A 108,519-nucleotide genomic window follows, 5' to 3' on the forward strand; every position below is an offset into this window, starting at 1 on the left:
CGACGCCACTAACGTTCCCGACCACGACCTGGATCAACGAACCCCTGAAAGCAGGAACGAACTCAATGACCACCTAAAGAAACTGACTCATAAAGGTTGACATCTTCCGAGCCGGCGGAACAGAAGATATTGAATCGGCCGGTCGTCGTCGAATCCGTGGATTCGGCGCCGCCCAACTCATTGTCACCGTGCTGCTGACTAACTTCAACATACGCAAAATTGCGGCGTTCATGAGTGACAAAATCAAGGAAGACGCCAAGCGAAACGCTCTCGGTGAGCCCGCTGTCGCCATCATTCGACGTCGCGACCGCGAGTGGCGAAACCCGTACACCGACACCTATCCGCCCGGCGTCGTGCGACCGGACAAAGGAAAGAGCGGAGCGCTGACCGATGAGACTGGCGGGCCACCTCGCCGCCAGTAACAGCGCACTCAGCGAGAACAATACCGCCCGATAGGGCAAGCCTCCCGCAGTTCAGAACAATCCAACGAGCCACGAAACGGAAAGAACCTTCAGCTTGTCGGCTTTGCCCGCCGAATCGCCATCACAACCGCGCGCACATACCGCTTCAACCAGAAATCGCTCCTGAGAATCCTCAGGAGCGATTTCTTTTTGTTCCAACCGGGCCGTTTCGCGAACAGTTTCGCGAACGGCCCTTTTGTCGGGCTGACAGGATTCGAACCTGCGACCCCTTGACCCCCAGTCAAGTGCGCTACCAAGCTGCGCCACAGCCCGCCGCTTCCACAACGCGATTTCAACGATCAAAACCTGCGGAAGACAACTGTAAGAGCTTACCGCTTTCTGAGAGCGCCCAAGAACACATGGGGCGACGGCTGGGAAGCACGTGGTGCCGTCGCGGTTTGTCGGCTTGCCGGTTTTTATTTCGTAGACGTACCGCTGGCTGGTTCTCAAATCGGCATCCAGTTCGCGCTGGGTGCGGCCTTGGAGTAGGCGGCCTTGCTACGAAAATGTATTCATGACGGATGCGGGTTCACCTCGTGCACAACCAAGCTGCTCGCTAGGCTGAACGGCATCATGCACATTCGAGAGATCGGGCTGTCGCCCCTCAAAGGTGGTCGCCACCAGCCACGTGAGACCGTTTCGCTCGCGGTCGACGGTCCCATCGGTGACCGCGAATTCGCCGTCGTCGATCGAAACACCGGCACCATTCTAAAGACGGTTGAGCATCCGCTTCTGGTGAGGTGCGAGGCTCGCTGGGCTGACGGCGTGCTAGCCATCGCGTTCGAGAGTCGCCGAGTTGCGGCGGAACCCGAAATGACGCACGAGTATCTCGACCTGGACTACTGGGGTCGATTCACCGCCATGCAGGTGATCGAGGGGCCGTGGGCCACTGAATTCTCCCGGCTGCTGGGGCGCAGCGTCACCCTCGCGCGGAGCACTGTCACGGGATCCGTGGTGTACGGCGACTCCGTCACGATCACCACGTCGAGTTCCCTGGCCCGGTTGGCCGGCGAATCGCAAACAGCGGTCGATACGCGCCGATTCCGCGGCACTTTCACGATTGACACCGGCGACGCCGACGCGCACGTCGAAGACTCCTGGGCTGGCCACGAACTCGAGCTCGGGGGAGCCCTGCTCCTCGTGAAAGGCGGCATTCCCCGGTGCGCGGTCATCGACATCGACCCCGACACCGGCGCTCGCGGCACCCACCTGTTGAAAACACTCGCCAACTACCGGCTGCAGGCGAGCGACATCATGTTTGGCGTTTATGCCGAGGTAATCCGTCCGGGAACCGTGTCGGTCGGCGACCACGTGCGGGTCGTGCCACCCCACTGAGCAGACCCGCTGGTCAGGTCCTTGCGACGCCGGGAGACTGCCGGCCCCAGCCTCCGGTTGACTTCCGGAGGCTGGTCGGGGAGGGCGTGGCTCAGCGTTGGATTTCTGCGTCGGGACGCAGCCGGATTAGCCGCTGCGGGCCATCCTCTTTCAGCTCGGCCAGGTCGCTGCGCGACGAGAGAAAATCGGTGAAGGAACGAAAACCGAGCGGCTTCTCGTTGAAAGACGGGTCCATGCGGCGCATCTGGTTCTTGACGGTGCCCGTGTTGAGCCATTCGTCGTCGTCGCCCTTGGCGTGACCGATCTGCAGCGCACGCACGAGGAGCTCGGTGGCCAGGGTCTGCGGGTCGATGTCTTCGGCTTCGGGCTCGTCGAATTGTGCGTCATCGGTGTGCGAGAACATGGGATTCGTGGTGAACTTGCGGGCCTCGGTGGGGGCCGGGTCGGGTGCAATTTCGGCGGGTTCGGGCGCCCGCCTGCTGGACTTAGGCCTCTCCACAGCTGTCGCGGTGGCTTTGCCGATTCCGGGCAGCGAGTCGTAGTCTTCAAACTCGTCGCACGCCGCCGCCAGCGAGGTGCTCGTCGAGCCCGCGACGCCGATGCCCACCACGAAGCGACCCAGCCGCTTCGACTTCTGGGCGAGCGCGATGTAGTCGGAATCGCCGGCGATGATGATCACATGGGTCAGATCGGGCAGCCGAAAGAGGTCTTCAACCACATCCACGGCCAAACGGATGTCCGCACCGTTCTTGGTTCCGCGGGTGGTCGTGGTGAACAGCTGGGTCAGGTCCACCGCTCGGGACATGAGCTGGCGCTGGTAGCTTGCATTGACCGGAACCGACCAGTCGGCGTAGGCACGATTGACGACTAAAGTTCCGAAAGACGCCGCAAAGTCGATGATGGCGTTGAAGTCAACGGTCGCGGCCGCGAGCCGTGCGGCGATCTCGGGGTCGGCATCCGCTGAAGACTTGTTGAAATCGCGGATGCCGTCGCGCTGAAAGGCATTGCGCCCGTGCAACTGCTGATAGCGCGAGATGACGATGTTGTCGAAGTCGATATAAAGGCCGACGCGGGCGTCGTTCGGTTCAGTGATGGTGAGCTCCTTAGCCACAGGCGGAAGACTCAGTTGCGATCCGGTAGGTATAGTCTGCGCTGCGCTGCGGGTAGAGGGCAACTCGGTGCGCGGTCAAGCAGTCGCGAGATACTGGAGGGATGGACGACAAAGATACCCTCGCTGATTTTTTGCGCTCAGCCAGAGCTCGGCTAACGCCCGCCGATGTCGGGCTTCCTATTAACCCGCTTGCGGCGGCCCGGCGAGTGCCCGGACTGCGCCGTGATGAAGTGGCTGAGCTCGCCGGCGTGAGCGTTGACTACTACGCGCGCATGGAACAGGGCCGGGTGACGCAGGCATCCGATGCGGTTGTCAATGCGCTCGGCGAGGTACTGCACCTGAATGAGGCGGAGCGCACCTATCTGTTCTCGCTGTTGTCGGCGTCGACCGGTGGACGCACACAGCAACGGCGGCGCTCCAACACGATTCGGCCGTCAGTGCGCACCATCATGGACTCGTTCCCCGCGCAGCCGGCGTTCGTGCTCGGCGTTGGCATGGACGTGCTGGCCATGAACGACCTCGCCAAGCTGTTGCTGAAGGACTTCACGCAGGGCGTGGGACTCGGGCGCAGCATGGCAAGATGGACATTCCTCGACCCGGCGGCACGCACCCTGTACCTGGACTGGGACATTGTGGCCCGCGACGTGGCGGCCATGCTCCGCCACGACGCGCGATCTCACCCGAACGACCGGGCACTCAACGAGCTGATCGGCGAGTTGACCGTCAAGAGCGACGAATTTCGCGCCTGGTGGAGTCAACACCGGGTGTGGGAGTGCACGTTCGGAGTCAAGCGTTTCATACACCCGATCGTTGGTCGGGTCGACGTGGACTACGAAACCTTCCCGGTTCCGGGCGAACCCGACCAACAACTCTTCGTATACAGCACGCAACCCAGGTCCGCCTCGAACGACGCCCTGCGCATTTTGGCCTCGTGGCGCACCGATCAAACGGATGCCGCCGCGCTCAAGTCCCTTCGCTGACGCTTTTAGAACCCTCCGGGCGTTCGCGGCAGGTACGGTGCCTCGAGACGGGTGCGCTCCTTGGCGCTAAGTCCTTTAATGACGGATGCCCCGGGCCGCGTTGAAATCTGTGGCCCGGGGCGGTTCGTGCCTGGGTTTTCTATCGACCTGCGAGGCTTATGCCGCGCCCGTCGGGGCGCCTACGCGTCGACGCGGGTCTCGTCCGCAAACGTGGCAACGTCGATAACGAAACGGTAGCGCACGTCGCTGCGGATAACGCGCTCGTATGCTTCGTTCACCTGATCGACCGAGATGATCTCAATGTCGGCGCCGATTCCGTGGGCGGCACAGAAGTCGAGCATTTCCTGGGTCTGGCGGATGCCACCGATCTTGGAGGCGGCGATGGAGCGACGCTGGGCGGCGAGCCAAACCATCTTCACGCTGTCAGGCTCGGTGGGGATTCCGACGTGCACGAGCGTGCCGTTGAGGGCGAGCAGCTTGAGGTAGCCCTCCAGGTCGAGGTTTGCGGCCACGGTGTTCACGATGAGGTCGAAGTGGTTCTCGAGCTCGGTGAAGGTGGTCGGGTCGCTCGTGGCGTAGTAGTGGTCTGCGCCGAAACGCAGGCCGTCTTCCTTCTTGCTCAGGGTCTGGCTGAGCACGGTGACCTCGGCGCCGAGCGCGTGGGCGATCTTCACACCCATGTGTCCGAGGCCGCCCATGCCGAGGATGGCAACCTTCTTGCCGGGGCCGGCCTTCCAGTTCGTGAGGGGGGAGAAGAGCGTGATGCCGGCGCAGAGCAGGGGAGCGGCCTCGGAGAGCTCGATGCCGTCTGGGATGCCGAGCACGTAGTTCTCGTCGACGACGATCGCGGTGCTGTAACCGCCGTTGGTGGGAGTGCCGTCGTGATTGCGGTCGTTGTACGTGCCGACCTCGCCCTTCAGGCAGTACTGCTCTTCGCCGGCGAGGCAGTTGGCACACTCGCGGCAGGAGTCAACGAAGCAGCCAACGCCGACGCGGTCGCCCACCTGGTATCGGGTGACGCCGCTGCCGATGGCTGAGACGATGCCGGCGATCTCGTGGCCGGGAACCATCGGGAACAGTCCGGTATCCCACTCGTCGCGTGCCTGGTGGATATCGGAGTGGCAGATGCCGGCGAACTTGATGTCGATCGCGACGTCGTGAGCGCCGGGGGTGCGCAACTCGATGGTGGTGCGAGCGAGGGGCTGGTTGGCCGCGGGGGCGGCGAGGGCAGGAACGGTGGTCGTCATAAAAAACGTCTTTCGGTACCGGTGGTGGAATGCGGGGGAACCCCGTGCCGTGGCACGTGTCGGCGGTGACATCCGCTCGTGCAACATTACGCCGCTCCACCGACACCGTCGAGGCCGCAGCATGGCACTGTCTGACCTACCCAGGGCATCCGCTTTCGCGACGCCTTCACAGTGCATCGGCCGGGAATATCTCGCCATCGACGGGTTCGGCGGTGGAATCAATGCTGGCCACCCCGAGAAGGTCCCGGCAAAACTGACCGAACACCTCTGGAACCTGCACACCAAGCGCGACCAGTTCCGCCTACAGATCAGCGCCGACTGACCGCCGTCAAATTGACTTGAGCGACCGCGAGCACGTCGCGGCACGTGTTTGAGAAGCCCGCTTGACGAGCGAGTCCAATCGGCTGATCGCGTTGACATTCGTTCGTCCCACGACCTAAAATGGAATCGATTCCATGGAATCGATTCCACGAACACGATGAGGTGAACAGATGGCCGAGGTCACAATCAAAGACGTGGCAGCGCTCGCCGGCGTTTCTGCGGCGACGACGTCCCGCGTGCTCTCCGGCAACCCGGCCACCTCCTCGCAGGCGCGCGTCAAGGTCGCCGCGGCAGTCAAGGAGCTGGACTATCGGCCCAATGCCCAGGCCAGGGCCCTGCGGTCGACCCGCAGTGACTCGATCGGCCTGCTGGTGCCGGACGTGCGTAACCCGTTCTTCGCCGACCTCGCCCACACCGTCGAACAAGCGGCGCTCTCGCAGGGCTACGTCACGCTGCTCGGCAACGCCAATGAGAAGAAGGTGCAGCAGGACAGGTACCTCGACACCCTGATTTCTCGGCGCGTGGATGGCATCATCGTGGCGCCACTCGGTGACGGCGGTGGCAGCATCCACGCCTTGATCGAGCGCGAGATTCCCACCGTGTTCGTGGACCGCACGGTTGACGGTATCGACGTTCCGAGCGTGACCACCGACAGCAAAGTCGGCATTCGCCAGACCGTCAAACACCTCGCCGCCCTCGGTCATACCCGGATTGGCTACATCTCCGGCCCCCAGGCAACCTCAACGGGCCGCGACCGATTCGCCGCCTTCACGGCCGCCGTGGCCGACGCCGGTCTCAGCCAGGACTCCGATTTGGTCTACTTCGGTGACTTCCAAGCGGGGAGTGGCTCGGCTGGTGTGCACGCCCTGCTGCAACTGGATGACCCGCCCACGGCCCTGCTCGCCGCCGACAGCCTGATGGCCGTCGGTGCGATCGCGATTCTGCACAAGCTGGGACTGGGCATCGGCACAGACATCGCGCTGGTCGCCTTCGACGATATCGAGTGGTTCGCCCTGCTCAACCCGGCCCTCAGCGTCATCTCCCACAGCGTCGAGGACATGGGCCGAATCGCTGTCGGCCTGCTCCTTCAGGTCATCGCCGGGGAAAGCCCGCAATCGGTGGTTCTGCCCAGTGAACTCGTCATCCGGGCGTCGTCGATGTCGCCCATCCTGCCTGCAGCCAGCCGAAGGAAGAACTGACATGACACAACAACCGCTGCTCACCCTGCAAAACGTGGGGAAGGTCTTCGGCCCGGTCACGGTCATCGACGATGTCACGGTCAGCGTCTACCCGGGCCAGGTGCAGGTGCTGCTCGGGGAGAACGGTGCCGGCAAGTCCACCCTGATTAAGATGATGGCCGGGGTTTACCAGCCAGATTCCGGCCACATCGTGGTGGATGGTACAACGGTCACCCTGCCGAACACCCGAGCGGCCGAGGCGCTGGGCATCGCCACGATCCATCAGGAACTGAACCTGGTTGCCACCATGAGTATTGCCGAGAACGTCATGCTCGGGCGGATGCCGACCCGGCACGGTCTCGTGGACCGTCGCGCCATGCGACGGCAGGCCCGTGCCGCGCTCGACCTGATCGGACTCGATATCGACGTGGACACCCTGGTGGGGGACTTGGGCATCGCCCGGCAGCAACTGGTCGAAATCGCCAAGGCCTTGAGCGTCGACGCCCGTATCCTCATCCTGGACGAACCCACCGCGGCGCTGACCCGACACGAAACCGAAAGCCTGTTTGCCGTCATGGCCGATCTGCGACGGCAGGGCGTGGGCATGCTGTTCATCAGCCATCACCTCGACGAGATCGCCGAGGTGGGCGACACCGTCACGGTGCTACGCGACGGGGAATACATCGCGGAGGTTCCCGCTTCGACACCCGAAGACGAGCTCGTGAAGCTGATGGTCGGCCGCGGCATCGACGACCAGTTTCCCCGGGACTCCGCAGACCTGAGCCAGGCCGCAGAAATCCTCACCGTGGAGAAGCTCACGTCAACAGGGCGGTTTAGCGACATCAGCTTCACCGTCAAAGCCGGCGAGGTGCTCGGAATCGCGGGTCTGGTCGGTGCCGGTCGCACCGAACTGATCCGGGCGATCGCGGGCGCCGACCGGTACACCTCCGGCACAGTCACCGTTCGCGGACAAAGCCTGCCCAACGGAAATATCAAGGCTGCCATCGCTGCTGGTATCGGGCATGTTCCGGAGGACCGCAAGGCGCAGGGACTGGTGCTCGACGCCTCCGTCAATAACAACCTGGGCTACGCAACCCTCGCCTCCACCGCGAAACTGGGGCTGGTGGACTTCGCCGGCCAGCGCCGTCGGGCCGCCGCCGTTGCGAAAAAACTGCGCATCCGCATGCACACCATCGATCAACCGATCGGTGCCCTCTCCGGCGGCAACCAGCAGAAAGCCGTGTTCGGCCGCTGGATCATCGCTGCCTCCACGGTCTTGCTGCTCGATGAACCCACCCGCGGTGTTGACGTGGGTGCCAAGGTCGAAATCTACGAATTGATGAACACAATCACGGCGGCCGGGGGAGCGATCCTCATGGTCTCCAGCGAACTGCCCGAGGTGCTCGGCATGAGCGACCGCATTCTGGTGATGCGTGACGGCCGACTCGCCGGTGAGCTCACGGCCGCGGAGGCCACTCAAGACGCAGTCATGACACTCGCCGCCCGCGATGTCGACGAGAAGCACGAACAGAGATAGGGAAGAACCTCATGTCCACCACCACCCTGCCGACGCCGCGCCGCGGCCTCGACTACAAGAAGTTCCTCGCCAACAACGGTGCCCTGGTCGGCCTCGTCGCGCTCTGCCTCGCCCTGTTCATCGCCACCCCCGACTTTCTGACCGGGCCGAACCTGCTGAACATCGGCATCCAGGTCTCCACCGTGGCCGTGTTGGCCTTCGGTATGACCTTCGTAATCGTTGCCGGGGGGATCGACCTGTCGGTCGGCAGCGTGGCTGCACTGTCGGCCATGTCCTCGGGCTGGATGTTCGCCAGCGCCGGGCTTCCGGGGTGGCTCGCCCTAGTGGGAGGCCTGCTCGTCGGAGCCCTGGCCGGTGCCATCAACGGTATGGCGAACGCCTACGGAAAGCTTCCCTCCTTCATCGCCACCCTCGCCATGCTCAGCGTGGCCCGGGGACTGACCCTGGTCATCTCCGACGGCCGCCCGATCAAGACCGCGCCCGAGGTTTCCTTTCTCGGCGGTAATCTGGGACCGGTTCCGATGCCGATCGTCATTCTCGTCATCGCCGCCCTGGTCGCCTCGTTCATCCTCAACCGCACCGTGATCGGCCGTTCGATGTATGCCGTCGGCGGCAACGCCGAAGCGGCGCGGCTATCGGGACTGCCGGTCAAGCGCATCCTGGTCACCGTCTTCACGCTGGCCGGCCTGTTCGCGGCCCTCGCCGGGCTGCTGCTCGCCGGCCGGCTTGACTCCGCGCAGCCTCAGGCAGCTGCCGGCTACGAACTCGACGCCATTGCGGCCGTCGTGATCGGCGGCGCCTCCCTGGCCGGCGGACTCGGCAGGATCTCCGGCACCCTGGTTGGAGCCCTGGTTTTGGTCGTCATTCGCAACGGCTTGAACCTGCTCAATGTCACGTCGTTCTGGCAACAGGTCGTCATCGGCCTCGTGATCGCCCTGGCCGTGGGCATCGACGTGCTGCGCCGCAAAACGCGCAGCAGCTGACTCGACGCTGCCAGCATCCACCAATCTTTCACCGCTCCCCGTTCGTTCCATCCCCACCCAAAGGAAAAACAATGAAGTCATCCTCGTTCCTCAAAATCGCGGCACTGACCGCGACAGCGGCCTTGATCCTCGCGGGCACCACCGCCTGTGGCCGAGGCGGCGCTGAGGCGTCCGGCGATAAAATCGTGCTCGCGATTTCCACCCTGAACAACCCGTTCTTCGTGGAACTGCGCGACGGAGCAGAAGCTGCCGCCGCCGAGGCCGGAGTGGAACTGAGCATCGTCGATGCCCAGAACGACTCCGCCACCCAGGCCAATCAGCTCGCCACCGCTGCGTCCAGCGGTGCCCAGGCCGTCATCATCAACCCGGTCGACTCGGATGCCGCGGCCTCAGCCGTTGGCGATTTGATCACGGCCGGTATTCCGGTTATCGGCGTTGACCGCACCGTCACCGGAGTCGACCTCGCCTCACTCGTCGCCAGCGACAACGTAGCCGGCGGGCGCCAGGCGGCCGACGAACTCGCCAAGGCCATGGGCGAAGCGGGCACCGTCATTCACCTGCAGGGTGTGGCCGGAACGTCGGCCAGCCGCGAGCGCGGTGCCGGCTTCGAGGAAGGCATGTTGGCCTACCCCGGCATCACCGTGGTCGCCACGCAGACCGCCAACTTCGACCGCGCCGCCGCGCTCGATGTGACGACCAACCTGTTGCAGTCCAACCCGGGTGTCACTGGTCTCTTCGCGGAGAACGACGAGATGGCGCTCGGCGCCATTCAGGCGCTCGGCGCCAAGGCCGGCACCGAGGTCTTCGTCGTCGGCTTTGACGGCACCGCTGATGGACTCGCCGCAATTGAAGCGGGCACCCTGGTGGCTACCATTGCCCAGCAGCCGGCCGAACTCGGCAAGCTCGCCATCGAATTCGCCGTCAAGGCCATCAAGGGCGAAACGATCGAGACGACCGTGCCGGTCGAGGTCGTCTCCGTCACCAAGACGAATGTCGGCGATTTCACCAAGTGATTCATCTGGCCAGTAGTGCGCTCGTTCCACCGATCGGCATCGTCGAGCGCGGTTCGGTTGTTGTCGTCGGTTCCATCAACGTCGACCAGCTGATCCGTGTGCACCGCCACCCGCAGCCGGGGGAGACCCTCATCGGAACGTCGATGGAGTTTCTGCCGGGCGGTAAGGGGGCCAACCAGGCGGTGGCCGCGGCCCAACTCGGTGCGAGCGTACTTCTGGTCGGCGCCGTGGGCCGGGATGCACAGGCCCACGTCGCCACCGCGATTCTGACTCGCGCCGGTGTCGACCAGTCGGCCGTGCGTACGGTCGACGCCCCCACCGGGCTGGCGTTGGTCAGCGTGGCCGACGATGGCGAGAACACCATCGTGGTCGTCCCCGGTGCCAATGCCCTGATGGGTGCAGAGGTCGTTCAGGCCTGCGCCGACATCATCGCGGCCGCAGCCGTCGTGGTGCTCCAGGGCGAGATCCCCGCGGCGGGAATCGCCTTGGCGGCGCGGCTGGCAACGGGACGCGTGGTGTTGAATCTGGCGCCCGTGATCGAATTGGATCCCGCCGCTATCCGGCGCGCCGACCCGCTGGTCGTCAACGAGCACGAGGCTGCCCTCGTGCTCGCTCAACTGGCTCCGCAGCGCTCCGTTCCGGCCGAGGACGCCGACTTGGTTGCCCGACTGCTGGAGTGGGGCGTCGCATCCGTTGTACTGACCCGTGGTGCCAGCGGGGCGATCTGCGGCGACCGCGAGGGCACCCATTCCGTGGCTTCGCCGACGGTCGTCGCCGTGGACAGCTCGGGAGCCGGTGATGCCTTCGTCGGCGCGCTGAGCGCGCAGCTGGCCGCCGGGACGAGTCTGCTTGAGGCCGTTCGCCTGGCCGTGCGGGTGGGCGCGTTCGCGGTGCAGAGCCGGGGAACCCAGCCCTCCTATCCGACCCTGGCCGACGAGCTGCCGACGGTGAAAGCCCAGGTTCACGCATGAAGAAGCGGGGAATTTTGAACGCCGAGCTGTCGGGAGCACTCGCCCGGCTGGGTCACACGGATATCATTCTGCTCGCGGACTGCGGCATGCCGATTCCGCCCGGGGTTCCCGTGATCGACCTCGCTCTGGTGCACGGTATCCCGCGGTTCGAACAGGTTCTCGACGCCCTGCTCGACGAGATGGTGTTTCAGGGCTGCGTGGCGGCGGAGGAGGCCAAGACCGCCCCCGCGGGGGCCTGGCTGGCCGAACGCTTCAAAGACATCGAGTACATCAACCACGCGGAGTTGAAGTCCTTCTCCGCGACGGCCAAGCTCTTCATACGCACGGGCGAGGCGACGCCGTTCGCCAACGCGGCGCTGGTGTGCGGAGTGTCGTTTTAAGCAAGTCAGCCGCTGGCGCGTTCCCAGGCAGTCACGCCGTTTAACTACAAAAACGTCGTCGCACGGTTCTGCCACGCCGATCAGGAGAAGTGGTCGCGCCTCGTGGTACGTGTTCGAGAAGCCGGCACCGGTTCGAACCAGTGCCAGGGGATCAAACACGTGCCACGAGGCAGCCGGCGGCGGCCGGCGCCACAGCGGCCGGACTCTCACTCGGCCTATTACCCGCGTTGATACCGGACACGATCATCGACATCACGGTCACCGCGCCGGTGACAATCCAGGCGACCTTCTTGAACTGGCCGTAGCCGGCGAGTGTGAGGCCGTGCTTGTCGCGCTGGGCACCGACCAGCACGAGGATGAGGTCGACGAGCCACCAGATTCCCAACCCGCCGAAGGTCACCAGCTTCAAGAGGCCGGTACCGATCTTGCCGAGGTAGAAACGGTCAACGGCGAAGATGCCGAGCAGCCAAGAAAACAGCCAGGTGGCCACGAACGATTTCTGCGAGATCGGCGGGTTGGGCATGGTGACCGCCTGAATCGGGGGAGCGGGAAGCAGAAATTGTTCCTGCTGGGTGGTCGGTACGCCGGTCGGAGCGGGGCGCTGGCTGGTAGTCATTCTGACGCCCTTACTCGGGGCAGCTCTCGCGGGCCTGGGCGCTGTGCTCGGGATCGCAGAACCTGGCTTTTTTGCGACCAGAAGTGCAGATCTATGAGGAGATCAGAGTGTGGATGGCCAAAGCGGATGCCCTCGACCGGCAGTCCCGCGGCGAGCCGATCCCCGAGGAGATCCAGCGGTTGTTGGGGGAGCTGATCGCGTCCGCGACGTCGTCGGGTGAGGTGCTGGACATCTACGAGGCGGCCGGCATGCCGAAGCCGTCGCTGAGCGATCTGACGCCAGAGTTCGTCGCTAAGACGCAGCAGGCGCGCAACCCGCATCTGGCGATTGAAGCGTTGCGCAAGCTGCTGACCGAGGAGGCCGTGGCATCCACTCGCAACAATATGGTGCGGCAGCGGGCGTTCTCGGAGCGCATCACCGAGCTGATGAACAAGTACACCAACCAGCAGCTGACCTCGGCCGAGGTTATTGCCGCGCTCGTGGAGATGTCGCGGGAGGTCGCGGCCGAGTCGCAGCGCGGTTTGCACTTCAAGCCGGCGCTGACCAGTGATGAACTGGCGTTCTATGACGCGGTGGCGCAGAACGAGTCCGCCGTGGATCTGCAGGGCGAGGGCAAGCTGGCCGACATCGCGCGCGGGCTCGTGCAGGTGATGCGCCGCGACGTGCGCACCGACTGGACCGTGCGCGACGATGTGCGTGCCAAGCTGCGCTCGTCGATCAAGCGGCTGCTCGTGGTGAACGGCTACCCGCCCGACCAGCAGCCCGCCGCCATCAAGCTCGTGATGGAGCAAATGGAGTCGATGGCACTGCGGTTTGCCGCGGACCGGACATGACGAAGGTTGGCCTGAGGCCATGCTGAAGGCGTGGTCGGCCGCATGATGACGCCGTTCACGGCCGCTCCGGGGAAGTGTTGCCGCGGGAAACCGCGGCTTGGGGTCCCATCGCCCTGGCCACAAATGTCGAATGCCTCGCGGGGCTTGTCGTCGCTCGAATAACTCGGTGACGGGGCAGCCATTAAATTCTCAGTCGAAATCTACACAAATATGTTACGTTTCTTTCGGATAGGGAGAAGTGATGAGCAACGCGGTGGCATTGAGTCAACAGACATACGTCTGCAACGATCTGGCTGGTGTCGCCCGCGTGCACGATTTTCTTGCGGCACATGAAGCGGCCGATCGAGAGGCCCCACTTCCGCATTACTTCCTCGCCGGCGCCGCAACGGGTGACCAAGTGGAAATTCCAGAGGAGATCCATAGGGTTCTCCTGCAAGTAATTGAATCCATGCAGCGAGGGCTCGCTGTCAGTATCTTGCCGCAGTCGAAGACGCTCACCACTCAGCAGGCAGCGGACCTCCTCGGTATCAGCAGGCCAACGCTGGTGAAACTCCTTGACGAGCAGAAGCTTCCCTTTGAACGAGTCGGTACCCATCGGCGCGTGCTCCTTGTCGATGTGATGGCTTTTCGGGATCGACGGCGCCAAGAACAATACGACGCTCTCGAGGCGATGCGGTCGACTCTTGATGACGAGACAACTGTTGACGAGATCCTAACGAAGGCGCGCCAGACTCGCCGAGCTCTCGGTGCCCAGCGGCGGGCCAGGGCGGGGGCGCTGGCAGGCTAGGCGAGTGTTTACTGCCCTGTTGGACACAGCTGCGTGGCTCGACGTATTAGCGAGCGTGGTGTGCGCAAGCTCATCGAACGAGGGCGCATCCCCGCGAGCAGGAAGCCGGGGAGCAAGGCGTGGGTCATTTAAGACTCGTCGGCGACTCGACACACGCCGTCGCGCCGCCCGCTCGCGCCGCGTTCGCAGGATGCCTTTATTCATTTCTTTCGCACCAACTCCCTTGAAGGGCTCGACTCGAGGACCAGGGAACGCACAGCGCATCCGCTTTCTGCGTGGCAGCGATGCGCCAGCTGCGGTGCTCGCGGATTGGTTCAATGGCCAGCCGCCTGCCGGTTTGAATGCGGGGTCCAATCTCATTGCCCATGCGGTGGCCGGCAATGATGCCAGGGTGCGGCAGATGCTCCAACGCAGACATGCCGCGTACCTCCGCGAACGAGTCGACCTGGCCCAGCGGGTCAGTGATGAACGCGCTATTCGCGGCCTGAGCCGAGCCGACCTCGCCGCGGCCGCCGACGTGGACCTGACTGTTCTGTCAGCCATCGAGCGCGGCAGACTTGTCACGAGCATCGCTGCGATTCGCCGAGTGCTGCGCGCCCTGCACATCGAACCCTCGGCTATCCCCGCACCAGGTGTTCGATGACGCGCGGTCGAGGCCGCAGGCATCCACTTCATTGCCGCAGAAGCTGACGGGACGACCACCTCGCGCTTAACGCGGCGGTCGTCCCGCAGGCTCAGATCTCGTCGTAGCGCAAAGCGATCGAGGGCAATCTAGGCCTAACGCGACTCCGCGGGCTCGGGCTCGGCCTCGTGCTGGCGTTCTCTGAAGATGGCGAGCTGGCGGCGCCGAAAGTCGGTTCCGGCGCGGGTCGTCGTGTCCCGGTCGAGTTGCGCGGGGAGTTCCGTGGCGGTCATGGGGGCAGTGATCTCATGAGTCATGGCAATCCAATCTTCTGGAGGCGAGGGCGCCGCGGCCGCGAGTGCGACGGGGCGAGGGAATCGATCAGGCCGTCAGGAGCGGGGAGTCTGAGGAAACTGGTCGAGAGTAGGGCGAGGCAGAGAGCCGGTCGCCCTTCCGAGATCCGCTACGGGGATTTTTTCGGAGGATTCACGAGGAACGCTATTGGACTCTCGCGATGATGTCAACGAAAAATCCCGAAGGTACGTCGCGCGGTGACAGGGTGACGAGACGTACGATCAGTGGATGCCGCCGTGCTCGCCACTTCCGCAACGTCACGGCCTCGAGGCCGCGTGGGTCTGCACCCCGGAACGGGCGCAGCATCCGCTTTGGGACACGATGGGCGCCTGGCTGGATGAGCGTTTGTCGGAGTTCGTGGACGTAGCCGGCTTTCTGGCTCAGGGGCGATTGGTCTATGAGTCGGGCACCGCGGTAGCCGGTCTCGACCCATACCGGCCGCACACCTTTGTTTGGTTTCACCGCGATCTGGCCGCCGAGACTTTTGTTCCGGGGCCCATCCACCTGATCTATCGCGACGATCGCCTCGTCGTGATCGACAAGCCCGCCTTCCTCTCGACCATTCCCCGCGGGCGCCACGTCGTGCAGAGCGTGGTGGTGCGGCTGCGCGCCGAACTCGGGCTTCCGGAGCTCTCGCCGCTGCATCGGCTGGATCGCGTGACGTCGGGGCTGGTGGTGCTGGCAACCGAGCGGCGGTGGCGCGGGGCGTACCAGTCGATGTTCCAACGCCAGGAGGTGTCAAAGACCTACCGGGCGCTGGCACCGCTGCTGCCGAGCCTCGACTTGCCCGTGACGGTGCGCAACCACCTCACGACCCGCCGTGGTCAGTGGCAGGCCGAGGTGCTGCCCGACGCGCCGGCCAACGCTGAGTCGTTGATCGAACTCGACTCGGTGATCGACGGCCTGGGCGTCTACAGACTGACGCCGCGCACCGGCCGCACCCACCAATTGCGCATGCACATGCTCGGCCTCGGGATTCCGATCAATGAGGACCCGATCTATCCGGTCGTGCGAGAGATCGCGATCGACGATTTCACCCGCCCCCTGCAGTTGCTGGCAAACGCGGTGCGCTTCACCGACCCGATCGACGGTCGCCCGCGGCAGTTTGCCAGCGTGCGCACGCTCCCGTTGCGCAGTGAGGTCGGCTGAGCCTGGGTGTCGCGCATCGCGACACGCGGTTGAGAAGCTGACAGGTGTTCAAACCAGGGCGAACTTCTCAAACACATGCCGCGAGCCTTGATGGTGCGCGTCCAAAGCTCGCCAAACGGATGCCTAGGCTAGACCCATGGCCACAGTCATTCTCGTGCGGCACGGCCGCACCACCGCAAACACCGCCGGAATACTCGCCGGGCGGGCCGCCGGCGTGCGACTCGACCAGATCGGGCAGGACCAGGCGGCGCTGACCGGAAAACGCCTCGCGGTGGTGCCCCTGGTCGCCGTGGTCTCCAGCCCCCTGGAACGCTGCCAGCAGACCGCGCAGCTCATTCTCGACCACCAGAGTGGTTCCCCGGTCATGCCGATTGACGACGATCTCACCGAGTGTGATTACGGCCAGTGGCAGGGCCGGACCATCAGCGACCTGGCCACAGAAGCCCTCTGGTCGGTGGTGCAGACGCAACCCTCAGCCGTGGTCTTTCCCGGCGGCGAGTCGATGGCGGCGATGCAGGCGCGATCAGTGGCCGCGATTCGACGCCACGACGCCGCCTTCGAGGCGCAGCACGGGCCCGGTGCCGTGTGGGTCGCGGTCAGCCACGGCGACGTTATCAAGTCCATTTTGGCTGACGCGCTCGGCATGCACCTGGACCTGTTCCAACGTATCAACGTCGGGCCCGCGTCGGTATCGATCGTGCAATACGGCCCCAAAAGCCCGAGCGTGCACGCGACCAACACCGACGGCGGCGATCTGTCCTGGCTGGCTGGCAGCATCCCCCCAACGGATGCGCCGGTCGGCGGTGGGGCCGGTCATCAGCCAGCGCGCACCTCGACCGCGTAAAATATTCACATGCCCACAATCGTCCATGAGTTCGACTGGCCCGACCGGGTAGTCGTCGGTACCGTCGGCCTGCCTGGGTCGCGCACATTTTACTTGCAGGTGCGCAGCGGCACCCGCATCGTGAGCATCGCGCTGGAGAAACAGCAGTCGGCGCTGCTCGGCGAAAAGATCGACGAGATTCTCGACCAGTTGATCACCTTAGAGGGCAATCCCTTCAGCATTCCGACCACGACCCCCATCGAGCTCGTCGACAACGACCCGCTCGAACAGCCCGTCGCCGAGGAATTTCGCACCGGGGCGATGAGCCTGGGCTGGGACCCTTCGACGGTGCAGGTCGTGATCGAGGCCTACCCGATCACCGACGATGATGAGGAATTGCTCGATCCGGCAGACGTGGCTGAAATGATGCTGGTGCGCATCCCCGTCGGCACGGCGCGAGCATTCGCGAAACGCACGCGCGAGGTCGTCGGCGCCGGCAGGCCCATGTGCCCCCTCTGCGGTTACCCTGTCGACGCCGATGGGCACACCTGCACCCTGCCCGAAGCCTGATGCCGATTCCCGACCTGATCAACGGTGAGCTGAAGCTCACCGGCCGCATCACGACGGCCTCGAATGCAACGTTCCTGGGGAGCATCGACGGCGCGGTGGTCGTCTACAAACCGGTTGCGGGGGAGCATCCGCTGTGGGATTTTCCGGGCGGCCACCTGGCCAATCGCGAGGTGGCGGCCTACTTGGTGTCGCAGGGCTTCGGCTGGAACGTCGTGCCGCACACCTGGCTGCGCGAGGGCCCGATGGGCGAAGGCATGGTGCAGCTGTGGCAGGAGTCTGACCCCGCGCAGGCCGCCGTCGACCTCGTGGCCTCCGATGCCGTGCCGGATACCGGGTGGCGACACGTTCTCGATGGGCGAGACGAGCACGAACGGATGGTCACCCTCATCCACGAAGACAGCGCGGCGCTACGCCGCATGGCCGTGTTCGACATCGTCGTGAACAATGCCGATCGCAAGGGCGACCACATTCTCGCCATGCCCGATGGTCACCGGCACGGCGTCGACCATGGGCTCACCTTTCATATCGAGCACAAGCTGCGCACCGTGCTGTGGGGCTGGCTCGGCGATGCGCTCACCGACGAGGAACTCGAGGGCATAGACCGGGTGCAGGCCGACCTGAATGGTGCGCTGGGCGCGACCCTTGCTGGCCTTCTGAGCGCCGAAGAAGTTGCTGCGCTCGCGGAACGCTGCGGTCGGTTGCGGTCAGAGGGGGAGTTCCCCGCCCCGAGCGGCGACATGCCCGCCGTGCCCTGGCCCCTGTTCTGAGCCATCTGTGCCACCCTTGATGCATGGATCTTGAGGTATCGCCGGCGCTAACCATTCCCGAGCGCGAACTCGGCTGGCGGTTTTCGCGTTCGTCCGGGCCCGGCGGCCAGCACGTCAACACCTCAGACAGCCGGGTCGAGCTGTCCTGGAACGTCGCCGACTCGACGGTGCTTTCCGATGATGAGCGGATGCTGCTGCTCACCCGCCTGAGTCACCGTCTCGTTTCCGGGGTGGTCACCATCGCCGCGAGCGAGCAGCGCTCCCAGCTGCGCAATCGCGAGATCGCGCTGCGCAAACTCGCCGATCTGGTGATCGCCGGGCTGGCGGCTGAGCCGCCCGCCCGCCGCGCAACCAAACCCACGAAGGGCTCGGGGCGGCGGCACCTCGCCGCCAAACAGCAGCGCTCAGCCACGAAGCAGAACCGCCAGCGTCCCGCGGCTGATTAGGGGCGGCTCACCGGTATCCGTTCGCCGAGAAGGCAACGGACTCCCGGGACGGTGCGACTTGACCGGTCGGCATCCGCTCGCCGCGGCAGCTACCGCACGAGCAGCATCTGCCGAAAATACGCCGCGAGCTCGTCGGTCGCCGTCAGCGGCAGCACGTTCGCGACGTACTGGTCGGGTCGCACGACCACGATGGCACCGTCGCGGCTGATTCCGCGCAGGGAGAAGATGTCGTGCTTAGGGTCGGTGGCGTAGAGCTTTTCGTAGTCGATCAACCCGAACGGGCCGGTTTTGGGCAGAAACACGTCGTCGACCCGGCTGATATCGACCTCGGCGTGGGCCTGCTGGTAGACCACCTTGACGTCGAAGATGCTGTCGATGTCACTCCCGTCCGGGGTGTGGGCGAGCAGCGGCGAGTCGCCAGAGGTGCGCATCCACTCTGCCCAGGTGGCCAGTTCAACGGATGCGGCGTCGGCAAACGCGTAGACGCGCCAGCGGCCGTCGGCGCGGTGGTGGTGGCCGAGTTCGATCGGGTTGGCGTCACCGACCCGCACCACCGGGGCCGACTTGAAGCGCTTACCGATCGGGAACCCGGTCGCGAGCGACTGGTGGGTCGCCTCGCCGATCAGCATCGACGGCGGATACTGGGTCATGAAGCCGGCCGGAAACTCCGCGGTCTGCGTGTAGAACTCCTCGAGCGGTACCTTGAGGTCCTCCAGCTTGGCGGCCATCAGTGACGACCACTCCTTGTCGAAGTCGATCAGGTTCTTGGCGATGACCTGGCGTTCGGCCGAATAGGTGCCGAGCAGGCTGTCGGGGCTGCGCCCGTCGATCACGTAACCGAGCTTCCAGCCCAGGTTGAAGCCGTCCTGCATCGAGACGTTCATGCCCTGGCCGGCCTTGGCGCTGTGCGTGTGGCAGGCGTCACCGAGAATGAAAACACGCGGCGAGCGGATGCCGATCTCCGCCGGCAGCACGTCGTCGAAGCGGTCGGTGAGGCGGTGGGCAACCTCGTACACGCTGTGCCAGGCGACGTTTTTCACGTCGAGGGTGTACGGGTGCAGAATGGCGTTCGCCTTCGCGATGATCTGCTCCATCGAGGTCTGGCGCACCGCGCCCTTGTCGTCGGGAGCGACTTCGCCGAGGTCAACGTACATGCGAAACAGGTAGCCGCCCTCGCGCGGAATGTGCAGGATGCTTCCGCCGGTTCCGGACTGGATGGCGCATTTGGTGCGAATGTCGGGAAAATCGGTGACGGCGAGAACGTCCATGACGCCCCAGGCGTGGAAGGCCGCGTCACCGGCGAGGGTGCAGCCGATCGAGTCACGCACAGCGCTGCGGGCACCGTCGGCGCCGACGACGTATTTGGCGTGCACGATGCGTTCCTGGCCTTTGTGGGCGCCGGTGGTGTGCACGAGCGTCACCGTGAGGGGGTGCTCGCCCTCATTCGTGTTCACGAGGCTGTGAAATTCGAAACCGAAATCCGGGGTCATGCGGGTGGGCGCATTGGCCATCACCTCGGCGAAATAATCCAGGACGCGGGCCTGATTGACGATGAGGTGCGGAAACTCGCTGATGCCGGTCGGGTCGTCGATGGCGCGGGCGGTGCGGATGATGTTGGCCGGGTTGGTGGGGTCGGGCTTCCAGAACGCCATCTCGGTGATGCGGTAGGCCTCGGCGATGATGCGTTCGGCGAAACCGAAGGCCTGAAAGGTTTCGACGCTGCGGGCCTGGATGCCGTCGGCCTGCCCGATCGCCAGGCGGTCGCCGCGGCGTTCGACGATGCGGGTCGTGATGTTCGGAAACTGGGAGAGCTGGGCGGCCGTGATCATGCCGGCCGGGCCCGTGCCGACGATGAGAACGTCGACGGTGTCGGGAAGTTCGTCGGGGCGATCGATGCCGACCCCGGCGGCGTCCTGAACGCGGGGATCGGTGGACACGTATCCGTGGTGGTGAAACTGCACGGCTTCCTCACTTCTCTGTGTGGTTCCTCGGTGTGGTCTCGCACGGCGATCAGTCACCGTTCGATAATAGAACACTGTGTTCTATTATCGTTTTCTGAATCATATACGACATTGGGTGATCTACAGGGGCCGGCGGTGTATCCGGCCGAGCATCCCACGCGCGCCTGAGTCTGGTGGAACGCCCGCCACCGCGGTCAACCGACCTTGAGCCAGGCGCGAGTGGTGGGCGCTACTCATCATTCGCGACTCGGTGCCGGGGCGCTAAACCGACGTCAAACTCGAGCTTCCGGGCGTCCGTCAAATAATTGGTTGCGGCAGATGAGAAGTACTGGTGCTGGCTCGCCGTTGAGAAGGAGACACGGGCTAGTGCACGCCTGCCAGGGTAGACGCGTCCAAGCCAGATCGCGCGCCCGATATTGTGACCGGGGGCCTGCCACGAATAGCTGGCTAGCCATCCGCTCTTCGTGGGTTGATGATTAGTCTGTGATGGAAGATGCGGAGTCTGCGGGGTTCGGGTTGTGAACCCGGCGGCCCGGCGGGTGCAGCGCGTCTACCTGACCCTGATGCTTGGGAACACGCTCGCGGCGTCGTTCATCTGGGGCATCAACACCCTGTTTCTGCTCGACGCTGGACTGTCGAACTTCGAGGCCTTCGCCGCCAACGCGTTCTTCACCGTGGGCATGGTGATCTTCGAGATTCCGACCGGGGTAGTCGCCGACACCGTCGGGCGTAAGGCGTCCTATCTGCTCGGCACCATCACGCTGGTGGTCACGACCGGGCTGTACTGGATGCTCTGGCTCTGGCACGCGCCATTCGTCTGGTGGGCGATCGTGTCGGTGCTGCTCGGACTCGGCTTCACCTTCTTCTCCGGCGCCGTCGAAGCCTGGCTGGTCGATGCCCTCGCCGCGACCGGCTACACCGGCAGCCTCGAGGCCGTGTTCGGCCGCGGCCTCGTGGTGACCGGAATCGCCATGTTCTCCGGCTCCGTGCTCGGCGGGGTGATCGCCCAGGTTACTGACCTCGGGGTGCCGTTCCTGGTGCGTGCCGGGGTGCTCATGCTGATGTTCGTCTTCGCGTACATCGTTATGAAAGACCTCGGCTTCACCCCGGATCGCTCCGCCGGCCCGCTGAAAGCGACCCGCAACGTGCTGACCCAATCGATCGAGCACGGCCTGAAAAAGCGCTCGGTGCGCTACGTGATCTTTTCGGCGCCCTTCGCCGGCGGGGTCGGAATCTATGCGTTCTACGCGCTGCAGCCCTATCTGCTCGAGCTGTACGGCGACCCGACCGCGTATTCCATTGCCGGGCTGGCCGCGGCCGTGCTGTCCCTGGCGCAGGTGGCCGGCGGACTGCTCGCGCCGCGCATCCGCTCACTGTTTAGAAAACGCACCAGCATGGTGTTGGTGGCGTCGCTCGTCAGCGTCGGTATCCTGGTCGCGCTCGGCCTGAACAGCCTGTTCTGGCTGGCCGTCTTGCTGTTGGTCGTCTGGGGCTTCGTGTTCGCCGTCGCCGGGCCGGTACGGCAGGCGTATCTCAACGACATGATCCCGTCGAAACAGCGCGCAACCGTGCTGTCGTTCGACTCGCTGTTCGGCAGCCTCGGTGGCGTGTTCATCCAGCCGGCCCTCGGTCGCGCGGCCGACCTGCAGGGCTACGGCACCTCGCTTGTGATCGGCGCCGTCGTCGAGCTCATCGGTCTGCCTTTCCTTCTGGCCAGCCGCCGCCAGCAGGATCCAGCTGACGCCCGCACCATCCAAGCGGATGCGGCGCCGCCCGCCGGCGCTTAGCTCCCGTCGCGCACGTCTTGGAGGAAATTGCGCACGTGCTCGCCCAGGATCACCTCGCCTATTTGCCGGTTGGTCGGTCCTCGCTCACCCTGGACGCAGGGGCCGATCCCGTGCGCCTGCTGCTCGTCGGTGGTGAACCACTCGGTGAACAAAATCTGAGGTGGTGGAACTTCGTCGGCCGCAGCGACGAAGAAATCGTCAGCTACCGGGCCCAGTGGCAGACCGAGATCGGTGCGGCCGACGATGACGCCTGCTTCGACAGGGACGAGCTGCGCTTTGGCGCCTTTCCTGACGGCGAGCCCGTCCTGATCCCCGCGCCGCCACTGCCCACGGTGCGCCTCCGTTTCCGCAGTTAGCGGCATGGTCCCTGGTCAAGACCACCATCTCGTGGTTGTCGACAGTGCTGGCTTCGGGAGTGCCGAGTAGGGAACGCCTAGTTTTGGTAATCGTCGTGCGGGTGACCCGGTGTCGGGTCGTCCCCTCTGCGGTGGTCGAGCTGGTCGAGACCGGCATCCCGCGACTCGCCGCCGTCTACGGGACCAGCCACGGGCGGGCACAGCGTCGGCGGGTCGTCCTTCACGCTCTGCGCCCAGGCGGCTCCTTCTGGGTCGACGAACCGCACCCCGCCGCGACGCGGGCTGGTCAGCGCGTCGTAGGTTGCCATCCACATTTCCCCCTGCTCCGGCGGAAACAGCGCATGCAGGGTCACCATGCCGTCGGCCCGCCGCCACAGCGACCAGGTGGTGTCGTCGCGAGCCTGCTTCTCCCGCGCCAGAATGCCCGCCGCGTCGAGGTCGTCCCGCATGCGCCTGGCCCGTTTGTAGGCCTGCTCGGTGTTCATCCCCGGCGCCGCAACGAGCAGCACGCGAAGCGCTGCGGCAAGTTTCTCGGCTGCGAATTCGCGGGGCTGGTCGAGCAAGTCGGGGTTGGCGTCACATCATTCACGGTCGACCAAAGGGTTTTCGGCTACAACGGCGTGAAATTCGGCGGCCACGCTGAGTACCTGACCATTGCCGAAGGCGGTCTCGTGGCCGAGATTCCGGCCTCAACGTCGTAGACCAGACCTGCTGTTTCTGAAAAAGATCGGCAACGTCGTCATTCACGTGCAGGACGAGATTTATTTACGCGCGTCCCAGAAACCAGCGTGCACTTCGGCAGCCTCGGCGAGAAGGGTCGGACCGGCCACGGTCACGCTGTTGCCGCCACGGGCGAACACCTCGCGGCAGGGCAGATCCATGGTGGCCTCGCCGTCTTGCCGCGGAACCATCGCCGCGAGCTGTTCTTCGGGCAGCGCATAGACAACGCGGCCGATGCCAGCCCAATAGATCGCTCCCGAACACATGGCGCACGGTTCGGTGCTCGTATACAGGGTGCTCGAGCGCAGGGCGTCCCGGGCGAGCAGCGTCGCCGCGATGCGTACCAGGTTCATCTCGGCGTGCCCGGTCGGATCGCCAAGCGTCACGACGGTGTTCTGACCCTCGATGATGATGTCTTCGCTCGTGACGAGGATCGCTCCGAAGGGGTGGTTGCCCACTTCACGGGAGGCGCGGGCGACTTCGATCGCGTGGCGCAGATGCGCTTCGTCGGAACTGGATACCGTGCTGAGGTCAGTCATGAGAGTCACTTTCTCAATGGGGGAAAGATTCAAGCCTAATCACCCTCGCAGCTACTTTTCGGCGGACTGACGCTCGCGGAAGGCGATCATGTTCATGCGGTTGCCGCAGCGCACACTGCAGAAACGCTTGGACCCGTTGCGGGACAGGTCGAGAACCAGGCCGGTGCAGGCATCCGCTTCGCAGATGCGCAAGCGACCCATTTCGTCGCTGCGGATCACATCGATCAACGCCAGGGCCGCCTCGACGCGCATGCGCTCGCCGAGCGGTGCTTCGGGCACGGTCGCGTGCAGATGCCAGTCCGACACATCGTGACGCGCGAGCTGAGGGAGCGCGCGAGCCTCGCGCAGCATGCGATTGACCTCGATCACCGCGTCGTCGCGGCCCAGGGTCCACACCCGACGGAGTAGGGCTCGAGTCTGCCGTACATCGCGCAGTTCGGCGCCATCCCCGTCGATGCGCCCGGTGAACGGAATCGGGGCGAGCAGCGCGGCGAGATCGGCGAGCGTTTCGAGCTCGTCTCGACCGCTGCGGGAGGCCCCTGCGTCGGTATCGCAGAGCATGACCACGAACTCGAGAGCCTCCTCGGTGTCAGGGGCAAAATGCAAGTTGACTCCTAATGCACTCGGTCGTACTGTCAGTGGTGTAAAGCAGTTTAGACCATGACAGAAGGGCGCCTCCGTGAAGCTGACGTCGATCCCCGGCGGCCTCGCCGTCGCGGTGCTCTCGGCCGTCTCGTTCGGCACCTCCGGCGCGCTCGTCAAGCCCCTGCTCGAGGCCGGATGGTCGCCGGCCGCCGCCGTCACGGTTCGCGCCTTCACCGCCGGACTCGTGCTGCTGCCCCTGGCCGTCATGGCTTTGCGGGGGCGCTGGGCCGCCCTATGGCTCGGGCGCTGGAGGGTACTCGGCATGGGCATCGTCGGCGTCGCGTGCACCCAACTCGCCTACTTCGCCGCCATTTCGACCATCCCGGTCTCGACCGCGCTGCTCATCGAATTTCTAGCCCCGCTCATTCTGGTCGGCGTCGCCTGGGCCGTTTCCAAGCGGATGCCCCGCCCGGCCGTGTTCCTCGGCTCGGCCCTCGCAGTCGGCGGCCTTGTGCTGGTGATCGGGCCCGGAGCGATCCAGACGGTCAATCCGATCGGCCTGACCTTCGCGTTTCTCGCCGCGATTGGCTGCGCCGCCTACTTCTTCATTGCCGCGCGCCCGGACCGCGACCTGCCGGCCGTCGCGCTCGCGGCCTTCGGCCTGATCGTTGGCGGCTTCATTCTCGGTCTGCTCGGGGTTACCGGCTTGCTGCCGATCACGGCAACCTTTGGCGACCTGCCGCTGTTCGGCGCGCTGGCGCCGTGGTGGGTGCCGCTGGTGCTGCTCGTGCTCGTCAGCACCGCCGTCGCGTATAGCACCGGAATCACTGCGGCCGGCGTGCTCGGCTCCCGGCTCGCGTCCTTCATCGGACTGCTCGAGGTCGTCTTCGCCTCGCTGTTCGCGTGGCTGCTGCTCGGCGAGCAGCTCAGCCCGCTGCAGTTACTCGGCGGGCTGCTGATCCTCGGTGGAATCGCTGCGGTGCGGTCCGAGCGCGCCGAGGCCCTGCCATCAATAGCGCCGCTCCATCACGACACCGCGGCCGCCGCCTCCGGGGAGGCGACGGCCGCGGCATCCACTCACTGAGTCGTTAGCCGCCGAACGCGACGACGTGGCGCTCGGAACCGTACCGGACATGCGGGAGACTGGACCCATGTCCGATCTCACCCTGCGCGGCGGCGTCGGCAGCCGCATTGACAGCGAGATCGAGGTTAAACGGTCCCGGTTCCTGTGCCGTCTGGTGCGCACCGAAACCGAGGACGGCGCGCACGCTGCCGTCGACGAAGCCCGCTCGGAGCACTGGAAGGCTCGCCACCACTGCTCGGCGTTGGTGCTTGGTCCGGGCGGTGCTCCCGACCAGATACGCCGCTCGAATGATGACGGTGAGCCGTCGGGAACGGCGGGCCGGCCCATGCTCGAGGCGCTGGCGGGGCGTGGCTTCGTCGACTGTGTGGCCGTTGTCACGCGCTATTTCGGCGGCACCCTGCTCGGTGCCGGCGGCCTCGTGCGCGCCTACTCCGAAGCCGTTCTGACCACGATCGACTCGGCGCACTCCCGGGGGCTCGTCGTGGGGCGTGATCGCCGCGAACTGTTCACGCTTGCGCTGTCCCATGCGGATGCCGGTCGTATCGAGGCCGAGCTGCGCCAGCGGGGCGTGCTCGTGCTCGGCACAGACTACGGTCGCGAAGCGGTGCTCCGGCTGGCCGATGATGACCCCGAACGGCTCGCCGCGGTCGTGGCGGGGGTGACGGCCGGAAGCGCCGAACTCGAGTCGGTCGGCCACGAATGGGTCGACGTCCCGGCATGACCATGCCATTCGATCCGGCTTGCGGCCGGGACTGCTGGCGTCAGGCGAGGCCGGCGTCGTGGATGCAACGGGCGATGTGCACCCGGTTGGCCGAGTCCAGTTTCGTGAACAGATGACCGACGTGGGTCTTAACCGTCGCGACGCCCATGAACAGCTCGGCGGCGATCTCGGCGTTGGACAGCCCACGCCCGATCGCGATCGCCACCTCGGTTTCGCGTTCGGTGAGTCGACCGAGCAAGGCTTGGGCGCGCTGCTGCCGGTCGTCCGGCGCACGAATCACCCTCGCGATGAGCTGTGCAGTGACGCTCGGGGAAAGCATCGGGTCCCCGTTTGCTACCCGGCGTATGGCGGCGACGAGCTCGGCCGGTGGCGTGTCCTTCAGAAGAAAACCCGCTGCACCGTGCCGCAGCGCGGTGAGCACCATATCGTCCGTGTCGAAGGTCGTCAGCACGATCACCTTGGCCGGATCGCCGCGCTCCTGCAGGGCACGGGTGGCCGCAAGACCATCCATCCGTGGCATACGGATATCCATGAGTACCACGTCGGGCGCCTCTCGGCCGATGAGTTCCAGCGCCGCGAGCCCGTCACCGGCCTCCCCGACGATCTCGATCGCCGGGTCTCCGCCGAGGATCAGGCGCAGGCCGGTTCGCACCAAGGCGTCGTCGTCGGCGAGCACAATACGCACGGTCAGGTCCATGGCAACCATGCTTGCAGAAGAAACGAGCTATCCGGTTCGATGCCGTGCCTTATCCGGCCGCCAGCGAGTTCGGCGCGTTCCTGCAAACCGATCAGGCCGACGCCGCTCCCGGTCGCGTCGGTCCAGCGTGACCGAATGCTTGGGGTGGCGACCTCATTGCGCACTTCGAGGTGCAGCAGGTCTTCGATGCGCTCGAGCCGGAGGGTGACCGGCTGACCCGGCGCGTGTTTACGCGAGTTGGTGAGTGCCTCCTGCACGAAGCGATAGGCGGTGCGGGACACGGTTTGAGACGGCCCCGGCGTTGCGTGGTCTGAACCGGCCGAACCGGGGGCATCCGTTTCATCGAGTGTCACCCTTGTGCCAGCCTCGCGCGCCTCGGCCAGCAGTGCAGGAAGGTCAGCCAGCGTCGGCTGGGCCGGTTCGGGTTGCCCCGCCACAGTAGTGGCTTGCCCGCCGCGCAACACGCCGAGCACCTGCCGCAGCTCGGTCAGGGCGAGGTGGGCGTTGTCCTGGATGATGCCGGCTGCCTGCGCCGTCTCCTCCCGGGTGAGGTCGGTTCGATACGTCAATGCGCCAGCGTGCAGGGCGAGGAGGGAAATGCGGTGCGCGAGTACGTCGTGCATTTCGCGGGCGATGCGAGTGCGCTCGGCGTCGCGGGCTGACGCGGCGCGAAGTGTCTGCTCTCGTTCGGCGTTTAGGGCACGCTCGCGGAGGGTGGCCAGCAGGTCGCGGCGCGCTCCGATGTAGAACCCGGTGGCCACGCAAATGGCGTAGATGGCGATCGCCAGACCACCGGATGCCCACGGCACCGGATACAGAGTGAGATCGGCCAGGCTCGCCCGCACGATCACCTCGTAGAAGACGGTGGCCAGGCCCCAGATTACGCCGACGACAATGACGCCTTTCCAGCGGCGCCGGGTGCTCATCGAAATTGCAGCCCAGATGGCCGCCGCGAACGAGGACGCCGACACGGCCGACAGCGCAGCGGTCACGGCGGCGATCAATACCGGGTGCCGGCGACGCAGCGGGAGCAGGCACAGCGCGACTGCGCCGAGGACGAAGTCCAGAAGGATCAGACCGCCGAGCAGATTTTCCGACACCTGGGCGTCGGAGAATGCCCCCGAATAGTCGGCGAACACCAGAACCAGGATGACAAAGGAAGCCAGGGCGGTCGCGAGGTACCGCCAGATGCGCGACCAGGGCCGCAGTCGCGGAGCCTGTCCGGAGTCGATCGCGTTGGTTTCGGTGGGAGGAGGCCGGGGGATCATTCTCCCCAGCGTACGGTCGTGCTTCCAGCCCGGCCTCCACCCGTGGTCTGCTTCGCCTGCAACTAAAAGTAGAGACGACGAAGGCCCCGGGGCTGATCCGCCCGTGCGGGGCCACCGCAACCATGGAGGAATGATCAACGCAGAACAAACTCGCGAAGCCCTGGAACGGAGTAGGTCATGATCCTGGGAATTATGGTCGTCTGTGAAATTGGGTTCTGGGCTGTCATCGTGCTCGGATTGTTCACCCGCTACATCCTGAAAACACCGCGCGTTTAAAACACCGCGCGTCTAAAACTCCGTGCTTCGGTCTCGCCCTGCTCTCGATGGCTCCCGTCATCGACCTCGTGCTCCTCATCACGACCGCCGTGCATCTTCGGTCGGGGGCCGAGGCGGAGTGGGCCACCGACCGCGGAAATACTGGAATTAGCTCGACCACGGTACACATTCGCCTCGCGCCGCGTAACGTTGGACAGCCCACCAGAAAGCCGCACGATGACGCACAGCCCGACGCACAGCCCGACGAACACCCCCGACACCGGCCTGAGCGCCGCGAGCACCGAGGCCCTGAGCGTGCGCGCCCTGTACGAAATTCTCGAACAGCGATTCAACGGCAAGACCTGGTCGCTGAACGAAATGGCGATCGGATACACCAACGATGTCGGCTACATCGGCCGCCTGCTGCTCGCCCACGACGGAACCTGGCCGATCGACGGAGACGCGACCGCCGAACTGACGCACAAGCTGGCGGAATCGCTCTGGTGGACCTTCGTGCTGGCCAGCAAGCTCGACATTGATATCGACCAGGCGTTCAGTGAGACCATGAGCACTATTCGCACCAACCTGGAAGCCACGATCGAACGAACCGCGCTTTAGGGAAACATTCCTGCGCCTCAAGCGTTGGGTTTCACATGAAGACGATTGTGTATAGCGAAACCGGTGACCCGTCCGTGCTCCACTTGGTTGATCGGCCGGTGAGTGAGCCCGGAGCCGGCGAAGTGCGCGTGCGAATCGCGGTGGGCGGGGTGAATCCGACCGACTGGAAGTCGCGCCGTGGCGCGCGCCCGGGGGAATCCCTCGCGTTCCCTGACGTGGTCCCGAACCAGGACGGTTCCGGGCTCGTCGACGCGGTCGGCTCCGGTGTCTCGAATGTGGCCGTCGGCGATCGCGTCTGGCTCGCCCTCGCCGCCTACCAGCGGGCCGCCGGCGGAACCGCCCAGGAGTACGCCGTGCTCCCGGCAGAACGCGTCTTTCTGCTGCCCTCCTCGGCGAGTTTTGACCAGGGCGCGTGCCTTGGTGTGCCAGCGATCACCGCTTACCGGGCGCTCACTGTCGCCGAGGATGGACCGCGGCGGCTGCATCCCGGCGCGCTCGACGGCAGGATCGTGCTCGTCGCGGGTGGTGCAGGCGCCGTCGGCCATGCCGCCATCCAGCTCGCCCGCTGGGCAGGAGCGACCGTGATCACGACGGTGAGCGGGCCGCCCAAGGCAGAGCTCGCGGCGGCAGCCGGCGCACACCATGTGCTTACCTACACCGCCCCCGATGTCGCCGCTGAAATCCGAGCCATCGCACCCGACGGCGTCGACCTCATCGTCGAGGTAGCCCCGGCCCAGAACTCCGAACTCGACCTGGCGGTCATCCGCAACCGCGGATCGATCGCCGTCTACGCCAACAACGGCGGCGACCAGATGACCCTCGACGTGCGTAAACACTTCAGTCTCAACGTGCGCTACCAGTTCGTCCTGCTCTACACAGTGGGCATCGAGGTCGTGCAGCAGGCCGCTGCCGCCATCAACGAAGCCCTCGTTGACGGCGCTTTGCCCGTCGGATCGGATGCGGGACTGCCGCTGCACCGCTTCGAACTGGCCCACACCGCGGATGCCCACGCCCTCGTCGAAAGCGGGGTCACCGGAAAGGTGCTCATCGACGTATCGCGGGCCTGACAGCGCGAAAGCCCCCTCGCCGCGAACGGTGAGGGGGCTTTCGAGTTCAGACTCTAGTACTCGCGGCGCGGAGCGCGCGGCGGGCGGTCGCCCTGCTCGGCGGAGCGTGAGGCTCCGCCCTTGTCGGCACGCAGCTCGATCAGCTTGCCGCTGATGCGGGTGTTCTCCAGCTTGGAGAACACGTCGCCCGCGAGGTCAGCGGGAAGCTCGACCAGGGAGAACTCCGGCAGAATCTTGATGTGGCCGAAGTCGTCGCGGCTCAGGCCACCCTCGTTGGCGAGGGCGCCGACGATCTGACGCGGCTCCACCTTGTGACGCTTGCCGACCTCGATGCGGTACTGGGCCATCGGCTTGCCGCTGGAGCGAATCGGGCGTTCGCTGCGCACCGGACGATCGTCGCGGGCGCCGTAGCTGCCCCGATCGTCCCGGCCGCCACGGTCGTCGCGACCAAAACGGTCTGAGCGGTCGGGTCGGTCCGACCGACCGCCACGCTCGGGACGATCGCCGCGCTGCTCGGAGCGTTCGACCCGCTCGTCGCGTTCGAGGCGCTGCTGGGCGCGAACATCCTCGGCTGAGAGCAGCAGGGGCGTCTCGCCCTGTCCGACGACGGCGAGGGCCGCAGCCACATCGACCTCGGGCACGTCGTGGTGCGACACGTAGTGCGCGATGATGTCGCGGAACTTGCTGATCCGGTCGGTCTCGTCGAGCGCCGCGGTGATGGCGTCGTCGAAGCGCGTCAGGCGCGTCACGTTGACGTCCTCAACGCTCGGCAGCTGCATCTGGGTCAGCGGCTGGCGGGTGGCCTTCTCGATCGCGGAGAGCAGGCGACGTTCGCGCGGCGTGACGAAGCTGATCGCTGCGCCCGAGCGGCCAGCACGGCCGGTACGGCCGATGCGGTGCACATACGACTCGGTGTCAATCGGAATGTCGTAGTTGACCACGTGGCTGATGCGCTCGACGTCGAGGCCGCGAGCGGCGACATCCGTTGCGACGAGAATGTCGAGCTTGCCGCTCTTGAGCTGGTTGATGGTGCGTTCGCGCTGCACCTGCTGCACGTCACCGTTGATCGCCATGGCGGAATAACCGCGCGCACGCAGCTTCTCGGCCAGCAACTCGGTCTCGTTCTTGGTGCGGGCGAAGATGATCATGCCCTCGAAGTTCTCAACCTCGAGAATGCGGGTGAGCGCATCGAGCTTCTGCGGGTACGACACCAGCAGGTAGCGCTGGGTGGTGTTCGCGCTGGTCGTGGTCTTGCTCTTGACCGTGATCTCTTCGGGATCGTGCAGGTACTTCTTGGAAATGCGGCGAATCTGAGCCGGCATCGTGGCCGAGAACAGTGCGACCTGCTTGTCGTCCGGGGTATCGGCGAGAATCGTCTCGATGTCCTCGACGAAGCCCATGTTCAGCATCTCGTCGGCCTCATCGAGCACCAAGAACTTCAGCTCTGAGAGGTCGAGGGTGCCCTTGGCGAGGTGGTCCATGATGCGACCGGGAGTACCGACGACGATGTGCACCCCACGGCGCAGGGCCGACAGCTGCTGGCCGTAGCCCTGTCCGCCGTAGACCGGCAGCACGTGCACGCCGCGCATGTGGGCGGCGTACTTCTCGAACGCCTCACAGACCTGCAGCGCGAGCTCACGCGTGGGCGCAAGCACGAGGGCCTGCGGGTTCTTTTGGGACAGGTCGAGCCGGTTCAGAATCGGCAGCGCGAACGCGGCCGTCTTACCGGTGCCGGTCTGGGCGAGTCCGACAACGTCGCGGCCCTCCAGCAGCGGGGGAATAGTGGCGGCCTGAATGGCCGAGGGGGTTTCGTAGCCGACGGCTTTGAGCGCCTTGAGCATGGCGTCATTGAGTCCGAGATCGGCAAATGTCTTGGTTGCAGTGGCAGTTTCTGCCTCGTTCTGCGCTGTGGTGTCTGGTGCGGTCATACTACCAACGGTAGTCGAAGACAGGGCCCCCGGTGTAAAGGCTCGTCGACGACCCTTAAAGCGGATGCCCGGGGCCGCACCATCCGCTTTCTTCCGCCGACGTCTGCTCGTCTGGGCCATCCGGACCGCGGCCAACGGGGTCGGTATCGGACCGGTCTGGAAACGGTCGACGGCGGTCACCCCGGGGCTAGTTCACAGCACGGGCGCCTCTGTGAGACTGGACCCATGGAACAACGCGTGAACTTCATTACCCTGGCCACGAGCGACCTCGAGGCCGTACGCACGTTTTATCGCGACGGCCTCGGCTGGACGCCGCTCGTGGACGTTCCCGGTGAGATCGTGTTCTTCCAGGTCGGACCCGGCCTGATGCTTGGGCTCTTCGATGCCGAGAAATTCGACGCAGACCTGCAACTCGAACACACGACCACCGGCGCGACCGGCGTCACCCTCTCGCACAACCTCGACAGCCGGGACGAAGTCACCACAACGGTTGCGGCGATGGCGGCCGCCGGCGGTACCGTACTGAAACCCGCTCAGGACGGCGCGTTCGGCGGCATCTTCCACGGCCACGTCGCCGACCCGAACGGCGTCATCTGGGAGATCGCGCACAACCCCGGCTGGCACGTCGACGACGATGGAACCGTCTCGTTCGGCTAGGGCCTAAGCCTTCAGGAACGCGATTGCCGCCTCGCGGAAGGCGCGTGACGTTGGCGCGTTGAAGTGATTGCGGCCCGGAATCTCAAAGAAGCCACCGTTCGGCGTCACCTCGGCCAGCGCGCGCGACGCATCGAGAATGCTGTCTTCGCTTCCGGTCGCAAACAGCAGTGACTGCTCTGGGGCGTTCGCGGCTCCGGGCTGCGGGCCGCCGCGCATACCCTCGACGAGGGCGACGAGGGCCGCGAGATCGTTGCCCGGCAACGCCTTCGCCATCGTGAGGTAGGCGCCGGTGAGCCGGTCGGTGACGTCGACTCCGTGTTCGAGGTGGGCGCGGGCATCCGCTATCTGAAAGCGTTTGAGCGGGTCACCGTCGGGGATGCCGCCAAGAACGGCGTGCGTGATGCGGCCGCCGAGATCGCGGGCGGCCTGCCAGCCGACCCGTGCACCGAGTGAGTAGCCGACGTAGCGCACCTCGGTGAGCAGGTACGCGTCGAGTACGGCTTCGACGTCGGCGACGAGCAGCTCCATCGTGTACGCGTCGGGGGAGTGCGGCTTGTCGCTGGCGCCGTGGCCGCGCTGGTCGATGCCGATCACGTGAAAGCCAGCCCGGGTCAGGTCACGGGTCCATCCCGTGGCGTGCCAGTTGGCGATCGCACTCGAGGCGAAGCCGTGCACGACGAACACGGTCGGGTGCTCCGGGTCGCCGAGCTCGTAGGTGGCGAGCTGCACGCCGTCCGGCGACAGAACGAAAAGGTGCTCGGGGGCGGTTCGGTGCGACATTCCCCCATTTCACCACGGATGCCGCGGCCCTGGTTCCCCAGAGCCGCCCGGACTAGTGAGTTCTCGCCGACGTCCCATCGATCCAGACTCGTACCCGCGCGTCACGCATATTCTAATAAATAATATAGATAAGTAAACAATACGTTTACTCAAAAATATATTGTTTTAGTTATGGACCTTTCTGCGAATCCCTTTAGGCCTGGTGCTGGAAGAGTTCCGGCGGTACTTGCTGGTCGGGCCGCCCTCCTAAGCGAATTCCGAACCCGGCTCTACCGGGCGCGAGAATCCGGCGAGGGGGAACGACCTTGGATTCTGTCCGGGCTCCGCGGAGTGGGTAAGACCGTTTTGCTCAATCAGCTGGGACGTGATGCGGCCGATCTCAAGCTCATCTTCGTTAAGGTTGAAGCCTCGAGGAGTCAACCCTTGGCCGCCGCATTGGCCAAGGAACTGTACTTGGCTCTGCGCCGTCTCCTCTTGACTTCAGACCGTGCTCGGGCGCTGTGGTCGAGAGCTGCAAGTGTTCTGAATTCGTTCCAAGTGCGGGTTGACCCGTCTGGCACCTACTCCTTCGCATTCGACATCGAACCCGAGCGCGGTGTTGCCGACAGCGGAGATTTGGCCGTTGACCTGCAGGAGCTGTTGGAAACTGTCGGACTGGCCGCCCGTGAAGCAAACTCGGTTCTCATTTTGGCAGTCGATGAACTTCAAGAAGCATCAACCGAGGACCTCGCCGCGCTGAATGTTGCCCTGCACAACCTCGGGCAGGATGTATTTCCCGTCCCGGTCGTCTTTGTCGGAGCCCGGCTACCTTCCCTCCCCGCGGTGCTCGCCGATGCGACGAGCTACGCGGAGCGGCTCTACGATTACCGACAGATCGGACTGCTGGACACGGCCGCAACCATGGACGCGCTCACTGGCCCCGCACGCGCTCACGGAGTCGCGTGGGATGTCGATGCCCTGGACTCCGCGGTGACAGCCACCGGTGGGTACCCCTATTTCATCCAAGCGTGCGGAAGTCATGTGTGGTCCGTTCGGGCAACAGACATTATCAGCCTGGACGATGCCCGAATCGGCATTGAGGCGGCACGAATTGAGGTAGAACAGGGGCTCTACCAATCGAGATGGGGACGAGCGACCCCCACCCAGCGTGCCTTTATGTCGGCGATGGCAGTCGATGACGATGCCCCCTCGTCCATGGCCGAACTCGTCACCAGGCTTCAAAAAAAGCGCACCACCGATCTTTCCGTCAACCGTCGAGACCTGATCCGAAGTGGGCACATTTACACGCCCGAACGGGGTTATGTCGCCTTTACAGTGCCCGGCATGTCCGGTTTCATCGTCCGACAAAGCGACTAACCGTTTCGTTGATGCCGGCGCGCCGGTTCCCCGGATTCGCTCGAACTGCCCTATTCGCAGTGGTGCGCGAAGACTATTCTGGGCGACAAACAGGCCGTCCACGCCCGGTGGGTCGCGTGCTGCGGAACGCCCTGCCACTGGCCCTCCAGCATCAAGGACAAGCCCATGTCTATGACCATGAATGCGCTGCAAATCAAGTCGTTCGATACCCCGGACGAACGGCGCGCGCCGGAGAAGACCGTTCTGGGAGTGAACCACTTCAGGCCGTATACGATCGGCCGCATGACGATGCAGCCTGGCTGGAGTTGGTCCGAGTGCATCCAACCCGTGGTGCACACCGATTCCTGCCAGCTGGTCCACGTCGGCTATGCCATTTCGGGAACGCTCGAGACCGTGCTCGATGACGGCACCACGGCCACCATCACGGCCGGTGACGCCTATCCGATCCCGTCGGGACACAACGCGCGGGTAGTCGGTGACGAGCCGTTCATTGGCATCGAGTTTGAGTGCGCCGGGGTGTTTGGCGTGCCAACGAGCTGACCCAGCGTGTTCACCGATCGAGAGGATGCCGGGCGCCAGCTGGCCGCCCGGCTCGAGTACCTGCGACCCAGCGACCCCGTCGTCGTCGGCTTGCCGCGCGGGGGAGTGCCAGTGGCGTTCGAAGTGGCGGGGGCGCTGCACGCTCCGTTGGACGTCATCGTGGTGCGCAAGCTCGGCGCCCCGATGGATCCTGAGGTGGCCATGGGCGCCATCGGCGAGGACGGTGTGCGGGTGCTCAACGACGACGTCCTCCGGCAGGTTGGCGTGAGGGCGGCAGCCCTGAGCACGGTCGAACAGCGGGAACGGGCACAACTCGAAGCCAGGGAAACCCTGTTTCGTGGCGGTCGGGAGCGGGTCGCGCTCCAGGGTCGGGTGGTGATCATCGTGGATGACGGCATCGCAACGGGTGCCACCGCGCGAGTCGCCTGTCAGGTGGCTCGACGGCTCGGCGCTTTCCGGGTGGTGGTGGCAGCCCCCGGTTATGCTGGAGACACATTTTAGCGAGCGGGAGCACTCAGTGAACGAGAACACATCCGGGCCCAGCCCGCAGGTCATTGAGGGCGTTTTCGACCTCGCCCGCGACGGCCTGACCGGTCCGCTGGGTGAAATGCTCGACGCCGGGGTGCCCATCAATATGGTCAACCCGCGCGGAGACACGCTGTTGATCGTCGCGGCCTATCAGCAGCACCCCGAGACCGTCGCTGACCTGCTTCGCCGCGGGGCGGACGCATCCGCAATTAATGCGATGGGCCAAACCGCCATCTCGTGCGCGGTCTTTCGCAACAATGAGGCGATTCTGCGATTGCTCCTGGAAGCGGATGCCGACCCTCGCCTCGGCACACACAGTGGCGTCGCCATCGCCGACCAGTTCGGGCTGCCGCGCATGCGCGAGATCATCGAGTCGTACCCGCGCGACTGAAAGCCAGGAAGGGCGCCTCCCGAAGGGGAGACGCCCTGGCTGCTAAGCGGTTTGGTTAGCGGCCGAGTCCGAGATCGCCGAGAACGTCGTTGACGATCGAGTCGACCGAGCCGTCGATGTCACCGCTGTCGATGTCGCCGCCATCAACGCCATCGATGTCGGTGCCGTTACCGGCGTCGACCGGAGCCTCGATCGGTGCTACCACGTCGGTGCCGTTCCCGACGGATGCGTCATTGCCGACCTCGTTGCCCGAGGCGACATCGCCGATGTCGTTCGTGAGCGAGTCGTCAATGAGCGGGCCGTTGACGACGCCACCGTTGCCGACGCCGCCGACGGAGGTGTCGTTGCCGAGCACACCGTTGCCCGTTGCCTCGTTGCCGGAGAGGTTGAACAGGCCACCGATGATGTCCAGGCGGTTCTGTTCGGAGGAGTTGTCGGTGCTCGTGCTCGTCGTGGTGCTCGTGCTGTCGCCGGTGAAGGCCTGCGCGGGAGCGACGAAACCACCGATGATGAGAGCGGATGCCGCGGCGCCGGTGAATCCCAGCGCCGTGATCTTGCGAACGTTCGTGTGCTTCGTGATCGTGTTCATGAGAGCTCCTAATCGTTGTTCTGTTCCAGCCTCGAGTTGTTTTCGGGCCGCACAGATGGTCCGGAGCCCCGGCGATCCGGGTTTGGTTGACTCCCCCACAACGGGGGCCGTGAACCGTACGGCACGCTCATGTTGCGACCGCAGATCGCCGCGACGAGCGGCATCCACTCGCCGTCGCGGCAAAACCTGAGAAGACGCTGGCAGCCGTACTCTGAAAGAGAGGCAGTGTCGGAAGCGGCAGCAGGCAGGATGGCAGCACCTGCGGTGGCTCAACTCCCAAGTGGCCCGGTGGCAGGCGGTTCGGTCGGTCCAGCCAGGCGAGCACCTGCGGTACGCATATGCGTCACCATTGCGGTGGCGGCCGCTTCGGAATCACCCGCGGCGATAGTCTCATAGACGGCGGTGTGTTCCACAATGGCCAATCTTGCGTGCTCGTTGTCTTGAACAGACCGGTCCGACCAGACACGCAGGAGCGAGCGGATGTTCTGCAGCAGATCCAGAAGTGCCGTGTTGTCGGTGCTCTGCGCCAGTTCCAGATGAAACTGGAGATCAGCCTCGACGAACGCCGAGAGGTCGGATGCGGACAGTCGCATTTTCTCCAGATGGCCGTGCAGACGCGCGATCGCAGCGGGGGGCATCCGTTCGGTGGCGCGGTCGGCGTCTGCGGATCCGACGTTCATTTCTGGCATGATGGTCGTCTTGGCGACTGGATCGTTGATGAGCCCCTCGTCCTCGGACACGAATCGGGCGGTCGAATTGTTGCCGTCGGGCGAGCCATCGACCCGGAACGGGTGGGTCAACGTGTGTCCATTCTCGAGCCCCTGTCGGTAGCGATCGCCACCGCCCAAAAGGGCCGCATAACCATCGGTACCCGTGTTCTCATCACCGGTGCCGGTCCGATCCGCATCATCACCGCGCAGGTCGCTCGTGCCTATGGGACCAGCGAGATCATCATCTCGGATGTGAGCCCCGCACGCCGAGCGCAAGCGCTGCTCGTTGGTGCGACCCGAGCAATCGATCCACTTGTCGAAGACATCGCGACGCTTGGACTCGCGGTGGACGTATTTGTGGATGCCTCGGGTGCAGCGAGCGCCGTACAATCGGGCCTGCGAGCCGTTCGCGCCGGGGGAATCGTCGTGCTCGTCAGAATGGGCGCGGGGGAAATTGCCCTGCCGATTTCCGTCATCCAGAACCGTGAACTCATCGTCACGGGCATCTTTCGGTACGCCAACACCTGGCCGACGGCCATCGACTTGGTGAGTCGAGGCCTCGTTGATCTGGATTCCCTCGTCACCGGCCATTTCGACCTCGACCAGGTTGACGCCGCCCTACGTTCGACGACACAACCGGGTGTTCTGAAATCCATCGTGACCCCCAACCCGACCGCGCGATGACGGCGGCACCTGAGCGACCGGTGCTCCTGCCGAGCAACCAGCCAGCGAACCGGTTCTACGCCGGTGGGCCAAAAATTCGCGCCTTCCGGCACGAGGAAGGAAGCATCGATCATGTTCCCGAAGATTGGGTTGCATCGACCACGACGATTTTCGGTGAAAAGGACATTGGGCTGACCGAGCTTCCAACCGGGGAACGACTCCGCGACGCTGTTCTCGGTGACCCGGTCGGTTGGTTGGGCCGTGACCACCATACACAGTTCGGTGCCGGTGTCTTTATCGTTGAGGTGCAGGAGCCCGAAGACATGTCCGTGCTGCTGGAGTGGAAAGGCTTTGCGTTCGATGGGCCGCGGCACGGTCATCTCGGGATTGGCGTCGAGAAAGCTTTGGAGGCGACCGACCGTCAGGGGTGGTCGTTGGCGGAGCTCGAAACGCTCCTCGTGCACGCTGGCACCGGCGCGCACACCCTGGTGCCGCAGGCCGGATCCTACTTTCGTGCGGAATACAGGTCGGTAGCGGGGAGACCGTGCTGGAGGCAGGCGTCAGCATTCTCGTGATCCTCTCGGGGAGCGGGCAGCTCACCGCGGCGAACGGGTCCCACGCCGTTCTCGCGCCGGGGCTCACGATTCTCACGCCGCACAACATCGGTGAGCTCACCATAACCGGTGAGCTGACGCTGCTGCGGTGTCATCCGCCGATGCCCGATCAGGCGCGATAATCAGATCTCATCCGAGGAGCAGCGGCGGCGTCAGCCGAGTAGGTCGACCACGCGGTCGCGCAGCAGGTTGCTGCGCTCGGTGAAGCTGCGCTGCCGGCGCACGTACTCGGCCTTGCCCGCGGCAGTTTCGACCGCTACCGGCTCATAGCCCCAGGCGCTCAGGTCGTAGGGGGAGGCCTCCATGTCGAGCTGGCGGATGTCGCGCGCAAGCTCGAAGGCGTCCAGCAGGACCTCGCCGGGAACCAGGGGGCCGAGCTTGATCACCCACTTGTAGATGTCCATGCCGGCGTGCAGGCAGCCCGGCTGCTCCAGCACCGGCTGGTTCTCCCGCGACGGTTGCAGCTGATTGAGTGGCAGGGCCGCCGGGGTGAAGAACCGAAACGCGTCGAAGTGGCTGCAGGCCACGCGGTTGCCGTCGACGACGGCGTCGGTGTCGCTCTGGCCGAGGCGCAGCGGCGCGACGTGCCGGTGCTCACCCTGGCGGTAGACCATCGCCCACTCGTGCAGTCCGAAACAGCCGAAGTGGGCTGGCCGCTGCCGGGTCGCGGTGAGGAGTGTTCCGATGAAGCGGATGACGCGCTCATTTTTTGCGGAGAAGGCGGCGGCATCCACCTGGCTGGCGCTGCCCGTGCTGCGGTACCACTTCCACGTTGCGCGGGGCAGATCGGCCGCGCCCTGGAGCAGCACGCCGGCGCCGGGATGCCAGCGGCGCAGCAGGCCCGGGCGAAATGGATAGTACGTGAACAGAAAATCGTCGACCGGATGTGTCTGGCCGGTTGCCGCGCGCTCTCGGCGGCCGCGAGTGAAGGCGTCGGCGCGTTCCTCGTGAACCTGCTCGCGGCCCCGCCACTCGTCGGTCTCGAGCTCCTGGGTCTGGTCAGTACGTCGCACCCGTCGACACTACGCCGTCAACCCTGAAGATGCTGGCTGCCCAGGCCGACGGCGGGCAGCAGGACGACTGGCGTTGGAACTTCTACATCAACGTCGTCATCACCGTGGTCGCTATTGTCGGCGCGGCGGTCTTCGTCAGCCACGTCACGCGCACGGGCCCGCGACCGAAGCTCGATATTCCCGGAACCCTGCTGGTCTCCGGAGGCCTATTCGGTCTGGTCTACGGATTCTCCAATGCGGAGACCGACGGTGGGACTTCATCCTGACCTGGGGCACGCTTGTGGTGGCCGGGATTCTGCTGGTCGCGTTCGTGCTTCGGCAACGCAAGGCGGCGCATCCTCTTCTGCCAATGGCCATCGTGCTGGAACGCAACCGCGCGGCCGCCTACATTTCGATTCTCATCTCTGGTGCGGGTATATTCGGCGTCTTCCTGTTCGTGACCTACTTTCTGCAGACCTCACTGCAGTATTCGCCGATGCAGACCGGTCTGTCGTTCCTGCCGATGATCGCCATGCTCGTGCTGGCCGCGCAGCTGTCGACGAACATTTTCGTGCCTCGATTCGGGCCCAAGGTACTGGTGCCGATCGGCATGGCCCGCGGCGCGATCGGCATGGTGTATCTCACACACCTCGATTTGAACAGCGTCTACGCGGTCGATGTGCTGCCGCCGCTGATGATCATCGGGCTTGCGATGGGAACGATCATGCCCGCCTCCATGCAGACCGCGACGCTCGGCGTCGACGGCCAATTCGCGGGGGTCGCCTCGGCGATGGTCAACACCAGCCAGCAGATCGGCGGTTCCCTCGGAACGGCGTTGCCTAATACCCTCGCCGCCACTGCGGCCACCAACTACGTCGCCGATCACCTGCCCGCAACGGCCGCGGTTGCCGCCCAGGCTGCTGTTGACGGCTATGCCGTGGCTGACTGGTGGGGTGCAGGGTTCTTCTTGGGCGGTGCGATCATCGCGGCCTTGCTGTTTCGTCGCATCGGGCACGGCATCTCGCTCCGCTACTGACCTTTGTAGAAAGCGGATGCCTCTGTCGAGGCGCGAAGAACGAGTGATCGAGACCCACGTCAGGAATCTCGATCAGCGGTAGGCCTACTTTTCCCAGTGGGGTTTCTCGGCTGGGGTGGCGGCGCGGTTTTGGCCGGCGGGGCGCCAGGTTTGGGTGGGGTCGAAGATGAGGGGTCCGCGGACCCAGGGGCGTCCGTGTCGCATGTCGATGTTCCATCCGGATGTTTCGATGCTGGCATGCGCGGCGTTGCAGATGAGAACGGCGTTGTCGATATTTGTCAGACCTTCCTTATTCCAGGGAATAACGTGGTGAGCCTGCGTGAGGTGGGGTGGCACGGTGCAGCCGGGGATGACACAGCCACCATCACGGGCCGCTAATGCTCGGCGTTGGCTGTTGGTGAAGAATCGGTTGGTGGTGCCGAGGTGCACAACCTGACCCTGGTGGCCGAACAACACGGGCTGATAGCCGCCGGCGCAGACGAGTTCTTCGACTTGTTTGACGCTGAGGGGACCGTTGATGCCGTCGATCCAGCCGGCGCCGCGCCCGGCGAGGAGGTCGTCGATGTGGATGTGCACCAGCACCGTTGGTGCCGCGCCGCCCATCGTCGGGGTTCCCGGCTGTCGAGCGGCCGCTTCGAACACCGCGCGGAGGATGCCGGCCTGCTTCTCACCAATCGAGCGGATGTCGCCGGGTTCCTGCGGGCAAGGACTGAGCACCTGGCCGTCGCTTGCTCCAGCCTGCTCGTCGCGGCCTGCGTGCCGGCCATGCTGGCTGTCGGTCTGCCCGTCGGTCATCGCCGCTGCCGTCGTTGCCATGGACTTATCAAGGTACTCGGAACGACGCAGCACATCCGTCGTCGACAGCACCCGGGCGCCATCAACAACCCGGCCCACACCCTCCAGCGCAAGCAACATGCTCAAGGACTCGTCATCACCGAGCAGCCCGAACGACACCCCGCCCAACGCCGCCAACAACGCATCCCGCGCCTGCTCCACCGCCACAATCACAGGGTTCACACTGACCTCGCTCGGGTTTTCCATGAACATGGGCGCCATTGCCTCCTTCCCATGATTGTAGCCCAAACCGAACACAAAAGCGAGAGAAGCTCAGGTAAATTTCTACACGAATTTCGGTGCTACAGCGAATTGGCGGAGCTTCCCCCGCGCTGGAAGGCCCTGAATCACGTTCAATTGAAAGGTTCGTGCCCTCGGAAGCGTTGCGGTGACGCGAAAGACAAATAAAAATAACTATCGAAACTCTGTCACCATTTTATGCAGGGCAGATTCGGGCGATTGGAATGGCGTCCCGATCCACAAACAGCGTGCGCGGGCATGCCGGGCCCATGTTGCGAACGCGCTCCCAGCTGTTTGACAGGCCAGGACCAAGAACAGTGCGCGCCGGCGCAGCCCGACGGCTGGCGCAGAAGACTGTAGGGGCACCGGCGCAACGCAGCCGCAACGCGGCCGCAACGGGAACCGCAACCGCCGGCAAAGTGGCCGCGCAGGCGCAGGAGTGCCCCGGACGCGCAGGCCCAGGCGGAGCCCTCCAGCTTCGGCGTTACGCGGCCAGGGGAGTGAGCTCCACACTCCAGCGGATGGCGCGGACGCCGGCCCGGGTGCCGTGCGGCTCGCCGCCGTGGCCGCACAGGCGGCGGCACTCCACGAGGTCCGCGGCTGGGGTGATGTGCGGGTCGCGGCAGGAGCTGTCGTAGCCGGTGTAGTCGATTTCAAGCAAGAGTTCGTCGTCGGTCATGGTTGTGGTTCCACTTCAGCGGGGCATCTCGTCGGAGCTGCCGGGCGAATGCACCTACCGGAGCAGGCGTTTGCCTCGAATTGATCGTGCGCGAATTGGTGGCACGCGATCAGGATCGAAACCCGATGTCACTCTCCGGCGATGCTGACGGAGCTGGTCTATGCGTACGAGGCTAGGTCGCCCGGGTACGGATTGTCTGCAAGAAGGCGAAAATGTTTCAGTTCGTTACCTGATGGAAATGCCTCTTGCCCATTTCGGGTAGCGGGTAACGATTTGCGCGCGCCAGCGTTGGTCCCAGTATGACTATTCCGCTGTCCATTCTTGACCTCGCTCCGATTGCCCCTGGGGAGACCGCTCGAGAGAGCTTTGCGGCGAGTGTCGCGCTGGCCCAGACCGCCGAAAAACACGGGTATGCGCGCGTCTGGTATGCGGAGCACCACAATATGCCGACGATCGGATCGTCGGCGACCAGCATTCTGATCGGCCACGTTGCTGGGCAGACCAGCACCATTCGGCTCGGATCCGGCGGCGTCATGCTGCCCAACCACTCGCCGCTCGTGATCGCCGAGCAGTACGGCACTCTCGCCGAGCTCTACCCCGATCGCATCGACCTGGGCCTTGGACGGGCGCCCGGCAGCGACCAGACCACCGCTCGGGCGATGCGACGCGATCCGCGTGCCTCCGACCAGTTTCCCCAGGACGTCATGGAACTGCAGGCTTACCTGCGCGGCCAGTCGATCGTGCCCGGTGTGCAGGCGGTTCCCGGAGCCGGCACCAACGTTCCGCTGTACATTCTCGGCTCCTCGCTGTTCGGCGCCGGTCTCGCCGCCGCACTCGGCTTGCCCTACGCCTTCGCCTCGCACTTCGCGCCCGACGCGCTTCACGAGGCCATCGCGCTCTACCGCCGCGACTTCAGGCCCTCGGAGCAGCTCGCCGCCCCGCACCTCATTATTGCCGCCAACGTGATCGCGGCCGATGAGAAAGCGGATGCTGTGGCGCAGTTTGACACGACCCGTCGCATCCGGGTGCGCGGCATGCTCTCCCGCGGACCGGCCACGCCCGAGTACAGCGACGACCAGATCGACGTCTTCCTGACCACCCCGGAGGGCCGGAACATCGCCAACATGATGCGCTACTCGGCCGTCGGAACGGCGGACGAGGTGCGCGCCTACCTCAAGGAATTCGCCGAGGGAACCGGGGCCGATGAGCTCATTCTGGCCCACCAGTCGCCGCTGATCGAGGAACGCCTGCGGTCGGTCGAGCTGACCGCCGATGCGATGAATCTTGTCGCGGCCTAGATTGGCCTGATGACTCCGGACGCGCTCGTCGACCTGTGTCTGAGCCTGCCTCAGGCTGTTGAGACCTTTCCGTTCGGCGAGGAGACGAGCGTGTTCAAAACCAGCGGCAACGGCAAGATTTTTGCCCTTGCTGCCCTGGCCGGCGACCCGCTGACGGTCTCACTAAAGTGTGATCCGGAGGAAAGCCGCGCACTGCGTGAGGAGTTTCCCGCGTGGATCACGCCGGGGTATCACCTCAATAAGAAGCACTGGATCACGATTGTGCTCGATGGCCATGTGCCCCGCGAGCTCGTCGAGGAGCTGCTGCGGGATAGCCACGCTCTCGTGCGGCCGAGAGTTCCCCGGGCGCAGCAACGTCCCAACGTTGACGAGACGTGAGTTACAGGCCGTTGAAATCAGGTCGAGACTCACGGGTCGGCAAACGGATGCCGCCAAATCACACCTCGGCGAGCGGTTCGCCCAGTGGGTCGGCCGCGCCGAGGTCGGCCAGCGCCATGCCGCCGACCGGGAGGCCGGCCCAAGACAGCAGGGTCCAACCGTCCTCTGGCGAGCCGGTGAGCTCGACCACACCGGTGTTATCGAGCTCGTTCTCACTGGCGAAAGTGGGCGGCACGTTCTGGGCACGCGCGGCCGTCCACACCCGAATCGCCGCGCCGTGGCTGAACACCGCCGCCACTTCCGAGCGCCCCGCCGCCGCAGCAATGTCTACGTCGAACCGACGCAGGAAATCGTGGCCGTCGTGAGCACCCGGCATCCGCTTATCAAGATCGCCGGAACCCCAGGCCACCGCGGTCTCTAAATAGGCACGAACGGATGCCCGATCACGCAGACCCTCCAGCGACCCGGCTTCGATCTCGTGCAAACCCCCGGCGACCTGCAGCTCTAGACCGCGGTCGGCGGCGAGCGGATGCGCCGTTAGCTGGGTGCGCTGGAGCGTTGATACGAAGATGGCGTCGATCGGGTCGGAGCGCAGGGCATCGGGAATCGCAGCGGCCTGGCGCAGACCGAGATTGGTCAGGCCCGGACCGGGATGCGCGGTGTCGAGCCGCCCGAGAACGTTGCCGGGAGTCTGGCCGTGACGGATCAAAAGAAGTCGCATGGTCCCTCCAGCATAAGCATCGAGCCTGAATGGCGAGCGGTTCGCGGCGCGGGCACGCAGCCGACAGTGGCAGCATGGGACACACACCCACGACCGGTCAAACAGGAAGCAGCCCCATGACGATCATCAAAATCAACGCCATCACCGTGCCGAGCGATGGCGGCGACGAGCTCGCCCAGCGCTTCGCCGCCCGCGCCGGTGCCGTCGACGACCGCCCCGGTTTTGAGGGCTTCGAACTGCTCAAGCCGACCGACGACCGCCTGACCTGGCTCGTCGTGACCCGCTGGGCCGATGAGGAATCCTTTCAGGCCTGGCTCACCTCGCCGTCCTTCGCGCACGGGCACCGCAGCGAGACGCCGAAAGACGGCGAGCCGGCCGCGCGCCCGGTCGGTGTGAGCAGTGAGCTGTGGTCCTACGCCATCGCCGGTGGAACCGGGCGCTGACGATGTCTGGCGGCACGGCAGAAGCGGTCGCGCACCTCGGATAGTGCCTTAGATATCCGTGGCGATTTCGAACTTGGTCAGCAGGGGCGGGCCGGCCAGGACTGCTCCGAGGGGTGATTTTCCTGGCCCGGCTCGAAAGGTGCGGTAGGCGGCGTCGTGCTCCAGTGACGCCCACTTCTCCACGAGTACGAAGTGGGTGGGGTCTTCGGTATCGACGAGGACATCCACGCCAAGACATCCAGTGAAGGCTCTGGTAACGATGAGAGTCTCGTGCAGGATGTCAGGAGCGTCAGCGAGAGACTCGGTTTTCACATGGATGTCGAGAAAAGCAGTGATGGGCACGAAAAGCTCCTTGCGGTTGAGGATGGGACCACTATGCGTGATCTATTGAATCCGGAGGTGGATCGGGAGTGTCGCTTTCGAGCAGCTCGGTGATCGACCGGAGGGTTTCGGGGGAGACATCGCCGAGCATCCGGGCAGCGAAGCTCACCACGCGCGCAACGCGCAGGCTCTTCACGAAGGCGAGTTGAGCGTCGACCCGTTCGGGCAGGTCGCCATCGGAGCCGAGCATGTACTCCGGAGGGATGCGGAAGAACTCGGCGATTCCGGTGAGCAATGCCGGATCGGTGACGAGCGGTCCTTCGCCGGTGATCATGTACGCCCAGCGAGCTCGCGACAGGGTCAGGCCGCGTTCCTTGAGCCCCGCTTCGATCTGGCGATAGGTGTACGGAGTATTTCCTTCAGCGACGACGACGTCAAGCAGTAAGTTGAGTTTGCGCGCCAAATCCACCTGGGGGCTCACCTCGTCGGCGCCCCGCGCGACGGTCATCTGGTCACCCCGGCCAGAGCGGTGGTTCGGGCCTGCGTGCGCGCTTCGGCCAGGTCGATCACGGCCAGGTCGGCGGGGGACAGGGCCTGCCCGGGGCGCAATAGCAGACTGTCACGAATTTCGACGTGCCGCCGATAGAGGTGCACTCCGGGACTGCGCACGGTGAGTAGCTGAAGCGGTGACAGCTCTCGTTCGATACTGAGTTCGGGAGTGTCGGCCAGGAGGCGTTGCCACAGCGGCGTGATCTTCCAGAGCAGCACGCGGTCGCGGTAATTCTTTCGGGCGGCGGCCAGCCCGTCAGCGGATGGAGTGAGTCCCAAGCCGACCCCGAGACTGATCGGGGCGACGAGTAAGACCAGTCTCTGCACAGATTCACGCCACTCCGGCAAGACAAAGTTCGGATCGAGAGCTGTCTGTGAAGCACCGATGAGGCTGTTCACGGCATAGGTCAGAATGCACAGGCATCCGAGGATCATCAAGCTGAGGGCCGACCTGGTTACGGGTCTGGACTGGGTGCGCAAGTCAGTCAGACAGGCATAAGAAACCGAGACTGAGAAGAGTGCGATGGTGACCCAGGTCGTCGACGCGTAAGCGGTGTAGTCCCACCGGGCGATATACGACTGGGAGATGTTCTGCGTCAAGCGCCACTCGCTTGAGAAAAACAAGGTGGCTTGCAGTGAAATAATTATGCCCCCGACGAGTGCGGTGATCCTTCGTCGACTGCGCGTGATAGCAGAGCCGCTGACCGCCTCCTGGACCATCAGGTCGGCCAGCCCTACAGTGGCGATCGCCACAGCATGGAACAGAAAGTAGGTTGTATTTACGCCGCCCAGGATTGAATCTACAGCGTCGTACACGGGTTTTGGCTGCAAGCTCATGGTTAGGGCAAATGAAGACAAGAACCACAAAAGCGAGCGGCGACGCCCTCTGATGGCTGAAGGCAGGCAGAGGATCGCAGCTGTCCAGAGGATTCCGGACGCGGTAATGAGGATGGTCGCTTGCACTAGAGAACTCGTCCGAATCCGGTGGGGGTGCCCTGGACAGCTTCGGGTGCGTCCTGCAGCATGATGAGGGCCAATCGATCTCCGATGGCTTCGGCCAGGGCTTCCTGCTCATCGGTGAACTGGCTCCGCGACAGGGCGTAGGCGATCGCGTCGATCGGAATCAGGGGTGCCAGCAGCGCAATTCGTTCCGCAGAAATGAGTTCTTTCTCGTGATCGAGAATCATGTGACCGAACTCGTGGTTGAGGAATTGCTGGCGGTGCACCGGGGAGGTGGTTGGTGCCAAATGGATTCGCTCAAAGTTCTCACCGGCCACGGCGATCCACAGCCCGCAGAGCCCCGACTCCAGCATGCGGGGGGTCGCGCTCTGCACCACGATCTTTTTTCCACGCACCGATTCCATGTGCCGGTGCAGCAATTCAGCCGTCAGTGGGCGGGGCAGACCGAGGTCGGACACCATCGTGTGTGCCCGTTTCTGCCGTGCTTCGTAGCTCATACGATGCCCCCTGTTAGCCCATTAGCCTACCCCGCAGCGGGATCGGCCACCGCAAGTATGCACCGGCGCCCATATTGGGCTACGATAGACATGTCTAACGTGGGTTCTCGGGGGAGGATCGGCCAGGGCATCGCTCGATAATGGTGGCAACGCGGGGGCTCCAGTACCGGTTCTGCACACGGTACGACCACCATTCATCGAGCGGCCCCTGGCTCCACGTGGACATTGAGTCCTAAAATCGGGCAGACTCATCGGGCCGGGGCCCGCACACTAAGATTCGTTACGCCTCCTCGTCGGAGTGCCGATGCCCGCCGTTAAGCTGAGCCAATGAGCACTGAGCGAACGACTGCCGCCGAAATACTTGTCGAAGCGGCGCGCCCGGCTCGATCCCAGGCCCTGTTGGATGCCGTGACGAACTCCGTGGTGATCGCGGACGGCGCGATGGGCACCATGCTGCAGGAGCACAATCCCACTCTCGAGGACTACCAGCAGTTGGAGGGCTGCAACGAGATCCTCAACGTGAGCCGCCCCGATATCATCGCGGCCATCCACGACGTCTACCTCGCGACCGGCATCGACGCCATCGAGACCAACACCTTCGGCGCGAACTGGTCCAACCTCTCCGACTACGGCATTGAGGACCGCATTGAAGAGCTCGCCAGGCTCGGCGCGGAGATCGCCCGCACCAGCGCCGAAAATTTCGAAGCCCGCGACGGCCGGGTGCGCTGGGTGCTCGGCTCGATGGGCCCCGGCACCAAACTGCCCAGCCTCGGCCACACCACCTACGCCAACCTCAAGGCCACCTTCGCCGAGCAGGCGCTCGGGTTGATCCGCGGTGGCGCCGACGCGTTTTTGATCGAAACCTCGCAGGATCTGCTGCAGACCAAGAGCGCGGTGAACGGATGCAAGCAGGCCATTACCGAGACCGGCATCCGCTTGCCGATTTTCGTCGAGGTGACGGTGGAGACCACCGGAACCATGCTGATGGGCAGCGAGATCGGCGCAGCCCTGACGGCGCTCGAACCCCTCGGCATCGACGCGATCGGCCTGAACTGCGCCACCGGACCGACCGAGATGAGCGAGCACCTGCGCCACCTTTCCAAATTCTCCCGCGTTCCCGTCATCTGTATGCCGAACGCCGGCCTGCCGCAGCTGACCAAGACCGGCGCGAGCTACCCGCTCACCCCTGACCAGCTCGCCACGGCACACGAACAATTCGTGAAGGAATTCGGGCTGGGGCTGGTGGGCGGATGCTGCGGTACGACTCCCGCACACATGACCGCCGTGGTCGAACGGTTGCGTGGTGTCACCGTTAAACCGCGAACGCTCGAAGCGGATGCCGGCGTCGCAAGCTTGTACCAGCACGTGAGCTTCGACCAGGACAGCGCCTTCCTCGCCATCGGCGAGCGCACTAACGCCAACGGCTCGCGCGCGTTCCGCGATGCAATGCTCGCCGAGAACTGGGACGACTGCGTCGACATCGCCCGCAGCCAGGTGCGGGACGGCGCCCACCTGCTCGACGTGTGCATCGACTACGTCGGCCGCGACGGCGTCGCCGACATGAAACAGGTCGTCTCCCGGCTGGCCAGCGCCTCGACCCTGCCGCTCGTGGTGGACTCGACCGAACCGGCCGTGCTGCAGGCCGGCATGGAACTCATCGGCGGCCGCCCGGTGGTGAACTCGGTCAACTTCGAAGACGGCGAGGGGCCGACCTCCCGGTTCGGCCGCATCATGCCGCTCGTGAAGGAGCACGGCGCCGCCGTGATCGCCCTCACCATCGATGAAGAAGGGCAGGCCCGCACCGCCGAACACAAGGTGCGCATCGCCACCCGGCTGGTCGAGACCCTCGTGAACGTGTGGGGTATGCGGGTCGAGGACATCATCGTCGACGCCCTCACCTTTCCGATCGCGACCGGCCAGGAGGAAACCCGCCGCGACGGCATCGAAACTATCGAGGCGATCCGCCAGATCAAGGCGAAATACCCCGGCATCCACACGACGCTCGGCGTGTCGAACGTGTCGTTCGGACTCAACCCGGCCGCCCGGTCGGTGCTCAACTCGGTGTTTTTGCACGAAGCCACCGAGGCCGGCCTCGACTCCGCCATCGTCAACTCCGCCAAGATCGTGCCGCTCGCCTCGGTGCCCGATGACCGCCGAAAGGTGGCCATGGACCTGGTCTGGGACCGCCGCGAATACGACGCCGAAGGCACCCTCACCTATGACCCTCTGGTGGCCCTGCTCGACCTGTTCGCCGGCGTCGATTCCGCCGCATTGAAGGACGAACGTGCCGCCGAACTGGCGGCCCTGCCGGTGGGCGAACGGCTGGAGCGCCGCATTATCGACGGCGAGGCCAAGGGCCTTGAAGCCGACCTCGACCTTGCCCGGGCGGGGGGGCTGAGCGCTCTCGACATCGTCAACGTGCACCTGCTCGTGGGCATGCAGGTCGTCGGCGCCCGCTTCGGCAGCGGCGAAATGCAACTGCCGTTCGTACTGCAATCCGCCGAGGTCATGAAAGCCGCCGTCGCACTGCTCGAGCCGCATATGGAGAAATCCGAAGCCGCCGGCAAGGGCACGATCGTGCTCGGCACCGTGCGCGGCGACGTGCACGACATCGGCAAGAACCTCGTCGACATCATCCTCACTAACAACGGCTACGACGTGATCAACATCGGCATCAAACAGCCGATTGCTGAGTTCATTCGGGTGGCTGAAGAACACAACGCCGACGTGATTGGCATGAGCGGGCTGCTCGTGAAATCCACGGTGGTGATGAAAGAGAACCTGCTCGAACTCGAATCGCGCGGCCTCGCTGACAAGTGGCCGATCCTGCTCGGTGGCGCCGCACTCACCCGCTCCTACGTGGAGGACGACCTTGACAGCGTCTTCGCCGGGCAGGTGCGCTACGCCCGCGACGCGTTTGAGGGCCTCGCCCTGATGGAACCCCTCGTGGCCATCGCCCGCGGTGCCGACCCCAAATCGGTCGGCCTGCCGCCGCTCAAGAAACGCATCCACAAGAAGAGTCTGCTCACCTTGACCGAACCCGAGGAGATGCCCGCTCGGTCCGAGGTCGCGAGCGACAACCCGATCCCGGTGCCGCCGTTCTGGGGCACCCGCATCGTCAAGGGCGTGGCCCTAGCCGACTTTTCGGCCTTCCTCGACGAACGCGCCACGTTCATGGGGCAGTGGGGGCTCAAGCCCAGCCGGGCCGAAGATGGCGCGAGCTACCAGGAACTGGTCGATACCGTCGGTCGGCCGCGCCTGCGTTACTGGCTCGACCGCATCCTGGGCGAGGGCATGCTCGATGCCTCCGTCGCCTACGGCTACTTTCCGGTGGTTGCCGACGGCGACGACCTGGTCGTGCTGCACCACGGCGACGACCCGACCGGCCTGGTCGGCCAGGCTGGACTGCTCGCGCCCGACGGCGGTTCCGACGGCTTGCTCGGCACCGACCGCCTGCGCTTCAACTTTCCCCGGCAGCGCCGTGACAAACACCTGTGCCTGGCCGACTTCGTGCGCGGTCGCGCGTCTGGCCAAACGGATGTCGTCGCCCTCCAGCTGGTCACCGCCGGCGCGAACGTGGACTCAGTGACGGCCCAAATGTTCGCCGCGAACCAGTACCGCGATTACATGGAACTCAACGGGCTTACCATGCAGCTGACCGAGGCGCTGGCCGAATACTGGCACTCGCGCATCCGCTCGGAATTCGGTGTAAGCGGCGAAGATCCCACCGATATCGCCGGCATGTTCAAGCTCGAGTATCGCGGTGCCCGGTTCTCGCTCGGCTACCCGGCCTGCCCCGAGATGGAGGATCGCCGCAAGGTGGTCGAGCTGCTTAGACCCGAGCGGATGGGCGTGGTCTTGTCGGAGGAGCTGCAGCTGCACCCCGAGCAGTCGACCGACGCGTTCGTGTTCCACCACCCGGAGGCGAAGTACTTCTCTGTGTAGTTCGTCGGGGTCGGAGGGGGCTCCGCGCGGAGTTGCGCCAGTACGCGGGAGTTGCGCCTCCCGCGCACTGGCGCAAGTCCCGCGCAGCGCGAAACGGATGCCTTCGAGCCAGAGAACGAGTCAGCGGGGGCCCAGGCGCGCGCGGCGCAGGGCAGCGAGAACGGCCGGGCCCACCAGGGAGATGCCGACCACAGTGGTGATGGCCCGCACGGTGTCCCAGGTGAGGGTTGACGTGACCAGGGAGTACAACGCGAACGAGGCGAGGTTCTGCCCGGCGTCGGCCCCGGCCGTGTAGGAGATGCCGGTACCGCTACCGACGGCGAACGGCCAGAACCAGAGGTTCATCATGAGGCCGAACAGGTACGACGAGACGACGCCGTAGACGGCCAGCAGCACGATTTCGAGGCTCCCACGCCAGCGCGTCCCTGTCGTGAGCCGCGATTGCGCGTTCAGCCTGGGGAGGTGCCAGCGCTGCGTGGGCTCGCCATACGCGGGTTGGCTTGGCGCTTGTGCGGTCGACGCCGGTTGGGTCCTGGGTGCGGTCGGGGTCGCTTTCGGCCAGTGCGGCAGCAGCCCTGCGCCGGCGCCGACCCAGCCGCAGGCGAACATCTGGAACGGGGTCCAGGGCCCGAAGCCGCCCCAGAGCAGGGAGGACACCGCGATGGTGAGCAGTCCGAGCAGAAAACCGAACCGCGCGCCGTAGACCCGTCCGGCCAGAATCAGCAGCACGAACACCGCCTCAACCCCGCCCATGCCGGCACCGGCGATTCGCACCGCGGCACCGACCGCCGCGAGCACACCGAGCAGCGCCACTGTTTTCGCCGTGTACATTTCCCGGTCGAGGGTGAGCGTGAGGGCCACGATGAGCGCCGGAATGAGCGCGAACGCCACGATCGGCACGGCGACCTGCGCGTCGGCCGGCACCGCCGCGACGAAGAACGGCCAGGCGAAGGCTGCGGCGGCGAGAACGCTGCCGCTGCCCAGAATCCACGACGTCCAGCGGATGCGCCGGCGCGCGCTCACAATGACCGTCACGAGTGCACCTCGATAGGGACTTCGAGCCGGCCGGCTTCCATGCGCAGGATTCGGGTGGCGAGACCCCGCGCGAAGTCGTCGTCGTGGGTCGCGAAAATAACCGCAGCGCTGTGGCTCGCGGCCTTGAGCAAAGCGTCGCTCACCAGGGCACGCGACGTGAGGTCGAGGCCGCGAGTGGGTTCGTCGATGAGCAGCAGGGCGGGCCGGGCCGCGAGTTGAATGGCTATCACGAGGCAGAGGCGTTCGCCGGAAGAGAGGTCGCGTGGGTGGCGCTGCAGCAGGTGCGCGGCATCCGCGACGCCATCGAAACCCAGCAGCTGCGCAAATGTCTGTGCCGTATCGGCGCCAGCCAGAGTGCGGTTAGCCCGCCGACACTCCTCGGCCACGGTGATCGCAAACAATAGGTCATCGAAGTTCTCGGGCACCAGCGCCACGGCCTGCCGACGGGTTCGCCGCTTGAGGGAGTGCACGTCATGGCCGGCAACGGTGACGGTGTCGGCAGCCGTCGGCAACGCCATCGCCCGCAACAGGCTACTTTTACCGGCGCCGTTGCTACCCCGAAGCGCGATCAGCTCGCCGGCCTGCACCTTGAAGGACACGTCGTCGACGACCAGACTCGTTCGGTGTCGAACGCTCAGCCGGCGGATGCTTGCCAACAGCACAGCAGGCACGGTTCCGAAATCTCGCGGCGCGACCGGCGTCGGCGTAAGAGTCTCGGCGGTCGACAGCGCCTGCATCTCACCGGCGGAGACCTCGTGCAGCTGGCTGCCTCGAATCTGGAGCCAGGCATCCGCTATCGAAGCGAACTCCTTCGTGTTGTGTTCGGCGATGACGACGCAGACGTCGGCCTCGTGGGCGAGCTGGCCAAGCACGGTGCAGACCCGATCTCGGGCGGCTCTATCGAGGTCGGCAAGCGGCTCGTCGACGAGCAACAGGATGGGGTGATTCACGATGGCCGCCGCGATTGCGACGAGGCTGGCCTCGCCCGCTGAGAGCCGCTCGATCGGTCGGTCGACCAAGTGTTCGATTTTCAGCCGAGCGGCGACCTGGAGAATGCGGGCGTGCACGATGGACGGGGTGACGTTGCGCACAGCCAGGGCGAAGCCGATCTCGTCGTGCACGGTTTCCGCCGTGAAGCCGAGCCGAACGTTTTGCGCTATGAGTCCGACGAAACCGGCCGTGTCACGCGGGGGAGTCGAGGCCCGATCGGCACCGCCAATGTTGACGGTGCCGGTCTGAACGCCGTCGTAGAAGTGCTGGAACAGCCCGCTCATGCTGTGCAGCAGGCTGGTTTTGCCTGACCCGGTCGCGCCGACGATAACGGTGAGAGTGCCGGGCTTGAGGGTAACGTTGAGCTCGTCGAGGTGCCAGCCCGTCTTGTCAGGCGCAGCACCGAAGTTCAATCTGACATCCCGGAGCACCACCGGTTCCTCGCACACGCCGGTTACGACGCGGGTCGCCGCGAATCCGCGGGTTTCCATCGACGCGGCCAGCGCGAGCGCGCGCTCGATTGTCTGCTCGAAGATGGGCACGAGCAGCGACGCGATCGATCGTTCTCCGCGCAGGGAGCGGGCAACCCGCACGTGGCGCACGGATTCCAGCAGTGCCGGAAAGGTCGCCCAGGCGATGACGAGCGAACGAGAGATGGCGCGCAGCGGGCCGCGACCGGCACCGCGCGCAAACAGGGATTGCACATTGATGACCGCGTTCAGCAGGCCGAAGAACACGATGATGGCGGCAACCGGCAGTGCGCTGAGCGCGGCATTGCCGAGACCGACCAAGGTGATCGGGCCCAACAGCGTGATGTGGCTGAACGGCCCGTCGAGTCGGAGCCGGGGAAGCTCCAAAAGCACCGGGCCGGTGCCAGCGCCTGCGCCGCCGAAGACCACGCGGTAGACGACCCGCAGCAGCACGAAGCCCACCGCGAGCACGATTGCCGCGAGAAGCGGGGCCAGGCGCAGGCGAAACACTAGCTGCCGGGCGTCGGCGTTTCAGTGCCGGTCGTGTAGACGAGTCCCACTGACTGGCCGGGTTCGACCTCGAGCGTGCCGATGCCCTCCTGGGCGTACTCCCATTCGGCGTCGGGAGTGGCCTTCACCCAGAGCGCCCAGTAGGCGTAAGCCGGTGGCATCGAGGCGCAGTTCTCGGTGAAGGATTCCTGGCCCTCGACCACGACGGTTTCGTCGGCGGCCGGGCGGTCGTTGACGCGGCAGACGATGGCGTCGCCGTATTCGACGCTGCCCTCGGTCGTGGTGCCCGTCGTTGCGAGGGTCTCGCTCGCAGGGATGGCCTTGGTCGCGTCGACGCACTCGGTGATCGTGGCGGCGTCAAGCAGACCGAAGTCCACGACGACGGCGACGCCGGCGCAGTCGGCCGAGGAAGCTTCAGCGGTCGCGGCAGGTGAGGCCGACGAGCCGGAATCAGCGGGAGCGCATCCGCTCAGTGCAGCGAGCAGAACGAGCGCGCCCAATGAAACTGAGGTGCGGGCAGCCGTGCTGCGGAAGCCCGTGTTGCGGGAGAAAATGGGCGCAGAAAAAATTGTTGCGTTGAGGTTCATTGGTTCAGATTACCTAGCGTTTAGAGGATGCCGGCGACTCGGTCGAGCCCCCCGCGGAGATCGAGCAGAAGGTCGTCGAGCGCTTCGATTCCGACTGACAGGCGCAGCATTCCGGCGGTGATGCCGAGGCGGGCGTTGAGGTCGGGGGCAAAGGAGGCATGGGTGGTGGTCAGCGGATGCAACACCATCGAGCGGGTGTCGCCGATACCGGTCATGCGGCTGAACACCCGCAGGCCGTTCGTGAAGGCGCGGGCACCCTCGATGCCGCCCCTGACCGTGACGGCGAAGACCGAGCCGGTGCGCCCGTTGTAGTACTGCTGCGCAATGTCGTGCAGGGGGCTGCTCGGCAGGCCGGCGTAGTCGACGACCTCGACCTCCGGCTGCTCTTCGAGCCAGTGCGCGATGGCACGGGAGTTGTCGACGTGGCGTTCCATGCGCAGCGACAGGGTTTCGATGCCCTGGTGCAGCAGAAACCCGTTGAACGGGGAGAGCGCCGGGCCGACGTCGTTGACCACAGCCTCGCGCACATACTGGGCGAAGGCGGCCGGGCCGAACCGGTCGAGCAGCGACGGCAGGCCGGGACGTAGCGAGTCGGTGAGCAGCGGGTAGCGGCGGGAACTCGCCGCCCAGTCGAAGGTACCGCCATCGACGATCGCGCCGGACACACCGGCGCCGTGGCCGCTGAGAAACTTGGTGGTCGAGTGCACGACAATGTCGGCGCCGTGCTCGAACGGGCGAATCAGGTACGGCGTGGCCACGGTGTTGTCGACGACGAGGGGGATGCCGTGGCGGCGGGCGACGGCGGCAATGCGGGCGATATCCACGACGTCGTTGCGCGGGTTGGGGATCGTTTCGGTGAAAATCGCCTTGGTCTCCGGGCGAATGACCGCGTCCCAGGCTTCGTCGGAGTCGGTGTCCCAAACGTAGTTGACCTCGATGCCCATGCGGCGAAAGCTGCGACCGAGCAGAATGCGGGTACCGCCGTAAATGCTCGCGGTCGACACGATGTGTTCGCCCGCTTCCGCCAAGGCGAACAGGGCGGCGCTGATCGCGGCCTGCCCGCTCGACACGGCGACACAGGCGGTGCCGCCCTCGAGCGAGGCGAGGCGCTGCTCGGCGACCGCGTTGGTGGGGTTGCCCTGCCGGGAGTAAATGGGTTCGCGGGAGCCACCGTTGAACCGGGCGGCGCCGTCGTCGAAGGAGTCGAAGACGTAGCCGGCGCTCAGGGTGAGCGGCGGAATGCGTGCGCCGCAGTTTTCGTCGGCGTATTCGCCGACGTGCACCTGGCGGGTGTCGAAGCTGAAGCCGTCCCAGTTGGTAATCGGGTCCACGACCTCACGAGCGTCAGAGTTCAGCGGTGACGACGTGAGTGAAGCGGATACTGGTGCTGGCGTAGCCATGGAACTTCCTGTTGCGTCGGTGTGGGTCGGGAGCGGGGCATCCGTTTGTGTAGAGGTGGTCATCAGGCCGCGGCCTCGGCCGACACTCGGGCGACGAGCGCCGCGATGCGGACGACGGCCTCGCGCAGAGTGTCGGGGGAGCAGGCCAGGTTGAGGCGGGCGAAGCCCTGACCGCCGAGGCCGAAGGACTCACCGCTGTTGAGGGCGACGCGGGCATCGTCGAGAATGCGCTGGTACGGATTGTCCCCGAGACCGACGTGGCGAAGATCCATCCAGGCAAGATAGCTGGCGCGCGGCCGGTGATAGATCACGGCGGGCAGGTGTTCGCGGAGTAGGGAATCCAGGAGAGCATCGTTGCTGACAATTTGGTCGATGGCAGTGTCGAGCCAGTCGGTACAACCGAACGCGGCGATATTCGCGTGCAGGCCGAGAATGCTGGTGCGACAGGCAACTTCCTCGGGCAGGCGGCCCAACAGCTCGTTGGTCGCATCATCGGCCGCGACCATGATGGCGCACTTGAGCCCGGCAATGTTCCAGCCCTTGCTCGCCGAGGTCACGGTCACCGCGCGCGCGCCGGCGGCCACGGCCAGCGGGGCGAACGGAGTGAAGATGGCGCCGGGGTAGGTGAGCGGGGCGTGGATCTCGTCGGAGATCACGAAGACGTCATAGTGGGCCGCGAGCCGTGCGAGCTCCTCGAGTGTGGCCCGCGCCCACACGATGCCGTGCGGGTTGTGCGGGTTGCACAGGAGGAAGGCATCGACGCCGGAAGCGAAACTGCGCTCCAGCGCCGCGAAGTCGAACAGCCAGGTGTCACCGTGCTCGATCAGGGGGGTCTCCACGACGTTACCGAGGGCCTCCTCCACCAGTTCGTAGAACGGCGGGTAGACCGGCGGGGTGATCGCGACGCGGCCGCCAACCGGCACGGCCAGGCGCAGGGCCTCGACGATGCCGACACTGACGTCCGTGGCGAGATGTACGTGGCTCGGGTCTACGTTCCAGCCCCAGCGGTTCAGGGCGAACGCGGCGAAGGCCGGAGCAAGCGGCCCAGGGCCGTCAAGGTAGCCGGTGTCGGAAGCCTGTACGCGCTCCACCAGGGTCGCGACGATCTCTGGTGCCAGGGGGTAATCCATCTCGGCAACGAACAAGGGAAGTACGTCGGCGGGAAACCGAGTCCACTTGATGCTGCTGCGCTCGCGCCGGATATGCTCCAGCGGTGCGGCCTTGATGACTGACATGACCACAGCATGTTCCTGCCGCCCCGAATTAGCGAACAGGTCCGTAAATATTCGACACATGAGAGCGGATGCCGCCGGTGTCCGCTCGCAGCGGCCAAGGGTGTTGTCACCCCTGATTAACGTCCGGGGTAGGCGATAGGAACCGACATGTCAAGCGCTCCGTAAGCCAACGGCTGACGGGACGTTTCTGTATGGCCAGACTGCGAGGATTCGCCGCGTCGGGATTGCGCGTCGGCTGACCTTCTGGTTCCCACTGACGGATGGACGGGTCGTAGTGGCCCTGTTCGCGGGCGAGAAGGCATCAACGGGAGACATGTTCTACGACGGTGTCGAATCACTCATGAACGGCTTTGGTAGCCGTAGCGCTGGGCCATCTTCTCGGCGAGCAGCTGCGCTGCTTCCACCGCGGTCAGTGCCAGGCTCTCGCTTTCGTCAACGCCGAGTTCGCGGAGCGCCCGAACGAGATACAGCGGTAATGGCTCCCTCTGGGTCACGGTTTCGGGTGCCCCGCGGTCCGGCAACTTCTTGTCACGAACACAGGCCCAAAACGCGTCAGCGTCAACGGTGAGTTGGGTTCGCAGGATGTGGGTCCACATCCCGGCAGAGTACGTCGACCGGTCGACGGGCCTGGAGATTCGTGTTCGGAGGATTTGCCCGTCCCAGAGCGCCAACTCATAGGTGCGGTGATGTCTGACAGGCTGTCCTGATGTGCCGCGTACGAGCTGCCACTTTTCCGCCACGCAGAAATCGTCGTGGTCCTCGCGGGTCGTGGCCGGGTGCTTACTCACCGCCGCGCTCAAGCCATTCGAGGAGCTGCTCGTCGGTTGAAAGTTTGATGAGCTGCACAAGTGCCCAGTTGTCGGCGTGATTCGGAGCACGCTCCAGCCGGTCGTCCCAGTCTTCGGCGTACTCACGAAGCGACAGGGCGAGGTCAGCGAGCGCGCCGTCAACATCCGTACCCTCTGACACGAAGGGGCGACCTTCCATCAACGCAATGGTGCGGTCATCTTCCCGAGTGACGCGAACGCGCGGCGATACAGTGCGAGAGAAGTATGTACGGAGCCGATCCACAGGCATGACCGCAGAGAGCTGACCATCGCGCTGCACGGTGACGGTTCGCCCGCGCGCGGTTGCATCGAACACCTCCTTGAGATGTGAGCGCACGTCTGTAAAGGTCCTGTAATCGGCGACAAGTGGCATTTCGACCTTTCTGCGCAGGTGAACCCGCGCGCACATGCGAGCGTACGTTGAGTACGTCATGTACATGTTATCTCGGTGTCACCTCCTCTGGCCACCTCGGCACTTGATGCACAGGGCCGACGCTGTCCGCTCGGCAGCACGACGGGCGCCCACGGTTCGAGTTAGGTCACCACCAACAATGACGAGCTCTGGCGGAACAGCGAGGCTTCTCAGGTGATCGGCTACCTGGACCAACCGATTAGGCGCTTCGAGGTCTTCCATCGCGGTGCGGATCTGACATGTGCGCAATGACCACCATCTGCCACCGCGTTTCACCATGCACTTCACATCGCGCGAGTTGATCGCCACTAGCTGAAAACGGGCATCGTGGTGGCCCGTAACTCTTTCGGGGGGAGCGGTTTGGATTCAAGAATCCGTAATATGAGTATTTGTCACTTCGCTCTAACTTTGAAACGTCCTAGCGCTGATGGCTGGATTGCTTGGTTCCCGCGCGACCGCGCGGGTGAGAACCCTAAAACGACGGAGCACTCCATCTCAATGTTGAATCCTGATTTAGTTACCCGATCCGCACACCGCCACCAGATCGCCTTCCGGTGACTTTCAATCCCCCCTCTGAGTCGCGTTTTGCGGCGGCCAGCCGGTTTATGACGGCGCAGACCTGGTGGATTGCCAGCGAATTGGTTCGCCGGCATCCGCATCTACTCATGACGCGCGTCACAGCTGAAGACGACGGACCAGTAGTTCTACTCCACGACGAACAAGATGGCATGCGCATTCAGTTCGATTTGGAACGCGGCATCAGATTTGTGGTTTTGGGTGAGGCCGTCAACATGGAGTGGCGACGCATTGTGAACTCGGATAGTTCGCACGAGATCGTGAAGATGATCGAGTTCGCCACGGGTCTTCAGACACCCCGAGTCACGCCGAATGCCACGCATCGTGCCCTCGTATACAGGCTGATCAGTAGCTTCCTGACGTCGGTTGTGAACGACCCGAATGAGTGGAACGTCGTGCCAGCGACCAGGTCCACTGACGGCACCAACGATCAGAGCGCCGGGCAGTTTCTGCTCTTGTTTCCGTCAACGCGAGCGGCTGTCGCGGCTTACACCGCGCAGACCCATACCCAGGTGGTCAGATGTCAGCGACCACGGCCTGCGTGCTGGGAAAATTCCAGCCCTGACCACTCCAGCCTGCCGTTGACTGCCGCGTCACTTTCTGCGAGTAGACCTTTACATGCGAAGGGGCCAAGCTGCCCACCGACAGTTCTTGGAGGTCATTATCTCGTCGTGCGGGTTCTCGTCCACGTCTGGGGTGACCGGGTGAACAGGTAAGGAAAAGCTTGCAGGCTCGCCGCGTACCGACAGGGTCCGGCATCGTGGGTGGGGGCCCGGTCGGGCGTGCTACTTGGCGAGGAACGCGAGTACGTGCCGGTTCCATTCGTCCTTGTGGGAAACGGTGAGACCGTGGGGGGCGTCTTCAATCAATACGAGTACGCTGCCGGAGATGGCCTCGTGCGTGCGCTTGCCGCTGACCTCGAACGGCACGATGATGTCAGAGTCGCCGTGAATCACCAGGGTCGGGATGGTAATTTTCGTCAGGTCATCGCGAAAGTCCGTCGTCGCGAAGGCGGTGGTGCAATCGAGCGTGCCCTTCGGTGAAGCCATCTGGGCGATATCGAGGTTGTACGCAATCTGTTCGGAACTGACCTTCGGCTTGTTGACCAAGGACGGTTTACCCGCCGTGAAGAACATCGTCAGGAACTCGTTCAGGAATGCCGGCCGGTCGCCGGTCAAACCGTCGTGGAACCACTGGGCCAGGTCGGCGTCGACACCGCCGTCAGGGTTGTCCTCAGATTTCCAGAGGTACGGCGGCACCGCGCTGGCGAAGACGAGTTTCGCGATGCGGTCGGTGCCGTAGGTACTGACGTAGCGGGCGAGCTCGCCGCCGCCCATCGAGAATCCGATGAGCGTAACATCCCGCAGGTCCAGGGTATCAAGAACGGTCTTCAGGTCGGCAGCGAACGTGTCGTAGTCGTACCCGTTCCAGGGCTGTGACGACTGGCCGAACCCGCGACGGTCGTAGGTAATCACCCGGTAGCCGGCGTCGACCAGGGCGGGGACCTGACCCTCCCAGGATCTGCCGCTGAGGGGCCAACCATGAATAAGTACGACGGGCTTTCCTGCACCGACGTCGTCGTAATGCAATTCAACGCTCGGATCGTTCTGACCGGTGACGGTGATGAAAGGCATGTTCGCTCCTTGCAATCGGAATGGTTCCTTGGAGGTAATCGGGATGGTTGTTTCGAGGTAACCGGTGTTCGCTGGGAGACGGCTGTAGGCGGCACCATCGGTCGGGCTCGTCTCCCCACATTCGACAGAACTGACCGGGACTGAGGAGGAAGATCGTGCAACCTGCCAAAGCACTGACATTCGACTCTGACGCGCCACCCGCTACGAGTTAAGAGCCACACTAAACCGCATGACGAGCATGACCCGGGCCGCGCTGGTAAGCGGAGCATTTGTAGAACTAGCTGACGCACTGGTCGGCGAATATGACGTGCTCGATCTCCTGCACACCCTGGTCGACCAATGCGTGGTGTTACTTGACGCCACCGCAGCTGGCATCCTCCTAGCGGACCACAACGGCAATCTGCAAGTTGTCGCCTCCACGAGTGAAGAAAGCCAGATCGTTGAAGTTTTGCAACGTGAAGCCGGAGCAGGTCCCTGCATCGACGCGTATCGGTCAGGAAAGGTCGTCACGCTCAGCGATATCGCCACCAACGGGGATCTCTACCCCACTTTTCAGGCCGCGGCATTGTCCCAGGGCTTCCAATCCGTTCACGCCATTCCGATGCGTTTTCGTCCCCACACCATCGGGGCGCTTAATCTGTTTCGAACGAAGAAAGGCGTGTTGAATGATGAAGACGCGACAATTGGTCAGGCCCTAGCCGACGTCGCGACGATCAGCCTTCTCTATGAACGCACGGCTCGAGAGAATGCAACGGTAAACGAACAGCTACAGCGTGCCCTCAATAGCAGAGTGTTCATCGAGCAGGCCAAGGGAGTCATCGCTGAACGAAACGGCATCAATATGGATTAAGCTTTCCAGCGGCTGCGCGAGCACGCCCGTTCGCGTCAGGAGCCGATGCACACAAGCGCCGCAGACGTGATCAGCAGCCGCGTCATGATCTAGGTCGGGTGTCCCGATTCACGCACTGCGTGAGCCATGCATTCCTAGAGGTACTGGCTAGATTTCCGACCTGGACTGGTCCTCCCGACCCTGCCGAGCAGACCACGAAACCACCGATCGCGGGACTAATGCAGCCGTGGACTGGACCGTCTGTGCTCGACCAAGCCGACACCGGGTCCCCGTCACCGTCGGTAATACGCCCGAGATGACGTTCACCGATCAAGGTCACAGGGAAAGAAGCGTGCCCGGCCAGGCCGTCCCGAGCGTCCCAATACACACAGCAAGGCCCACACTGACCGCGACTAAACTAGTGACTTCGGTTTAAGGGGTGCGTGCGTGATCGACCAGGAGCTTGTTCGGGAACAGAACTATGTCCAGTCGCTGTATGAGCGGTTGGATGCACTAGCGGAAGAGGCCGAACATCAGCTGATCGAGGTGCGCCGCCTCGACGTGGGCGGCAACCACCAGTCCCGCAGCGAACGCGATACCTTCGCCCGCCTGTACGAGGATCGCATCGTGCAATTGCGCGAGGTCGACGACCGGCTTGCATTCGGTCGGCTCGAGACCATGCCGGACGACTCCGGCGACTCGGTCTACCGCTACATCGGCCGGGTCGGGCTGCGCGACGAAGACCACAAGCCCCTGCTGCTGGACTGGAGGGTGCCGCAGGCCAGCGCCTTCTATCAGGCCACGGCCGCCACACCGCTCGGTGCCCGGGTCCGCCGTCACCTGCTGTCCAAGGGGCGCAGCATCATTCGCATCGAGGACGAAATTCTCGATGCCGCCCTGCTCGCCGAGCCGGATGCGACCACGCATCAGGGCGAGGGGGCCCTGCTCGCGGCCCTCACCGCGCAGCGCACCGGGCACATGTCCGACATCGTCTCGACCATTCAGGCGGAGCAGGACCGCATTATCCGCTCGGAGCTGGCCGGAATTCTCGTCGTGCAGGGCGGCCCTGGAACCGGCAAGACCGCCGTCGCTCTGCACCGCGCCGCCTACCTGCTGTACACGCACCGGGATCGCCTGCGCGACAGCGGTGTGCTCATCATCGGCCCGTCACGCGCGTTTCTGCAGTACATCGAGGCCGTGCTGCCGTCGCTCGGCGAGACCGGGGTCGTGCTCGCCTCGGTCGGTCAGTTGTTTCCCAACGTCGAAGCGACCGAAGAGGATGCCCCGGCCGTTGCCGCTCTCAAAGGCCAAGCCTTCATGGCAGACCTCATTGCCCGGGCCGTGCAGTCCCGGCAGCGCACCCCGCCCGCCGCGCAGGTGCTCGTCGTCAACGGCGACCGCATCGTGCTGCAGCCGGAGCTGGTCGCCCAGGCGATCGCGCGCGCTCGCGGCACCGGCAAGACCCACAACGAGGCCAGGGTCACGTTCGTGAAGACGGCCATCAACGCGCTGTCCAGGGTGTGGCTCGAGCATCTGCAGCAGCAGGGCCGGTCGATGGACGATACCGACCTGCCGATGCTGCGCGAAGATCTGCGCCTGGCCGATGACGTGCGCGTAGCGCTGAACACCGCCTGGCTGCCGCTGACCCCGCAGAAACTGCTGCAAGATCTGTATGCGCGGCCGCAGTGGCTGGAGGAGCTGACTCCGCGCTGGCGTTTTGCCCAGCGCAAGCTGCTGGCCCGCGCGCGCGACGCCGAGTTCACGATCGCCGACATTCCGCTGCTCGATGAGGCGGCCGAACTGCTCGGCGAGTACAACGTGGTCGACCAGGCGAAGAAGCGCGCGCTCAAGGAACAGCGTAAGCGTGACGTGGAGAACGCCGAAACGGCCATTGAAAACATGCGGGTGAAGGGGCTGGTCAACGCCAAAGACCTCGCCGCTCGTGCCGGCGAACTCGATGAGCGGACCACGACCAGTGAGCGTGCCGCGCGGGACCGCAGCTGGACCTACGGCCACGTCGTCATCGACGAAGCGCAGGAACTCTCCCCGATGCAGTGGCGGCTCGTGTTGCGGCGTGGTCCGCGCAGGTCGTTCACGATCGTCGGCGACATCGCGCAGGCGGCGAGCGCTGCGGCATCCGCTAGCTGGAAGGAGGCGCTGCAGCCGGTACTCGAGGGCTCGCCGGAGGCCGACCGCTGGCGGCTCGAAGAGCTCACCGTGAACTATCGCACGCCGAGCCAGATCGCTACAGCGGCCGAAACCGTCGCGATCTCGCACGGCTTGTCGATCACGCCCTCCCGCACGGTTCGGTCCAGCGAATGGCCGGTCGAGACGGTGGCGGATGCCGCGTCGGCGGTTCGCCGGGACCGGGCGCTCGGCGCTGGCGGCACCCTGGCCGTGATCGTCGTCGATGCCGGTCTCGCCGAGCTCGAAACAACGTTGCGGGCCGAATTCGGCGACCTGCTCGGCGTCGGTGCGCTCGGTTTGAGCCGGGAGATTGCGCTGCTCACCCCGCAGGACGCGAAGGGGCTGGAGTTTGACGCTGTTATCGTTGTCGACCCGGCGGCAATTCTTGCGGCCTCGGAGCGTGGCGCTGGGGCGCTCTACGTCGCGATGACCCGGGCCACGCAGCGGCTGTACCTGGTGGGCGACGCGCCGCTCGGTGATGCGCTCGGCTGACGTCGCTGTTGACGCCGTCGTCAATGCGGATGCCGAGCTGCCCTGATCGAGAAAGTGTCTTCCCAGGGTGCGCAGCGAATTGACCTTGGCTGCTCAAACGAGCTTTGAGCCCCGTTCGCTGATCGTAGACAACTCTTAGAAAATCGCACCTTAATACTGAGATTGTCTCGCTTTCACGGGCGTTTCGGAGTATAATTCTGGGTGAAGGAGGCATCGTCGCCATGACCCTCACCGTCCCGCCCGCAGCAGCCGGTTCGATGCCGGAGTTTGAGGGTTCCCGGGTTGCGGTGATTGCTCAGGCCGGTGCATTGTTGGCTTCCGTTGTTGACGGGGTGCGGTTTAGTCATCTTGATGACGGTGAAGCGGTCGCGGTCATGGCCGCGCTGGAGGGCCTCGGGCGCAAGGTCGATGCGGCCAGACTGAGGTCGACCACCGACATTGGAGTTCGCGCGGAGACCGACCTCGGCAACGGATCTTTGGCGTATAAGAACGGATGCCGTAACCGCGTTGAGCTCATCACCCAACTTGCTGGCATCTCCGGCCGTGAAGCCAAGCGTCGCCTGAAACTGGGCGAGACGGCGGTCGAACGCACCCCGCTTGGTTTGCCGGTCGCGGCCCGGTATCCGGTCATTGCCGAGGGGCTCGTGAGTGGGGAGCTTGGGGTGGAGTCGGCGGAGATCATCGCCGGCACCCTGACCGCGTTGCAGGGCCGGGTCTTGCCGGACGACCTCGACCGCGTCGAACGTGCACTGGTGGCGTCAGCGACCGGGGAGATCACGCCGGAGACGGTGGGGCTGCCGGGCGCGGGCATCCGCTTCGCGCCCGACATGCTGCGGGCACAAGCCCTGGAGTGGCAGGGCCGGCTCGACCCCGACGGCACCGCGCCCAACGACGACGCCGTCGAGGCGAAAAGCACGTTGACCTTCGGCCTGCTGCGCAACGGGCTCTACCCGGTGCACGCCAACGTCACCCCGGAACTGCGCGGCATCATGGACACGTTGTTCGACACGTTCCTATCGGCGCGGTCCCGCACACCGCGATTTGAACCCACCGAACCCGGCAATGACCCCAGCGAGCTGGACGGCGTTTACATCGACGGCCCGAGCACGAAGGGTGAGCGCTTCGGCGCCGAACCGTTCGGCGCCGACCCGTTCAGTGCCGACCCGTTCAGTGCCGACCCGTTCAGCGGCGATACCCGCTTCGACGGGGACCGCCGCACCGGCGGTGAGAAGCGTGCTGACATCCTTCGCTCCGTGTTTGAAGCGGCCGCGCGCGACCCGCAGACCCCGACGATGGGCGGTGCGGCCCCGACCGTCATGATCCACATCAACGCCAGCGACCTCGACCAGGGCCGTGGCGTTGGCTGGATCGACGGTATCGAAGCCCCGGTCTCGTTCCGCCGGGTGACAGAAGCCATCTGCACCGGCGGCGCCCGAAAGGTACTGTTCGGCGACAACGGCGACGTGCTCTACCTCGGCGACACAGTTCGCTGCTTCACCGCCAAGCAACGCACCGCCATCGCCGCCCGCGACGGAGGCTGCATCATCCCCGGCTGTACCATTCCCGCCCGGTGGAGCGAAGTCCACCACGTTATCCCATGGCAAAAACACGGCCTCACCAACATCGACAACGGCGTCCTCCTCTGCTGGTTCCACCACCACACCATCGACACCAGCGGATGGAGAATCCGCATGATCAAGGGCCGACCCCACATACTCGGACCACTGCTCTTTGACCCAACCCAAACCTGGCGACCCGCCCACAATCACCGAGCCAACACCCCCAGCCCCGAACCCTACCGGCCCGAACGACCATGGCGCACCTGAGCCTCCGGCGACGCGTGCGCCAGCGGCTAGTCATTCCGGTCGGGTAGCGTTGAAGCATGACAATGGAGTCTCACCCCACGCCCTTTTCCAGTCTCGATGACTACGTGGCGCTGCCGCGGGTGGAGGGCCTCGCGCTCTCGCCCGACGGGCAGCGGGTCGTCCTCACTGTTGCGACCCTCACCCGCGACCAGACGAGCTATGAGCGGGCACTGTGGTCAGTGGCCGCCGACGGCACCGGCGTTCCGACCCGCCTGACCCGGTCGGCGAAGGGCGAATCCGGGGCCGCGTTTACGGCCGACGGAGACGTTTTGTTCGTTTCCACCCGCCTCGACGCGGCTGCTGACAAGGGTGCTGACACGGACGCCGTGGCCGCCCAGCTCTGGCTGCTGCCTGTTGCCGGCGGCGAGGCTCGCGCGATCACCCGCCTGGCGGGGGGAGTATCCGGCATCGCCGCGGTGGCGTCCTCCTCCTCCAACCTCGTGATCGCCGCCGAGCTCCTGCCGAGCGCCGCCGACCTCGAAGCTGAAGGCGCCGCCCGCAAGGAACGCACCGAGAAGAAGGTCGCGGCTATTCTGCACGAGAGCTACCCGGTGCGGTTCTGGGACCACGATCTCGGTCCGGCCGAACCCCACCTGCTGGCGCTCGACCTCGCCGACCTGCAGGACACGATCGCACCTCCCGCCAGCGCCAGCGACACGGTCAGCGAAGCGGATGCCCCCGCTCCTTATCCAGCCGACCTCCCGCGTCCCCGAGACCTCACGGCCGCCCCCGGTCGCACCATGGATACCGCCGGCCAGGCCCTAACCCCGGACGGATCCACACTAATCGTCGCCCTGCGGGTTGCTGAGCAACGCTCCGGTCGCTATGTGCTGGCTTCCATCGACGTCGCGACCGGCACCCAGACCACCCTGTTCGACGAATTGAAGGTTGACTTCGAATTCCCGGCTGTGAGCCTCGACGGTAGACAGATCGCCTTCGTGCGAACAGCCGTCAGTACCCCGGAGGGTCCGGCCGACCAAGAACTCTGGGCTGCCGACCTGGACGGCCGCCGCCCGCGTCGCCTCGCCGCCGAATGGGACCGCTGGCCGACCAGCCTGGTCTTCGACGCGGACACCGAATCCAACCAGGCCCTTATCGTCACGGCCGACCACGACGGCCGCGGTCCGATCTTTCGCGTACCGCTAGACGGCGGAGCGCCCGAGCAGCTCACCACCGACGACTTCAGCTACACCAACGTCTGCGTCGATGCCCAGACCGGCGACCTCGTGGCCTTGCGCTCCTCCTGGATCGCGCCGGCGCATCCGGTGCGCATCGGCCGCTCCGGTACCGTCAGCATGCTCGCCACACCGGCCGCGCTCCCCGAGGTTCCCGGCACGATCACCGAGGTTGAGACCGTGGCCGAAGACGGAGCGCGAGTACGCGCCTGGCTACTGCTGCCTGCGGGAGCCGGGCAGGAGCATCCGGCCCCGCTTCTACTATGGATTCACGGCGGCCCGCTGAACAGTTGGAACGCCTGGAGCTGGCGGTGGAGCCCGCTGCTCGCCCTAGCCCGAGGTTACGCGGTGCTCTTGCCCGACCCCGCGCTCTCGACCGGCTACGGGCTCGATTTCATCGCTCGTGGCTGGAACGCCTGGGGTTGCAAGCCCTACACCGACCTGCTCGCGATCGTTGATGCAGTCGAAGAGCTGCCCGAGATCGACGAGACCCGCACCGCAGCGATGGGCGGATCATTCGGAGGCTATTTGGCCAACTGGATCGCCGGCCACACCGATCGGTTCCGCGCCATCGTCAGCCACGCGAGCCTGTGGTCGCTCGACCAGTTCAACGGAACGACCGACGACTCGCAATACTGGCAGAGCATATTCTCGGCGCAAGGCATGATCGACAATTCGCCGCACCAGGCGGTGCGCGAGATCGTCACGCCGATGCTCGTCATTCACGGTGACCACGACTACCGGGTGCCGATTGGCGAAAGCCTGCGGCTGTGGTCTGAGCTCGCCGAACACCACGCAGGGGTCGACGGCAGTACCCAGCACAAATTCCTGTTCTTTCCCGACGAGAACCATTGGGTCCTCAAGCCTCAACACGCGGTGGTCTGGTACCAGACCGTGTTCGCTTTTCTGGACCAGCACGTGCACGGCGCCGACTGGAAGCGGCCGCGCCTGCTTGGCTGATCAGGTCAGGGGCGCCCCGCAAGTCGGTTAAAGTGGAGAGCTGGAAAGGAACCAGCTATTGAGTGACATTGCAGGCGAATTGGCGCGGGTGCGCGAAGCCTTCGACAAACCCACCCTTCGACTGCTCGACCGCAAATGGGCGCCGTTCGTGCTCGCTGTGTTCAAGAGTTCATTCAGCCGTGAGCATCGCAGCGTTTCCTGCGAGGCACTGCACACCCAAGTGGATGCCTACCTCGCCGACCTCCGCAGCATCGGCCTGGATGCGCCCGAGAAAACGGGCCGCGCCCTCTGCGTGCAGTGGATGAACGACCTCTGGCTCTACCGGGAGATCAGCGACGCGGGGGAGGAACACTACTCGCTCACCAGCCACGCCCTCGAAGCACTGCTGCTCGTCGACGGTCTCGCCCGAGATCGGGCGCTGATCAGCGAATCCCGCCTCACCACGATCGTCGACACCGTGCGTCATCGCGCCACCGAAGCTAACCCAGACCGCGAGGCGCGGGTGCGGCGTCTCGACCAGCAGATCCACGAGCTCAGCAGCGAGCGTGACCGGCTCTCCGACGGCGGCGACATTGAGCCGGCCTCCAACGAGCAGATGCACGAGGGCTACGCCAACCTCATCAACCTTATTCAGCAGCTGCCGAGCGACTTTAAACGGGTCGAAGAGTCCGTCGCGGCCATGCATCGCCAGATCGTCAACGACTTCCGCGGCGAGGAACGGCCGATCAGCGAGGTTCTCGACGACTACCTCGCCAAAACGGATGCCCTCATGTCGTCGACCGCGGAGGGTCGCGCCTTCGAGGGCGCGTTCACCCTGCTGCGCAACGACGCTCTGCTGCAGGGGCTGAAAGCGGATCTCGAGACGATTCTGCTGCATCCGTTCGCCCTCGAACTCAGTCGCACCGAACGCCGCAGCTTCATGAGCACGGTCACCCTCATTCGCAAGGGCATCGACGACGTGCTGACCCAGCGCAAGGGGCTCACGACCACGCTGCGCGAGCACATCGTCAACCATGACGTCGTGAAAGATCGCGAGCTTGAACGTGTGCTGCGCGACGTCAATCGCGAGCTCGCGACTTGGATGCAAACCGCCGGGCCCCGCTCTACTGTCACCGCCGAACTGATGCCGGGCACCCTCGACGTTGAGCACCTGCCCGAACGGTTCTACGATCCGGTCGCCCACCGTGCTCCGCCCGCGCTGGCCGATGTGTCGGGCGCCGCGCCCGCGGCGCCGAGCCTCGACGCCCTGCGGCAGCAGGGTGGGCCACTGCTCCAAGAACTGCGCGACGCCCTCGTGGTCGCATTCGGGACGGGGGAGGCGGCATCCATTGGCAGCGCCTTCAACGGGCTCGACGCGAGCCTGCGTCGGCCGGTCGAGATCCTCGGCCTGCTGCAGCTCGCCGCCCAGCTCAGCCCGGGCACGGCTGGGCTCGAGAGCTTTGAAACGGTGCGACCGGATGGCTCGGTGCGTTTCTTCGAGGTGCCGCGCCTCATTTTGACCGACGACGACACGGCGGCACTGGCCGCCCAGAATTTGGGTTCCGAGAATGACTGACGACCTGGCTGACGACGACACCGGCATAGACAGCGACCCGGCCAGCCTCTCGCTGTTCGAGGGGGATGAGGGCGGCCTGAGCGTGGAGCAGCGCCGGACGCTCGTGCTGCTGCTCAAGCACCGCTATATTTCGTCGGCACTACAGCCGGCCGAGTGGCAGACCCTGCTGAAGTCGCAGAGCCTGCTCAAATCCCGGCTCAACGACGTCTTTCTCGACCTGCACGTTGACCTGCACTACGAGATCGCCTTCAAGAGGCAGGCCCTCGCCGAGGGCGGCGAACGCTTCCCCACCCTGCTGCACGACGTCGCCTACAGCCGGGAAGAGACCATTCTGCTCGTGCTGCTCCGCCAGCGTTTTCGCAGCGAACGCGCCAACGGTTTGGAAATTGTTCTGGTCGACCGCGACAACCTGGTCGACAACGTTGCCCATTTTCGGCCGGAGCACGCGACCGACCTGTCCGGCGACGCGCGCAAGGCGACGGCCGCCGTCGACAGCCTCACCAAGGCGCGGGTGCTGCTGAAAACCAGCGACCCCGACCGCTTTCGCATCTCCGCAGTGATCGAAGTGCTGCTGCCGGTGGAGCGCCTGCGTGAGCTGCTCGAGTGGCTGCGCGCCGAAAATAACGAACCGCTGATGGAGCCCCTGGTATGAACGATTCCCCGCTGTTCTATATCAACGGCGCCACCGAGGGCACCACGCAGTGGCGTGCCGAATCGATGCAACTGGTCAATTGGGGCGGCTTTCATGGCCACCACGAGGTCGACTTCAGTGCCTCGGCCACGCTCGTCTCCGGAGCCTCCGGCACCGGCAAGAGCAGCCTGCTCGACGCCTACCTCGCCCTCATGATGCCCTCGGACACCCCGTTCAACGGTGCGTCGAACGACGCCGGCTCCGGCCGGGCCCGCAGCGTCGACCAGCGCAACCTGATGACCTACCTTCGCGGCAAGACCGACGCCAACCGCGAAGCCGGCACCGACGAGCTGACCGACCAGGTGCTGCGCGGCGCAAACGCAGCCACCTGGGGCGCCATCGCCATGACCTTCGTCGACGACAACCAGCGCCGCTTCACCGTGCTGCGGGCCTACTTCGTGCCGCGCGGCGCCCACAAATTCGCCGACGTCACCATGAAAATGGCTACGACAGACGGATGCCTCGACCTGCGCGACCTTGCCGCCATCGCCGGGAATCGGTTCGACAAGCGCGCCCTGAAAGCCCACTTCGACGGCCTCGACGTCTTCGATACCTACGCGGCGTTCGCCCAGACGCTGTATACGCGGCTCGGCATCGGCGCCAACGGTGAGGGCAGCAAAGCGTTGCGCCTGCTCGCCCGCATTCAGGCGGGCCAGCAGGTGAAAACGGTCGATGGACTGTATAAGTCGATGGTGCTCGAAGAGCCGGCCACCTTCGCCGCCGCCGACAAGGCCGTCGACCACTTCGAAGACCTCGAGCGTTCCTACGGCGCCATGGTCACCGAGGCGCAGAAGGCGCAGGTGCTCGAACGCCTGCCCGAGCTCAACGCCGGCTATGAGGCCGCGACGGCCAAGGCCGATCTGGTCGACACCTTCGGCGTGCACCGGGCCGGCGATACCCCGTTCGTGCTGTGGCAGTTGCAGACCGAGCAGGCCCTCCTCGAGACCGCCGCCGACACCAACCGGGTCGCCCGCCGGGATAACCGGGTCGCCCTGAGCCAGGCGCGTGACGGGGAGACCGCTCTGAAAACCCGGGTGGCCGACTTGCAACACCAGCAACGCAACAACGGCGGCGACCTGCTCGAACGCCTGCAGAACGAACTCACCCAGCTACGCCACCGGCACGACGACGTGGCTCGCGAGCGCGCGAGCTTCGACGATCGGGTGCAGAATCTCGCCCTGCAGCTCGATTCGCCCGCATCCTTCGCGGCTGCTCAGCGCGCCGCCGAAGAATTCGCCGCCGCGTTCGCCGCCGCCGAGGCCGCACTGGAAGCGACCCGCTCTGCGCTGCAACGCGAGTCGTACCCGATGGAGGAGGGCATCCGCTTGCTCAAGCAGGAACGTGCCTTTCTGACCGGACGCGAGAGCCTCGTGCCCCAGCAACTGCATCAGGCCCGGCTGCTGATCTCCGAAGCGGCGAACATTCCGGTCGATGAGCTGCCGTTCGTGGCCGAACTGATCGACCTCGCCGCCGGTGAAGAGCAGTGGCGGCTGGCCGCCGAGGTGACCCTCGCCTCGGTCGTCAAGGTTCTGCTCGTCGATGAGACCCGGATCTCTCAGCTCAGCGCGGCGATCGACCCGCTGCAGCTGCCGCTGCGCATCCACTTTGAGGGTGTTGAGCTGAAGCCGCACGTCGTGGCCGTCAGCGACGCCCGTTACGTCTCGGGCAAGCTCGACGTGAAAGACTCGCCGTTCAGCAGCTGGGTGCAGGCGCGCCTGCGGAGCGCAAACCTCGACGCACTGTGCGTGGCCAGCCCATCCGAGCTGGGTGGCGCAGGCGCACGGGTGACTTCGAGCGGGCAGACTCGCAATGGGTCCCGGGGCGCCCACGGCGCAAACGCGGGTCAGAAATCGATCATCGGATTCTCCAGCCGCGCCCGGCTCGACGACATTGCGTCGGAACTCGCGGCGCAGGGGCGGGTGGCCGATGCTGTCGCTGGACGGGCATCCGCTGTCGCAGACAGCTTGGTCGGACTGCGCGATAACCAGGCCGCTCACCAGCACATTCTCGACACTGACTGGTCGACCATCGACGTTGCGGCGGCTGCCGAGCGCATTGCGGGCAAGAAATCCGAGCAAGAACGGATGCTCGCCGGCAGCGATATCCTGCGCGCCCTGAACGATGAAGAGAGCCGGCTGGCCCTCCAACTCGATGTTGCCGGAAAGCAGAAGCACGCGGCCGACCGGACCGGCGCAACGCTGGCCGAGGAGCAGAGCAGCATCGTCGACGCGCAAGACACGGTGAGCGCGCGGCTGGACCAGATCGACCAGGGCGACGCGCTCGTGCTCGCGGCCGAACATGCCGCGCACCTGAGTGAGCAGTTTGCTCTGGTCACCGACCAGAACGATCTTTCCGGTTTTCCCGCCGGCCTGAAACGCCTGCGCGAGCGGTTGATTGCGCAGTCGGCGCAGGACCGCGACAGCGCGGCACGCGATCGCGCGGCCATGATCGGCATCTTCGAGTCCTTCCAGAGCCGCTGGCCCGACCCGAACATCGGCGTCGCTCTCGAATCGGTCACGAGCTACACCGACATTCTCGACGCGATCCGCACCCTCGGCCTGTCGGAGCGGCGGCAGGAATGGAAGCGCCGACTCTCCGCCTGGAGCGGCCAGGACCTCGTGCCGCTCACCGGCGCGTTCAACTCGGCGATCGAGGAGATCGAAGACCGGCTGCGACCGATCAACGAAATTCTCGCGACCCTGCCGTTCGGCGCGGGCCGGGACCGCCTGCAGATCGCCCTGCGCCGCCTGCACCCGGGTGACGCGACCTCGTTCCGCAAGGAGCTCAAGGTGCTCTCTTCAGGCGCGACGGAGCAATTCACCGATGATGAAACCGAGGACCGCTTCACCCGGCTGCAGCGGTTCATGGCTTTGATTCGCCGGCCCGACGGGCTGAATAACTCCCAGCGGGACCTGCTGCTCGACGTGCGCCAGCATGTCGAAATCACCGCCGTGCGCGTGACGCCCGACGGCGTGGAGGTGAGCACCTATTCCTCGCTCGGCGGCAAGAGCGGTGGCGAGTCGCAGGAACTCGTGGCCTTCGTCGTCGGCGCAGCCCTGCGCTTTCAGCTCGGCGATGAGAGCCGCACCCGGCCGCGTTTTGCCCCGGTCTTTCTCGACGAGGGTTTCGTGAAATCCGATGCCGAGTTCGCCGGGCGTGCAGTCGCCGCGTGGAAGGGCCTCGGATTTCAACTCATCGTCGGTGCTCCGCTCGACAAGGTCACCGCCCTGGAACCGCACATGCAGTTGGTGCTCTCGATCACCAAGAACACCGCCACTGGTTACTCCTACATCACGCCGCTGGCGTCACCGGAGGTCACTGCCTGATTCACTGAAGCGGATCAATGCTGGCGAACTCTACTCTTCGGACTGCGAGCGGCTTGGGCGTAGCATGTTGGTGGGTCGGCGCGTGGAGTGGCCAACGAGATTGGAGCAGAGGTGATCGGATCGCGGCAACTCCATCGCAACCCCAGCTTTCGTAACCCCACTTTTCTCTCAACTTGGCTGCTCTGGCTCGTCGGTTTCCTCGCTTTTCCCATAGCCAGCCTCGCCGGAACCGCCGTCGGTGGGCGGCTCAGCAACCCCGTATCGGCCCTGATCGGTGGTGCAGTCTGCGGAGTCGTGATCGGCGTTGGACAGGTGCTGGTCAGCCGGCGTCGACTCGATCCGCTGATCTGGGTACCGCTGTCGGCCATCGGAATGGGCCTGGGGCTGCTACTCGGCTCAACCGTTGTTGACTATGGAACCACCCTGGCCGAACTAGCCCTGATGGGCGCGGTCACCGGGCTCGTTCTCGGCACCGCGCAGGCCGTCGCCCTGCCGCGGCGGGCCAGACGCCGCTGGCTGTGGGCACTGGGTGTTGCCGCTCTTTGGGCTCTCGGCTGGACTTTGACCACCCTCGTCGGGGTCGACGTCGATGCCCAGCACACGAATTTCGGCGCCATCGGTGCGGCAGCTGTTACCGCATTGTCGGGGCTGCTGCTCCACTTTTTGCTACCGTATCACCCCGCTTCGGGCGTGTGGCTACCTTCCCGACGGGTCACGACCTCGACGCTTGGACCCCAATGAGGGGGATTGTTTCCGTCCAGTAAAAGCGAGAACGTCCCGACGTAATAGGCTCTGCAGAGCGGATGCCACGAATCAGTGTCGGCATCGGCGCGACCAGAACCGGCGGCCGGGGGCCGCCAGATCGGAATTACCCGTGGAATTCTCCGCCATGCTCGCCGAGACGACCGGGCTGAGGTCGGACGTCGTCAAACAGGTCGCGTCCGTGGCCGCCGACGTGCTCCAGCTGAGCCGCACCATTCATGCCGACCCGGAGCTGTCCTTTCAGGAGCACCGGGCATCCGTTCTGGTCGCGGCCCGACTTGAAGAAGCGGGATTCGCGGTAGAACGCGGCGTGGCCGACCTTGGGACAGCTTTTGTGGCGACCGCAGGAAGCGGACCGCTGACGGTGGCCGTCTGCGTCGAATACGACTCGCTGCCCAACATCGGCCATGCCTGTGGCCACAACATAATCGCCGGCGCGAGCGTCGCGGCCGCACTCGCCCTGCTCCCGCTCGTGGATGACCTCGACATCACCCTGCGGGTGATCGGAACTCCAGCCGAAGAGCACGGCGGTGGCAAGGTTGTGCTTCTGGAACGCGGCGTGTTCAATGGAGTGGGAGTCGCCATGATGACCCACCCCGTTCAGGACGGAATGTCCTACAACCCGGAAGGAACGACGAGCCAGGCCGTCGGCCGATACCGGGCAACGTTCCGCGGCACAGCCGCTCACGCTGCGGCGGCACCACATCTGGGAGTTAACGCTGCGGATGCCGCAGTGTTGTCGCAGGTGGCGGTGGGGCTGCTGCGTCAGCAGATTCCCAGCGATCACCGAATCGCTCTCTATGTTTCTGAGGCCGGATTTGCGACGAACATCATTCCCGACACTGCGGTGGTGGAATTTGAATGCCGAGCTTTCACCCTGACTCAGTACGAGGCGCTCCTCGTGCGCGTTCGTCGGTGTTTTGAGGCTGGCGCGCTGGCGACGGGGGCGACGCTGGAGTTCGAGCAGACCGAACCCCTCTACGAGCCGCTGCTCCAGGACGCGGTGTTGTGCGCCCATTGGAACGAGGGCATGGCGTTCTTCGGGCGCAACGTTGAACGATCGGCGGGGTTGAGCGGTGGGTCAACGGACATGGGCAACATTTCCCAAATCATCCCCAGCATTCACCCCTGGGTGGGCATCCCAGGGGCTCAGGTTCCCATTCACTCGCACGGATTTGCGGCCGTCGCTGATACTCCGGAGGCCTACGAGATCATGTTCGAATCCGCCATCGCGATGGCGTGGACGGTGCTCGGCGTCAGCACCGACACAGTGCAGCGCGAGACTTTCATCGCCGCAGCACAATCGCGCTCGACCGCGCAGACCACTGGGGAATCCGATGAACACTAGCGTCACGCCGACCAAGCCCGCCGAGCGGTCGGCATCCGTTCGACTGAAAAATGCCTGGCCGATCCTTGCATTGGCATTTATCATCGCGGTGGGAAGTCAGGCCATCGGTTCCCTGACGATCGACCTCGGCGTTGGAACCATCATCATTTTTCCGATGGTCTGGGCCATTCTGATCGGTGCCGTGGTGTCGGTGCAGACAATCAAGCCGCTCGGGCTGAACCTGCAAAAGATCGCCAACGCGTTCGTGGGCATCGCCGTGATGCTTCTCGTTGCCCGTTTGGCATTCTCGATCGGTCCGAGCCTTCCCCTGCTGCTCGACGCCGGGCCAGCCCTGCTGGTGCAGGAAATCGGTCATCTGCTGGGCACGGTCGCCCTCGCTTTGCCGCTCGCGGTCTTGCTGCGCATGGGCAAATCCACCGTGGGTGCCACATTTTCGCTCGACCGCGAACCGGCCTTCGCTATGGTCAGTGAGAAGTACGGCCCCGATTCCGACCAGTATCGCGGTGTGCTCGCGATGTATGTGTTCGGAACGCTGTTTGGTGCCGTGTACATCAGCCTGCTCGCGTCGCTACTGACCTCAGCCGATATCTTCGACCCCCTTGCCCTCGCCATGGGCGCCGGGGTGGGGTCGGGGTCGATGATGGCCGCGGCCGCAGCGAGCATCGTGGCCCAGTTTCCGGCGCAGGCCGAGCAGATTCTCGCCATGGCCGCGGTGTCCAACCTCATCACCACGGTCCTCGGCGTTTACGTCGGCATCTACATCGCCCTGCCGCTCGCCGACCGGTTCTACCGGCTGTTAACTCGGAAACAGGTCGATCAGCAGCAGGCAGTGGATGCCACCACCGTCGATGAGAACCGTCGGTTCCGGGAAGCCGCTGCGGAGGCCGCCGCGCCGGTGAAACTCCCGATCTGGCTGGCAATGAGCGTGCTCTCCATCGTCGGCATCGCGACGGCGTCGGTGGCCGCAAAGTCCTTTTCCTGGAGCATCGTCGGCGGCTACGCCATCATGGTCGCGCTGATTCTGGTGAGCATGTTTCTGGCGAAGGTCTCGCGAAAGATTTCGGCGATTGTCTGGGCAACGACCATCGGAGCGCTGATCTCCAGCCCTTGGTCTCCGGTCGGCGAGCTGCTCACAGCTCTGGTGACCAGCGTCGACTTTCTGTCCCTGGCGACCGTCGTGCTCGTCAGTGCGGGGCTGAGCCTCGGCAAGGATATGCCCCTGCTGAAGCGGATCGGCTGGAAAATCATTCCCGTTGGACTCGTGGCGATCACGGCCTCGTTCGTGCTCTCCACCGTCTTCGCCGAGTTCTCCCTGGGTTTCTGGTAGCAGTAACGGATGCCGTCAGGAACGGTCCCAGACCCAGCGCGCAGCCTCGCCCAAGGCCCGTTCAGCCTGGTCGGCTCGTTCCTGCACGGCGAGGGCGGCTTCGATTTCATCGCACAGATCGTTGTCGACCAGCCAATCGATCGCCCGTGAAACGGCGCGTGCCTCGGCGAAACGGTGCCAAATCAGGTCGAGCCTGGGCTCTGCCTCCTGCACCGTGTTCGTGAAGCGGCGAAATGCTCCGGCACCGTTTAACGCTCGGGCCAAGCGGTCGGCGATGACGGGATCGGTGACGGCGTCCGCAAAATCGGACATATCCCGGTATTTGTCACGGGAGTCCTCAGCTCCAATTCCAATCCAGGCGGGGTCGTCAAGATCGATGTCTTCGGCGTCGCCCGTGATGACATCGCCGTCCATGATGGTCAGCATGTCCCCGGTCGCGGCGTTGTAGTAGCCACCCTCACCGTTGCCCAAGGTCATCACCAGCAGGTCCAGGTCAATGGTGGCCAGGGTGCGGTGCCGCGGCTGTTCGATAGTCATGCCCCCATAGTGGCCGCAATTCGGCGGGCAGGGGCACAAATAGTGCGATTCCGACTGCCCCCGCCTTGACCGCGCTAACTCCGGGTCGGCGCGCCCGCCATAGCTGGTGCGCCGAGTATACGGGCGACGTATTTAGCCGCGCCGCAGTCCCTTTTCGAGTACCTCGAGGTGCAGGTCATCGCGCCTGGGCACGCCGAATCGCGTGTCGACGTGGAAGGGTTTCCGCACGCCCGTGCGACGATAGCCGCGTCGTTCATAGAACGCGATGAGGGCGTCGCGCAGGCCAATGACGGTCATGATCATCACGGTCGAACCCCATTCGGCCACGGCCAGGCGTTCGGCCTCGACCAGGATCCGCGTGCCGTCACCCTGACTCTGGCCCGTCGGGCGCACGGCGAACATGCCGAAATAGGCGGTGTCGCCCAGGTCTTTGGCGATGTGGGCGCAGCCGACCAGATCGACGCCGCGTTCAGCGAGAATGACGAGGCTGTTGCGGCGATCGAGGTCCGCGTGCAGCAGGTCAGCGTCGATGCGCTGCCCATCGATGAGGTCGGCCTCTGTAGTCCAGCCGGCCCGGCTGGCCTCGCCGCGGTAGGCGTTCGTCACCAGCTCCAGCAGGGCCGGAATGTCGTCGTTGGTCGCGCGGCGAAACGTCAGGGTGTTCATTGCCCCACGATATCGCCCGCACCCCGGCCTCCCTCACCCCGTCAGCGCGCGCTGATCCAGTGGCCAGGCGAACATTCGCGCGAAGAAGCCGCCGGTGACCTTCACCTTGACGTGGCCTTCGCAGCGCTGGCTGCGCGGCACATTCTTCATCACCTGGTCGACGTGCTGGCCGCACCCGGCCCGGGTGGTCTTCTGGCCGGTCTTGCAGGTAACCCCTCTGCACATGTTGGCGGCCATTCACTCGGGGATGTGACGTAAATACTTACACCTCGGGGTAACATGCGAATTCATGCAGACTGACCGAAACGGATGCCCCGGGCCCGGCCGGTGTATCGTGCCATCGACGAGCGAGTGGCTGGCCGACAACACGGCCCCGGCGCTCGTGATCCCCGAGGAGAGAGGCACCCCAATGAGCAGCGACCCACCAATCGACGACGTCACCGACGACGACATCGAAGTCACCCATTCCAAGGCCTGGGCGGCTGGCGTTCCGGGCGTGCTGCACTCGATGGAACCGGCGATCACTCAGATGGGCGCCCGGCGGGGGATGCGGGCTCTGCTCTCGATGAACCAGAAGGACGGCTTCGACTGTATGAGCTGCGCCTGGCCCGACCCGGGCCAGCGCAAGGCCTTCGAATTCTGCGAAAACGGTGCCAAGGCCGTCACTTGGGAGGCCACACCGATCACAATTCCCACCACCTTTTGGGCCGAGCACTCGCTGGCCGACCTGCGCGAGAAGAGCGAATACTGGCTCGGCATGCAGGGTCGGCTGATCGAACCCGTGTACAAGCCGGCTGGCAACGACCACTACCGCCCGGTCAGCTGGGCCGAGGCGTTTCGGGTAATTGCGGCCAAGCTCAACGGGCTCGACTCACCCAACCAGGCCGCCTTCTACACCAGCGGCCGCGCGTCCAACGAGGCCGCATTCGCCTATCAACTGTTCGCCCGCGCCTACGGCACCAACAACCTGCCGGACTGCTCCAACATGTGCCACGAGTCCACGGGCTGGGGAATGGGCCAGACCGTCGGAATCGGCAAAAGCACGATCAGTTACGACGACTTCGCGAAATCAGACCTGATCATCATCATGGGCCAAAACCCAGGCACCAACCATCCACGTATGCTCACGGCGCTCGAAGAAGCCAAGGATGCCGGTGCCCAGATCGTCGCCGTCAACCCGCTGCCCGAGGCGGGCCTGCGCCGCTACAAGAACCCGCAACGGGTGCGCGGAATCATCGGTCACGGCACCGACATGGCCGACCAGTTTCTGCAAATTCGCATTGGTGGCGACATGGCGCTGCTGCAGGCGGTTTCCAAGCGGGTACTGGACGCCGATGCGGCCGCCCCCGGCACAGTGCTCGACCAGGCCTTTCTCGACGAACATTGCCACGGGCTGGCCGAGTTGCGGCAACATTTGTCGCAACTTGACGAGCGGATGGTCCTGGCCGCGACAGGCCTGCGTGCGGCCCAAATTGACGAACTTGCGCAGCGCTACCTCAACGCCGATCGGGTGATTATCACTTGGGCGATGGGGCTGACGCAACAGAAAAAGGGCGTCGAGACCATCAAAGAAATCATCAACCTGCTGTTGTTGCGCGGAAACATCGGCAAGCCCGGTGCCGGAGCCTCCCCGATTCGCGGACACAGCAACGTGCAGGGCGACCGCACCATGGGCATTTGGGAGCAGATGCCGCCCGCCTTCCTCGACGCCCTTCAGGCCGAGTTCGGCTTCGATCCGCCACGTGCGCATGGCGTTGACTCCGTCGACGGCGTGCGTGCCATGCGTGACGGAAAAATGAAGGTGTGGATGGGGCTCGGCGGTAACTTCGTCGCCGCCATGTCCGACACCGGCATTGCCGAGGCTGCCATGGCCCGCACCGAAATGAGCGTGCAGATCTCGACTAAGCTCAACCGGTCCCACGCCGTGACCGGCGAGGAAGCCCTGATTCTGCCGACCCTGGGGCGCACGGAAATCGACGAGCAGGCCAGCGGCGAGCAGTTCGTCTCGGTGGAGGACTCAGTCTGCGCGGTGCATCCGTCCTGGGGCAAGCTCACGCCAGTCGCACCGAACCTACTCTCCGAAGTTGCCATCGTCTCCCGGCTGGCGAGTGCCGTCCTGGGCGAGCGGGTTACCGTCGACTGGGCCGGATTTGAGGCCAACTACGATCGCATCCGCGACCACATCGCCCACGTGGTCGGTGGGTGCGAGAACTACAACGAGCGCATCCGGCAAGACGGCGGGTTCGTGCTGCCGAACGGGCCGCGCGATTCGCGCACGTTCACCACCCCTACCGGCAAAGCGATGTTGACCACGAACACCCTCGAACACCTCGAGGTGCCACCCGGGCGCCTGGTGCTGCAGACACTGCGCAGCCACGACCAGTTCAACACCACTATCTATGGCCTCGACGACCGCTACCGCGGGATCAAGAAGGGCCGTCACGTGGTGTTCATCAACAAGAAGGACCTGATCGCCCTCGGGTTCGCCGACGGTGACCTGGTCGACGTGCACAGCGAGTTCAGCGACAACGTCGATCGGGTGCTACGCGGGTACCGGCTGGTCGCCTATCCGACGCCGCGCGGCTGCGCGGCCGCCTACTATCCAGAGGCGAACGTGCTCGTGCCACTGGACAGCGTCGCCGACGGCAGCAATACGCCGGTGTCGAAGGCGGTCATCATCCGATTGGAGCGGTCGAAGGTGTGATGCGGATGGGGCGAGCTCTTGCGCAGTTTGAGCTCCTGTACGGTTTGAGCTACTGAGCAGTTTGAGCTACTGAGCAGTATTGACCCAGCCGGTTTCGTCGGGTGCCTCATTCTCGGGCTGCCGGCAGACAGCGATCACGATATCCGCTGCCCGGGCGATGGCCGCGTGCGACGCCATCGCCGAGTTGGCGGCGGCCAAACCGGCGGCATAGCCGACGACGAAAGTTGTGATCGGGGCGGCCATCGGGCTGACCGCATGGGCGGCTTCGTCTGCGACATTGAGAACGAGGTGGTTGTCTACGTCAAGGTCTAAAATCTGGAGGGCCTGGCTGAGACGGCGGGTCCACTGGTTGAGAATGTCTGCGTCTACGGCATTGTGGGTCACAGCAGCTCCTTCAGTTGCCTGGTACCTCGGATGCATGGCTGATGAGAGGATACCCGGAACCAGAAAACTGTGTGCGAAGCAACGGTATCGAAGGGCGAACTACCAGCCCACGGTACCAGTAGAGCCCTTGAACGGCCCCACGATTTTCTTAGTGATCCAGCCGCCGTAATAGTCGCCGTCCTGCGCGCGCACCGTCTCACCGTCGACGGTGCAGCGGTCCATCGCGCCTGGGTAGACGGCGATACGTTCAGCCAGAATTTCGTACCCCGGTGACGGTGTGGAATAAAACCAGCCCGCACGGGGGCTGGAGCCGATCGAGAGGTAGCCGGCCACGCCCTTGTATTCGCAGTAGCTGTGGCCCGCTGCCGGCTTCAGCAGACCGGCGGCAAAAGCACTTCGCGGCAGGTAGTACACGGGCGGGTGACTGGTTTCCAGCACACGTACGACGTCGCTGGTGTCGACGATCGTCGCGCCGTTCAGCTCGATCGTGACGTGTTCCGTGGTGTGTTCAACCAAAGGTGGGCGCGGGTAATCCCACACTGATTCCTGGCCGAGACGTACCGGGTCGCGTTTCACTGGCTCAATCATGCCCCGATGATAGGGCGGCAAGCTGCGAACTACGTCGGCATTCAGTTTGTGCGTTGCCGCGCCACACTCGTTCAGCGCTCGACGGGGGCTGCTAGTGCGCCCTGCGTTGGGGTAGCCATGGAATAGGCCCGATGATTGCGTGGTTCGGTTACACGTGCCGGCAATTACCACTACCCGTACGCAAGCCGGGACATTCTCGAATTGACAGAGCAACGCGGGGCAGATGTTGGCGATGCCACGACCAAGGCACATTTGAACGAGGAGATCTACCCATGACCACAGTCCCCACACTCACTCTTAACAACGGCACGTCCATACCTCAGCTTGGCTTCGGCACATTTCAGATCACCCCAGAAACGACCAAAGCGGCGACCCTCGCCGCCCTTGAGGCCGGCTACCGACACATCGACACGGCGGAGATGTACGGCAATGAGAAAGAGGTCGGTGAGGCCATTGCAGCGTCCGGTATCGCCCGTGCCGATATCTACGTCACGAGCAAGCTCAACAATGGGTTCCACGACCGCGCCGACGCCCTCGCCGCGTTTGACCGTACCCTCGAAGCACTCGGCTTCGACTACCTGGACCTGTTCCTCATTCACTGGCCGCTCCCGGCCGTCGGCGACTACGTCGCAACCTGGAAGGCGATGGAGGAGATGCAGAGCTCCGGGCGCGTCCGGACGATTGGCGTGAGCAACTTCCAGCAGGCGCACTTGCAGCGCCTGTTCGACGAAACCGACACGGTGCCGGCCGTCAACCAGATCGAGGTACACCCGTACCTCACGCAGGATTCACTGCGTGCATTCAACACCGAGCACGGCATTGCAACCGAGGCCTGGTCGCCGCTCGCGCAAGGGGCGGTTCTCTCTGACCCGGTGATTATCGGGATCGCCGACCGCCTCGGTAAGACCGCCGCGCAGGTTACCCTGCGCTGGCACCTGCAACGGGGCGACATCGTCTTCCCGAAGTCGGTCACCCGCAGCCGGGTCGAGGAAAACTTTGCCCTGTTCGATTTCTCCCTCACCGAAGCGGATATCGCCGCCATCACTGCGCTGAACCGCGACGAGCGCACGGGCCCGAACCCCGACGAGTTCAACTACATCCCGTAGCTTGCCGCAGCGGCGGCCGGAGGCTGCCGCTGCCAATAAATCTGGCTACAGTGTGCGCATGGTGAGCTCGGATGCGCAGGTTTTGATGGTCGACTGAACTGCGCGTCGATCTGGATCCCCAGCCGGGCACGGACTTCTCCGACACCATTCCGGTCGCTGTCGAACTGAAGAGCCTGCCGGCCGAGGCTGGTCTGATGGCGTTTGTGAAGACATCCGGAAATCGCGGACTGCACGTGTTCGCGCCGATCACCCCGACCCGCGAATTTCTTGATGTGCGGCACGCGGTCATCGGCGCGGCGCGTGAGCTAGCACGACGGATGCCCACCCGGGTCACCACAAACTGGTGGAAGGAAGAGCGCGGCGAGCGCATCTTCATTGACTACAACCAGGCCAACCGCGACCGCACCATGGCCGGTGCCTACAGTCCCCGGTCGCTGCCGCACGCGCCGGTGTCCTGCCCGCTGGAGTGGAGCGAACTCGCCCAAACCGACCCGCACGCCTTCACGATTCTCACCGTGCCGAACCGACTGCGCGACCAGGGCGACCCGTGGGCGACCATGCATGAGCAACCCGGCTCGATCGACGTCCTGCATTCGTGGTGGGAGAGCGATTTGGCCGATGGCCTGGGTGAGTTGCCGTTTCCGCCGGACTTTCCCAAGATGCCGGGGGAGCCGCCGCGCGTGCAGCCGAGCCGGGCCCGTCGCCCCGACTAGCGCTACGCGTTCAGTTCACGATGCGCTCGCCGGGCACGGGCGGCTCCGGCGGGGTGCCGGTGCCGAAAGGACGGCCGCCGAGATCGGCGCGAGAATGCGGTGCCAGCCAGGCGGCGGCATCCGGCCCCTTCGGCACTATGCCGCTGGGATTGATATCGACGTGGGTCACGTAGTAATGCTTCTTGATCTGATCGAAATCGATCGTGTCGCCGAAACCCGGAGTCTGGAAGAGGTCGCGGGCATAGGCCCACAGCACCGGCATCTCGCTGAGCTTGTTTCGATTGCACTTGAAATGACCGTGATACACCGCGTCAAAGCGTGCCAGAGTCGTGAACAAGCGGATGTCCGCCTCGGTTATCGTGTCGCCCACGAGATACCGCTGCCCGGCCAGGCGTTCTTCGAGCCAGTCGAGCCGAGCAAACAGAGCGTCGTAGGCCCGCTCGTACGATTTCTGGCTGCCCGCGAAGCCGCACTTGTAGACGCCGTTGTTCACGTCGTGAAAGATTAGGTTGGCGACCTCGTCGATCTGGGTCCGCAGGGCTTCGGGGTAAAGGTCGGGGGCGCCGGCCCGGTGGTGTTCCGTCCACTCGGTCTCAAAATCAAGGGTGATTTGCGGGTAGTTGTTGGTGACGACCTTGCCAGAGGCAACATCGACGATCGCCGGCACGGTGATGCCGCGCGGGTAGTCGGGAAAACGGGCGAAGAAGGCCTCCTGCAGGCGTTCGATGCCGAGCACCGGGTCGAGCCCGTCGGGGTCGAGGTCGAAGGTCCAGCTGTTCCTGTCGTGGGTCGGGCCGGGTAAGCCCAGTGAGATGACGCCCTCGAGGCCGAGCAGGCGGCGCACGATCGTGGTGCGGTTCGCCCAAGGGCAGGCCCGCGCTGCGACCAAGCGGTAGCGACCCGCCTCGACCGGCCAGCCGTCCCGGCCGTCCCGTGTAATGCGGTCCTCGATGTAATGGGTGTCGCGGTTGAAGTCCAGGCCAGGCGTGATGTAACTGGGATTCAGGCTCATAGTGCCACGCTACGCGCCTCGGGCCGTTTCTAAACCGCTTCGCCGAGCTGCTCGGCGATTTCGGCGTCGGTGCGGGCGTCGATGATGCCCCACATTATGTGGGTGGGGCCGCTGCTGTCGCTCGGTTCGGTGCGTGGCCGGCTGGCCCAGCCGTGCGCAACGACGGCAGCACCGAGGTATTCGAGGGAGTCGGCGATGCGGGTTTTACGAATCTTGCCGGCCAGTACGCTGCCGTCGGGCGCCTGACGCCAGCCGCGCTTGTGGGCGACGACGCGAGCTATTTCTTCGTTGGTCAGCCAGCGCGAAAAGCTGCGGGTGGGCGGGTCGATGGCAATCAGCTTCATGCCGACACTGTACCCGCCCGGCCCCGGCACCTCGTCACAGGCGCCGATCGGGGCGATAATCACAGGACCACCCGAATCGACAAACTCGGCACCAGTTGGATGGTCAATATCGCCGGTGTCGCTGCCGCGTCTGCGGTTGCCTCCGAGCCCGGTGACGCGGAATTTCGGGACGACGTCACCCGGTGACTTGTCGGTACGTCGGCCAAGAAAAATTTCTGCGCGCGACGGCGTGTGTCGACCTAGGCTGAGCCCGTGATGAATTCACCGGCGACACACATCGCTCGCGACGCGAGCAACAGTTCGGCACTGCAACTGCTGGCACGGCTGGGGTTCGCCGTCAACGGGCTGCTGCACATCCTGATCGGGTCGATCGCGATTACCGTGGCGATCGGTGCGGGCAGCGGCTCCGCCGACCAAAGCGGGGCACTCGCCCAGCTGGCCTCGAGCCCGGGCGGGGTGTTTTTGCTGTGGACCGTCGTGGTCGGCATGTTCGCCCTCGGGCTGTGGCTGGTCGTCTCCGCATTCGTGATGCAGGACGAGCCCAAACGAAAATGGGCGCGTCGTCTGGCCAACATTGCCAAAGCCATCGTTTATATCGCCCTCGGCGTCACGGCGCTGACCTTCGCCCGGGGCGGTACGTCGAGCTCGGCCGGCAGTACGCAGAGCGCCAGTTCGTCGTTGCTGTCCTCGCCGGGCGGCGTCATCGTGCTGTTCCTGGCCGGTGTGGCCGTGCTCGGCGTCGGCGGCTATTTCATCTATAAGGGTGCAGCGCAAAAGTTCCGGTCAGACCTCGCCGTGCCGGGCGGATCGGCCGGCCGCGCGGTCATCGCCCTCGGAGTCGTCGGCTACGTCGCCAAGGGCATCGCGCTCGCCGTGGCCGCGATCCTCGTCGGCGTCGCCGCGGTCACCAATGATGCCAGCAAATCCACCGGGCTCGACGGGGCGCTCAAGGCGCTCGCCGCCCTGCCGTTCGGAACCAGTGCCCTGATCCTGATCGGTGTCGGACTGATCGCCTACGGCCTGTACTGCTTCGTTCGCGCCCGCCGCGCCCGGTTGTAGTCCGCGGGACGCATGGCGGGTGTCCCAGGCGATCACCCCGCCGAGCACGACGAGCGAGATCGACAGTGAAGCGAGGGCATCCGTTGCCCAGTGATAGCCGAGATAGAGACGGCTGATCGCGGCGACCCCGATGCAGAGCGCCGCGATGCTGAACCCGACGATGGCAGCACGCCGACCGGGGCGCCGGGACACGACCAGGTAAGTCAGCACCAGTACGAAATCGGCAGCACCGAGAACGTGCCCCGACGGAAACGAGTACGAGTGGTCGGCGCCGAACAGCATCAGCTCGATCGGTGGGCGGCTGCGGGCGATGAGCGGCGCCAGAATCTGCGCCAGAATGACCCCGGTGAGCATGGCTATGGCGAGTAGGAGCGGTCGCCACGCGTGCTTGCCCCAGACCCCCCAGGCGACGGTCAAAACCAGCACGATGATCGGCAACGCGACCGGTCCGAAGATGATGGCCAGGCCGATCATGATCAGCGTCAGGGTCGGCGAGCGGTTGTCGACGAGCCACTCGCGAACCGGCGAATCGTAGAACGACGACCGGTCCGGTTGCAGCACGTCAATGAGCACGCCGATGAAGAGCAGGATGCCGACACCGGCCAGGGCGATGGCGGTCAGGCGCAATTGCCGACGCGCGGCCGTGGACAGCGGCCGGGCGTCGACGAGAAACTTTCCGTAGAGGGTGCGCCACACCGTTGCGGACCGGACACCGCCCATCTGTTCGTCCTTTCGGTAGAAGAGTGTCAGTGCCGTTTCAAATGTTCGGCGGCGCACAACCGGCGTTCGCCGTCGAGTTTTGCCGCCAACGGCGCCCAGACTACAACGGCGATGCCCACGCCGAGCAGTAGGGCGCCGATCGTGTCGGTCAGCCAATGCGCTCCCAGGTAGGTGCGGCTGATCATCATGGCCAGAGTGTAGGCAGCTCCGAGTATCCAGACCCACCATCGTGAAAATAGGAGTGCGAAAATGGTGGCCATGACGGCCGCGTTTGCTACGTGCCCCGAGGGAAACGACCCAAAATCGACACTCACCAGAATGTCCTGGGGCCGGGTTCTCCCGAACAAATTCTTAAGCACCTGCACGGCGCCGCCGGTGAGTATCGTCGCTGCGAGGTAGAACCCGACCGCCCAATACTGCCGGGCCAGCAGCAGAACGCCCACGATCAGTGTGGGAATCAGCAGCGACGCCGTGAGCCCGAAGCCGAGGTAATTCAGCACCAGCGCTGGCGCGTCCAGGGCCGGCCCGCGAAACCGATCCATCCAGGCGAGCCAGGACCGGTCGATGGCGAGTGACCCGGCATCGATGGTGTCAGCGGTGCCACGCAGCAGCACCAGATAGCCGAGGGCGATTGTGAGAGCGAGCGCACCGAGACCGCTGATCAGCGGCCACCGACGCGTGATGCGTTTCGCGCGTGGTGTCGCCGATCCTTCCGGATGCCGATCACTCACCATGGGGTAATGCTAGATCGCGCGTACATCATTCGCTGACAAATTCGCCCGGGGTCCTGTCGGGACGCCAGCCTCACCAGGACGGCTGACGCAGCCGGCCGGTCGCGGTCCATTCGGCGAACTTAACCTCGGCGACCTGGGACGGGCGCACCCAGACCGCGCTGGCGGCATCCGCTGGGGGAATGTCACTGAACGGTGTCGTCTTGCGCACCAGTCGCTTCAGACTTGTGTGGATGCTGGCCAGGTCGCGGTCGGCGAACTCGGTGCCGACCCGGCCGACGTAGCGCAAGGCCCCGTCGGTGGGAACCCCGAGCAGCAGGGATCCGATCGTGCCCGACCGGTTTCCTTTGCCGGGCCGCCAGCTGCCGACTACGACCTCCTGGGTGCGGAAGTGTTTGATTTTCACCCAATGTCGCGACCGGCGCCCCGCGCTGTAACGGCCATCCTGTCGTTTGGCCATGATGCCTTCGAGCCCGAGCAGGTCGAACAGCATGAACTGCACCGGAGTCTTGTTCACCGCAGCGGCCACCTCCCGCGGCTCGGTCAGCCTCAGGCGGGTTTGCAGCAGCCCGAAATCGGGGCGTCCGCCCGGGTCGACGGCCACGATCTCGCCGTCGAGCACCGCGGCATCCGTTTCGGTGGTGGCCAGCGCGGCGAGTAGATCGGTCGTGAGATCGGGATAGGACACGGTCACATCGTGCCCGTTGCGGGTGACCAGACGCACGCCCTGCTCGGCCGGGGAGACGTAGGCGAGGCCCGCATGCCGTCCCACTTCATCTCGAACGCCCAGTCGTCGTCGCCGAGGTCGGCTGCGGAGCCGGCGGCGGCGAGCATGGGGGAGTAGGTGTTCTTGGGTGGTGCGTGGCCGATCTGCCCGGCGGTCGGGCGGGCATTGGTGTGTGAACCGCCAGCCCCGTCGCGTGGCTTCATCCGGTGAATCAGCCAGTTGTTCGCCGCCCCGCGTCCGGCGCTCGTGCGAATCAGGGCGAACCGGGCGGTGCCGCCGAGTCCGGCGTGGGGTTCGCCGTGCAGAGTCACGATCACTTCGTCGTCGCGCCATTTTTCGAGGTCGTAGTCGCCGCGATCCCAGATCGAGACGTCGCCGGCACCATATTCTCCAACCGGAATGTTTCCTTCAAAGCTGCGGTGTTCGAGCGGATGGTCCTCCACGTGAACCGCAAGCCGGTTCTGGGTCGGCGACACCGGCACGCCGCGCGGCAGAGCCCACGACACCAGCACCCCGTCGTGTTCGAGGCGGAAATCCCAGTGCAGGTTGCGGGCGTGGTGCTCCTGAATGACGAAACTCTGCCCGGCGGTCTCGCCCGGATGCAATTCCGGAACGGATGCCGGCACCGGCTCCGGTGTCTTGCTCGCGTCCCTCTTGTCGCGCATCTGGACCGGTGCGATCACCTTCGGACTCGTCAACGTGCCCGTCAAGGTGTACAGCGCCACTGAAGATCACGACGTCTCGCTGCACCAGGTGCACGATGCCGATGGGGGACGCATCCGCTATCAACGTCGGTGTGAAGTGTGTTCCAAGGTCGTTCCGTATGACCACATCGACACGGCCTTCGACAACGGCGAGCAGACCGTGGTGCTCAGCGCCGAGGACTTAGCGTCGTTGCCTTCCGAGCACAGCAAGGAGATTGACGTGGTCGAGTTCGTGCCGAGCGACCAGATCGATCCGATCATGCTCGACAAGAGCTATTTTCTCGAGCCAGACGGCAAATCGTCGAAGGCGTACGTGTTGCTCCGCCGCACGCTCGAGGCCACCGATCGTACGGCGATCGTGCACTTCGCGCTGCGGCAGAAGACCCGGCTGGGCGCGCTGCGGGTGCACGGCGACGTGCTGATGCTGCAGTCCCTGCTCTGGGCTGACGAGGTGCGCGAGGCGAAATTCGGGTCCCTCGACATGCGGGTTAACATCAGCTCCAAGGAGCTGGAGCTGTCGGCGGCCCTGGTGGAGTCGTTCGCGGCCGATTTTGCGCCAGATGCCTTCAGCGACGACTATCAAGATGAATTACGGGCCCTGATCGAGGCCAAACTGAAGCGCGGCGACGCCGTCGACACCGAGAAGACGCGCGCCCCGATGAAGACGATGGCGAGGGCGGCGAGGTGCTCGACCTGATGGAGGCCTTACGCCGCAGCGTCGAAGCCAGCCGGGATCGCGCCAAGCCGAAGGCGAAGGCGAAGCGGGCTCGTTCCGCCTCCTGACTTCCCGCCACTTCACGATTCGCGGGAGCTGCGCCGCTGCGCGGGAGGCGGAACTCCCGCGTACTGGCGCAAGTCCCGCGCGGCACGCTGCCGCGGCGACGAGCACGATGTTCGGGGCGGTGGCACCATGGCGACATACCAGAACCCACCGAAAGGAACGTCACCGTCACCGGCGTCATCGAGTTCGCACCGGGGGAGCGTCCGACCGGACCGTTCACCGTGACGGTGCTGATTGAAGGCGTGTCCAAAGCGGATGCTCCGAGCACCATCGTGGGCCACTCCCGCACCGAGATCCCCGCGCTCGCCGCGGACACGAACTCCGATGCCTTTGCGGGGTTGCCGGTGACCGTGACCGTGCCTGCGGACGCGCTTGCGGGCATCCGTCCGCTGAATTTGCGCATTCATGTGCGGGAGGGATCCCCGGACACAGAAGTGCGCCAGAAGTCCGATTCGCGCGAACCCCTGACGCACGTCGCGGCCGGGGAACGGCCCCAGCCTGACTCGGCCATCGAACGCCCCGACATCACCGAGGGGGATTTCGTCTCGACGCAGTCCCACCCGGTGCTGCCGAAGGGGTCAGTCCGTGTCCCGGTTCAGCGTGTCTGAACCGGCACGCACTTCGGCCTCGTCGAACGACGTGATCACGCCGCCGAGGCTCTCATAGCCGGTGAGCGATGGACCCCACGCAGCGTCGTTGAACCACTTGTGGAACAGCGCGCTGTTGGTGCCGGTGAGGAACACGTCCAGCCGGCCGGGTGCCCAGGACACGACGCGCGGCTGCGAGGTGGCGATGCCGCCCATGTTCTCGTAGCCGGTGATCGAGGGACCCCCGGCTCCGCTGAACCACTTGTGGAACACGGCCCGGTTGGTACCGAGCACGAACGCATCCAACCGGTTTGCACCCTACGACACCACCGGGCTCGAACTGGCCCGTACGGTTTGCGGATACATGAGGTTGACCGCGGCGATATCACCGGCCGATAGCGCGGTGCGCTGACCGATCTGCGCTCCGGCCTGCACCAGGGTGATCGTCTCAAGCCCATTCTTCGAGAACGCGGTGCGCGGATAGTGCATGATCGAGCCGTAGTCATACCCACCGACATCGTCACCGTCGACGATGTGCTGGTCGAACTGGTTCTCCATACCCGACTCAATGTTGGCCACGTTGATCGTCACGAAGGCGTTGCGATCCTCCCGACTCTGTTCGTGCCAGAGCCCGACCGCGTGGCCGATCTCGTGGATCGCATTACCGGTGCTGCAGCCGGTCCCCAAACTGATGGTTTGCATGCCGTTACCCTGCATACCGAGCATCGACCAGCATCGACCAGCATCGACCAGCATCCGCCAGAATCGCTGAACTCGATGAAGTTGGAGAATTGCCCCGTATTGGCCGCCGTGCGTTCGGTAAAGCGGATGGGAGTGCTGGCCTCCCAGTGGGAGATCGCGTCGCGCACCCGCTGCTGGTTCGGAAGGGCGGCGTTGATCCGAAACGGAACGTGGGCGTTCGGCCATCGAAAGCGCGCGCCGGTGATGGCCACGCCGCGGGCACGACCGTCGTCGTGGCTTTCGGCATCCTTGGTCTGCTCCAACTCGGCAACCGTGCCCAGCACAATGTCACCTTCGAAGACGGCCAGATTGTTGACCTTGTAGTAGACCACTTCGGTTGGCCCGAAGGTGACGCCGGAGATGAAACCGGATACCGATTCGCCCGCTTGAAATTCACCCTCACTAACGAATTTCTGGTCGCCCCCGGGGCCGGAAATATTTTCTGCCATGGAACTACTCCCTGGGCGCTCTGTCCCTTGCTGGCACTGTGCCGGAACGCGCGTCAGGCTACGCCGCCGGGCGTTATCGGAGCGTTACTCGGGGCCGGTGCACGGAGTCGCGCCCGGCGGCCCACAGTTCGGCATTGCGCACCACGATCAGTCCGGCGTGCCGACCAGCCGTTCGATCGCAGCGAGCGGGATCGGCAGCCAGGCGGGTCGATTGCGACTCTCATAGACAGCCTCGTAGAGAGCTTTGTCGAGCTCGAAGGCCTCGAGCAAGGCAAGCTGCTCGGCCAGTTTGAGGCCGGAGCGTTCCGCGTAACCGTCGAGGAAAGCGCCACGGCAGGCCATTGCCCAATCGGAAATCATCGGCAGATTCTTCGTCATCGCACAGGACGACGAACCGGCTGAGGCGAGGGTGACCGCGGCTTCGGCCGTGGTCGCCGTCATCGCGCCGGACACGTAGGAGAAGGATCGCAGCATGCCGGCGACGTCGCGCAGCGGGACATCGGGCCGGGTGCGCTCCCGCAGAGTGCGTAGCGGTTCACCCTCGAAATCCAGCAGCACCCAGCCGCGGCCCTGCACGTCGAGAACCTGCCCGAGGTGAAAGTCACCGTGGATGCGCTGGAGTCTGGGCCACGCCGCGGATTCCGCCCGGGCAAACACCGCTTCGATGGCGCTCTGGTATTTGGCCAACAGCGGGACTTCACGCAGGGTCTGACTGCAGCGCAGTTTGATCTTGGCCATTTCCTCGGCAATGACTTCGGGGCTCGCCTCCAAGGTCGGCAGGGTGCGCGCGAGATCGTGGTGCACGTCGGCGGTGGCCTGCCCCAGCCGGAAGGCCGGGCCGGTGAAATCACTGCCCGCGGCGGCAGCGATCAGGGCCGTGCGCCAGGCATCCGGTGCATCGGGCAGAAACTCCTGGGCAAATGCCAGGTGGCCGACCGCTCTCTGGCCGGGCTCGGCCGGATCGTCCCACTGGCCGAGCACGGCACCGAACGGCAGCGGGATGCGAGTTGAGCCGGCACCGGCCAGCGCAGCCTGCACCGTCACATCCGGATTCTCTCCCGCATGAATAATTCGGAAGACCTTGCAAATAATCGGCACCGCTGGCGAACCGGATGCGTCGACGCGCTCCACGATGATCGAGGTATTGGATTGCTCTCCGCTGAGCACCCGACTCGATATGACGGTTGCGGCCGTCGTGCTGGAAGGGGCGGTGGAGCGCGGGCGCAGGTCCTCGCCCCGCGCGCTGGCGGCGGAGCGGTCGGTCGCCGTTGGTTTGGTGGACACGGACACGTCCTGCCGCTCCATGAATGCCAGCAACGCGGCAGCGAAGGCGGGGTCGTAGGCGGCATCGTAAATGTAGCGGGCGTTGAGCGAGCCCGGTTGGCGCACGGTGATCAGGGCGTTGTCGGCGCCGGGCAATTCCTCGAAGCGTTCAGTGGTCGGCAACTGGTACAGCGTGAGGGTGAGGCTCGCTGTGTCGAGCACGAAATCAACGCGGATGGTGACTCCCGGCTCGGCGCAGTCGAGGGCGAAGTGCCCGATGCTGCGCAGCGCGGGAACTCGCCCCTTGTTGCCGAACCAACGCTGCGTCGACACCCAGGCATTGACGTAGCTGGGCAGTGGGGTGCCGCGATGGTTGGGGGCGAGGTCGGCGGTGTTGTGGGGCTGCGAATCTCGGTCTGGACGGTGAGCGCTGTCTCCATCGATCATGCCGCCAGCGTAGCGTCCCAACCGGGATTCTGTCGGCGCGCCCGAGGACCCGAACTTGGGGCTTGCGGTAGCCTCTGTCAAGCCCCCTAACCGGGATTGCGTCGATCGGGCGACAATTTCGGCGCCCCAAGTTACAATTGTAAACAACGGACAGCGTGGTGGGACGCCTTCAGATGATGCTAGACATCCATTGGGGAAGAACCGTGCAGGGTATGCCCCAGCGATATTCATTGGAACCGGTCGTGCAGGAATCAACTCCGTCGATCATCGCTCGCAAGCTGCGCTACGCGATCGCGCACGGCGAGGTCGCTCCCGGGTCGCAACTGGGTGAGGCAGAACTCGCCCGTGAACTCGGTGTCAGTCGAGGCCCTCTGCGCGAAGCCATGCGGCGCCTGACGTAGGAGGGACTCCTGGTCAGCATTCGCAACCGGGGTCTGTTCGTCATCGAGATGACGGACGCTGAGATTCGTGACATGTACGTGCTGCGCACCGCCATCGAGTCGGCGGCCTGCAAGCTGCTGGTGCGGGCGGACCACGTAGCCGCCGGCAAGGAACTGCTGACCCAGGTATCAGAGATGGAGAATGCTGCCGCCATCGGCAATCGTGCCGCCATGAGCGACGCCGACATGGTCTTTCATGAACGCCTTGTCGCCCTGAGTGGCAGCCGCCGCTTCGCGCGCATCCACAGCACCCTGATGACGAAGACCCGGATGTGCCTGACCGTACTCCAGGACTCCTATCGGGTCGACGGGGAGTGGATCGCGGAGCATCGCGGTATCGCCGAGGCTGTGTTCAACGGCGACGGGCCGCTGGCCGAGAGTCGGCTCAGCGACCATGCCGAGGCCGCGCTGGCGCGACTGACCGATTCGACGGCATCCATTTCGGTGTGACCGGCATCTGAATGCCCGGACCTTTGGGGTCGGGCACAGTCGTTCCAAGCCGGTAGCTTCGCCTTTTTGTTCCCGGCGGCGAACGATTCAGGCCGTGCGCGGCGGCAGGATGACGTGGGGCAGACTGGCCGGTTCGACGCGGATGCTGGTGCGCTCGCAGCCAGTGCACTTGAGGACGTAGAGCGGAAGGGTGATGCGCAGGGCCTGCGCGGGGTTGGGTTTCAAATCAGCGGGTGACTTGCAAAACGGGCAGGTGAGTCGCATCGCGGGGGTTTCCCTTGGCTCAGTTCTGCGCAAGCGGTAGCTCGCGTCAGATTGACCATAGGGTGTTCCGTGTTTCTCTGCTGCCCCTTGAATTCGCCGCCAAACTGTGTGTAAAGAACAGTCTGGCCGCACCGCTAAACGGATGCCGCGAGCAGGCTCACGACGACGGTGTCGTCCTTCGTCGACAGCTGGCCGACCTCGGCGAACCCGAGGCGGCCGTGGAACGCGAGGGATCCCGGATTCGGCGGTTCGAGGTTGACCTCGCACAGCACCTCGGCGAGCAGCTCGCGGCGGGCCGCACCGAAGATGGCATCGTAGAGAACCTGGCCGAGCCCCTGCCCGCGAAAACCGTCGGCCACGACGATGCGGTCGACGTAGAGAAAATCGGTGGATCGCTGGGAGAACCAGCGGTAGTTCTCGCTCGCGTACTCGGCGCCGGCGACAAAAAGGATGGCAAAGCCGAGTACCTCGGCGGCCGCATCGTCGTCGGCGACGACAGCGACCGCGAGGTGGCTGTGTTCGACCAGCGCGACCAGTGCCGGCGCATCCAGCTCATTGACCGCTGGAACGGCGGCATTGTTGAGCGCGAGCAGGCGCGGCAGGTCGGCGGCCACGAGGGAACGAATCGAGTAGGTCACCCACTAACGATAGGCCAACGCCCTGGCCCGCGAACCACGGGCCCGCTACGCCTCCGAGCGCGCTCCGGCCCGGTACACGGCGGTCGCGATGACGAGGTCTTCCCATGACATCCCGGTGCTCTTGAAGACGCGCGGAGTTTCCGCCGTGACGGCGACGGTTCCCGTCACGATGTCAAGCAGCGGCACGAGCTCGTGCGGGGCGATGACACCCTCGGCCACCGCGATGATGACGTCGCCGGCCTCCCGTTGCGCCGTGGCCGGGTCTTCGACGACGACCTGCGCGCGGGCGAGGAGCGCTGAGTCGAGCTCACGGGCATCCGTTTCGTGCGAACCGACGGCGACGACGCAGCAATCGGCGTGCACCAGGCTGCCGTCGAACAGCGGAGTACGCGCGGTGGTGGCGCAGACGATCAACTGGGCCGTTGCCACGTCAGCGGCCGTGCCTACCTGGGCCGGCAGGCCGCTGGCGGTCACCCGGGCGGCGAACAGCTCGGCGCGGGGCTGGTCTCGGGCCACGATCGTGACCCGGTCTATTGAGCGGATGGCCCGCATCGCCTCGATATGCCCCCAGGCTTGCGGCCCCGAACCGAACACCACCAGGTGTTCTACGGCGGCCGGAGCCAGGTAGTCGGCGGCCGCGGCCGACACGGCCGGGGTGCGCAGGGTCGTGATCGCGGCGCCGTCGAACAGCGTGATCGGCGTGAGCGTCAGGGCGTCGAGCAGCAGATAGACGCCCTGAATGCGCTCCCGACCAAGGGCCGGGTTGCCCGGCGTGACCGACGCCACTTTGATGCCGACGAAATCCGAAGCTTCAGTGGGCATGAGCAGCAATTGGCCGTTCGCGACCGCCAGAACCTGCCGGGCGAAGTCACGCACCGGATCGAGCCCGGTGGCGAGCGCGTTCTGCACGGCTCGCACCGCCGTACCGTAGTCCACCCGCTCAAAAATTTCTTCGGTGGTGACCATGGTGGTCGGAGCGGGTCTGGAGCTTGTAAATGTCATCCGTCGCAGACTATCGGGCGGCCTGCGTCCGCAGCACTGCCAGAATGGACTGTCGCCGTTTCAGCCTGGCGACACGTTTCACGGTGGCAAGAGGAGACAACGGCGTATGACTCACCAGGTGAGCACGACCAAACCGAGCACGGATAACTACCGGGCCGCCCGCGACCAGTTGCTGGCGCTGCGCAACGATCATTCCCGTGCCGCGCAGGAGTTTGAATGGCCCGACGTGGGGGAACACTTCAACTGGGCCACCGACTGGTTCGACGTGCTCGCACGCGGCAACGACAAAATCGCTTTGTGGATCGTCGAAGAAGACGGCAGCGAGCAGAAGTTCAGTTTCGCCGAGATGGCGCAACGCTCCGACCAGGTGGCCACCTGGCTGGCCCGGCAGGGCGTGCGGCACGGCGACCATGTCATGCTCATGCTCGGCAACCAGCTCGAAATCTGGGAGGCGATGCTCGCCATTATGAAGGTCGGCGCGGTCATCATGCCGACCAGTGCCGTGCTCGCCGCTCATGACCTGACCGACCGGGTGCTTCGCGGCGGCGTCACCCATGTGATCGCGAACTCGTCCGATGCAGCCAAGTTCGACGATGTTCCCGGCGACTACACCCGCATCAGCGTCGGCGCGCCGCGCCCCGGGTGGGCCGACTTCGCGGACGCCTACGCGCTCACCCCGGAACCCATCGCGACGGTCGTGGCATCCGGTGACCCATCGCTGATCTACTTCACCTCCGGTACGACGAGCAAGCCCAAAATGGTGCTGCACTCGCAGACCTCCTACCCGGTCGGCCACCTGTCGACCATGTACTGGCTGGGCCTTCGCCCCGGAGATGTGCACCTCGCCATCAGCTCGCCCGGCTGGGGCAAGCACGCCTGGAGCTGCTTCTTTGCCCCGTGGATCGCCGAGGCGACCGTATTCGTCTACAACTACTCCAAGTTCGATCCCAGCGCCCTCATCGCCCAGCTGCATCGAGCGAAGGTCAGCACGTTTTGCGCGCCGCCGACGGTCTGGCGCATGCTCATTCAAGCGGATGTCGGCCCCCGGCCGGCCGCCCTGCGCGAGTTGCTCTCCGCCGGGGAACCGCTTAACCCCGAGGTCATTCGGCAGATCGACAACGGCTGGAAACTGACCATCCGCGATGGCTTCGGCCAGACCGAGACCACCGCCATCGTTGGAAACGGTCCCGGATCGGTGCTGAAGGCCGGGTCGATGGGCCTGCCCCTGCCCGGCGTCTCGATCAAGCTGCTCGACCCGATCACCGAACTGCCCGCCGAGGAAGGTGAGATCTGCCTCGACCTGTCGACGAGCCCGGTCAACTTGATGACCGGCTACCACGGCGAACCCGACCTTACCGCGCACGCCATTCGCGGCGGTTTTTTTCACACCGGCGACGTCGCCACAGTGGATGCCGACGGCTACCTCACCTTTATCGGCCGCACCGACGACGTGTTTAAGTCGAGCGATTACAAGGTGTCGCCGTTCGAGGTGGAGAGCGTGCTGCTCGAACACCCCGCGGTCGCCGAAGCCGCCGTGGTTCCCGCGCCCGATGCCACCCGGCTGAACATTCCCAAGGCGTACATCCACCTCGCCCCGGGCTGGGAGCCGACGGCCGAAACCGCCGAAGCCGTGCTTCGGCATGCCCGTACCGGCCTGCCCGCCTACATGCGGGTGCGCCGGGTGGAATTCTTCGAGCTGCCCAAGACCATCTCCGGCAAGATCCGCCGGGTCGAACTACGCGAGCGCGAAGCCGACGCGGCAAATGCCGGCACCCGGCTGCCGAATGAATGGCGCGACGACCAGTTTCCGGGGCTCACGCGCTAGCAGCATCCGCTCGAAAAATCTGCGGGAAAGTCGGCGCTTACAGCCCGAGACCGGGCCTGGCCCCCTCGCTAGCGTGGAAGCATGACCCTCCTCGACAACCCGCGTGCCACGACAACCGACGACACAGGCTGGGCTGGCTTCACCGCCGGGCCGTGGCAGCACGGCATTGATGTTCGAGATTTGATCCAGCGCAACTACACGCCGTTCACCGATGATGCGAGCTTTCTGACCGGCGCCACCGACCGCACACTGGCGCTCTGGGCCCGGCTGACGGAGATGTTCCCCCGGGAGCGCGCGCTCGGCGTCTACGACGTCGACCCGACCACCCCGGCATCGATTACCGCGCACGCCCCCGGCTACATCGACCAGCCGAGCGAGACCATTGTCGGTCTGCAAACGGATGCCCCGCTTAAGCGAGCCATTATGCCCTTCGGCGGCTGGCGCACACCCGGGTCGAGGTACTGCCCTTTCATCAGATGGGCGAGGACAAGTGGAATCGCCTGGCCATTCCGTATTCGCTGTACGGCGTGCTGCCGCCCGATTCCGCGCTGCAGGAGCGGGTGCGGGCCCAGTTCCGCGCCCGCGGCCTCACGACGTTCTGGCTAGAAGCGGGCGAGCAACTCCGTTTTTTTGGCGTGGAATTCGGCATCCGTCACCACGCCGGCTTCGCGCAGCTGACCGAGCTGGGAGAGGTGAAGGGCGATTCCGGTCGCTCCCGCAGGGTGGCCTTCGAGTTCGCGGCGCGCGGGCGCGGGGGCGAGGGCCGCGACCGGTGCCGGTGCCGGGGTGACCGGGTGCACCGCGGCCACCCCTGTGGCGGGTGAATGACCGGACTGGGACATCCGGTCGATCCAGGCCAGTGCGATCGCCGAGAGAATGAACACCATGTGAATGATGACCTGCCACAGCACGCCGTCCCAGGTGTAGATATTGCCGGTGATGGTTTCGGTCGGGTTGTTATCGACGGGGGTGCCGCGCGCGGCCAGGTCGCCGACCTCGATAAAGGTCTTGAGCAGGTGGATCGACGAGATGCCGACGATGGCCATGGCGAGCTTGACCTTGAGCACGTTGGCATTGACGTGGGAGAGCCATTCCGGCTGGTCGGGGTGCCCTTCCAAACGGATGCGGGACACAAACGTCTCGTAGCCGCCGATAATGACCATGATCAGCAGGTTCGCGATCATGACGACGTCGATCAGGCCGAGCACCGAGAGCATGATCGCGGCTTCTTCGACGTGGATGCCACCGTCGTCCCCTGGCACGGTCAGCGAGGTCCAGACGTCGCCGCCGAGGTTGATGAGCTCGACCATGAACACGATCACGTAGATGATCTGCGCGATGATGAGCCCGATATAAAGCGGCGCCTGCAGCCAGCGGCTGAAGAAGATCATCAAGCCGACGCTGCGCACCCAGCGCGACTGCGGGCGGAACGGGCGGGGGAACTCGGTTTCAGTCACCGGTTGATCATAAGGGAGGCCCGGGTGAGAACCTCCTGTGCGCCGCAGCGCCTGTGGACGTACGCTGACGTGTTGATGAATCCGGTCACGATGGCCGCGCGCCAGCATTGTGGGCGCCTGGGCGGGACGATCAGGAAGGTCGCAGCGAACGCTCAAGAGCTCTGCGGCCGGTGGGCAGGCCTCCGGACAGATCGGTCGGCTCCAGTCCGAGCAGCGCGGCGAAATGGGCGGATGGTTCGACGCCGAGCTCACGGCCCAGATGGGCGCGAAAACTGCGGTACACCGGCACCGCCGAGGCATAGTTGTCTTCGGCGAGATGGCAGCGCACGAGCAGATGCTGGGTGCTCTCCCGCAACGGATCGACAACCGCAGCGGCACGGGCCGCGCCCAGGGCGCGACTGAAACTGCCGGCCAGCAGATGGGAGCGGGCCAGGGATTCCAGGGCGTCCACCCTCTGATTGAGCAGATGGTCCTGCTGTTCCAGCGCCCATTCCTCGTACCAGCCCGGCAACAGGTTGGCCTCCTGCAATACATCGACGGATTCCGGCGGCAACGGCAACCCGCCGGTCAGGGTGATCTCGGTGATCAAATCGCGTACCTTGTGCAGATCCACACGCACCGCCGCGTCGAGCTGCAGCGGATCGGTTGCGTGGAGCAATCGGGGGAGTTCGTGCGAAATACGAAACACGCTCGCTCGCAGGTTGCCGGCCGACTGACGCTCGGAGCTATCCGGCCAGAGCAGCGCGGCCAGCACGTGCCGCGGTTGGGTGTGCAACACGGCGAGGGCCGCGAGCAGCCGCTGCTGGCGGGCACCGACCTCGACTGGCACGCCGCTGTAGCGTAACTGCCAGTAGCCCAGCACGCGAAGATCCCAGCCCGGTGTCACTGAAAATCCCATGAGTGCTCGATCCGCGAAAAAGTACAAAGCTGACCCGCAACCTCAGGCGGGATCCGCTACCGCCCAGAATGGCCACCCCGGGGCGGTTGTCAATGCCGTGTGCGCGCCAAAAAGTGGATGCTCCGCCACCGCCAACGCGTGCCCCCGACAGCTGGCAGTAACCAGCCAGTAACGCCGGGGTTTGTACAGTTGGCCTGCGGCATCCGCTGGCAATCGGCCCTTTTGATCGGATCGTCATGAAGCAATTGGCACTCTGCGTGGGCATCAATCGGTTCGAGAACCTGCCGATGAGCAGTTGGCTGAACGGCTGCGTCAATGATGCCGAAGACCTCAGTGCATTGCTCGGGAGCGCCTTCGGATTTGCCGACTCAAGCATCACCCTGCTGACCGACCAAGCCGCGACCCGGGATGCGGTTTACGGAACGCTGGTCGAGGCGCTCGACCGGGCGAATACCCCGGGGGAGCATCTGGAGCGCATTCTGTTCACCATGTCGAGCCACGGCACGCAGGTGGCCGACACCGATAACGAAGAGCCTGACGGCGTCGACGAGGCCTTTGCCACCTGTCACCTGCGTCAGGTCGGCACCCAGTGGGACCTCGAATCGCTCATCGTCGACGACGAACTGCACACCTTGTTTTCCCGGTTGCCCGAGGGGGTGCTGCTCGACGTAATTTTCGACACCTGCCATAGCGGTAGCGGCCTGCGGGCGATGGACCAACTCCTCCTACCGGATGACCGTCGTCCACGCTTCGTGCCCCCACCGACACCGCTAGGCCGGGACGGCACAGCGGTCGCGGGCGCGAACACCCGCATACTGCGCGATCTGGTGCGTACCTCGTCGGCCGTTGCGAAGCCCGTGTCGCTGGCCGCATGCCAGGCCGACCAGGAAGCGATCGACGCGAACTTTGACGGGCGGTACAACGGCGCGTTCACGCATTTTCTGCTCGAGGAGCTGCGCAGCGGGGCCGGCGCCAGTCGCGCCGACGTCGTCAAGCGCGTCAACAAGAAGTTGCGCGCCCGTAAGTTCGAACAGATCGCGCAGCTCGAGGCACCCGACCCCGGCAAAACAACGGCGTGGGGCACCGCGTTCTGAACGCCGCGCTCGTGCGCAGAAGACGGGTCAGGGGTGAAAGGTCGGCCGACGCAGTTCGGCTACGCCTGGTGCCGGGGTAGCGGGCGCGGCGGCGGGCGGCGGTGCGGGCGACTGTGCGGGGGGCGGCGCGGCAGCCGCTTTCAGCGCCGGGCGAGCGAGGGCGTGCGCGGCGAGTTTAGCCCGCTGCCGATCCAGGTCGAGAATCGGCTTGAGTGCGGCGAAGCTCAGACGACCACCCTCGTCGAAGCGCAGTTGCCCGCCACCGCGAATGAAAACATTCGCCTGGGTGGTCAGCCCGAATCTGCGCGCTTCAGCGACGGTGAACGTGAATTCCTGGGTGAAGGTGGCACCGATCTCCGACACCACGAAGCCGTCCGGCCCAACCCGAAGTGTCGGCCGCACCCGTTCCACTGAAATGGGGCGAGTGGGGTCGATCTTCGCCGCCTCCAGCAATTTCGGGTTCTCCCAGAGAAAACGTACGATCTCTTCCGGGTCGGAGCTGAGGGCGGCCAGCCGAATTGGGTACCGCAGTCCAATGAAGGTCGCAACGCCCGAAAGGTCGTGGTTCGGCGGCAATTTGATGCCGAGCTCGGCGAATGCCTCGGTAACGACGGGATGATACTCCAGGTCGTCGTCGGGCACGACCGCCATGTCGGCGGCGAGGATTCCGCCCAGCAGGTCTTCCCAGGTCACATCCACCGGTGCCATGTAGCCCAGGCTGCGGATGAGCATTCCCAAGACCTGACGGCCAACGTCTGCGCCGGCGATCTGGTACAGGCTCGAGCGGCCTCCGGGCAAGTCGAGCCGCTTCAGCCAGAGTCGCACCACCACGCGCAGCAGTACCTGCACGATCGCGCCGCCGCGAGCGTGCGGGTCGCGCAGGGTGCGCCAGTCGGGCGGACTGTCCTCGCTCAGGGACGACCGAACGGTTCCGCGTTTGAAGAGCTCATCGCCCAAACTGAACAGGTCGCTCCGAAGTACATCCTCGCTGAGGGTATCGAGGTTGAGGGTGTCACCGCCGGACGACGTCAACATTTGTTCGACCAGGGTGCGGGTGGAAAACACGGACAGCAGCGCCACGAGGTCGGCGAACGTTTCATGCAGGGCGAGAGTGGATGCCGCCACCGCGTACACCTGCTGCGCCAGGAATCGGCTGTCCTCCAGCAGGGCCGCCAGATCATCGGGCGGTTTCTCGTCGACGATCATCCACGGCGGGGTCGGGGAGCCGATGTCGAGACTGAACGGCTTCTGACGGGGCTTTCGCACGATCACGTCGAACCGGGCGCTGCGCGGCCCCGGGCCGATGCGTTCGACCGGAACCCGCAGCGTGGTCGTGAGCAGCGGCGCGGGTTCGCCCGGGGCGGATTCGGGGGGACCGTGGTGAACGGCCCCTCGGCCAGAACGGTCAGGCTGACCTGCAGACCGCCCTGCCCGGCGTCGCTCAGCCCTGGATCGCTCAGCCCTGGATCGCTCAGCCCTGGATCGCTCGGTTGCGCGAGCGACGCGTCAGCAGACTCGGGATCGATACCAGTTGTCATGGCGGCCCCCACAGCATCCGTTTCTGTGTGCAATATGCAACCGCCGGCGTGGTTTGTCAAGGCTTCGGGTGAAGTAACGCAGCAGTAACGCTGGAGCGACATAATCGCAACGCCCCACCCCTGTTCCAGCATGAATTAGATGACATGAACTGAATGAGAGGAACGGTGCCATGCCCGAACCGATGCCCCCCGCCACACGGCAGCCGCCGCTGTCTCCAAGTGAGCTCGACCGCCTTCGCCCGCACGTGGTCAACCTCAGCGGCGGCAAATTCTCATCGAGTGGAGTGTTCCAGACCACTAAAAAAGATGTCGACGCCGTTTTTGCGACGCATCTGCCGGCCTTTGTTGCCGAGCATGGCGGCGTCGTACCCGTTATGTTCTGCGCCCACGGCGGGCTGGTCGGCGAGCAGTCCGGGCTGCGGATCGCTGCCACCCAGGTGGAGTGGTGGAAGTCCAACGGCGTGTATCCCATTCACTTCGTCTGGGAGACCGGCCTGGCCGGGGCCATCGCTGGTGCGGTGGGGGACTGGGCGCAGGGTCGTCGCGGCTGGCTCGACGAGGCCAAGGACCGCGTGCTTGAACTCGCGGCCCGATTCGGCCAGGGGCAGGCGATCTGGGGGCAGATGAAGCGCGCGGCCGAGGCTGCATCGGCCGGGGACGGCGGCGCCCGCTACGTCGCTGAAGCACTCGGCGCGTACTGCACCGCCCACCCCGACACGATCAGCGTGCACGCCGTTGGGCACAGTGCCGGATCAATCTTTCATCCCTTCTTTATTCCCGCCGCTTTGAAGGCCGGGGTACCGGCCTTCGACACGCTCAGCCTGCTGGCTCCGGCCGTGCGCACCGATGTGTTCGAGAAGCAGCTCGTGCCGCTGTGTGGCCAGGAGGTGAAGTCGCTGGCGTTGTTCACCATGACCGAAAAGCTCGAGCGCGCTGACACTTGCCTCGGCGCCTACGGAAAGTCCCTGCTCTACCTGGTGCGGGCGTCGTTTGAGCCCGAAGAATTTTCGCCCATTCTGGGCCTCGAGGAGTGCCTCCGCGCCGACCCGGTGCTCAGTCGACTGTTCGGGCTGTCCGGCGCGAGCGGAGGCATCGCTGACATTATCTGGTCGAAAGCAACGGGCGGCCCCTTGACCAACCGCAGCACCTCGACCAGCCATGGCGGGTTCGACACCGACATCCCGACCATGGACAGCGTCGCGCGCCGGGTCACCGGCAGCTCGCGCATTCAGTCATTCCCGATCACCCGCTCCCGTGGCGACGAGCTCTGGCCGGTACCAGGCCCGACCACGCCCCGGCGGGCCGGAACCCACCACGCGCTCTGTGTCGGTATCAACGCGTATCCCGGCGGCGATGCCCTCTACGGCTGCGTAGCGGATGCCGAGGCCTGGGCAGCGCAGCTCACCGCGGCCGGTTTCGCGGTGCGCACGCTGCTCGACGCGGAGGTGACCCGGCAGAATATTCTGCTCGGGCTGCTCGACGTGGTGGCGAGCAGCGTCGCGGGCGATGTGCTGGTCTTTCAGTACGCCGGGCACGGCACCTACGTGGACGACCTTGACGGTGACGAGGCGGAGTCCGGCAACGAGGAGAAGCAGTACGACGAAGCGCTCTGCCCGATCGACTTTCGCGAGGGCAATTTGATCATCGACGACGACCTCGGAGAGATCTTCGACCAGCTGCCCGACGGCGTCAGCCTCACCGCCTTCTTCGATTCCTGTCACTCGGGCGACGGCCAACGCCGGTTGCAACTGCTGCCGGTCGATGTGGAGGACCTGAGTACGGCATCCGCTCCCCATGGGCGTCGGGCGCGGTACGTCATCCCCGACAAGGAGACCAGCGAGAAATACCGGACCAAGCGCGGGGCTCCCGCCCGGGCCGGCAAGCGGGCCTTGGCGCGGGAAGTGCTGTTCAGCGCCTGTAAACCGACCGAGGTGGCGTACGAGACAGGCGGTCACGGCGATTTCACCGTGGCAGCCAGCCTGCTCGTGGTGCCGAGGGCAAATCGGCTGACCAACGGCGAGTTCCTGGCGAAGATCCGGGAGGCATTTTCGAGTCAGCCGCGACAGTACCCCGACTTCAACGGGCCGCGGGCCGCGAAATCACGGGTCTTCCTGGCGCCGCTGGTGGCTGCCGCAGCGGAACCGACTGATCGGCCGCCCGGCACCGCATCTGGCACGATCCCCGCCGCGATAACGGCGCTGCTCGACCCGGCCGCAAGCCCCGGGGGCGGGACCGACGCGCTCGCGGCATCCGCTGGTACCGCCGGATCGGCTGGCGTCGCTGCCAGTCACGAAGCGGATGCTGCGGATCGCGCCCGCGCGGCCGCCGCGTTCCTGCGCGCTGCCGCCGACTTCATCGACGGGTAGTGGCCCGCTGGTGACCCCGAAAGACGGTGGGTGCCGTTGACGACGTGACCGACGGCATCCGCTTATTGTCGACATCTTTCGCATCCATCGCTGTGGCCTGCGACACTGGAGGAACAGCTCTGCGCCGAGGTCGTCGGACCGAATCGCGGAAACGATGTACGCGCCGGCTCCTCGGAAGGACCCCATGCTCGATTTTCTGTTCAGCCCGATCCCCGGGATCATTTTCACGATTGTCGTGGTTCTGCTTATCGGCCTGATTTACGCCAAGACGATCTATAAGAACGCGGGGCCCGATGAGGCCCTGATCATCACCGGCAAGAAGAGCCGCAAGACCATCGTCGATGGCGCCACGCTCGAGGAATCCGGCCAGCGAGTCGTGCATGGCCAGGGTGTGTTCATCACGCCGTTCTTCCAGAAGGCGTTCAAGATCAGCCTGCGCAGCCGGGCGATTGAGATCACGGCCGTCGCGCAGGACCGCAACGGCATCACGCTCTCCGTCGAGGCCGTCGCCATCGTCAAGGTCGGCGACGACCCCGCTGCGATTCGCGCCGCCGCCCAGCGGTTTCTTGGGCAGGACAAGAACATTGACGGCTTCGCGCAGGAGGTGCTGAGCGGTTCGCTGCGTTCGTCGATCGGTGCGACCGACGTCATGACCGTTATTCAGAAGCGCGATGAGCTCGGTTCCTCGGTGCTCGCCACGGCTCGCGAATCACTCGCCAACCAGGGCCTCGACGTTGACTCCTTCGAGATCAAGGGCATCACCGATGAGAACGACTACATTCGTGACATCGGTCGTGCCGAGCAGGCGAAGGTGCGTCGCCAGGCCGAGGTGGCCGAGCACGTTGCGAACCGCGAGTCGCAGGAAGCCCTGATTACCGCCGAGCAGGCCATCGCGGAAGCGCAGAATACGCTCGCGCTGCGTAAGGCCGCGCTGCAGCTTGACACCGACAAGGCGTCCGCCGAGGCCGCCGCGTCGAAGCCGCTCGCCGAGGCGAAGGCGCAGCAGGCCATCGTGCAGGAGCAGGAACTGACCGCCCAGCGCCGGGCCAGCCTGCGCAAGGCCGAGCTCGAGTCCGAGGTCAACGCGATCGCCGACGCCGATGCCTACCGCATCCGGGTCACCGCGATCGCGGCGGCCGAGGCATCCGTTGCCAAGGCCACCGCCGATCGCGACAGCCGTGTCGCCAACGCCGACGCTACCCGCGCGGAGGGCCAGGCCGAGGCCGACGCCATTCTCGCCCGAGGAACCGCCGAAGCGACGGCCACGCGCCTCTCCGCCGAGGCCCTCGCCCAGCAGTCCGAGGCGCTCATTCAGCTGCGCCTGATTGAAATGCTCCCGCAGATCGCGCACGAACTGGCCGCACCGATGGGTAACATCGACCAGCTCACCGTCATTTCAACGGATGGCGCCAGCCAACTCTCCAAGAACGTCGCGTCCGGCTTCAGCGAGGTCGACGCCGTGCTCGGCTCCACCATGGGAATCGGCATCAAGGACCTGCTCGGTGGGCTGCTTGGCGGCACTGCGGGAGCCGCTTTGCGGAACGCGACGCCCAGCCACAGCGGCGCATCCGCGTCGACCACTGGTGCTGCGCCGACTCACTCGAGCGCAACCGGCGCTGCGTCACAGCAATCCGGGGCGGCGCCAACGTCGGCGTCGGCCGCCGCTGCGCCTTCGTCAACGTCGGTGGCCCCGTCCGCAGCGACGGCTGGCGCAGCGGCGCGATCAGCAGCCCAAACATCCGTTTCGCAGTCGATCGACGGCGTTGATTTCGATGCTGTCGCCGACGAAGCTGCTGCCGCAATTACCCGTGCGGCGGCGGCCCGGCTGCCCAAGAAAGCTGGGGATCGCCTGCTCCCGTAGCTGGCAGAAGCGCGGGAGATTCGCTCCCACGGCCCCGGTGCAGCTAGCGTTCGAAGACTGTAACAGTGTCTGGCCAGCGCCCGGGGGCGCGGGATCACCTGCCCCGTATCCTCCGGCACCGAAGTGCGACCCCCGACCTCGTCAGCAGCCGGGGCCGTGGGGGTTGGTGAGGCAGTCTTCGGCGACGAGTACGGTGGATTCGTTTGCGGCCATGACGGTGAATGGGGCTGAGGGCATGGTTATGGTGCCGTCGACTGGGCGCCAGCCTTGGTCGCCGAAGCTGTAGTCGGCTTGGTATTTGATGGTGAGGACGATGGAGTAGGTGCCCTTGGCCGTGTACTTGTGGCTGGTGTCGGTGGTGGTGAATTCAGGAAGTCCGAGTGCTTCCCAGCTGGCGCCTCCGGTCGGGGAGGTGGCGGTGTTTCCGTCGCCGAAGTTC

At 65.0% G+C, this 108,519-nt stretch carries 110 protein-coding genes, 1 tRNA gene and 5 pseudogenes; 62 read left to right on the forward strand and 54 right to left on the reverse strand.

Annotation, left to right across the window (positions count from 1 at the left end; all coding sequences use genetic code 11):
• Window positions 1-230 precede the first annotated feature (230 nt).
• The gene (locus tag E3T41_RS07210) at window positions 231-422 is read left to right on the forward strand and encodes a hypothetical protein (protein ID WP_134477901.1); all 192 of its coding nucleotides are present in this window, start codon (window positions 231-233) and stop codon (window positions 420-422) included.
• 51 nt (window positions 423-473) lie between these two features.
• Here the strand turns inward: E3T41_RS07210 and E3T41_RS17835 are convergent, their stop codons facing one another.
• A complete protein-coding gene (locus tag E3T41_RS17835; protein ID WP_166791513.1) occupies window positions 474-620 on the reverse strand; it encodes a hypothetical protein in 147 nt (48 codons plus the stop codon).
• Between the two features lie 40 nt (window positions 621-660).
• Window positions 661-734, reverse strand: a tRNA-Pro gene (locus E3T41_RS07215).
• A gap of 300 nt (window positions 735-1,034) precedes the next feature.
• On the opposite strand from E3T41_RS07215, the gene E3T41_RS07220 reads away from it, so the two are divergent.
• Window positions 1,035-1,796, forward strand: coding sequence for an MOSC domain-containing protein (locus E3T41_RS07220; protein ID WP_134477903.1), 762 nt, complete (start codon window positions 1,035-1,037; stop codon window positions 1,794-1,796).
• 91 nt (window positions 1,797-1,887) lie between these two features.
• Here the strand turns inward: E3T41_RS07220 and E3T41_RS07225 are convergent, their stop codons facing one another.
• Window positions 1,888-2,907: an NYN domain-containing protein gene (locus E3T41_RS07225; protein WP_241991065.1), complete on the reverse strand. Its 1,020-nt coding sequence runs from the start codon at window positions 2,905-2,907 to the stop codon at window positions 1,888-1,890.
• 101 nt (window positions 2,908-3,008) lie between these two features.
• Between E3T41_RS07225 and E3T41_RS07230 the strand changes: the two genes are divergently transcribed.
• On the forward strand, window positions 3,009-3,887 hold the full coding sequence (locus E3T41_RS07230) for a helix-turn-helix transcriptional regulator (protein ID WP_092451468.1): 879 nt from the start codon (window positions 3,009-3,011) through the stop codon (window positions 3,885-3,887).
• A 179-nt stretch (window positions 3,888-4,066) separates the two neighbouring features.
• Here the strand turns inward: E3T41_RS07230 and E3T41_RS07235 are convergent, their stop codons facing one another.
• The gene (locus E3T41_RS07235; RefSeq protein ID WP_092451470.1) at window positions 4,067-5,134 is read right to left on the reverse strand and encodes an NAD(P)-dependent alcohol dehydrogenase; all 1,068 of its coding nucleotides are present in this window, start codon (window positions 5,132-5,134) and stop codon (window positions 4,067-4,069) included.
• 121 nt (window positions 5,135-5,255) lie between these two features.
• On the opposite strand from E3T41_RS07235, the gene E3T41_RS07240 reads away from it, so the two are divergent.
• The 7 genes from E3T41_RS07240 to rbsD all read left to right on the forward strand — a co-directional run bounded on the left by E3T41_RS07240 (window position 5,256) and on the right by rbsD (window position 11,517).
• Window positions 5,256-5,456 (forward strand): hypothetical protein, encoded by a 201-nt coding sequence (locus E3T41_RS07240; protein ID WP_092451472.1) that lies wholly within the window; start codon window positions 5,256-5,258, stop codon window positions 5,454-5,456.
• Window positions 5,457-5,625: 169 nt separating this feature from the next.
• Entirely contained in the window at window positions 5,626-6,654 is a 1,029-nt protein-coding gene (locus E3T41_RS07245; protein ID WP_134477905.1) for a LacI family DNA-binding transcriptional regulator, read from the forward strand.
• Window position 6,655: 1 nt separating this feature from the next.
• Complete coding sequence (locus E3T41_RS07250; RefSeq protein WP_092451476.1) at window positions 6,656-8,170, forward strand: sugar ABC transporter ATP-binding protein; 1,515 nt, start codon at window positions 6,656-6,658, stop codon at window positions 8,168-8,170.
• An 11-nt stretch (window positions 8,171-8,181) separates the two neighbouring features.
• Window positions 8,182-9,153: an ABC transporter permease gene (locus E3T41_RS07255; protein ID WP_092451478.1), complete on the forward strand. Its 972-nt coding sequence runs from the start codon at window positions 8,182-8,184 to the stop codon at window positions 9,151-9,153.
• 71 nt (window positions 9,154-9,224) lie between these two features.
• The gene (locus E3T41_RS07260) at window positions 9,225-10,166 is read left to right on the forward strand and encodes a substrate-binding domain-containing protein (RefSeq protein WP_134441279.1); all 942 of its coding nucleotides are present in this window, start codon (window positions 9,225-9,227) and stop codon (window positions 10,164-10,166) included.
• A complete protein-coding gene (locus E3T41_RS07265; protein ID WP_233195356.1) occupies window positions 10,163-11,137 on the forward strand; it encodes a ribokinase in 975 nt (324 codons plus the stop codon). The genes E3T41_RS07260 and E3T41_RS07265 overlap by 4 nt, the downstream gene beginning before the upstream one ends.
• Window positions 11,134-11,517, forward strand: coding sequence for a D-ribose pyranase (gene rbsD, locus E3T41_RS07270; RefSeq protein WP_092451482.1), 384 nt, complete (start codon window positions 11,134-11,136; stop codon window positions 11,515-11,517). Before E3T41_RS07265 ends, rbsD begins: the two co-directional genes overlap by 4 nt.
• A gap of 151 nt (window positions 11,518-11,668) precedes the next feature.
• Here the strand turns inward: rbsD and E3T41_RS07275 are convergent, their stop codons facing one another.
• Window positions 11,669-12,133, reverse strand: coding sequence for a TM2 domain-containing protein (locus tag E3T41_RS07275; protein WP_233195357.1), 465 nt, complete (start codon window positions 12,131-12,133; stop codon window positions 11,669-11,671).
• Window positions 12,134-12,138: 5 nt separating this feature from the next.
• Between E3T41_RS07275 and E3T41_RS07280 the strand changes: the two are divergent.
• The 3 genes and pseudogenes from E3T41_RS07280 to E3T41_RS17840 all read left to right on the forward strand — a co-directional run.
• A pseudogene (locus E3T41_RS07280) lies at window positions 12,139-12,966 on the forward strand (DUF3387 domain-containing protein); the annotation flags it as partial.
• Between the two features lie 241 nt (window positions 12,967-13,207).
• Window positions 13,208-13,753: a helix-turn-helix domain-containing protein gene (locus E3T41_RS07285; RefSeq protein WP_092451484.1), complete on the forward strand. Its 546-nt coding sequence runs from the start codon at window positions 13,208-13,210 to the stop codon at window positions 13,751-13,753.
• A 400-nt stretch (window positions 13,754-14,153) separates the two neighbouring features.
• Window positions 14,154-14,396: a helix-turn-helix domain-containing protein gene (locus E3T41_RS17840; protein WP_134495398.1), complete on the forward strand. Its 243-nt coding sequence runs from the start codon at window positions 14,154-14,156 to the stop codon at window positions 14,394-14,396.
• Window positions 14,397-14,530: 134 nt separating this feature from the next.
• On the opposite strand, the gene E3T41_RS17845 is transcribed toward E3T41_RS17840, so the two are convergent.
• Window positions 14,531-14,668, reverse strand: a complete 138-nt coding sequence (locus E3T41_RS17845; RefSeq protein ID WP_166791514.1) for a hypothetical protein — start codon at window positions 14,666-14,668, stop codon at window positions 14,531-14,533.
• A gap of 289 nt (window positions 14,669-14,957) precedes the next feature.
• On the opposite strand from E3T41_RS17845, the gene E3T41_RS07295 reads away from it, so the two are divergent.
• The 5 genes from E3T41_RS07295 (at window position 14,958) to arfB (ending at window position 18,484) form a co-directional block, all read left to right on the forward strand.
• Window positions 14,958-15,878: a pseudouridine synthase gene (locus tag E3T41_RS07295; RefSeq protein ID WP_134477909.1), complete on the forward strand. Its 921-nt coding sequence runs from the start codon at window positions 14,958-14,960 to the stop codon at window positions 15,876-15,878.
• Window positions 15,879-16,014: 136 nt separating this feature from the next.
• Window positions 16,015-16,722, forward strand: coding sequence for a histidine phosphatase family protein (locus E3T41_RS07300; protein ID WP_134477911.1), 708 nt, complete (start codon window positions 16,015-16,017; stop codon window positions 16,720-16,722).
• A 9-nt stretch (window positions 16,723-16,731) separates the two neighbouring features.
• Window positions 16,732-17,271: a DUF3090 domain-containing protein gene (locus tag E3T41_RS07305; protein ID WP_104132738.1), complete on the forward strand. Its 540-nt coding sequence runs from the start codon at window positions 16,732-16,734 to the stop codon at window positions 17,269-17,271.
• Window positions 17,271-18,038 carry an SCO1664 family protein gene (locus E3T41_RS07310; protein ID WP_134477913.1) on the forward strand — a complete coding sequence of 256 codons (768 nt, stop codon included), beginning with the start codon at window positions 17,271-17,273 and terminating at the stop codon, window positions 18,036-18,038. The genes E3T41_RS07305 and E3T41_RS07310 overlap by 1 nt, the downstream gene beginning before the upstream one ends.
• Window positions 18,039-18,061: 23 nt before the next feature.
• A complete protein-coding gene (gene arfB, locus E3T41_RS07315) occupies window positions 18,062-18,484 on the forward strand; it encodes an alternative ribosome rescue aminoacyl-tRNA hydrolase ArfB (RefSeq protein ID WP_092451496.1) in 423 nt (140 codons plus the stop codon).
• An 89-nt stretch (window positions 18,485-18,573) separates the two neighbouring features.
• Here the strand turns inward: arfB and E3T41_RS07320 are convergent, their stop codons facing one another.
• Window positions 18,574-20,445 (reverse strand): FAD-binding monooxygenase, encoded by a 1,872-nt coding sequence (locus E3T41_RS07320; protein ID WP_134477915.1) that lies wholly within the window; start codon window positions 20,443-20,445, stop codon window positions 18,574-18,576.
• Between the two features lie 518 nt (window positions 20,446-20,963).
• Between E3T41_RS07320 and E3T41_RS07325 the strand changes: the two genes are divergently transcribed.
• Window positions 20,964-22,232, forward strand: a complete 1,269-nt coding sequence (locus E3T41_RS07325; protein ID WP_134477917.1) for an MFS transporter — start codon at window positions 20,964-20,966, stop codon at window positions 22,230-22,232.
• 35 nt (window positions 22,233-22,267) lie between these two features.
• Window positions 22,268-22,588, forward strand: coding sequence for a pirin-like C-terminal cupin domain-containing protein (locus tag E3T41_RS07330; RefSeq protein WP_233195358.1), 321 nt, complete (start codon window positions 22,268-22,270; stop codon window positions 22,586-22,588).
• 77 nt (window positions 22,589-22,665) lie between these two features.
• Here E3T41_RS07330 and E3T41_RS17850 read toward each other — a convergent pair whose 3' ends face one another.
• The 3 genes from E3T41_RS17850 to E3T41_RS07350 form a co-directional block, all read right to left on the reverse strand.
• Window positions 22,666-23,151, reverse strand: a complete 486-nt coding sequence (locus E3T41_RS17850) for a hypothetical protein (protein ID WP_158251647.1) — start codon at window positions 23,149-23,151, stop codon at window positions 22,666-22,668.
• Between the two features lie 198 nt (window positions 23,152-23,349).
• Complete coding sequence (locus E3T41_RS07345; RefSeq protein WP_092451508.1) at window positions 23,350-23,847, reverse strand: nucleoside deaminase; 498 nt, start codon at window positions 23,845-23,847, stop codon at window positions 23,350-23,352.
• Between the two features lie 51 nt (window positions 23,848-23,898).
• Window positions 23,899-24,453, reverse strand: coding sequence for a CGNR zinc finger domain-containing protein (locus tag E3T41_RS07350; RefSeq protein ID WP_174775287.1), 555 nt, complete (start codon window positions 24,451-24,453; stop codon window positions 23,899-23,901).
• A 73-nt stretch (window positions 24,454-24,526) separates the two neighbouring features.
• Between E3T41_RS07350 and E3T41_RS07355 the strand changes: the two genes are divergently transcribed.
• Together E3T41_RS07355 and E3T41_RS07360 are read left to right on the forward strand one after the other, a co-directional pair.
• A complete protein-coding gene (locus E3T41_RS07355; RefSeq protein ID WP_092451510.1) occupies window positions 24,527-25,516 on the forward strand; it encodes a DMT family transporter in 990 nt (329 codons plus the stop codon).
• A 67-nt stretch (window positions 25,517-25,583) separates the two neighbouring features.
• Window positions 25,584-26,237 carry a YigZ family protein gene (locus E3T41_RS07360; protein WP_104132745.1) on the forward strand — a complete coding sequence of 218 codons (654 nt, stop codon included), beginning with the start codon at window positions 25,584-25,586 and terminating at the stop codon, window positions 26,235-26,237.
• A gap of 40 nt (window positions 26,238-26,277) precedes the next feature.
• Here E3T41_RS07360 and E3T41_RS07365 read toward each other — a convergent pair whose 3' ends face one another.
• Entirely contained in the window at window positions 26,278-26,934 is a 657-nt protein-coding gene (locus E3T41_RS07365) for a response regulator transcription factor (RefSeq protein WP_134477983.1), read from the reverse strand.
• Window positions 26,925-28,202 carry a sensor histidine kinase gene (locus E3T41_RS07370; protein ID WP_134477921.1) on the reverse strand — a complete coding sequence of 426 codons (1,278 nt, stop codon included), beginning with the start codon at window positions 28,200-28,202 and terminating at the stop codon, window positions 26,925-26,927. Before E3T41_RS07370 ends, E3T41_RS07365 begins: the two co-directional genes overlap by 10 nt.
• Window positions 28,203-28,694: 492 nt before the next feature.
• On the opposite strand from E3T41_RS07370, the gene E3T41_RS07375 reads away from it, so the two are divergent.
• Complete coding sequence (locus E3T41_RS07375; protein ID WP_241991066.1) at window positions 28,695-29,075, forward strand: hypothetical protein; 381 nt, start codon at window positions 28,695-28,697, stop codon at window positions 29,073-29,075.
• Between the two features lie 35 nt (window positions 29,076-29,110).
• A complete protein-coding gene (locus tag E3T41_RS07380) occupies window positions 29,111-30,142 on the forward strand; it encodes an NADPH:quinone reductase (RefSeq protein WP_092451516.1) in 1,032 nt (343 codons plus the stop codon).
• A 53-nt stretch (window positions 30,143-30,195) separates the two neighbouring features.
• Here the strand turns inward: E3T41_RS07380 and E3T41_RS07385 are convergent, their stop codons facing one another.
• Window positions 30,196-32,070 (reverse strand): DEAD/DEAH box helicase, encoded by a 1,875-nt coding sequence (locus E3T41_RS07385; protein WP_134477923.1) that lies wholly within the window; start codon window positions 32,068-32,070, stop codon window positions 30,196-30,198.
• Between the two features lie 225 nt (window positions 32,071-32,295).
• Between E3T41_RS07385 and E3T41_RS07390 the strand changes: the two genes are divergently transcribed.
• The gene (locus E3T41_RS07390) at window positions 32,296-32,727 is read left to right on the forward strand and encodes a VOC family protein (RefSeq protein ID WP_134477925.1); all 432 of its coding nucleotides are present in this window, start codon (window positions 32,296-32,298) and stop codon (window positions 32,725-32,727) included.
• Window positions 32,728-32,730: 3 nt separating this feature from the next.
• Here E3T41_RS07390 and E3T41_RS07395 read toward each other — a convergent pair whose 3' ends face one another.
• Entirely contained in the window at window positions 32,731-33,507 is a 777-nt protein-coding gene (locus E3T41_RS07395) for an alpha/beta fold hydrolase (protein ID WP_092451523.1), read from the reverse strand.
• A gap of 171 nt (window positions 33,508-33,678) precedes the next feature.
• Between E3T41_RS07395 and E3T41_RS07400 the strand changes: the two genes are divergently transcribed.
• The 4 genes from E3T41_RS07400 to E3T41_RS07415 all read left to right on the forward strand — a co-directional run bounded on the left by E3T41_RS07400 (window position 33,679) and on the right by E3T41_RS07415 (window position 36,322).
• Complete coding sequence (locus E3T41_RS07400) at window positions 33,679-34,863, forward strand: ATP-binding protein (RefSeq protein WP_134477927.1); 1,185 nt, start codon at window positions 33,679-33,681, stop codon at window positions 34,861-34,863.
• 165 nt (window positions 34,864-35,028) lie between these two features.
• Window positions 35,029-35,403, forward strand: coding sequence for a cupin domain-containing protein (locus tag E3T41_RS07405; protein ID WP_307725697.1), 375 nt, complete (start codon window positions 35,029-35,031; stop codon window positions 35,401-35,403).
• A gap of 6 nt (window positions 35,404-35,409) precedes the next feature.
• Entirely contained in the window at window positions 35,410-35,904 is a 495-nt protein-coding gene (locus tag E3T41_RS07410) for a phosphoribosyltransferase (protein ID WP_134477929.1), read from the forward strand.
• 16 nt (window positions 35,905-35,920) lie between these two features.
• Complete coding sequence (locus E3T41_RS07415) at window positions 35,921-36,322, forward strand: ankyrin repeat domain-containing protein (RefSeq protein WP_198415535.1); 402 nt, start codon at window positions 35,921-35,923, stop codon at window positions 36,320-36,322.
• A gap of 55 nt (window positions 36,323-36,377) precedes the next feature.
• Here E3T41_RS07415 and E3T41_RS07420 read toward each other — a convergent pair whose 3' ends face one another.
• Window positions 36,378-36,911: a hypothetical protein gene (locus tag E3T41_RS07420; RefSeq protein WP_134477931.1), complete on the reverse strand. Its 534-nt coding sequence runs from the start codon at window positions 36,909-36,911 to the stop codon at window positions 36,378-36,380.
• Window positions 36,912-37,180: 269 nt separating this feature from the next.
• Window positions 37,181-37,711, reverse strand: a complete 531-nt coding sequence (locus E3T41_RS18460) for a FadR/GntR family transcriptional regulator (RefSeq protein ID WP_241991067.1) — start codon at window positions 37,709-37,711, stop codon at window positions 37,181-37,183.
• Here E3T41_RS18460 and E3T41_RS07430 point away from each other — a divergent pair.
• The 3 genes from E3T41_RS07430 to E3T41_RS07440 are packed head-to-tail and all read left to right on the forward strand — an operon-like array spanning window position 37,622 to window position 39,020.
• Window positions 37,622-38,305 carry a zinc-binding dehydrogenase gene (locus tag E3T41_RS07430; RefSeq protein WP_241991080.1) on the forward strand — a complete coding sequence of 228 codons (684 nt, stop codon included), beginning with the start codon at window positions 37,622-37,624 and terminating at the stop codon, window positions 38,303-38,305. The two genes, E3T41_RS18460 and E3T41_RS07430, sit on opposite strands and share 90 nt — an antisense overlap.
• Window positions 38,302-38,859, forward strand: a complete 558-nt coding sequence (locus E3T41_RS07435) for a hypothetical protein (protein WP_134477932.1) — start codon at window positions 38,302-38,304, stop codon at window positions 38,857-38,859. Before E3T41_RS07430 ends, E3T41_RS07435 begins: the two co-directional genes overlap by 4 nt.
• On the forward strand, window positions 38,829-39,020 hold the full coding sequence (locus E3T41_RS07440; protein ID WP_134477934.1) for a hypothetical protein: 192 nt from the start codon (window positions 38,829-38,831) through the stop codon (window positions 39,018-39,020). The genes E3T41_RS07435 and E3T41_RS07440 overlap by 31 nt, the downstream gene beginning before the upstream one ends.
• Window positions 39,021-39,050: 30 nt before the next feature.
• Here the strand turns inward: E3T41_RS07440 and E3T41_RS07445 are convergent, their stop codons facing one another.
• A complete protein-coding gene (locus E3T41_RS07445) occupies window positions 39,051-39,911 on the reverse strand; it encodes a 3-methyladenine DNA glycosylase (RefSeq protein ID WP_104132752.1) in 861 nt (286 codons plus the stop codon).
• Between the two features lie 29 nt (window positions 39,912-39,940).
• Here E3T41_RS07445 and E3T41_RS18465 point away from each other — a divergent pair, with 29 nt between their 5' ends.
• On the forward strand, window positions 39,941-40,177 hold the full coding sequence (locus E3T41_RS18465; protein WP_241991068.1) for a hypothetical protein: 237 nt from the start codon (window positions 39,941-39,943) through the stop codon (window positions 40,175-40,177).
• A 17-nt stretch (window positions 40,178-40,194) separates the two neighbouring features.
• Entirely contained in the window at window positions 40,195-40,926 is a 732-nt protein-coding gene (locus E3T41_RS07450; protein WP_241991069.1) for an MFS transporter, read from the forward strand.
• 84 nt (window positions 40,927-41,010) lie between these two features.
• Here E3T41_RS07450 and E3T41_RS07455 read toward each other — a convergent pair whose 3' ends face one another.
• Both E3T41_RS07455 and E3T41_RS07460 read right to left on the reverse strand, forming a co-directional pair.
• On the reverse strand, window positions 41,011-41,982 hold the full coding sequence (locus tag E3T41_RS07455; protein WP_134477936.1) for an HNH endonuclease signature motif containing protein: 972 nt from the start codon (window positions 41,980-41,982) through the stop codon (window positions 41,011-41,013).
• A gap of 502 nt (window positions 41,983-42,484) precedes the next feature.
• Window positions 42,485-42,679, reverse strand: a complete 195-nt coding sequence (locus E3T41_RS07460; RefSeq protein WP_092452225.1) for a hypothetical protein — start codon at window positions 42,677-42,679, stop codon at window positions 42,485-42,487.
• A 299-nt stretch (window positions 42,680-42,978) separates the two neighbouring features.
• On the opposite strand from E3T41_RS07460, the gene E3T41_RS07465 reads away from it, so the two are divergent.
• Window positions 42,979-43,977 (forward strand): LLM class flavin-dependent oxidoreductase, encoded by a 999-nt coding sequence (locus E3T41_RS07465; RefSeq protein ID WP_092452223.1) that lies wholly within the window; start codon window positions 42,979-42,981, stop codon window positions 43,975-43,977.
• A gap of 9 nt (window positions 43,978-43,986) precedes the next feature.
• A complete protein-coding gene (locus E3T41_RS07470) occupies window positions 43,987-44,355 on the forward strand; it encodes an MmcQ/YjbR family DNA-binding protein (protein WP_104131124.1) in 369 nt (122 codons plus the stop codon).
• Window positions 44,356-44,413: 58 nt separating this feature from the next.
• On the opposite strand, the gene E3T41_RS07475 is transcribed toward E3T41_RS07470, so the two are convergent.
• Window positions 44,414-45,076 carry a histidine phosphatase family protein gene (locus E3T41_RS07475; protein WP_134477938.1) on the reverse strand — a complete coding sequence of 221 codons (663 nt, stop codon included), beginning with the start codon at window positions 45,074-45,076 and terminating at the stop codon, window positions 44,414-44,416.
• A gap of 116 nt (window positions 45,077-45,192) precedes the next feature.
• On the opposite strand from E3T41_RS07475, the gene E3T41_RS07480 reads away from it, so the two are divergent.
• Entirely contained in the window at window positions 45,193-45,519 is a 327-nt protein-coding gene (locus E3T41_RS07480; protein ID WP_092452218.1) for an antibiotic biosynthesis monooxygenase, read from the forward strand.
• Between the two features lie 48 nt (window positions 45,520-45,567).
• Here the strand turns inward: E3T41_RS07480 and E3T41_RS07485 are convergent, their stop codons facing one another.
• The 4 genes from E3T41_RS07485 to E3T41_RS07500 form a co-directional block, all read right to left on the reverse strand.
• Complete coding sequence (locus E3T41_RS07485; protein ID WP_092452215.1) at window positions 45,568-45,861, reverse strand: putative quinol monooxygenase; 294 nt, start codon at window positions 45,859-45,861, stop codon at window positions 45,568-45,570.
• A 31-nt stretch (window positions 45,862-45,892) separates the two neighbouring features.
• On the reverse strand, window positions 45,893-46,348 hold the full coding sequence (locus E3T41_RS07490; RefSeq protein WP_134477940.1) for a hypothetical protein: 456 nt from the start codon (window positions 46,346-46,348) through the stop codon (window positions 45,893-45,895).
• On the reverse strand, window positions 46,345-46,989 hold the full coding sequence (locus tag E3T41_RS07495; RefSeq protein ID WP_134477942.1) for a DUF6545 domain-containing protein: 645 nt from the start codon (window positions 46,987-46,989) through the stop codon (window positions 46,345-46,347). The genes E3T41_RS07490 and E3T41_RS07495 overlap by 4 nt, the downstream gene beginning before the upstream one ends.
• Window positions 46,990-47,351: 362 nt before the next feature.
• Window positions 47,352-47,846, reverse strand: a complete 495-nt coding sequence (locus E3T41_RS07500) for a hypothetical protein (protein ID WP_134477944.1) — start codon at window positions 47,844-47,846, stop codon at window positions 47,352-47,354.
• A 327-nt stretch (window positions 47,847-48,173) separates the two neighbouring features.
• Between E3T41_RS07500 and metH the strand changes: the two genes are divergently transcribed.
• The gene (gene metH, locus E3T41_RS07505; RefSeq protein ID WP_134477946.1) at window positions 48,174-51,791 is read left to right on the forward strand and encodes a methionine synthase; all 3,618 of its coding nucleotides are present in this window, start codon (window positions 48,174-48,176) and stop codon (window positions 51,789-51,791) included.
• 120 nt (window positions 51,792-51,911) lie between these two features.
• Here metH and E3T41_RS07510 read toward each other — a convergent pair whose 3' ends face one another.
• The 7 genes from E3T41_RS07510 to E3T41_RS07540 all read right to left on the reverse strand — a co-directional run bounded on the left by E3T41_RS07510 (window position 51,912) and on the right by E3T41_RS07540 (window position 59,218).
• Window positions 51,912-52,826, reverse strand: a complete 915-nt coding sequence (locus E3T41_RS07510; protein ID WP_092452201.1) for an ECF transporter S component — start codon at window positions 52,824-52,826, stop codon at window positions 51,912-51,914.
• Window positions 52,823-54,796: an ATP-binding cassette domain-containing protein gene (locus E3T41_RS07515; protein ID WP_092452198.1), complete on the reverse strand. Its 1,974-nt coding sequence runs from the start codon at window positions 54,794-54,796 to the stop codon at window positions 52,823-52,825. Before E3T41_RS07515 ends, E3T41_RS07510 begins: the two co-directional genes overlap by 4 nt.
• Window positions 54,796-55,383, reverse strand: a complete 588-nt coding sequence (locus E3T41_RS07520) for a hypothetical protein (RefSeq protein WP_134477948.1) — start codon at window positions 55,381-55,383, stop codon at window positions 54,796-54,798. Before E3T41_RS07520 ends, E3T41_RS07515 begins: the two co-directional genes overlap by 1 nt.
• 20 nt (window positions 55,384-55,403) lie before the next feature.
• On the reverse strand, window positions 55,404-56,846 hold the full coding sequence (locus E3T41_RS07525) for an O-acetylhomoserine aminocarboxypropyltransferase/cysteine synthase family protein (protein WP_241991070.1): 1,443 nt from the start codon (window positions 56,844-56,846) through the stop codon (window positions 55,404-55,406).
• On the reverse strand, window positions 56,846-58,018 hold the full coding sequence (locus tag E3T41_RS07530) for a MalY/PatB family protein (protein ID WP_092452234.1): 1,173 nt from the start codon (window positions 58,016-58,018) through the stop codon (window positions 56,846-56,848). The genes E3T41_RS07525 and E3T41_RS07530 overlap by 1 nt, the downstream gene beginning before the upstream one ends.
• Before the next feature lie 338 nt (window positions 58,019-58,356).
• Window positions 58,357-58,614, reverse strand: coding sequence for a hypothetical protein (locus tag E3T41_RS18470; protein ID WP_233194954.1), 258 nt, complete (start codon window positions 58,612-58,614; stop codon window positions 58,357-58,359).
• Window positions 58,615-58,798: 184 nt separating this feature from the next.
• Window positions 58,799-59,218 carry a prevent-host-death protein gene (locus E3T41_RS07540; RefSeq protein WP_104131715.1) on the reverse strand — a complete coding sequence of 140 codons (420 nt, stop codon included), beginning with the start codon at window positions 59,216-59,218 and terminating at the stop codon, window positions 58,799-58,801.
• A 593-nt stretch (window positions 59,219-59,811) separates the two neighbouring features.
• Here E3T41_RS07540 and E3T41_RS07545 point away from each other — a divergent pair.
• A complete protein-coding gene (locus E3T41_RS07545) occupies window positions 59,812-60,549 on the forward strand; it encodes a hypothetical protein (RefSeq protein ID WP_134477950.1) in 738 nt (245 codons plus the stop codon).
• Between the two features lie 69 nt (window positions 60,550-60,618).
• On the opposite strand, the gene E3T41_RS07550 is transcribed toward E3T41_RS07545, so the two are convergent.
• Window positions 60,619-61,467: an alpha/beta fold hydrolase gene (locus E3T41_RS07550; RefSeq protein WP_092452181.1), complete on the reverse strand. Its 849-nt coding sequence runs from the start codon at window positions 61,465-61,467 to the stop codon at window positions 60,619-60,621.
• 229 nt (window positions 61,468-61,696) lie between these two features.
• Here E3T41_RS07550 and E3T41_RS07555 point away from each other — a divergent pair, with 229 nt between their 5' ends.
• From E3T41_RS07555 to E3T41_RS07600, 10 genes are all read left to right on the forward strand, one after another.
• The gene (locus E3T41_RS07555; protein ID WP_134477952.1) at window positions 61,697-62,317 is read left to right on the forward strand and encodes a GAF and ANTAR domain-containing protein; all 621 of its coding nucleotides are present in this window, start codon (window positions 61,697-61,699) and stop codon (window positions 62,315-62,317) included.
• A 426-nt stretch (window positions 62,318-62,743) separates the two neighbouring features.
• Complete coding sequence (locus tag E3T41_RS07560; protein ID WP_134477954.1) at window positions 62,744-64,975, forward strand: UvrD-helicase domain-containing protein; 2,232 nt, start codon at window positions 62,744-62,746, stop codon at window positions 64,973-64,975.
• Between the two features lie 221 nt (window positions 64,976-65,196).
• Window positions 65,197-66,801: an HNH endonuclease signature motif containing protein gene (locus tag E3T41_RS07565; RefSeq protein WP_134477956.1), complete on the forward strand. Its 1,605-nt coding sequence runs from the start codon at window positions 65,197-65,199 to the stop codon at window positions 66,799-66,801.
• A 62-nt stretch (window positions 66,802-66,863) separates the two neighbouring features.
• A complete protein-coding gene (locus tag E3T41_RS07570) occupies window positions 66,864-68,975 on the forward strand; it encodes an alpha/beta fold hydrolase (protein ID WP_092452169.1) in 2,112 nt (703 codons plus the stop codon).
• A gap of 58 nt (window positions 68,976-69,033) precedes the next feature.
• On the forward strand, window positions 69,034-70,530 hold the full coding sequence (locus E3T41_RS07575) for a DUF3375 family protein (protein WP_166787610.1): 1,497 nt from the start codon (window positions 69,034-69,036) through the stop codon (window positions 70,528-70,530).
• Window positions 70,523-71,182 (forward strand): DUF4194 domain-containing protein, encoded by a 660-nt coding sequence (locus tag E3T41_RS07580; protein ID WP_092452164.1) that lies wholly within the window; start codon window positions 70,523-70,525, stop codon window positions 71,180-71,182. The genes E3T41_RS07575 and E3T41_RS07580 overlap by 8 nt, the downstream gene beginning before the upstream one ends.
• Entirely contained in the window at window positions 71,179-74,547 is a 3,369-nt protein-coding gene (locus tag E3T41_RS07585) for an ATP-binding protein (protein ID WP_134477958.1), read from the forward strand. Before E3T41_RS07580 ends, E3T41_RS07585 begins: the two co-directional genes overlap by 4 nt.
• 87 nt (window positions 74,548-74,634) lie before the next feature.
• Window positions 74,635-75,288, forward strand: a complete 654-nt coding sequence (locus tag E3T41_RS07590; protein ID WP_092452157.1) for a hypothetical protein — start codon at window positions 74,635-74,637, stop codon at window positions 75,286-75,288.
• A gap of 133 nt (window positions 75,289-75,421) precedes the next feature.
• Window positions 75,422-76,657, forward strand: coding sequence for an amidohydrolase (locus tag E3T41_RS07595; RefSeq protein WP_233194952.1), 1,236 nt, complete (start codon window positions 75,422-75,424; stop codon window positions 76,655-76,657).
• Window positions 76,647-77,984, forward strand: coding sequence for a DUF3100 domain-containing protein (locus tag E3T41_RS07600; RefSeq protein WP_092452154.1), 1,338 nt, complete (start codon window positions 76,647-76,649; stop codon window positions 77,982-77,984). The genes E3T41_RS07595 and E3T41_RS07600 overlap by 11 nt, the downstream gene beginning before the upstream one ends.
• Before the next feature lie 15 nt (window positions 77,985-77,999).
• Here E3T41_RS07600 and E3T41_RS07605 read toward each other — a convergent pair whose 3' ends face one another.
• The 3 genes from E3T41_RS07605 to E3T41_RS07615 all read right to left on the reverse strand — a co-directional run bounded on the left by E3T41_RS07605 (window position 78,000) and on the right by E3T41_RS07615 (window position 79,412).
• A complete protein-coding gene (locus tag E3T41_RS07605; RefSeq protein WP_104131705.1) occupies window positions 78,000-78,521 on the reverse strand; it encodes a UPF0158 family protein in 522 nt (173 codons plus the stop codon).
• Between the two features lie 132 nt (window positions 78,522-78,653).
• Complete coding sequence (locus E3T41_RS07610; protein ID WP_092452148.1) at window positions 78,654-79,187, reverse strand: GNAT family N-acetyltransferase; 534 nt, start codon at window positions 79,185-79,187, stop codon at window positions 78,654-78,656.
• Between the two features lie 33 nt (window positions 79,188-79,220).
• Window positions 79,221-79,412: a hypothetical protein gene (locus E3T41_RS07615; RefSeq protein WP_092452146.1), complete on the reverse strand. Its 192-nt coding sequence runs from the start codon at window positions 79,410-79,412 to the stop codon at window positions 79,221-79,223.
• Between the two features lie 184 nt (window positions 79,413-79,596).
• Between E3T41_RS07615 and E3T41_RS07620 the strand changes: the two genes are divergently transcribed.
• Window positions 79,597-81,891, forward strand: coding sequence for an FdhF/YdeP family oxidoreductase (locus tag E3T41_RS07620; protein ID WP_092452143.1), 2,295 nt, complete (start codon window positions 79,597-79,599; stop codon window positions 81,889-81,891).
• 66 nt (window positions 81,892-81,957) lie between these two features.
• Here the strand turns inward: E3T41_RS07620 and E3T41_RS07625 are convergent, their stop codons facing one another.
• On the reverse strand, window positions 81,958-82,275 hold the full coding sequence (locus E3T41_RS07625; protein ID WP_092452140.1) for a DUF6457 domain-containing protein: 318 nt from the start codon (window positions 82,273-82,275) through the stop codon (window positions 81,958-81,960).
• 99 nt (window positions 82,276-82,374) lie between these two features.
• Entirely contained in the window at window positions 82,375-82,863 is a 489-nt protein-coding gene (locus E3T41_RS07630) for a DUF427 domain-containing protein (RefSeq protein WP_092452137.1), read from the reverse strand.
• A 272-nt stretch (window positions 82,864-83,135) separates the two neighbouring features.
• On the opposite strand from E3T41_RS07630, the gene E3T41_RS07635 reads away from it, so the two are divergent.
• Entirely contained in the window at window positions 83,136-83,969 is an 834-nt protein-coding gene (locus tag E3T41_RS07635) for an aldo/keto reductase (RefSeq protein WP_104131700.1), read from the forward strand.
• A 95-nt stretch (window positions 83,970-84,064) separates the two neighbouring features.
• A pseudogene (locus E3T41_RS07640) lies at window positions 84,065-84,682 on the forward strand (ATP-dependent DNA ligase); the annotation flags it as partial.
• Between the two features lie 10 nt (window positions 84,683-84,692).
• On the opposite strand, the gene E3T41_RS07645 reads toward E3T41_RS07640, so the two are convergent.
• A complete protein-coding gene (locus E3T41_RS07645) occupies window positions 84,693-85,694 on the reverse strand; it encodes a glutathione S-transferase family protein (protein WP_134477960.1) in 1,002 nt (333 codons plus the stop codon).
• Window positions 85,695-85,723: 29 nt separating this feature from the next.
• Entirely contained in the window at window positions 85,724-86,038 is a 315-nt protein-coding gene (locus tag E3T41_RS07650; protein ID WP_134444602.1) for a hypothetical protein, read from the reverse strand.
• Between the two features lie 255 nt (window positions 86,039-86,293).
• Between E3T41_RS07650 and E3T41_RS07655 the strand changes: the two genes are divergently transcribed.
• Complete coding sequence (locus tag E3T41_RS07655) at window positions 86,294-87,097, forward strand: DUF1206 domain-containing protein (RefSeq protein ID WP_134477989.1); 804 nt, start codon at window positions 86,294-86,296, stop codon at window positions 87,095-87,097.
• Between the two features lie 27 nt (window positions 87,098-87,124).
• On the opposite strand, the pseudogene E3T41_RS18985 reads toward E3T41_RS07655, so the two are convergent.
• The 4 genes and pseudogenes from E3T41_RS18985 to E3T41_RS18485 all read right to left on the reverse strand — a co-directional run.
• Window positions 87,125-87,817, reverse strand: a pseudogene (locus E3T41_RS18985) (phosphatase PAP2 family protein); the annotation flags it as partial.
• Window positions 87,818-87,843: 26 nt separating this feature from the next.
• Entirely contained in the window at window positions 87,844-88,551 is a 708-nt protein-coding gene (locus tag E3T41_RS07665; protein WP_241991071.1) for a phosphatase PAP2 family protein, read from the reverse strand.
• A gap of 70 nt (window positions 88,552-88,621) precedes the next feature.
• Window positions 88,622-89,320, reverse strand: coding sequence for a hypothetical protein (locus E3T41_RS18480; RefSeq protein WP_241991072.1), 699 nt, complete (start codon window positions 89,318-89,320; stop codon window positions 88,622-88,624).
• Window positions 89,239-89,880 carry a DNA polymerase ligase N-terminal domain-containing protein gene (locus E3T41_RS18485; protein ID WP_241991073.1) on the reverse strand — a complete coding sequence of 214 codons (642 nt, stop codon included), beginning with the start codon at window positions 89,878-89,880 and terminating at the stop codon, window positions 89,239-89,241. The genes E3T41_RS18480 and E3T41_RS18485 overlap by 82 nt, the downstream gene beginning before the upstream one ends.
• Here E3T41_RS18485 and E3T41_RS07675 point away from each other — a divergent pair.
• Entirely contained in the window at window positions 89,843-90,676 is an 834-nt protein-coding gene (locus E3T41_RS07675) for a Ku protein (RefSeq protein WP_370257279.1), read from the forward strand. The genes E3T41_RS18485 and E3T41_RS07675 overlap by 38 nt on opposite strands.
• 305 nt (window positions 90,677-90,981) lie before the next feature.
• Entirely contained in the window at window positions 90,982-91,368 is a 387-nt protein-coding gene (locus E3T41_RS07680) for a hypothetical protein (protein WP_134477962.1), read from the forward strand.
• Here the strand turns inward: E3T41_RS07680 and E3T41_RS07685 are convergent.
• The 4 genes from E3T41_RS07685 to E3T41_RS07695 form a co-directional block, all read right to left on the reverse strand.
• Window positions 91,339-91,641, reverse strand: a complete 303-nt coding sequence (locus tag E3T41_RS07685; RefSeq protein ID WP_134477964.1) for a hypothetical protein — start codon at window positions 91,639-91,641, stop codon at window positions 91,339-91,341. The genes E3T41_RS07680 and E3T41_RS07685 overlap by 30 nt on opposite strands.
• Window positions 91,642-91,665: 24 nt before the next feature.
• Entirely contained in the window at window positions 91,666-92,049 is a 384-nt protein-coding gene (locus E3T41_RS18490) for a M12 family metallopeptidase (RefSeq protein ID WP_241991074.1), read from the reverse strand.
• The gene (locus tag E3T41_RS07690; protein ID WP_241991075.1) at window positions 91,935-92,537 is read right to left on the reverse strand and encodes a M12 family metallopeptidase; all 603 of its coding nucleotides are present in this window, start codon (window positions 92,535-92,537) and stop codon (window positions 91,935-91,937) included. The genes E3T41_RS18490 and E3T41_RS07690 overlap by 115 nt, the downstream gene beginning before the upstream one ends.
• A 147-nt stretch (window positions 92,538-92,684) precedes the next feature.
• Window positions 92,685-94,247: a phosphotransferase gene (locus E3T41_RS07695; RefSeq protein WP_166791515.1), complete on the reverse strand. Its 1,563-nt coding sequence runs from the start codon at window positions 94,245-94,247 to the stop codon at window positions 92,685-92,687.
• 242 nt (window positions 94,248-94,489) lie between these two features.
• Between E3T41_RS07695 and E3T41_RS18495 the strand changes: the two genes are divergently transcribed.
• A complete protein-coding gene (locus E3T41_RS18495) occupies window positions 94,490-94,648 on the forward strand; it encodes a GntR family transcriptional regulator (protein WP_241991076.1) in 159 nt (52 codons plus the stop codon).
• Between the two features lie 48 nt (window positions 94,649-94,696).
• A complete protein-coding gene (locus tag E3T41_RS07700) occupies window positions 94,697-95,137 on the forward strand; it encodes a GntR family transcriptional regulator (RefSeq protein WP_241991077.1) in 441 nt (146 codons plus the stop codon).
• Window positions 95,138-95,224: 87 nt separating this feature from the next.
• Here E3T41_RS07700 and E3T41_RS17855 read toward each other — a convergent pair whose 3' ends face one another.
• The 3 genes from E3T41_RS17855 to E3T41_RS07710 all read right to left on the reverse strand — a co-directional run bounded on the left by E3T41_RS17855 (window position 95,225) and on the right by E3T41_RS07710 (window position 97,041).
• A complete protein-coding gene (locus E3T41_RS17855) occupies window positions 95,225-95,401 on the reverse strand; it encodes a hypothetical protein (protein WP_166787608.1) in 177 nt (58 codons plus the stop codon).
• Window positions 95,402-95,535: 134 nt separating this feature from the next.
• Entirely contained in the window at window positions 95,536-96,039 is a 504-nt protein-coding gene (locus E3T41_RS07705; protein ID WP_092452112.1) for a GNAT family N-acetyltransferase, read from the reverse strand.
• A 45-nt stretch (window positions 96,040-96,084) separates the two neighbouring features.
• The gene (locus E3T41_RS07710; protein ID WP_241991078.1) at window positions 96,085-97,041 is read right to left on the reverse strand and encodes an ornithine cyclodeaminase family protein; all 957 of its coding nucleotides are present in this window, start codon (window positions 97,039-97,041) and stop codon (window positions 96,085-96,087) included.
• 106 nt (window positions 97,042-97,147) lie between these two features.
• Here E3T41_RS07710 and E3T41_RS07715 point away from each other — a divergent pair, with 106 nt between their 5' ends.
• Complete coding sequence (locus tag E3T41_RS07715) at window positions 97,148-98,866, forward strand: AMP-binding protein (protein WP_134477968.1); 1,719 nt, start codon at window positions 97,148-97,150, stop codon at window positions 98,864-98,866.
• An 81-nt stretch (window positions 98,867-98,947) separates the two neighbouring features.
• A pseudogene (locus E3T41_RS07720) lies at window positions 98,948-99,310 on the forward strand (pyruvate formate lyase family protein); the annotation flags it as partial.
• Window positions 99,311-99,468: 158 nt separating this feature from the next.
• Here E3T41_RS07720 and E3T41_RS07725 read toward each other — a convergent pair.
• Entirely contained in the window at window positions 99,469-100,323 is an 855-nt protein-coding gene (locus E3T41_RS07725; protein WP_241991079.1) for a TIGR00645 family protein, read from the reverse strand.
• A gap of 130 nt (window positions 100,324-100,453) precedes the next feature.
• Window positions 100,454-101,221 carry a BTAD domain-containing putative transcriptional regulator gene (locus E3T41_RS07730; RefSeq protein WP_134477974.1) on the reverse strand — a complete coding sequence of 256 codons (768 nt, stop codon included), beginning with the start codon at window positions 101,219-101,221 and terminating at the stop codon, window positions 100,454-100,456.
• A 236-nt stretch (window positions 101,222-101,457) separates the two neighbouring features.
• Here E3T41_RS07730 and E3T41_RS07735 point away from each other — a divergent pair, with 236 nt between their 5' ends.
• Window positions 101,458-102,315 carry a caspase family protein gene (locus E3T41_RS07735; RefSeq protein ID WP_134477976.1) on the forward strand — a complete coding sequence of 286 codons (858 nt, stop codon included), beginning with the start codon at window positions 101,458-101,460 and terminating at the stop codon, window positions 102,313-102,315.
• 27 nt (window positions 102,316-102,342) lie between these two features.
• Here the strand turns inward: E3T41_RS07735 and E3T41_RS18130 are convergent, their stop codons facing one another.
• On the reverse strand, window positions 102,343-103,581 hold the full coding sequence (locus E3T41_RS18130) for a hypothetical protein (protein WP_174775288.1): 1,239 nt from the start codon (window positions 103,579-103,581) through the stop codon (window positions 102,343-102,345).
• 442 nt (window positions 103,582-104,023) lie between these two features.
• Between E3T41_RS18130 and E3T41_RS07745 the strand changes: the two genes are divergently transcribed.
• Together E3T41_RS07745 and E3T41_RS07750 are read left to right on the forward strand one after the other, a co-directional pair.
• A complete protein-coding gene (locus E3T41_RS07745; RefSeq protein ID WP_134477977.1) occupies window positions 104,024-106,219 on the forward strand; it encodes a caspase family protein in 2,196 nt (731 codons plus the stop codon).
• Between the two features lie 184 nt (window positions 106,220-106,403).
• Complete coding sequence (locus E3T41_RS07750) at window positions 106,404-108,080, forward strand: flotillin family protein (protein ID WP_166791516.1); 1,677 nt, start codon at window positions 106,404-106,406, stop codon at window positions 108,078-108,080.
• A 141-nt stretch (window positions 108,081-108,221) separates the two neighbouring features.
• Here E3T41_RS07750 and E3T41_RS17865 read toward each other — a convergent pair.
• Window positions 108,222-108,519 (reverse strand): annotated as a pseudogene (locus E3T41_RS17865) (hypothetical protein); the annotation flags it as partial.

This window comes from Cryobacterium sp. Hh38 (genome assembly GCF_004403235.1).
Taxonomy (GTDB): Bacteria; Actinomycetota; Actinomycetes; order Actinomycetales; family Microbacteriaceae; genus Cryobacterium; species Cryobacterium levicorallinum.

Bases quoted from the DNA above. Each gene is read 5' to 3' on its own strand.
- E3T41_RS07210 (WP_134477901.1), top strand. From the start codon at position 231: ATGAGTGACAAAATCAAGGAAGACGCCAAGCGAAACGCTCTCGGTGAG.
- E3T41_RS07220 (WP_134477903.1), top strand. From the start codon at position 1,035: ATGCACATTCGAGAGATCGGGCTGTCGCCCCTCAAAGGTGGTCGCCAC.
- E3T41_RS07230 (WP_092451468.1), top strand. From the start codon at position 3,009: ATGGACGACAAAGATACCCTCGCTGATTTTTTGCGCTCAGCCAGAGCT.
- E3T41_RS07235 (WP_092451470.1), bottom strand. From the start codon at position 5,134: ATGACGACCACCGTTCCTGCCCTCGCCGCCCCCGCGGCCAACCAGCCC.
- E3T41_RS07240 (WP_092451472.1), top strand. From the start codon at position 5,256: ATGGCACTGTCTGACCTACCCAGGGCATCCGCTTTCGCGACGCCTTCA.
- E3T41_RS07245 (WP_134477905.1), top strand. From the start codon at position 5,626: ATGGCCGAGGTCACAATCAAAGACGTGGCAGCGCTCGCCGGCGTTTCT.
- E3T41_RS07250 (WP_092451476.1), top strand. From the start codon at position 6,656: ATGACACAACAACCGCTGCTCACCCTGCAAAACGTGGGGAAGGTCTTC.
- E3T41_RS07255 (WP_092451478.1), top strand. From the start codon at position 8,182: ATGTCCACCACCACCCTGCCGACGCCGCGCCGCGGCCTCGACTACAAG.
- E3T41_RS07260 (WP_134441279.1), top strand. From the start codon at position 9,225: ATGAAGTCATCCTCGTTCCTCAAAATCGCGGCACTGACCGCGACAGCG.
- rbsD (WP_092451482.1), top strand. From the start codon at position 11,134: ATGAAGAAGCGGGGAATTTTGAACGCCGAGCTGTCGGGAGCACTCGCC.
- E3T41_RS07275 (WP_233195357.1), bottom strand. From the start codon at position 12,133: ATGACTACCAGCCAGCGCCCCGCTCCGACCGGCGTACCGACCACCCAG.
- E3T41_RS07285 (WP_092451484.1), top strand. From the start codon at position 13,208: ATGAGCAACGCGGTGGCATTGAGTCAACAGACATACGTCTGCAACGAT.
- E3T41_RS17840 (WP_134495398.1), top strand. From the start codon at position 14,154: ATGCTCCAACGCAGACATGCCGCGTACCTCCGCGAACGAGTCGACCTG.
- E3T41_RS17845 (WP_166791514.1), bottom strand. From the start codon at position 14,668: ATGACCGCCACGGAACTCCCCGCGCAACTCGACCGGGACACGACGACC.
- E3T41_RS07295 (WP_134477909.1), top strand. From the start codon at position 14,958: ATGCCGCCGTGCTCGCCACTTCCGCAACGTCACGGCCTCGAGGCCGCG.
- E3T41_RS07300 (WP_134477911.1), top strand. From the start codon at position 16,015: ATGGCCACAGTCATTCTCGTGCGGCACGGCCGCACCACCGCAAACACC.
- E3T41_RS07305 (WP_104132738.1), top strand. From the start codon at position 16,732: ATGCCCACAATCGTCCATGAGTTCGACTGGCCCGACCGGGTAGTCGTC.
- E3T41_RS07310 (WP_134477913.1), top strand. From the start codon at position 17,271: ATGCCGATTCCCGACCTGATCAACGGTGAGCTGAAGCTCACCGGCCGC.
- arfB (WP_092451496.1), top strand. From the start codon at position 18,062: ATGGATCTTGAGGTATCGCCGGCGCTAACCATTCCCGAGCGCGAACTC.
- E3T41_RS07345 (WP_092451508.1), bottom strand. From the start codon at position 23,847: ATGACTGACCTCAGCACGGTATCCAGTTCCGACGAAGCGCATCTGCGC.
- E3T41_RS07360 (WP_104132745.1), top strand. From the start codon at position 25,584: ATGTCCGATCTCACCCTGCGCGGCGGCGTCGGCAGCCGCATTGACAGC.
- E3T41_RS07365 (WP_134477983.1), bottom strand. From the start codon at position 26,934: ATGGACCTGACCGTGCGTATTGTGCTCGCCGACGACGACGCCTTGGTG.
- E3T41_RS07370 (WP_134477921.1), bottom strand. From the start codon at position 28,202: ATGATCCCCCGGCCTCCTCCCACCGAAACCAACGCGATCGACTCCGGA.
- E3T41_RS07375 (WP_241991066.1), top strand. From the start codon at position 28,695: ATGACGCACAGCCCGACGCACAGCCCGACGAACACCCCCGACACCGGC.
- E3T41_RS07380 (WP_092451516.1), top strand. From the start codon at position 29,111: ATGAAGACGATTGTGTATAGCGAAACCGGTGACCCGTCCGTGCTCCAC.
- E3T41_RS07385 (WP_134477923.1), bottom strand. From the start codon at position 32,070: ATGACCGCACCAGACACCACAGCGCAGAACGAGGCAGAAACTGCCACT.
- E3T41_RS07390 (WP_134477925.1), top strand. From the start codon at position 32,296: ATGGAACAACGCGTGAACTTCATTACCCTGGCCACGAGCGACCTCGAG.
- E3T41_RS07395 (WP_092451523.1), bottom strand. From the start codon at position 33,507: ATGTCGCACCGAACCGCCCCCGAGCACCTTTTCGTTCTGTCGCCGGAC.
- E3T41_RS07400 (WP_134477927.1), top strand. From the start codon at position 33,679: ATGGACCTTTCTGCGAATCCCTTTAGGCCTGGTGCTGGAAGAGTTCCG.
- E3T41_RS07405 (WP_307725697.1), top strand. From the start codon at position 35,029: ATGTCTATGACCATGAATGCGCTGCAAATCAAGTCGTTCGATACCCCG.
- E3T41_RS07420 (WP_134477931.1), bottom strand. From the start codon at position 36,911: ATGAACACGATCACGAAGCACACGAACGTTCGCAAGATCACGGCGCTG.
- E3T41_RS07435 (WP_134477932.1), top strand. From the start codon at position 38,302: ATGACGGCGGCACCTGAGCGACCGGTGCTCCTGCCGAGCAACCAGCCA.
- E3T41_RS18465 (WP_241991068.1), top strand. From the start codon at position 39,941: ATGCTGGCTGCCCAGGCCGACGGCGGGCAGCAGGACGACTGGCGTTGG.
- E3T41_RS07455 (WP_134477936.1), bottom strand. From the start codon at position 41,982: ATGGCGCCCATGTTCATGGAAAACCCGAGCGAGGTCAGTGTGAACCCT.
- E3T41_RS07460 (WP_092452225.1), bottom strand. From the start codon at position 42,679: ATGACCGACGACGAACTCTTGCTTGAAATCGACTACACCGGCTACGAC.
- E3T41_RS07465 (WP_092452223.1), top strand. From the start codon at position 42,979: ATGACTATTCCGCTGTCCATTCTTGACCTCGCTCCGATTGCCCCTGGG.
- E3T41_RS07470 (WP_104131124.1), top strand. From the start codon at position 43,987: ATGACTCCGGACGCGCTCGTCGACCTGTGTCTGAGCCTGCCTCAGGCT.
- E3T41_RS07475 (WP_134477938.1), bottom strand. From the start codon at position 45,076: ATGCGACTTCTTTTGATCCGTCACGGCCAGACTCCCGGCAACGTTCTC.
- E3T41_RS07480 (WP_092452218.1), top strand. From the start codon at position 45,193: ATGACGATCATCAAAATCAACGCCATCACCGTGCCGAGCGATGGCGGC.
- E3T41_RS07490 (WP_134477940.1), bottom strand. From the start codon at position 46,348: ATGACCGTCGCGCGGGGCGCCGACGAGGTGAGCCCCCAGGTGGATTTG.
- E3T41_RS07500 (WP_134477944.1), bottom strand. From the start codon at position 47,846: ATGAGCTACGAAGCACGGCAGAAACGGGCACACACGATGGTGTCCGAC.
- metH (WP_134477946.1), top strand. From the start codon at position 48,174: ATGAGCACTGAGCGAACGACTGCCGCCGAAATACTTGTCGAAGCGGCG.
- E3T41_RS07520 (WP_134477948.1), bottom strand. From the start codon at position 55,383: ATGAACCTCAACGCAACAATTTTTTCTGCGCCCATTTTCTCCCGCAAC.
- E3T41_RS07525 (WP_241991070.1), bottom strand. From the start codon at position 56,846: ATGACCACCTCTACACAAACGGATGCCCCGCTCCCGACCCACACCGAC.
- E3T41_RS07530 (WP_092452234.1), bottom strand. From the start codon at position 58,018: ATGTCAGTCATCAAGGCCGCACCGCTGGAGCATATCCGGCGCGAGCGC.
- E3T41_RS18470 (WP_233194954.1), bottom strand. From the start codon at position 58,614: ATGTGGACCCACATCCTGCGAACCCAACTCACCGTTGACGCTGACGCG.
- E3T41_RS07540 (WP_104131715.1), bottom strand. From the start codon at position 59,218: ATGCCACTTGTCGCCGATTACAGGACCTTTACAGACGTGCGCTCACAT.
- E3T41_RS07550 (WP_092452181.1), bottom strand. From the start codon at position 61,467: ATGCCTTTCATCACCGTCACCGGTCAGAACGATCCGAGCGTTGAATTG.
- E3T41_RS07555 (WP_134477952.1), top strand. From the start codon at position 61,697: ATGACGAGCATGACCCGGGCCGCGCTGGTAAGCGGAGCATTTGTAGAA.
- E3T41_RS07565 (WP_134477956.1), top strand. From the start codon at position 65,197: ATGACCCTCACCGTCCCGCCCGCAGCAGCCGGTTCGATGCCGGAGTTT.
- E3T41_RS07570 (WP_092452169.1), top strand. From the start codon at position 66,864: ATGGAGTCTCACCCCACGCCCTTTTCCAGTCTCGATGACTACGTGGCG.
- E3T41_RS07580 (WP_092452164.1), top strand. From the start codon at position 70,523: ATGACTGACGACCTGGCTGACGACGACACCGGCATAGACAGCGACCCG.
- E3T41_RS07585 (WP_134477958.1), top strand. From the start codon at position 71,179: ATGAACGATTCCCCGCTGTTCTATATCAACGGCGCCACCGAGGGCACC.
- E3T41_RS07600 (WP_092452154.1), top strand. From the start codon at position 76,647: ATGAACACTAGCGTCACGCCGACCAAGCCCGCCGAGCGGTCGGCATCC.
- E3T41_RS07605 (WP_104131705.1), bottom strand. From the start codon at position 78,521: ATGACTATCGAACAGCCGCGGCACCGCACCCTGGCCACCATTGACCTG.
- E3T41_RS07610 (WP_092452148.1), bottom strand. From the start codon at position 79,187: ATGAACACCCTGACGTTTCGCCGCGCGACCAACGACGACATTCCGGCC.
- E3T41_RS07615 (WP_092452146.1), bottom strand. From the start codon at position 79,412: ATGTGCAGAGGGGTTACCTGCAAGACCGGCCAGAAGACCACCCGGGCC.
- E3T41_RS07620 (WP_092452143.1), top strand. From the start codon at position 79,597: ATGAGCAGCGACCCACCAATCGACGACGTCACCGACGACGACATCGAA.
- E3T41_RS07630 (WP_092452137.1), bottom strand. From the start codon at position 82,863: ATGATTGAGCCAGTGAAACGCGACCCGGTACGTCTCGGCCAGGAATCA.
- E3T41_RS07635 (WP_104131700.1), top strand. From the start codon at position 83,136: ATGACCACAGTCCCCACACTCACTCTTAACAACGGCACGTCCATACCT.
- E3T41_RS07645 (WP_134477960.1), bottom strand. From the start codon at position 85,694: ATGAGCCTGAATCCCAGTTACATCACGCCTGGCCTGGACTTCAACCGC.
- E3T41_RS07650 (WP_134444602.1), bottom strand. From the start codon at position 86,038: ATGAAGCTGATTGCCATCGACCCGCCCACCCGCAGCTTTTCGCGCTGG.
- E3T41_RS07655 (WP_134477989.1), top strand. From the start codon at position 86,294: ATGAATTCACCGGCGACACACATCGCTCGCGACGCGAGCAACAGTTCG.
- E3T41_RS07665 (WP_241991071.1), bottom strand. From the start codon at position 88,551: ATGGTGAGTGATCGGCATCCGGAAGGATCGGCGACACCACGCGCGAAA.
- E3T41_RS07675 (WP_370257279.1), top strand. From the start codon at position 89,843: ATGACGAAACTCTGCCCGGCGGTCTCGCCCGGATGCAATTCCGGAACG.
- E3T41_RS18490 (WP_241991074.1), bottom strand. From the start codon at position 92,049: ATGCAAACCATCAGTTTGGGGACCGGCTGCAGCACCGGTAATGCGATC.
- E3T41_RS07690 (WP_241991075.1), bottom strand. From the start codon at position 92,537: ATGGCAGAAAATATTTCCGGCCCCGGGGGCGACCAGAAATTCGTTAGT.
- E3T41_RS07695 (WP_166791515.1), bottom strand. From the start codon at position 94,247: ATGATCGATGGAGACAGCGCTCACCGTCCAGACCGAGATTCGCAGCCC.
- E3T41_RS07700 (WP_241991077.1), top strand. From the start codon at position 94,697: ATGACGGACGCTGAGATTCGTGACATGTACGTGCTGCGCACCGCCATC.
- E3T41_RS17855 (WP_166787608.1), bottom strand. From the start codon at position 95,401: ATGCGACTCACCTGCCCGTTTTGCAAGTCACCCGCTGATTTGAAACCC.
- E3T41_RS07710 (WP_241991078.1), bottom strand. From the start codon at position 97,041: ATGACATTTACAAGCTCCAGACCCGCTCCGACCACCATGGTCACCACC.
- E3T41_RS07715 (WP_134477968.1), top strand. From the start codon at position 97,148: ATGACTCACCAGGTGAGCACGACCAAACCGAGCACGGATAACTACCGG.
- E3T41_RS07730 (WP_134477974.1), bottom strand. From the start codon at position 101,221: ATGGGATTTTCAGTGACACCGGGCTGGGATCTTCGCGTGCTGGGCTAC.
- E3T41_RS07735 (WP_134477976.1), top strand. From the start codon at position 101,458: ATGAAGCAATTGGCACTCTGCGTGGGCATCAATCGGTTCGAGAACCTG.
- E3T41_RS07745 (WP_134477977.1), top strand. From the start codon at position 104,024: ATGCCCGAACCGATGCCCCCCGCCACACGGCAGCCGCCGCTGTCTCCA.
- E3T41_RS07750 (WP_166791516.1), top strand. From the start codon at position 106,404: ATGCTCGATTTTCTGTTCAGCCCGATCCCCGGGATCATTTTCACGATT.